This is a genomic window from Methylobacterium sp. GXF4, from assembly GCF_000272495.1.
Lineage (GTDB): Bacteria > Pseudomonadota > Alphaproteobacteria > Rhizobiales > Beijerinckiaceae > Methylobacterium > Methylobacterium brachiatum.
The window spans coordinates 1-89,159 of record NZ_AKFK01000083.1 but is presented as its reverse complement, the minus strand read 5'-3'; the positions used below and the strand labels follow the sequence as shown (position 1 = coordinate 89,159).

Here is an 89,159-nt window from a genome sequence, read left to right as displayed (position 1 = left end):
GGCGCTCGCCTGGGAGGACAAGCTCAGTACGCGCAATCGGGTCTGAACGCCGCTAAAGCGTGCTAATACAGGCCACAAGACATGAATCCTGACAGAGGCCGGCTGAATGCGCGTTGCAATCGTACATTATTGGCTTGTGGGCATGCGCGGCGGCGAGAAAGTCGTTGAGGCGCTCTGCAAGATGTATCCGGAGGCCGATATCTTCACCCATGCCTATGCGCCGGATTCGATATCGCCGACCATAAAAGCCCATCGCATCCAGACGTCCTTCATCGGCCGGCTTCCGTTTTCGGCGACGCGCTACAAGTCCTATCTGCCGCTCATGCCCATGGCCCTCGAGCAGCTCGACCTGCGCGGGTACGATCTCGTGATCAGCAGCGAATCCGGGCCGGCGAAGGGGATCATCCCGCCCTCGAACTCGACCCATATCTGCTATTGCCACTCGCCGATGCGGTACGTCTGGAACATGTTCCACGATTACCGCGAGCGGACGGGGTTCCTGAACCGGCTGCTGATGCCGCCGGCCGCGCATTACATCCGGAACTGGGACGCCATCTCGGCGAGCCGCGTCCATGAATTCGTGGCGAATTCCGCCACCGTGGCGCGCCGGATCGAGACCTATTACCGGCGCAGCGCCACCGTCATCTATCCCCCGGTCGATACCGATGCGTTCGGCGCCGTTCCCGAGCAGGAGATCGGCGATTACCATCTGATGGTCGGCGAGCTGGTGCGCTACAAGCGGCCGGAACTGGCCATCGAGGCGTTCAACCGCCTGCAGAAACCCCTGGTCGTGATCGGGGGCGGGGAAATGCTGCGGGAGTTGCGCGCCATGGCCGGTCCGCATGTCACGATGCTCGGCCCCCAACCCTTCGCGGTGCTGAAACACCATTACGCCCGGTGTCAGGCGCTGATATTCCCCGGCGAGGAGGATTTCGGGATCGTGCCGGTGGAGGCCATGGCGAGCGGCCGGCCGGTGATCGCCTACGGGAAGGGCGGCGCGACGGAGACGGTACAGGAGGGACTGACCGGGACGTTCTTCCACGAGCAATCGGTGGAGGCGTTGATCGACGCGATCGAGCGGTGCAAGGCGATCGCACCGAAACCCGCCGACCTGATCAGCCGGGCCTCCGAGTTCAGTGTCGAGCGTTTCACCGGCGCGATGACGCAGTTCATCGACGGTGTCCTCAACCGTGAGGATCACGGCGACCGTCCCGCGATGGCCGGTGGACAGCTGGATCTGTTACATTGAGTTTTAGCTGAGCGCCTTGTTTTAAAGCGAAAAGACCTTCGTTCGAAAGATTGATCTTGATGCCTGAGCCTATCGATACGGTCTATCCGATCATCCTGTGCGGCGGCACGGGGACGCGTCTGTGGCCGGCCTCGCGCGAGAGCATGCCCAAGCAATTCGCCCGCCTGGTCGATCCGCGGACCTCGACCTTCCAGGCGAGCCTCGAGCGCGTCGCGGAAGCGGGCGTGTTCGCCAAGCCCACCGTGATCGCCTCGGCCGAGGCCCGGTTCATCGTCGCCGAGCAATGCGGCCAGCTCGGGATCGCCGCCGACATCCTGCTCGAGCCGCAAGGGCGCGACAGCGCCGCCGCCGTGGCGGTGGCCGCGCTCCACGCCGCCGCGATCGATCCGCAGGCCGTGGTGCTGATCATGGCCGCCGACCACGTCGTGCCCGACACCAAGGCGTTCGTGGATGCCGTCAAGGCCGCCGCCGTGGGCGCGCGCGCCGGCTACACCATGACGCTGGGCATCGAGCCGACCCGCCCGGCCTCCGATTACGGCTATATCCGCCGCGGCGCCCCGATCCCCGAAGCCCCCGGCGCCGCCCGGGTGGAAAAGTTCGTCGAGAAGCCGGACCGGGCCGGCGCCGAGGCGCTGATCGCCGACGGCGCCCTGTGGAACTCGGGCTACTTCCTGTTCCGCGCCGACCTGATGCTGGCCGAGCTCGAAGCCTTCGTGCCGGACGTCCTCGACGCCGCCCGGTCCGCGCTGGACGCCGCCGTGACCGACCTCGACTTCGTCCGGCTCGACGGCGCCGCCTTCGCCAAGGCGCCCAAGATCTCGATCGACTACGCGGTGATGGAGCGCACCGCGCGCGCCGGCGTGCTGCCGGTGTCGTTCCCGTGGTCGGATGTCGGCACCTGGGACGCGGTCTGGCAGGTGCTGGACCACGATGCCGAGGGCAACGCGGTGCGCGGCCGGGTGTCTCTGGTCGAGACGAAGAACAGCCTGGTGCACAGCCAGGGCGGCGGCCTGACCGCGGTGGTCGGGCTGGAGGACGTGGTCGTGGTCTCGACTCCCGACGCGGTGCTGGTGGCGTCCAAGGCGCGCTCGGGCGAGGTCAAGCAGCTGGTCAACGCGCTGCGGGCGTCGGGCGAGCCGGAGGCGGACGCGCATCTGCGGATGTACCGGCCGTGGGGCTGGTACCAGCGGATCGACATCGGCGAGCGCTTCCAGGTGAAGCGGATCCAGGTGGTGCCGGGCGGGCGCCTGTCCTTGCAGAAGCACTATCACCGGGCCGAGCACTGGGTGGTGGTGCGCGGCACCGCGGAGGTGACCGTGGATGACCGGGTGGTTCTGGTCCACGAGAACGAGGCGGTGTACCTGCCGATCGGCTCGATGCACCGGCTGAACAACCCGGGCAAGATCCCGCTGGAGCTGATCGAGGTCCAGGTCGGCTCCTACACCGGCGAGGACGACATCATCCGCGTCGAGGATATCTACGGACGTTGAGCCGCCCGGACGGCGCCTGCGACGCGATCGCCCCCGGCCGAGGCGGAACCTTGCGGCCTGCCCGGCGACTAACCCCCTGAGCGTGAACGCGCCGGCCCCCGTGGCCGGTCGCGGGGATCGCGGATGTGGGGAAGACCGATGAAGCACAAGCCGCTCAGCGAGCAGGTCGTGGTGATCACCGGCGCGTCGTCCGGCATCGGCCTCGCGACCGCCCGGATGGCGGCCGAGCGCGGGGCCCGGGTCGTGCTGGCCGCCCGCAGCGGCGAAGCCCTGGCCCGGATCCAGGCCGAGATCGAGGGCGTAGGCGGCAAGGCGCTCCACGTCGTGGCCGATGTCGGCAACCGTGCCGACGTCCAGGCGGTCGCCGACCAGTCGATCGCGACGTTCGGCGGCTTCGACACCTGGGTCAACGTCGCGGGGGCCTCGATCTACGGACGCCTGCGCGAGATCAGCGACGAAGACCATCACCGCCTGATCCAGACCAATCTCTGGGGCACGATCTACGGGTCGCTGGTCGCCGTCGAGCACCTGCACAAGCAGGGCGGCGCGCTGATCAATGTCGGCAGCATCGCCTCCGACCTCGCCTTCCCGTTCCAGGGCATGTACGCGGCCTCGAAACACGCGGTGAAAGGCTTCACCGACGCCCTGCGCATGGAGCTGATGGTCGAGGATGCGCCGATCTCGGTGACGCTGGTCAAGCCGGCCTCGATCGACACGCCCCTGCCCCAGCGGGCCCGCAACTACATGGATCGCGAGCCGAGCCTGCCGCCGCCGATCTACCCGCCCGAGGAGGTCGCCAACGCGATCCTGCACGCGGCCGTGCACCCGCAGCGCGACATCTTCGTCGGCGGCGCCGGCAAGGCCTTCGTAGCCGGCAAGGAATTCGCCCCGGGCGCCTACGATTACATGGGTCCGGCGATCATCGCGATGCAGAAGCGCGGCATCCCGCCCCGCGACCCGACCGGAGCCCTGCATGCGCCGGTCTCCGCCGGCGCCACCCGCGGCGACCCGCCGGTCTACGTGATGCGCACCAGCGCCTACACGCGCGCGAGCCTTCATCCACTCGCCACGGCGGCCGGGCTGGTGGGCGTTGGGACCGTGGCGGCCCTGGCGCTGCTCGGGACCGCTCCCGGCCGCAGGAAGCGTCTGTAATTGCCGGTCGCTGCGCATTCCCTCCCGGGGCCGGCCCGGCCGACCTCCGGGGAGCAGGCCGATCCCCGCATCGTCCCGCGCCGGTTCGTCGAGCTGCCGGACGAGCGGACAATCGCCTATGCGGAGACGGGTTCCGGCCCCGACCTCGTGGCGATCCACGGCACGCTGATGTGCCTGGAGGATCAGTGGCTCGGGCCGGTTCCGGCTCTGGCCGAGCATTTCCGGGTCGTCGCCGTCGACCGCCCGGGCCACGGGTTCAGCCTGCGGCCGCGGGGGCGCGGAGCCGATATCTGGGATCAGGCCACGCAGATCCGGGCAGCGGTCCGGGAGCTCGGCCTGGAACGGCCGGTCATCCTCGGCCACTCCTTCGGGGCGGCGATCGCCCTGGCCTACGGGATGCTCTACCCGGACGAGATCGCCGGGATCGTTTCCCTGGCACCGGTCTGCTTCCCGGAACTCCGCCTCGAGCACCTGCTGTTCGGGCCGCGGGCTTTGCCCCTCGGGGGCGATCTTCTGACCCGGATCCTGCACGCGTCGAGCGATCCGGCCCTGCTGCCGCTGCTCTGGAACGCGATGTTCCTGCCCCAGGCGATGCCGCAGCAGTTCCGCCAGAACTTCCCGTTCGAGCTCGCCGGCCGGGCCGCCCAGATCACCGCCGAGGGCGAGGATGCCGGCTGGCTCTGGCCGGCGCTGACCCGCAGCGCGCTGCGCTATCCGAGCCTCCGGGTGCCCACCCGCATCCTGTGCGGCGGCGCCGACATCGTGGTGAATTCCTACCTGCACGGCGTCGTCGCCGCCCGGTTGATCCCGGGCGCGAGTCTCGAGATGGTGCCGGGCGCCGGACACATGTTCCCGCATTCGCATCCCGAGGTCGTCGTGCGGGCGGCTCTGTCGCTCAGGAATTAGGTGTCCGAGCACGGGCCGAGCAGCCAGCGCTCGTCGATATCGGTGGCGTTGCGGTCGGCCAACAGTTGGGTCTCGTCGCCCTCGGCGAAGATCACGACGTCGCCCGGCCCGACATCGCGGGTCGCGTAGAAATCCCAGCGGCGGTGGATCACCCGCGGGCCGCCGAAGATCCGGTAGGCGTTCCAGTAGCGGTCGTCCCGGAAGCCGACGTAATGGACCGACGGTGCGGACGGCCCCTCACCCAAGCCAGAGGACCTTGCGCGCCTCGGCGAGCAGGACGGCGTGCTGCACGGCGGCCGGCGCCTCGTTCGGGATCGCGCTGCCGGCCTCGGCGATCAGCCGCCGGAACTTCTTGCGGTCGAGGCCGCGCCAGCTCTGGCTCGCGAGCACCGCCGCCAGCACGGTCTGGACCGCCTCCGTCCGGTAATGCGCCTCGGCCAGCGCGAGCCGGGTGACGTCGGCCTGGGACGGGCGGTCGACTGGGGCCGCCCTCTCGCGCGGCAGGCCGGACTCGGAGGCATCCTCGGGCATCAGGTTGATGTCCCAGCTGACATTCTCCCGAACGACCCGGGCCGGCGACCCATACGCCAACGCATTGGCCGGGATCACGCCGCTGACGATCGACTGGGCCCCGATGATCGAGCCGTCGCCGATATGCGCGCCCTTGAACACGCTGACATTGCGGCCGAGCCAGACCCGGTGGCCGACATGGATCGGTCGCGACGGGTTGATCCGGCGGCCGGATTCGAGGTCGATGATCGAATGAGCGTCGCTCACCCAGAAGTTGACGCCCTCCGAGATCAGGCAATTGTGCCCGATCGTGATCGGCTTCGTCTCGTGGACGAAGATCTGGCCCTCGTTGGCGAAAGCGCTGTGATGGCCGATCAGCAGCTTCGAATGCGGGCACACGTAGATCTGCAGCGAGGCCAGACGCACGCCGTGCCCGATATGCACGGTGGAGCTGGGGCCGCAGGTGAGCGACATCCGCTCGAACGCGTTGGCACCATCCCCGATCAGGACATGACTGCCATCGCCGTTGATGGTGATCGTCCCGTCCGAAGTGTCCAAAAAATCATGCGCGATCTGGATCTTGTTATTGCCGTTGTTCAGCAGGCGCACAGGCACACGACATCTCCGGTGATCACTCTCGCCCCGGATATAGTGCCGGCGCGAAGCGGATCGACCGCGGTTGGTGAATCTGGCGGGAGACCGGGCCTCGCCCTGCCGGCGCGTGTCCGCTCGGCGTAAGCCGGGAACGGCGCCGCGCCGGTCTCCTTAGCCCGGATCAAGCCTAAGGCAGGGGCGCAAAAAGCGGATGATCTGCTGAGCAGGCCGCCCTTTCGAGGATCCCGGAACCGACCTGTATCGCCCTGGTGGGCGGTGAGGGACTCGAACCCCCGACCCTCTCCGTGTAAAAGAGACGCTCTACCAACTGAGCTAACCGCCCGGCGGTCGACCGTTACGGCATGGGGTCGGTGCGATGCAAGGGGGCGCCCCCGGGAGCGGCGAGGCGGCGCGCCAGTGCAGGCGTAAGGCCGGTGCTTTCGATGGGAACCGGGCGCGGTGGCGGCATGGGTGGCGCCCCCGTGGCGGCCAGGACGGCCCTTGTGCCGGCCTCGACCGAGCAGATCAGTGGACACGGGACCTGCCCGGCGATGCGTGGGGCGAGGCCCGCCAGGCCGGCCCCGCCGAGGATCACCGTTTCTGCGCCCGCCGCGTGGCTATCCCGACAGGCCTGGGCCAGGGCGCCCAGAGCGCGATCCGGATCCGCGGCGATCTCGCCGCCGCTCGGGGCGATCGTGGTGATCGCTGCAAGCCTGTCGGCCAGGCCGATCGTGCCGACGAACTCGCTCAGCATGGGGCCCCAGGCCGCCCCGCCGGTGACGATCCCGAATCGCCCAGTGGCGGCGGCCTCGTGACAGGCCGCCTCGGCCATCCCGATCACCGGGACCGGGGATAGCTCCCGCAGGGCGAACAGGCCCGGATCCCCGAAGCAGGCCAGGTAGACCGCATCGCACCCGTCCCCGTGCTCGGCCAGGGCGTCGAGAGCGGCGTGAGTCGCGATGGCCGCAGCCGCGCGGCACGCGATGTAGCGGGCGCCGAAGCGGCCGGTCACCGCCCGCAACGCGACCCGCTCGCCGATCTGGCGGCGGACATGACCGGCAACGAGGTCGGTCACGGCCTGGCTGGTGTTGGGGTTGATCAGCAGGATGCGCATGGCGGGCTCGTCCCACGAAAAAGCCCCCGGAGCGGGCTCCGGGGGCTTGTCTCATCGGATCACGGAGCGGGTCAGTGGGCGATGAACGCCGCGCCGTCCTCTTCCGTCCGGGCAGGCTTGGCCACGGGCAGCGGCTCCTCCCACTCGATGGCGACCGGCGCACGCACCAGGGCCTTCTCCAGCACCTGATCCATCCGGGAGACCGGGATGATCTCCAGCCCGTTCTTCACGCTGTCGGGCACCTCGGCGATGTCCTTGGCGTTCTCCTCGGGGATCAGCACGATCTTGATGCCGCCGCGAAGTGCGGCCAGCAGCTTCTCCTTCAGGCCGCCGATCGGCAGGACCCGACCGCGGAGCGTGACCTCACCGGTCATCGCGATATCGCGGCGGACGGCGATGCCGGTCAGCGTCGAGACGATGGCGGTCGCCATGGCGATGCCGGCGGACGGGCCGTCCTTCGGAGTCGCCCCCTCCGGAACGTGGACGTGGATGTCGCGACGCTCGAACAGCGGCGGCTCGATCCCGAAGTCGATCGCCCGCGAGCGCACGTAGGATGCGGCCGCCGAGATCGACTCCTTCATCACGTCCTTCAGGTTGCCCGTGACGGTCATCTTGCCCTTGCCGGGCATCATGACACCCTCGATCGTCAGCAACTCGCCGCCGACCTCGGTCCAGGCCAGACCCGTGACCACGCCGACCTGATCGTCCGCGTCGATCTCGCCGTAGCGGAACTTCGGCGGGCCGAGGAAGACCGGAAGGGTCTCCACGTTCACCGCGACCGACTTGGTCTTGGTGATCAGGATCTCCTTCACCGCCTTGCGGATCAGGTTGGACAGCTCGCGCTCCAGGTTGCGGACGCCGGCTTCCCGCGTGTAGCGGCGGACCAGCATCATCAAGCCATCGTCGTCGATCGACCACTCATGGGTCCCGAGACCGTGCTTCTTCAGGGCGTTCGGGATCAGGTGCTTGCGCGCGATCTCGACCTTCTCCTCCTCGGTGTACCCGGCGATGCGGATCACCTCCATCCGGTCCATGAGCGGGCCGGGGATGTTGAGGGTGTTGGCCGTGGTCACGAACATCACGTTCGAGAGATCGTAATCCACCTCCAGGTAGTGGTCGTTGAAGGTGCTGTTCTGCTCAGGGTCGAGCACCTCGAGGAGCGCCGCCGACGGATCGCCGCGGAAATCCATGCCCATCTTGTCGATCTCGTCGAGCAGGATGAGCGGGTTCGAGGTCTTGGCCTTGCGCATCGACTGGACGATCTTGCCGGGCATCGAGCCGATATAGGTCCGGCGGTGACCGCGGATCTCGGCCTCGTCACGCACGCCGCCGAGGGACATGCGCACGAACTCGCGACCCGTCGCCTTGGCGATGGACTTGCCGAGCGAGGTCTTGCCGACGCCGGGGGGACCGACGAGGCACAGGATCGGGCCGGTGAGCTTGTTCGCCCGCTGCTGCACGGCGAGGTACTCGACGATCCGCTCCTTCACCTTGTCCAGGCCGAAATGGTCGTTGTCCAGCAGGACCTGGGCGCCGAGCAGATCCTTCTTGATCTTCGAGCGCTTGCCCCACGGGATGCCGAGCATCCAGTCCAGATAGTTGCGCACCACCGTCGCCTCGGCGGACATCGGCGACATCTGCCGGAGCTTCTTCAGCTCGGCGGTGGCCTTGTCGCGGGCTTCCTTGGTGAACTTGGTCTTCTCGATCTTCTCCTCGAGCTCGGCCAGCTCGTCGCGGCCGTCCTCGGAGTCGCCCAGCTCCTTCTGGATCGCCTTCATCTGCTCGTTGAGGTAGTACTCGCGCTGGGTCTTCTCCATCTGCCGCTTGACGCGGGTCCGGATGCGCTTCTCCACCTGGAGCACGGAGATCTCGCTCTCCATCAGCGACAGCACGCGCTCGAGGCGCTGCGCCACCGTGGGGGTCTCGAGGATGCCCTGCTTGTCGGAGATCTTGACGAGGAGGTGCGAGCCGATCGTGTCGGCGAGCTTCGAGGGCTCGTCGATCTGGGTCACGGCCGAGACGACCTCCGGGGAGATCTTCTTGTTCAGCTTGACGTAGTTCTCGAACTCCGAGAGCACCGAGCGCGCGAGCGCCTCGGCCTCGACGCGGTCGCCGAGCTCGTCGTGCAGGGCCTCGGCGGTGGCCTCGTAATACTCGTCGGAGCGGGTGAAGCCCGTCACCTTGGCGCGACCAATACCCTCGACCAGAACCTTCACGGTGCCGTCGGGCAGCTTCAGCAGCTGCAGCACGGAGGCCAGCGTCCCGATCTTGTAGATGGCGTCGGTCGCCGGATCGTCGTCACCCGCATTGATCTGGGTGGCGAGCAGGATGTGGCGATCGGTGCGCACGGCCTCTTCGAGGGCGCGGATCGACTTCTCGCGGCCGACGAACAGGGGCACGATCATGTGCGGGAAGACGACGATGTCGCGCAGGGGCAGAACGGCATAGGAGCCCGTCGAACCCGGGACGACCGGCTGGCGCGATTTCGACTGTGTCATGGGGGACTTCCTCTCAGGGACGCCCGGCTTCGGTTCCCCCGGAGATGGGGCGAACCGACTGCCAGGGGCCGACCGGGCCGCGAGGGTCGGGATGGTCGTGAACTTTGCGGCTGGCGACGCGGACCGTTCCTCGAAGGAGCGAGCGGCCACCGCGATGAGCCTGAGGTGGCTGCGGGGGGCAGCGTTTTCAAGATGTTCCCCGCAGCGCGCCCGGCCGGAGCCGGGCGCTTAACGCAACCCTACCAAGCGCTTACGCGCTCACGCTGGCGGGCGCTTCCTTGTTGCGGTCGCCGTGGATGTAGAGCGGGCGCGACTTGCCCTCGACCACCTCGGGACCGATCACGACCTGCTCCACGGATTCGAGACCCGGCAGATCGTACATCGTGTCGAGCAGGATCGTCTCCAGGATGGAGCGCAGGCCGCGGGCGCCGGTCTTGCGCTCGATCGCCTTGCGGGCGACGAGCGAGAGCGCATCGTCCTGGAACGTCAGGTCGACATTCTCCATCTCGAACAGCCGCTGGTACTGTTTGACCAGGGCGTTCTTCGGCTCTTGGAGAATCTTCTTGAGCGCGGCCTCGTCGAGATCCTCGAGGGTCGCCAGGACCGGCAGACGGCCGACGAACTCGGGGATGAGGCCGAACTTCAGCAGATCCTCGGGCTCCACCGAGCGGAAGATCTCGCCGGTGCGGCGGTCGTCCGGGGCCTGCACGCTCGCGCCGAAGCCGATCGAGGTCCCCTTGCCGCGCTGGGAGATGATCCGCTCCAGGCCCGCGAAGGCGCCGCCGCAGATGAACAGGATGTTGGTGGTGTCGACTTGCAGGAATTCCTGCTGCGGGTGCTTGCGGCCGCCCTGCGGCGGCACGGAGGCGACCGTGCCCTCCATGATCTTCAGGAGCGCCTGCTGCACGCCCTCGCCCGACACGTCGCGGGTGATCGACGGGTTGTCGGACTTGCGCGAGATCTTGTCGATCTCGTCGATGTAGACGATGCCGCGCTGGGCGCGCTCAACGTTGTAGTCAGAGGCCTGGAGCAGCTTGAGGATGATGTTTTCCACATCCTCGCCGACATAGCCCGCCTCGGTCAGGGTCGTGGCGTCGGCCATGGTGAACGGCACGTCCAGGATGCGGGCCAGCGTCTGCGCGAGCAGCGTCTTGCCCGAGCCGGTCGGCCCGATCAGCATGATGTTGGACTTGGCCAACTCGACGTCGTTGTGCTTCGTCGCGTGCGCGAGCCGCTTGTAGTGATTGTGCACCGCGACCGAGAGGACCTTCTTGGCGAAGTCCTGGCCGATGACGTAATCGTCGAGGACGCGCCGGATCTCCTTCGGGGTCGGGACCCCGTCGCGGCTCTTCACCAGCGAGGATTTCGACTCCTCGCGGATGATGTCCATGCACAGCTCGACGCACTCGTCGCAGATGAACACGGTCGGGCCGGCGATCAGCTTGCGGACCTCGTGCTGGCTCTTGCCGCAGAACGAGCAATACAGCGTGCTCTTGGAGTCGTTGCCGCCAGTCTTGCTCATATCGGTCTCCGATTCGTCGCGTACGCAGCCGGCTAAGGGCGCACGCGCATCGCTTCAACGTAAGGGGGCCCGTTTAAAGAAACAGTATGCTGCGCGCCTTTGACCGATGGGCCCTGTCATCGGATGCAAACACGCTGCCGCGGCGGGATCAAGGCCACGCCGCGGCGGTCAGGCGACGCAACCGTCAGGCGGCTGCGGGCTCGGGACGCTTCTGGATGACCTCGTCGATGAGGCCGAACTCCTTGGCCGCATCCGCAGTCATGAAATTGTCGCGCTCCAGCGCATTCTCAATGGCCGCATAATCACGGCCGGTATGCTTCACGTAGATCTCGTTCAGGCGCCGCTTCAGCGCCTCGATCTCGCGGGCATGGATGAGGATGTCGGTGGCCTGGCCCTGGAAGCCGCCGGACGGCTGGTGGACCATGATCCGGGCGTTCGGCAGGGCGAAGCGGTGGCCGGGCTCACCGGCGGTGAGCAGCAGGGAGCCCATCGAGGCGGCCTGGCCGACGCAGAGCGTGGTGACCGGGCAGCGGATGAACTGCATCGTGTCGTAGATCGACAGGCCCGAGGTCACGACGCCGCCGGGGGAATTGATATAGAAGGAAATTTCCTTCTTCGGATTCTCGGCCTCGAGGAACAGCAGCTGCGCCACGATCAGCGACGCGCCGTAATCCTCAACGGGACCGGTGAGGAAGATGATGCGTTCGCGCAGGAGGCGGGAGTAGATGTCGAAGGCGCGCTCGCCGCGGCTCGACTGCTCGACGACCATCGGCACGAGTGCGTTGTTATAGACGTCGATCGGATCTCTCATCTCGTCCTGCCCAGAGTGAGGCCCGGGGCTGCCGCGAATCACGGCAGCCCGGGCATGTCAGCGAACACCGGCGATGCTTAACCATCGCCTAACCCTATGCCCGCCGTCCTGGGACAGTGCGGGGCTCAGTCGGCCTTTGCCTCGGTCTTGGCCTCGGCCTTATCTGCCGGCTTCTCGCCGGTCGTGTCGTCGTCATCCTCATCGGCGAAAAGCGTCTCTTTCGAGACCGGCTCCTCAACGAGTTTGACCTGACCGAGGACGTGGTCAACCACCTTCTCCTCGAACAGCGGCGCCCGAAGCTCGGCGAGCGCCTGCGGGTTCTTACGGTAGAAGTCCCACACCTGCTGCTCCTGGCCCGGGAACTGCCGGACCCGGGCGATGAGGGCCTGGTTCACCTCCTCGTCGGAAACCTTGATATCGGCGCTCTCGCCGACCTGCGCAAGCACGAGACCGAGACGGACGCGACGCTCCGCGATCTTCCGGTAGTCGGCCTGGGCCTTCTCCTCGGTGGTGTCCTCGTCCTCGAACGATTTGCCGCGGGCCTTCAGGTCCTGCTCCACCTGCGCCCAGACGCTGGCGAATTCCTGCGCGACGAGGGTCGGCGGCAGCTCGAAGGCGTACTTGCCGTCCAGCGCGTCCAGGAGCTCCTTCTTGAGCTTGCGGCGCGACGCTGCCTCGAAATCGCCGCCGATCGCCTTGGCGATCGCCTCGCGCAGCTTCTCGAGGGATTCCATGCCCAGCGACTTGGCGAACTCGTCGTCGATCTTGGCCTCGCCCGGGGCCTGGATCTTGGTGACGGTCACGTCGAACTCGGCATCCTTGCCGGCGAGATGCTCGGCGCCGTAGGCCTCGGGGAAGGTCGCCTTCACGACGCGCTTCTCGCCGACCTTGGCGCCGACCAGCTGCTCCTCGAAGCCCGGGATGAACGAGCCGGAGCCGAGCTCCAGGTCGATCCCCTCGCCCTTGCCGCCCTGGAATTCCTCGCCGTCGATGCGGCCGACGAAATCGATGGTGACGCGGTCGCCGTTCTGGGCCTCGGCGCCCTCCTCCCGCTCGGTGAACGGACGGCTCTGGCCGGCCATGCGCTGCAGGGCCTCGTCGACCTCGGACTCGTCGGGCTTGGCCACGAGCTTCTTGAGGCTGACGTCGGAGAGATCGGCCAGCTCGAAATTCGGCATCACCTCGAGGGCGACCTTGAAGGCCAGGTCGGCCTTGGCGTCGAGCGCCTTCTCGACCTCGGCCTGGTCGGTCGGGAACTCGACCTGCGGCTCCAGCGCCAGCTTGAGGCCGTTATCGGCCACGATCTTGCGGTTGGCCTCGTTGACCGCGTTCTGCACCACCTCGGCCATGACCGAGCGGCCATAGACCTTGCGCAGATGCGCGACCGGGACCTTGCCGGGGCGGAAGCCCTTCAGCTGGACCTTGTCCTTCATGCCGGAGAGCTCGGTCGTCAGGCGCTCCTCGAGTTCCTGGGCGGCCAGCAGCACCTGAAACTCGCGCTTCAGACCCTGGGCGTTGATCTCGGTCACCTGCATCGTCGTCGTCGCTCTTCAAAAAACCTTGTGGTCGCCGGCCGGGCCGGCGTCGTGCGGCTTGGTCGCGCGGTCCGGGAAACGACGGTGTCGGATACGGGGATGAGACGGCCCCGAGCGGGGCCGCGCCATCTCGAAGCGTCCTGGTGCGGGCGGAGGGGCTCGAACCCCCACGTCTTGCGACACTGGAACCTAAATCCAGCGCGTCTACCAGTTCCGCCACGCCCGCGCGTGCCGACACCCGGCGCGTCGCCGGCCGCCGGAAGCGCGCCCTATAGCATGGGCCGCACGGCTCGCAGCAAAAAACTTAACCTCCCGTGCCGGCGGTGGCGCGCGCCCGGGCACGCGGCTATCTACCCAGGCCCGCTGCGAGCCGCCGTCGAGACCCCATGACCTCATTCCGCCCCGTGCCGCCGACCGATCCGCGCGGCGGAACGCCGTCGCGCCGGACCCTGCTCGCCACGGCGGCCGCGTTCGGGCTGCTGCCGGAGGCGGTGCAGGCGCAGGCGACCGCGCCCGAGAAACCCGCGACGCCGGGTTCGGCACCGGCCGAGGCTGCGCCCCCCAGCCTGCCGGCCACCCCCGGCAAGGCCCGGCTGCGGCCCGAGCCCGCGGCCGAGACGCCAATCTGGTGCTTCGACGGGAAAACCGTGCCACCGCTGGTGCGGATCAAGCTCGGCCAGCCGGTCCGGCTCAAGATCGAGAACCGCACCGACAAGCCGCTGTCGCTGCACTGGCACGGGGTCCGCAACGTCAACGCGATGGACGGGGTGGGCGGCGTGACCCAGGCGCCGATCCAGCCGGGCGCCGACTTCCTGTACCAGTTCACGCCCCCGGATGCCGGGACCTACCTGATCCGCCCCCTCGTCGTGGGCGGGGCGAGCGAGCCGTCCGGCCGGGGGCTGGCCGGCATGCTGATCGTCGAGGAGGCGAACCCGCCGCTGGTCGACGCCGATGTCGGGCTGGTGATGCAGGATTGGCGGCTGGAGGACGATGCCGTCCTGATGCCGTTCGGCCAGCCGCTCTTCGCCGCCACGAACGGGCGCCTCGGCAATCTCGTGACGGTCAACGGCAAGCCGGTGCCGGACACGTTCGCGGCGCGCCCGGGCGCGCGGGTGCGCCTGCGCCTCGGCAATGCCTGCAACGCCCGCGGCACGCGGCTCCGGTTCGAGGGCGTGAAGGTCTATGTCGCGGCCGTGGACGGGCAGCCCACCGATACGTTCGAGCCCCTGCGCGCGACCCTGCCGTTCCCCCCGGGCACCCGTTACGACCTGATGGTCGACCTGCCCGAGCAGGAGGGCGCCACCTGCTCGATCATCGCGCTGGTCGGCCAGGGCCTGACCCTGGCCACCGTCACCACCAAAGGCGCCAAGATCACCGAGAAGCGGCCGCCCATCGGGCCGATCGGCGAGAACAAGCGCCTGCCCGCCGAGATCAAGCTTCAGAACGCCCTGCGGCGCGACGTGGTGATCACCGGCGGCGCCTTCGTGCCCAAGGCGGCCAAGGAGGCCGCCAAAGACGCGCCGAAGGACAAGCCGGCGCCAGAGCCGGTCTACACCGGCGATCCCCAAAAAATCTGGTCGGTGAACGGCACCAGCGCGAGTACGGGCCTGCAGCCGATCTTCACGGTGAAGCGCGGGCAGGTGGTGGTGCTGGCCCTGCGCAACGAGACCGCCTTCCCGCAGTCCCTGCACCTGCACGGCCATTGCTTCCGCCTACTCCATCCCCTGGACGACGGCTGGGAGCCCTACTGGCTCGACACGTTCCAGCTCCTGGAAGGCCGCACTGCCCGCATCGGCTTCCTGGCCGACAATCCGGGGCGCTGGCTGATCAGCGCCACCGTGCTGGAGCGGTTCGACACCGGCCTGTGGACGATGTTCGAGGTTACCTGAGCCCGGCTTCGACGAGGCTCCCGAGCGCGGCGGGCATCAACTCCGGGATGTCCTCGGCGATCAGGCCCGGCCCATGGCGGAGCCCGGCATCGCCGTGGAGCCAGACGCCGGCCGCCGCAGCCTCGAAGGCCGGCATGCCCTGGGCCAGCAGCCCGGCGATCAGCCCGCCCAGCACGTCGCCCGAGCCTGCGGTGCCGAGATAGGGACTGCCGTGATCGTTGATCGCGGCGCGCCCGTCGGGGCTCGCGATCACGGTGTCGGATCCCTTCAGGACCACGACGGCGCCGATGAGCGCGGCGGCGGCGCGGGTGCGGGCAACCTTGTCGGCCCCCTCGGCGGTGGCTTCCGTCCCTTTGAACAGCCGTGCGAACTCGCCCTCATGCGGCGTGAGCACCGCCTGCGCGTCGCCGTCCGCCAGATGGGCGGCGAGCAGCGGCGCCTGTCCGGCAAAGCTCGTCAGCGCGTCGGCGTCGAGCACGAGGCTGCGGCCGGCGGCGGCAGCTACCGCGACGCGCTCCCGGGTCGGCTCGCCGGTGCCGAGGCCCGGGCCGGCCAGGACGACGTTGAGCCGCTCGTCGGTGAGCAGATCGTCGAGGTCGTCCGCCGTCTCGCAGGGCCGCAGCATGATCGCGGTGAGCTGGGCGGCGTTCTCGGCCAGGGCCGCCTGGGGCGAGGCCAGGGTGACCAGGCCGGCCCCGACCCGCAGGGCGCCCCGGGCGGCGAGCCTCGCTGCGCCGGTCTTGGTCGCCGGACCCGACAGGACCAGGGCGTGGCCCCGCGTATATTTGTGGCTCTCCCCGGTGAGCCGGGGAAAGGTTTTCGCCCACAGGTCCGGCCCGTTCCGGTAGATCGGTGGCGTCGCGGCACCGAGACCGACCTCCAAGGCCGCCGCGCCCGTCCCGATATCGGCCAGATGACGGTGGCCGCACAGGCCCCGGCCGGGCTGGAGCAGGTGCCCCGGCTTGAACGCCACGAAGGTCACGGTCTCCACGGCCCGGATCGCGACGCCGCGCACGGCACCGGTATCGCCGTCGACGCCGCTCGGCACATCGACGGCGAGCACCGGGCGGCCGCCGGCATTCACGGCCTCGACCAGGGCGCCGGCCGCGCCGTCGAGATCGCGCGACAGTCCGGCGCCGAACAGGGCATCGATCACGAGGTCGCATGGGGGCAGCGCCTCGGCGGCGGCCGGGTGCACCGGACCGGTCCAGGCCTCGGCCGCGAGGGCGGCGTCGCCGGGCAGCGCCGCGCGCTCGCCGAGCAGGAATAGGTCGATCGCATAGCCGCGCTCGGCCAGCAGCCGCGCGGCCACCAACCCGTCGCCGCCATTGTTGCCGGGCCCGCACAGGACCACGACCCGCCCGCCCGCCGGCAGCCGCGCGGCGGCGCGCTCGGCGACCGCGGCCCCGGCCGCCTCCATCAGCCGGATGCCCGGTATTCCCCCTGCGATCGCCGCCGCATCGACCTGCCGCATCGCCGCGACCGTCAGCACCCGCATGCTCATCTCCACGTCTGCCCGTGCACCGAACACCGGTGATTAAAAATGCGCCACAAATTCATCGAAAGCCCGAAGGATGTGCGTAGCCTGCGCGCCGAATGGGCACTAACGTGGCGCCCGTCGCGAAAACGGCGTGGCGGAGGCTTCACGACGATGTTAGAAATATCCGGCAGCGCAGCGCAGGCCCGAGCGGCATGAAGAAGATCGAAGCGATCATCAAGCCTTTCAAGCTCGACGAGGTGAAGGAGGCGCTCCAGGAGGTCGGCCTCCAGGGCATCACCGTCATCGAGGCGAAGGGCTTTGGCCGTCAGAAGGGCCATACCGAGCTCTATCGCGGTGCCGAATACGTGGTCGACTTCCTGCCCAAGGTGAAGCTCGAGATCGTCCTGTCGGACGCGCTCGTCGAGGGCGCCGTCGAGGCGATCCGCAAGTCGGCCCAGACCGGCCGCATCGGCGACGGCAAGATCTTCGTCTCGACGATCGAAGAAGCGATCCGCATCCGCACCGGCGAGACCGGCACCGACGCGATCTGACGGCTGATCCGCGCGGCTTCGCGCCGGCGGATCTTGTGCCCTGATCCCGGAAGCGACCAGCATTCCGACGTCACGCGCGGGCGTTTTCCTGCTCCGCCACCGTCCTGCCTAAGAATTCACGCTGCACGAATGTCCGGCATCGACGTGCCAGGGCATGGAGTGTTGCGCCGGCAACCCCACATCCTCTGGAACGGACGGCCGATCGGCCGCCTCGAATCCATTCAGGAGGACCATGTGATGGCCGGAACCGACGGGCGTGACACCGCCAAGATCTATGAATTGTCGGCGTTCCGGCGCGCCCGACCGGCACCGCGGGCGGCGGAGAAGGCCAAGCCTGCGCCGATGCCGAGCTTCGGCGGCGCCTGGTACCACGAGGCCGCGATCCGCGACGACGAGCGCCCGCGCCGGACCTGAAGACGGCGAAGCCGGGCGCGCGGGCCCGGCTCCGGAACGTTTCATCGGAAGCCCGAGGCTCCCGGGCCCGCCTCAGGCGGCGACAGCGGCCTCGGTCGGCACCGAAGAGATCGTCTTCAGCACCTGCGAGGCGATCTGGTAGGGGTCGCCTTGCGAGTTCGGGCGGCGATCCTCGAGATAGCCCTTGTAGTTGTTGTTCACGAAGGAGTGGGGCACGCGGATCGAGGCGCCGCGGTCGGCCACGCCGTACGAGAATTCGTGGATCGAGGCGGTCTCGTGCTTGCCGGTCAGCCGCATGTGGTTGTCCGGGCCGTAGACCGCGATGTGGTCCTCGCGGGCGTTCTTGAACGCCTCCATGAGCTTCTCGAAATAGGCCTTGCCGCCGTGCTCACGCATGAACGCGGTCGAGAAGTTGCAGTGCATGCCCGAGCCGTTCCAGTCGGTGTCGCCGAGCGGCTTGCAATGGTACTCGACGTCGATGCCGTATTTCTCGCACAGGCGCTGCAGGAGGTAGCGGGCCATCCACATCTCGTCGGCGGCCTTCTTGGAGCCCTTGCCGAAGATCTGGAATTCCCACTGGCCCTTGGCGACCTCGGCGTTGATGCCCTCGTGGTTGATGCCGGCGTCGAGGCAGAGGTCGAGATGCTCCTCGACGATCTTGCGGGCGACGTCGCCGACATTCGAATAGCCGACGCCGGTGTAGTACGGGCCCTGCGGGGCCGGGAAGCCGCTGGCCGGGAAGCCGAGCGGGCGGCCGTCCTTGTACAGGAAGTACTCCTGCTCGAAGCCGAACCAGGCGCCGGCGTCATCCAGGATGGTGGCGCGCTTATTGGACTCGTGCGGGGTCTTGCCGTCCGGCATCATCACTTCGCACAGGACCAGGACGCCGTTCTTGCGGGCCGGGTCGGGGAAGTGGCGCACGGGCTTGAGCATGCAGTCGGAGCTGCCGCCCTCGGCCTGCTTCGTGGACGAGCCGTCGAACCCCCACATCGGGAGCTGGTCGAGGGTCGGGAAGCTGTCGAATTCCTTGATCTGCGTCTTGCCGCGCAGATTCGGGACCGGCGTGTACCCGTCGAGCCATATATACTCGAGCTTATATTTCGTCATTCCGGTTCTCTCGTCCGTTGTCGATGCGCGACCTGGTCAAATCCCGGGCGACGCGAACGGCTTGCCGCCGCCTCGACGGCCGCTGCCGCCTTTGCATGGAGCATGCCAGAAACCGCGTCGCCGGACCCCGGATGGGGCCAATTCCCTCCGAACGGCGTTCACGCTATCGAGAGCGCGCGGCCCGCATGGGCCAAACCTCTCGCTCCGTGAGCGATTCCCCGTCTGCCCGGGTGGCAAGGCGGCCCCGCGACGGATATCAAGCGGCGCGGCCGGTGCGGCCCGACCCAAGGTGGACGCCCCGCGCGAGAATCCCCGACGCCTTTCCTGGAGGATGCCCACGATGACGACTGCGGCCGAGGTTCTGAAGACCATCCGGGACAACGACGTACGCTACGTGGACTTCCGGTTCACAGACCCCCGCGGCAAGTGGCAGCACGTGACGTTCGACGTGTCGCTCATCGACGACGAGATCTTCGCCGAAGGCACCATGTTCGACGGCTCCTCGATCGCCGGCTGGAAGGCGATCAACGAGTCCGACATGCTGCTGATGCCGGATCCGTCCACCGCCTGCCTGGACCCGTTCTTCTCGGCCTCGACCCTGTCGATCGTCTGCGACGTGCTCGAGCCCGCCACCGGCGAGCCCTATTCGCGCGATCCCCGCGGCACCGCCAAGCGCGCCGAGGCCTATCTGCAGCAGACCGGGATCGGCGACACGATCTATGTCGGCCCCGAGGCCGAGTTCTTCGTGTTCGACGACGTGAAGTTCGCGGCCGACCCGTACCGGACCGGCTTCGAGCTCGACTCGAACGAGCTGCCGACCAACGGCTTCACCGATTACGAGGGCGGCAATCTCGGCCACCGGGTCCAGACCAAGGGCGGCTACTTCCCGGTCCCGCCGCAGGATTCGGCCCAGGACATGCGCGGCGAGATGCTGGCCGCGATGCAGTCCATGGGCGTGAAGGTCGAGAAGCACCACCACGAGGTGGCCAGCGCCCAGCACGAGCTCGGCATGAAGTTCGACGTGCTGACCAAGCTCGCCGACCACATGCAGATCTACAAGTACTGCATCCACAACGTCGCCCAGAGCTACGGCAAGTCGGCGACCTTCATGCCCAAGCCGGTCTACGGCGATAACGGCTCGGGCATGCACGTTCACCAGTCGATCTGGAAAGACGGCAAGCCGGTCTTCGCCGGCGATAAGTATGCCGGCCTCAGCCAGGAATGCCTCTGGTACATCGGCGGCATCATCCGCCACGCCAAGGCGCTCAACGCCTTCACCAACCCCTCGACCAATTCCTACAAGCGGCTGGTGCCGGGCTACGAGGCGCCGGTGCTGCTCGCCTACTCGGCGCGCAACCGCTCGGCCTCCTGCCGGATCCCGTGGACCAAGAGCCCGAACGCCAAGCGCGTCGAGGTCCGCTTCCCCGACCCGATGGCCAACCCCTACCTGGCCTTCTCGGCCCTGCTGATGGCCGGCCTCGACGGCATCCGCAACAAGATCGATCCGGGCCCGGCCATGGACAAGGACCTCTACGAGCTGCCGCCCCGGGAGCTGAAGAAGATCCCGACCGTGTGCGGTTCGCTCCGCGAGGCGCTCACCAGCCTCGACAAGGACCGGACCTTCCTCAAGGAAGGCGGCGTGTTCACGGACGACCAGATCGACTCGTTCATCGAGCTGAAGATGACCGAGGTGCTGCGTTACGAGATGACCCCGCACCCGATCGAGTTCGTGCAGTACTACTCGCTGTGATGTGAGAGGGGGCCGGGCGTGACGCCCGGCCCTCGACTTTGAGAGGTGAGGTAGAAGCGCCCGTCGCCAACTCCAACCTCGAACGTCGAACAAATCAAGAACAAACTTGACAAATAAGATTATTAGCCTATTAATGACCCGGTCGCAGGCGGGGTGATTCATGGTCACGAAAGAGATCGTCGTCACCCGGTTCCGGTGGCAGCTGGCAGCTCTCAGTGTTGAGGTAAAGCTGCTTCGACTCAGCCTCGTCTTTCGCGCCTACAATCCCGGCCAACCGCGGGTCCCCGCCGGACATCCGGACGGGGGACAGTGGACGAGTGACGACGGTTCAGTTCGGTCTGAGAACGACAACACAGCGCACATATATAATGTCAGCAACAAAGATAAATATTAATATAACGTAGTTTTAGAAGAAGAGGAAAAACTCGGGGGACATACAATTGAGTCACACGTCGGAAAGACCGACGAAGAGATGATGGAACGCGTGCGGAAGAGCCAATGGGGAAACCTGTTGGCTCATGGCGGACTGCAACGCGACGGCTCGTTCGACTCCCGAGAGTCAGCTAACGACCTCGTTAATCGAACGTTGGAAATCAACGCCCAGCGCGTTGATGAAGTGGCATCTGGGGAGAAAGACCGCGCCTACTTTACAACGCGGTTCGGATATCGAACTGGCCGCGAGGCATACATTACCAAAGATGGCGTGATGTACATGAGAAATACGTATGGCGTAGCCATATACATAGTCCGCGATCGACGGTCGTCGCGAGGTTATCACGTACAATCAGCGTTTCCTTACAATGAAGGAGATTGATATGGCTACACATCCAGAGTTCGACGAATTGACCGAACGCTTTTTTCAAGATGTCGATCTAATTTTTAGCACGGAAGCGGAACTTTTGCAATTTGTCATAGAGCCGTTTTCGCAAGAGCGCCGTTTATCTCTGCGTGATTATCTATCTCTTATCACAAGCGATGATTTCGACGGCAAGGAATTATTAGATATCTGGAACGACTCGAAAGCGCATTGGTTGTTCCATTCTGCACCGCCACTAAGATTGTTGCTTAATAATATTCGCGATCGATTATGATTATAGTATATCTGAAATGATCATGTTATTTTTTCTAATTATTGTATTTACTAAGATCAATACTGATGAAGTCGATATTTTAAAACAAGCCTTCCGCCCTGAAATCATCATCCAATCGGCTTCACGTCCGTCGGTAAAATCGTCAGAATTTGACACATTCACACGTCAATTCCACCAAGATCTTATGGAGGGTTTTTCTACTGAAGACGCGGTAATTCAATGGATTCTTTCCCCTTTCAAGGACGAAACCGAAGGAGGCCGCCTGAAAGCCTATCTTGACACCCTCACGCAGGACGATGTCTCGGACGAGGAACTGCGAAAGCTGTGGTGGTCGTCGGAGGCAGACATCGTGTTCTACGATGGCGCCGAACTCAGAGCCTTCCTCAAGAGAGTGCGAGACAGATTGTGACGCGAAAGCAGTCGTGAGCCGGCAGAGCAAGCTGCGGAACCGGGCGCGGCGGGAATCGGGACGGATGCCTGCGACACCGGAATTCATCCGCTTCGGTGAGCGGTTCAATCAGAGCATCGACGATCAGGACGCGTCGTTCGAGGAAGCCACCGCCGCGAGTCTTGGCTGCTTCAAGGGCGAGGATCGCGCCGCTTGCGCGATTTCATAGGCGCGGTGCTGGGGAGCGACCTAACACCGGAGAAACGGATGAAATTCCGGGCCACCGCCTGCACCGACTTGCGCTTCCTTGATCCGGAGGACCTTCGACGCTTGCTTATCCAGGTTCATCTCGACCTGCGGAAGGGCATGTGACACGCGGACGTCTCGATCGTTCAAAGCGGCAGATGCACGGATGCTCACCCTCGACCACCTCGTCGTCGTGGCCCCAGACCTCGCGGAGGGCGTGGCCCATGTCCGGGCCTGCCTCGGCCTCGACATGCCGGAGGGCGGGCGCCATTCCGAGATGGGCACCCGCAACCATCTGCTCCGCCTCGGCGCATCGACGTTCCTCGAAGTGATCGCCGCCGATCCCGAGGCAGCGCCGCCGCCCCGCGCCCGCTGGTTCGGCCTCGGCGATGCGGCGCGGGTGCGGGCGGAGTGGGAGGCCGGGCGGCGGCTGCGCGGCTTCGTCGCCCGCACCAATGACATCGACACTCTGCTCGCCGCCCATCCCGACCTGCTCGGCGCGGCGGCGACGCTGACCCGGGGCACGCTGTCGTGGCGCTTCGGCCTGCGCCCGGACGGGACCTGGCCGGCGGACGGCGCCGCGCCCTACGTGATGGACTGGGGCGACCGCCCGCACCCGGCAGGGACGATGCCGGATTTCGGGGCGCATCTCGATGATTTCTCGCTCATCCATCCGGAGCCGGAAGCGGTGGCGGCGCTCCATGCGGACCTCGGCCTGACCGACCCGCCGCGGATCGAGGCCGGCCCGGCCCCGCGCTGGACCGCCCGGATCGCGACGCCGTCCGGCCTGCGTACCCTGACCTGAGGACGGACCCTCCTCGCCGGCCTGATCGGGTGGGTGACCGGCGAGGAGGGCCTGGCCGGGACTCGCAAGCCCCGGCGAAAGCAACCTAGCAGCGACCGTTCGCGCTGCGGTGACGGGAAAGTCTCAGGCCCCGCCGGAATCGCCCCGCGGCCGGCAACGTCGTTCACGTATGCGCGAAGATGTCGGTCTCGGGCCAACCGTCGAGGTCGAGCCGGGCGCGGGTGGGCAGGAAGGCGAAGCAGGCGGCGGCGAGATCGGTGCGGCCCTCCCGGGCCAGCATGGCGTCGAGCCGCTCCCGGGCGGCGTGGAGATAGAGCACGTCGGAGGCTGCGTAATCCTGCTGCGCCTGCGTCAGGGTCTCGGCCCCCCAGTCGGAGGATTGCTGCTGCTTCGACAGGTCGACGCCCACGAGCTCGCGGACCACGTCCTTGAGCCCGTGACGGTCGGTGTAGGTCCGGGCGAGCTTCGAGGCGATCTTGGTGCAGTAGACCGGCCCCGGCATCACCCCGAACGCCTTGAACAGGACCGCCACGTCGAACCGGGCGAAGTGGAAGATCTTCAGGATTTCGGGATCCGCGAGGACGCGCTTGAGCACGACCGGCTCCGGGCCATCCTGGGGAATCTGGACCACGTCGGCGGTGCCGTCGCCGGTGGAGATCTGCACCACGCAGAGCCGGTCCCGGTGCGGATTGAGCCCCAGCGTCTCGGTGTCGATGGCCACGGCCCGCCCGGCGTCGTAATCGGCGGGCAGGTCGCCGCGGTGGAGGCGTACAATCGGGCTCGGCATTTTTTCGGGACCTTCCAACGATTTGGCCGGTACCATCGGCGCCGAGTGGCGGCAAGCGAAGGACGGAGACGCGAATGATGACGGCAGCCGAGGTGATCGCGACCCTGGGGCTGAAGCCCCATCCGGAGGGCGGGCATTACCGCGAGACCTTCCGCGACCCGCGCACGGTGGACGGCCGCTCGGTCGGCACCGCGATCTACTTCCTGCTCGATATCGGCGAGGCCTCCGCCTGGCACCGGGTCGACGCCACCGAGATCTGGCACTGGCACGCCGGCGCGCCGCTGGTGATCACGACCAGCCCGAACGGCCACGACGCCACCGCCCAGCATCTCGGGCCGGACCTCGCGGCCGGGCAGCGCCCGCAATGCGTGGTCCCGGCGGGGCACTGGCAGACCGCCACCAGCCTGGGCGCCTGGACGCTGGTCGGCTGCACGGTCTCGCCGGGCTTCGACTTCGCGGGCTTCGAGATGGCCCCGCCGGATTGGCGGCCGACCCCGCGGAGCTAGACCGCCTTCGGCGCCGCCCGCGAGGCGCGCACCGCCGTCAGCGCGCCGGCCACGATCAGCAGGCAGGCGAGTGCCAGAGCCGGGACGGGCTTGGCATAGCCGGTCGCCACCAGGATCAGAGTCGACAGGACCGGGGCCGCGTAGGCGGTGACGCCGAGCAGGCGGACATCGCCGCGCTTGCAGCCGATATCCCAGAGATAGAAGGCGGCCCCCACCGGCCCGATCCCGAGGAGCAGCACCGCGCCCCATTGGGTGGCGTCCGCGGGCCAGATCGTCGTCTCGAAGACGAGGTGGCAGGCCAGGCTCAGGGCCGCCGTGACCAGGCAGAAACCCGCGACGGCGTCGGTCGGCACCTGGCCGACCCGGGCGGACAGCACCGAGTAGGCGGCCCACACGAAGGCCGCGGCCAGGGCGGCGGCGTAGCCCGGCAACGCCCCCGCGGCGAAATCGAGATTGCCCCGGCCGGCGAACAGGGCGGCCACGCCGGCCAGCCCCAGAGCCGCGCCCGCGACATGGCCCGCGCGCAGCCCGCCCGCCCCCGGCAGCCGGGCGGAGAACAGGACGATCAGCAGCGGCCAGAGATAGTTGATCAAGCCCGCCTCGGCCGGCGGGGCCAGGCGCAGGGCGCTGAAATAGAGCGCGTGGTAGCCGAACAGCCCGCCGACGCCGAGGAGCCAGACCGGCCAGGGCTGGAGCAGAGCCCGGGCGCGGGACGGCCGGGCGATCCAGGTGGCGCAGCCGCACAGGCCGCCGATCCAGAAGGTCATGGCGGCGAGCTGGAACGGCGGCACCGTGCCGGAGGCCGCGGCGAACAGGGCGAGCAGCGACCACAGCAGGATCGCCCCGAACCCCGCCACGGTCGCGGCCGAGCGCGCCCTGTCGCGGGCCGAAGATGACGCTGTCTGGCTCATGAATCGCAGCTATCATGCGCGCCTTGAGTCGGCGAGGCTGCTTCACGCCCCTGTCACGGTCGCGCTCTACGGGCGCTGCAACCGGGAGATCTGTCGATGCGCGCGATCCTTGCTGTCCTTGGGCTGCTGCTGACGGGAGGCTCGGCGCTCGCCGGCGAGGGCGTGCAGCTCGGACCGCGCCCGTTCTACCTCGTCGACCAGCTGAAGCCCGGGCCGCTGAAGGACCACCTGTCCGCCTGCGGCATCGACCGGCCCTACACGCCGAGAACCTTCTCGATCTCGCACCGGGGCGCGCCGCTGATGTTCCCCGAGCACACGAAGGAGGGGCTGCTCGCCGCCTATCGGATGGGCGCCGGGATCATCGAGTGCGACGTCGCCTTCACCAAGGACCGCCAGCTGGTCTGCCGGCACAGCCAGTGCGACCTGCACACGACCACCGACATCCTGGCCCGGCCGAACCTCGCCGCGAAATGCACCAAGGGGTTCGAGCCCGCCGACCCGGCCACCGGCCGCAAGGCCTCGGCCAAGTGCTGCACCAGCGACCTGACCTTGGCCGAGTTCAAATCGCTCAACGGCAAGATGGACGCGGCCGACCCGGACGCAACCACGGTCGCCGCCTACATGAACGCGACGCCGCATTGGCGCACCGACCTCTACGCCACCACCGGCACGCTGATGTCCCACAAGGAGTACATCGCCCTGGTGAAGGGGATGGGCCGCAAGTTCACCCCCGAGCTGAAGGCGCCCCAGGTGCCGATGCCGTTCGAGGGCAGCTACACCCAGGACCAATACGCCCAGCAGCTGATCGACGAGTACAAGCAGGCCGGGATCCCGGCTTCCGACGTGTACCCGCAGAGCTTCCAGCTTCGGGATATCCTGTACTGGCTGGAGAAGGACCCGGAATTCGGCCGCCAGGCGATCTTCCTCGACGACCGCGACGAGACCACCAAGGGCTTCGATCCGGAGAAGCCGGAGACCTGGAAGCCCGGCATGGCGGAGCTCGCCGCCAAGGGGGTCAAGATCCTGGCGCCGCCCTTGTGGATGCTGGTCCGTCCCGGTCCTGACGGTGCGATCGAGCCCTCCACCTATGCAAGGGAGGCGAAGAAGGCCGGGCTCGGCCTGATCGCCTGGTCGCTGGAGCGCTCGGGGCCGCTGAAAGAGGGCGGCGGATACTACTACCAGTCGATCAAGCCGGTGGTGACCGGGGATGGCGACATCCTGCGGTTGCTGGACGTGCTGCACGGCCAGGTCGGCGTGCTCGGCGTGTTCTCGGACTGGCCGGCGACCACGACCTTCTACGCCAATTGCGTCGGCGCTCCGTAGCTCAGTCGGCCCAGAGGGCGACGAGCGAGAACAGGCCGGCCATCACGACGTTAACCAGGAGGACGCAGGCGAGCATCAGGGCGAGGGTCATGGCGATCTCGAGGGCGTGAATGCGGCGGCGATGATGGGGGCGTGACCGGCGAGCCTTCGACGGATTGGGCCGGTCGTCTCGGATTCCCTGCGCGTGGCCCGCGCAGGGAAGAGGATCAGTGCGGCGACAGCAGCCGCACCACTTCGAACAGGTCGTCGACTTTCAGCGGCTCCCAACCGAGCCAGCGCCGGACCAGTGCGTAGCTGGCGGACAACAGGATCGCGCAGCCGAAAACGGCCAGGCAGAACAACCCGAAGTCGCCGGTCGAGAATCCGGTCGCGGCGCCGACCAGGGCGGTGGCGACGAAGATGAGCCGGCTCGGGTTCCGCGGGCCGCGGGCGATGAGATCGGACATGGGGGTCTCTCCGGATCGGGATCAGCGGGCGCGGCAGTTCGGGCCGAACCAGGTCATGGTTCGGCGGTCCATGCCGCCATCCGAGGCGGCGCCGCAGACGGGGAAGCGCGTGTCGCCGCTGCGCTGCAGGCTCATCTGCTTGTAGAGATCCTGCTGCGCCTCCCGGCGGCGGGTCTGCTCGGCGAAGTGGGACCGCCAGTACAGGTCCCGGTTGGCCTGGGTCAGCGCGCGCTGCTGATGGAGATCCATCATGCACTGGGCGAAGGCGTCGGTGCCGGGCTCGAACCCGAACGCGTAGCATTGGTTGCCATCCATGGCGTGCCGCTCCTGCGGGGTGACGCAGGCGGCGAGGCCGAGCGCGCAGGCAGCGGCGAGGCCGAGCTTGGCGAAGGTCGAGACGCCACGCGCACGGATCTTCCGGTCGGCGGCAAGATTTTCACCGGCAGAGCGCATGGTGAATGTGGTGTTCATCGTGTCGGGGCCTTCGTTCTTGCTGGCGTGAACAACCACGCCGGGCTGAAACGAGACCTATCCGGGACGGCTCAAATTGTTCGTGTTCCGGAGCACCTGTGCGATTTCACGCGCCGGCTCCCGCAATGCACAGATCCACACGCATTCCGACAGGATCTACGGCGCAGGAACGGATTCGTCAGACTTGCGCGGCCTGCGAAGTCTTCTTTGCTCAGTGGCGGCCATCGGCCGAACGGCTGGCTAAGGATTTGCGTGCTCGGGGGGGCTGTCCGGGATCGCGGTCGCTTCCGGAGGACCCGTTCGGGGCCTCCGCTTCACTTGGGTGCCCGAGGAAGAGGGCGTTGGGGATCGGCCGTTTCGAAACCCAGCGGCGGCGCGCGACATCCAAAAAGAAACGCCGCGCGGCCCGGCAGGGCAACGCGGCGTCGGTGATGAGCGCGGCGCCCCGGCGGAACCGGGCGCGCCCCGTACACCCTGAAAAAGCGGTCAGACGAAGTGCTGGCCGCCGTTCACGGTGAGCGTCGAGCCGTTGATGAAGCCCGCCTCGTCGCTCGCCAGATACTCGACCGCGTGGGCGATTTCCTCGGCCTTGCCGAGGCGGCCGGTCGGGATCGTGGCGATGATCTTGTTGCGGATCTCCTCCGGCACCGCCATCACCATGTCGGTGGCGATGTAGCCCGGTGCGATCACGTTGACCGTGATGCCCTTGGAGGCGCTCTCCTGGGCCAGCGCCTTGGCGAAGCCGATCACGCCGGCCTTGGCGGCCGAGTAATTGGTCTGGCCGGCCTGGCCCTTCTGGCCGTTGATCGACGAGATGATGATGATCCGGCCGAAGCCGCGATTGCGCATGCCCTCGATCAGCGGCCGGGTGCAGGTGAACATCGAATCGAGGTTGGTCTTGATGACCGCCTGCCACTTGTCGAAGGTCATCTTGTGGAAGGCGCCGTCGCGGGTGATGCCGGCATTGTTGACCAGCACCTCGATCGGCCCGACCTCGGACTCGATCGCCTTGATGCCGGCCTCGCAGCTGGCCAGATCACCCACGTCGAACTTGAAGACCGGGATGCCGGTCTCGGCCTTGAAGGCCTGGGCCGCCTCGTCGTTGCCGCCGTAATTGGCCGCGACCTTGTAGCCCTTGGCCTGCAAGCCCTTCGAGATCGCGGCGCCGATACCGCGGGTGCCGCCCGTCACGAGTGCGACGCGTCCTTGAGCCATTGTTGTTTCCTCCTGTTCGCATCACGTGATGCCGCGTGCGGATGGCGTCCGCACGCGATTTTTTCTGAGTTAGGACTCAAGTCTATATTGGTGGACAGCCGGCCGTTACAAAAGGATCAGGGCCGCTCGACACACATCGCGACGCCCATGCCGCCGCCGATGCAGAGCGTGGCGAGGCCCTTCTTGGCGTCGCGGCGCTTCATCTCGTGCAGCAGGGTGACGAGCACCCGGGCGCCCGAGGCACCGATTGGGTGGCCGATGGCGATGGCGCCGCCGTTGACGTTCACCTTCGCATCGTCCCAGCCCATATCCTTGTTCACCGCCAGCGCCTGCGCCGCGAAGGCCTCGTTGGCCTCGATCAGGTCGAGGTCGGAGGGCTTCCAGCCGGCCTTCTCGAGGGCCTTGCGGGAGGCCGGGATCGGGCCGGTGCCCATCACCTTCGGGTCGACGCCCGCGGTCGCCCAGGACTTGATCTTGGCGAGGGGCGTGAGCCCGCGCTTCTCGGCCTCGGAGGCCGACATCAGCACGAGAGCGGCGGCGCCGTCGTTCAGGCCGGACGCGTTGGCAGCCGTCACCGTGCCCTCCTTGGAGAAGGCCGGCTTGAGCTTGGCCATCGCCTCAACGGTGGCGCCGTCGCGGATGTACTCGTCGGTGTCGACGACGGTGTCGCCCTTCTTGCCGGGGATCGTCACCGGCACGATCTCGTCCTTGAACCGGCCCTCCTTGCGAGCGGCCTCGGCCTTGTTCTGCGAGCGGGTGGCGAACTGGTCCTGCTGCTCGCGGGTGAGCTGGAAGGCCTGGGCCACGTTCTCGGCGGTCTGGCCCATGTGGTAGCCGTTGAAGGCGTCCCAGAGCCCGTCCTTGATCATCGTGTCGACGAGCTTGATGTCGCCCATCTTCTGGCCGCCGCGCAGGTACTGGGCGTGGGGCGACAGCGACATCGATTCCTGGCCGCCGGCCACGATCACGGTGGCGTCGCCGTTGGCGATCTGCTGCATGCCGATGGCGACGGTGCGCAGGCCCGAGCCGCAGACCTGATTGAGGCCCCAGGCGGTGGCCTTCTCGGGGATGCCGGCCTTGATGGCGGCCTGACGGGCCGGATTCTGGCCGGCGCCGGCGGTGAGCACCTGGCCGAAGATCACCTCGTCCACGTCCTCGGGGGACACGTTGGCGCGCTCCAGGGCGGCCTTGATCGCGGTGGCGCCGAGCTCGTGGGCCGGCACCGCCCCGAAGGCGCCGCCGAACGAGCCGACCGCCGTGCGCGCGGCCCCGACGATGACGATCTCTTCGCTGCCTGCCATGTGAACGTTCTCCTCTTACGAGCCGGCGCGCCTTCCTCGATCCGGGCGCGCTCTGAAGCCTGTCCCGCGATGAAGGGCCTCGGATCGGCGAAGTCAAGGATGACGCTCAAGCCTGAAAACGCCTCGATGACGCGGCTGAGAGACTAAAATGGTCTGTGCGCGGGCCCGCACCCGGCATTATTCTGCGTTGAAGAGGCGCAGTTTGCTGTTTTCTGCGCCCGTGGAAGGCTTTAAGGATCGTGTTGCGGGCGCGAAGACGATCCCCGCCGGGTCGCATCGCGCGAGCCTGAAACGCCCCTAGAGTCCCGAGTCCAGAAAGGCCGTTCCCGATGGCGGATACCGTCAAGGCCACCCAGACCGTCATCAAGAAATACGCCAACCGGCGCCTGTATCACACCGGCACCTCGACCTACGTGACGCTGGAAGACCTCGCCACGATGGTCCAGAACGGCGAGGATTTCGTCGTCTACGATGCGCGGGCGGGCGACGACATCACCCGCTCGGTGCTGACGCAGATCATCTTCGAGCAGGAGAACAAGGCCGGCGCCGAGAACCTGCTGCCGGTGGCGTTCCTGCGCCAGTTGATCCGCTTCTACGGCGACAGCATGCGCACCATGGTGCCGAGCTTCCTGGAATTCTCGATGGCGAACTTCGCCAAGGATCAGGACGGCCTGCGCGAGAAATTCGCCCACAGCTTCGGCCCGGCCGCGTTCCAGAACGCGATCGAGCAGTCGGTGCGGACCAACATGAACTTCTTCGGCGACGCCATGAAGATGTTCACCGGTTTCGCGCCGCCCGCCGGCGGGGCGCAGTCCCCGGCCCCGCAGGCGCCGCCGCAGGGCACGCCGGCCTATTCCGGCGGCGAGCTCGACGACCTCAAGCGGCAGATGCTGGAGATGCAGCAACGCCTCGAGGCGCTCGCCAAGAAGTGACATTGGCTGGCGAAAACCGGTCACGGGGGTGCGACTACGTGTTTCCGATAAGTTGACGAACCGTTAAGGCCAGTCCCACGTTGGCGACACGGGCACGGAAACGTGCGGAGGGTGTCGCCATGGCGCGGATCGAGAGAATCGGCCGGACCGGTGCAGCCTGGAGCGGGCCGGCCCACCCTGCGGCCGCCGCCAGCGGGTCGGTCGCGTCCACGGACGCGATCCCGCCGGTCCGGGCCCTGGTGGTTCTGGATGGAGGCCGGCCGGAGCCGCGCGCGACGATCATCCCGCCGGACCGATTCGGCACAGGTGGGGCGGCCGCGGGCTTCGTCACGCACCTGCTGACCGCCAGCGATCCGACCCTCAGGCCGTCGCGGCTGGAACGCACCCGGGCAGCCGCGGCGCGCTACGCGGAGGCCGCACGCCGGCTGGCGTGATGATTCTTGATCGCCTTGCCGTCATTTCGAGCGCAGCGAAGCAACCCGGCAGACCGCTACGGCCGCAGAGCGTGTGCCGCCCTGCATAGATGCGCTCGCGATCATGGTGCCGGGATGCGCGCGTCACGCACATCGCAAGCGTTCCCCTTGTCCTGAAGTGACCGCCTCAGCGGGCCTCGAGGGGGGCCAGGGATCTTTGTGTCTTCCGGAAGGATCTTCGAGGCGCCCGCTTCGCGCGCGCACCTCAGGATGAGGCCGAGACTGGGACGTCCCGGGCCCCGAATCGATCCCGAAGCTTACGCCTCGGCCGACTTCACCTTCAGCACCTGACGGCCGCGATACATGCCGGTCTTCAGGTCGATGTGGTGGGGACGGCGCAGCTCGCCCGAATCCTTGTCCTCGACATAGGTCGGCGCCTTGAGGGCGTCGGCCGAGCGGCGCATGCCGCGACGGGAGGGGGAAGTCTTTCGCTTCGGAACGGCCATGGCAGGGATCCTTCGTGATGCCGCGGGCAAAGCGGCGCGCGGGCGGCTCCTCGATCAAGGATCGCCTCGCACACCGCGGGATACGGATGAGGGCGCGCTTATAACGCCGGCGCCCGGCCGTGGCTAGAGGCGCAGCACCACAACCGTTAAGCCGGGGTTCAAGTCGCCGGGACCTAGATCCGGGCCACGGCACCGCGCAGCGGGCCGGCCCTTCGGGAGAACCGCCATGGCTTCCTCCAAAAAGACTTTTGCCGCCCTCGCCCTGCTCTCGAGCCTGTTGGCGGCGCCCGCCTGGGCGCAGGCGCCCCAGACGTCGAGCCCCGCGGCCCCGACCGCCCCCGCCAAGCCGACCGCCCCGAGCGCGCCCGTGGCCGGGTCGCCCAACGCCGCCAAGGGCGCCCTGCTCGACCTCAACAGCGCCAGCGCCGCCGAGCTCGATGCCCTGCCGGGCATCGGCGAGGCTCGCTCCGCCGCGATCATCAAGGGCCGGCCCTATCGCGGCAAGGACGAGCTGGTCTCCAAGAAGATTATCCCGAAGAACGTCTATGACGGGATCAAGGACAAGGTCATCGCCAAGCAGAAGTAGTTTTTCCGCGCGCGCCAACGGGTTGCGGCCGGCCAGCGGATGCGTTGTTCCAGGTTGACCGATGCCAGGCGCGACAGGCCCTCTCCCCCGTGCGGGAGAGGGTTGGGGTAAGGGACCGGCTCTCGCTGCGTCCCGTGCGACGGGGCAACCCGTGCCCCGTCCTGTAAGCACCATCCGCTGACAGCAAGAAGCCCCCTGCCCCGCCTACTCGGCGATCGCGCCCTGGGGCACGGAGAAGCCCGGGGGCGCCTTCTCGGCCGGCTTCGGGGCCGCGCGCTTGGCCGGGGCCTTCTTCTTGGCCTGGGGCTTCGGCGCGGCCTTGACCGCGGGGGGATCCTCGCAGGCGCGGAACGCCAGCTGCGCCAGGGTCGCCCCCTCCTCGGTGACGATGGCGATCGGGTCCGGCAGGGTCGGCAAGGCCGGTTGCCAGTGGATCGGCCCGCCCAGCATCGCCTCGATGGTGGCCGGGGCGGTGCCGCGCCGCAGGGTCGAGAAATCCGGCCCGTAGGCGGTGGCGACCTTGCCGGCGATCACGACCTGCAGGACCTCGTTCACCTCCGGGGTCAGGGGCCGGAGCGGATTGGTGGTGCGCACCTGCCCGGATCGGGTCACCACCATGGCGAACCCCTTGCCGCCCTCGTAGCGCGCCGCCCGGGCCCCGCAGGGCTGCTCCACCGGTGGGGCTGCGGCGGGAGCGGGCTCCGGCGCGGGCTCGGGCGGCGCGGGCGCCGTTTGGGCCGGAGGCTGCGCAGCCGGCGCCGACAGCGCCGCCGGGGCGGCCAGAAGGGCGAGCAGCAAGCCCGCCGCGCCGGGACGCACGGCCCTCATCGGCCCGATTCCGGCGCTTCGGGAGGCGGCGGCGCGATCCGCGCGGTCCGCTCGGGGGCTGGGATTGGTTTCAGGTCGAACGACTCCACATCCAGCAGGCGCGGGTCGAGCACCTCGGCCTCGCGGTCGATCAGGCTCTGCGACGGGCCGACCGTGCCGATCAGAAGGTGCTCGTCCTCGGCGTCGAGCTCGGAGCCCATGCGCAGCGGCGCGCGCCGGCTGCGGGCCGACATGCCGACCACCGCGACCCCGGCCACGACACAGATCAGCACGGCCAGGATGATCAGCAGGCGCTCCATGAGGCGGGAAGCTCTAGCCGCCCGCGGCGGCGCCGTCACCCCGTCATGCGTGGAACATGCCTTGCCTATAACAGTAGAGGCGAGACGACCGGAGCCGGGACGGATCCATGCAGCATGAGCCGAGCCGCGAGCCCGAGGAACTGGAGAGCCATCTCCTCGGCCTGATCGAGAGTGCCCGGGAGCAGGCCCGGGAGGACCCGTTCCGCAATCCGGTCCTGGCCGTGACGCTGGCGATCACCCGCCGGTTCGACCGCAACGAGATCGCGGCGGGGGACCTCGACGGCCTGTTCGTGCGGCTGCGCGCCGCGGCGCTCGCGGCCCGGGCCGAGCGGCTGCGCGCCTATGTCGGGCTCGAATCCGGGCCGGCCGACCCGCAAGCCGCGATCCCCGCGCGCCTGGTCGCCGCCGCCCCCGGCGGCCCGGACGGTCTCGCCGCCTTCGCGGCCTTCATCCACCGCACCGCCTTCGCGGTGGTGTTCACCGCGCACCCGACCTTCGGCATGCCGAAAGCCGTGGCGGGCCTTCTCGCCCAGGCCGCGAGCCTGGCGGACGCCGCCGCCCGCGCCGACCTGATCGCCCGCGCCGCCGCGCTCTCCACCCGGCCGGACGCGCCGATCACCCTGGATGCCGAGTTCGAGCAGGCCTGCGCGGCGGCCAATAACGGCCGCCTCGCCCTCGACGGGTTCAACGGCGCCCTGCTCGACGCCGCCCGCGCCCGCTGGCCCGAGCGCTGGACCGAGCTGACGCCCCGCCCCTTCGCCATCGCCAGCTGGGTCGGCTGCGACACCGACGGGCGCACCGATATCGGCTGGTGGGACACCCTGCGCTACCGGCTGATCTCCAAGCGCATGCAGTTCGACCGGGTGATGCGCGACCTGCCCGACAGCCCCGCCTGCCGGGAGGTCCGGGCGCTCGCCCAAGACGCGCTCGCCGCGGTCAACCGCCAGCTCGCGGTCGCCCCCCGGCTCGGCGACAAGCCGTCGCTGGAATCGGTCCACCGCTTCGCCCTGGCGCTGATCATCGAGCGCGAGCGCGCCCAGACCGATGCCGGCGCCCTGGTGGCCGGGCTCACCGCCGCCCTGGAAGCCGCCGACGAGGCCGACAAGCGGGCGATTGCGGTCCTGCGCTCGGGGGTCGCCACCCACGGCCTGTCGAACGCCCTGCCGCATTTCCGGCTCAACGCCAGCCAGATCCACAACGCCGTGCGCCGGGTGATCGACCTGGAGGGCGAGCCGACCGATTCCGCCCAGCGCCGCTCGCATCTGGCCACCATCCACACGCTCCTGAACGACGTCCGCCCGGTCGCGGTGGATTTCGGCGCGCTCGCCGCCGAGCGGGCCTCCGCCGCCCGGCTGATGATGACCATCGCCCAGATCCTCAAGCACGTGGACGGCACCCACCCGGTGCGCTTCCTCATCGCCGAGACCGAGACCGGCTACACCCTGCTCGCCGCCCTCTGGCTGGCGCGCCATTACGGCATTGCCGACAAGCTCGAGATCACGCCCCTGTTCGAGACCGCGAGCGCCCTGGAACAGGGCATCCGGGTGCTCGACGACGCCCTGCGCAACCCGCATTGGCGCCAGTACCTGAAGCGGATCGGCCGGCTCACCGTGCAATTCGGCTACTCGGATTCCGGCCGCTATGTCGGCCAGCTCGCCGCGACCTTCTGGATCGAGCGGCTGCGCCTGCGCATCACCGAGATGCTGGTCCAGAACGGCCTGGCCGATGTCGAGCTCGCGATCTTCGACACGCACGGGGAGTCGATCGGCCGGGGCGCCCACCCGACCTCGCTGCGCGACCGCCTCGCCTACCTGGCCCCCGAGGATGCCCGCGACCGCGCCCGCAAGGCCGGCCTGAAGGTGCGGCTCGAATCGAGCTTCCAGGGCACCGACGGCTACCTGCTCTACGGCACCGAGGCGCTGGCCCAGGCCAGCGTCGCCCGCATCGCCGAGCACGTCTACGCCCTCGACATCGCCGAGGACGACAGCTTTTCGGACTATGCCCTCAACGACAGCCAGCAGGGCCGCGACGCCAAGGACGACCCGATCTATTCGGAGCCGGATTTCGCCCTGGAATTCTTCACGGCCGCCCGCCAGGACATGGAGGCCCTGGTCGACGATGCCGGCTACGCCGCCCTGCTCGGCACCTTCGGCCCGAGCCTGATCGACCGCACCGGCTCCCGCCCGGTGGCGCGCCAGAGCGACACGGGCGGGCCGGCCCGGATCACCCATCCCCGCCAGATGCGGGCGATCCCCAACAACGCGATCCTGCACCAGCTCGGCTTCCTGGCGAATTCCCTCCACGGGATCGGCCGGGCCGCCCAGCGCGGCCCGGACCTGTTCCGCGACATGCGCCGGGATTCGGTGCGCTTCTCCCGGGCCTTCCGGCTGGTCCAGCACGCCGCCGCCGTGGGCGATCTCGACGTGCTGCGCGCCTATATCGACACCCTCGACCCGGCCGTCTGGCTGGAGCGGGCCCGGCGCACCCAGAAGGACTTTCGCCGGGAGGAGCTGGTGGTCATCGCCGGCGCCCTGGAGCGCCTCGACCTCGCCGCCTCGTTACGCGGCCTGTTCGGCCGCCTGACCCGGGACTGGCTGGCGCTGACCACCGCGGCCCCCGACCTGCCCGGCATGTCGGCCCGGCTGACCCTGCTGCACGCCCTGCGGCTGGCGCTGATCCACCGGATCTGGTTCCTGGCAGTCCACATCCCGGGCTTCCGCCCGCAGGCCGGCATCTCCCGGGAGCAGCTCTTGGAGCACTTCCTGCGCCTCGACATCGACGGCTGCCTGAAACTCCTCGACGAGATTTTCCCGGTCACCCCGGACCCGACGCTCGGCCTCAATTTCGGCGAGCCCGCCGGCCCCCGGGATGTCGGCACCTACGAGGCCGAGCACGCCAACCTGTTCCAGCCGATCCGCCGCCTGTTCGACCAGGTGCGGGAGATCTCGGGCATGATCCAGCATGAGGTCGGGGCGTTCGGGTAGAGTCTGTGAGTGGACGACAGCCTACCGCCCGGGCTCGACCGAGGAGTGTGGACCGGGCGGTTCATCAACGCAGCGCGGCTGCTTGCAGCGTTGGGTCGAGCCCTTACGCCGCAGGTTTCAGACGAGGTTGCTTTGGGTGGATTTCTGTCGGTCCGCTTTTGGACGGCAGATGCATCGAAGCCGACATCAACGCGAGGATTGCTCTCACCCATTGCAGGGGATCGGAACGTCCGCTTCCAAGCGCTTGCCTGCTCTCTCGCGGCGTGCTCCCTTTCATGAATAGCCGATGGCTTTCAGAGGGTTAAACGCAGACGGCATGCCAAATCTCGCACAGAACAAGGCGAACGTGATCGCGTTCTACGAGCTGATGTTCAACGATTGCCGTCCGCGCGAGGCTATCGAGCGTTATGCCGGCGCCACTTACATCCAGCACAACCCACACGTAGCCACAGGCAAGGATGGCTTCGTTGCCTATTTCGAGCGCATGTCGCGTGAGTGGCCGGGCAAGCGAGTAGACGTCAAGCGGGCAATTGCTGAGGGCGATCTGGTTGTATTGCACTGCCTTCAGCACTGGCCGGGTGATCATGACTATGCGGCCATCGATATTTTTCGCCTCGATGAGGACGGCCGGATCGTTGAGCACTGGGATGTGCTGCAGATCCTGCCCGATGCCTCGGCCAATCCAAACGGGATGTTCTAGATCTCGGATGCCTCATGCGCGGCGGAAATCCGCAATCCGTTTCCCAATCAGAGCCAAAATTGCCGCAGGCCGGCGAATGGCTGCTTTAGAGAAGCGGCGACGGCGATCCGCGCGTCTGGGCTGGGCCGGAAACGGTTTTCGACAAACCCACCCGGCAGCGCCCAGCGCGCGCCTCACACCGCCTCCACCCGCAGCACCGTCCCGGCGAGCCCGATCACCCGCACGCGCGCCCCGGCCGGCAGGTCCGGTCCTTCGATCCGCCACAGGGTGTCGTCGAAGCGGAGGCGGCCGGCGCCCTGGCGGATCGGCTCGGGCAGCACGGCCTCGCGGCCGATCAGGCCGCGGTCGGCGCGGTTGAGGGTGGCGTCGTGGCGTCCGGCGCGGCGGTGCAGGCGGGTGGCGAGACCGACCAGGACGATAGCGAGGGCGGCAAACAGCAGGGTCTGGCCCTGCCAGGGGATCGGGATCAGCGCCGTGGCGAGTCCGGTCGCCACGGCCGCGAGGCCGAACCAGATCAGGAACACGCCCGGCACGACGATCTCGGCGCCGGCCAGAACCAGGCCGGCGATCACCCAGCTCCAGGCCGGCCCGAGGGCCGCGAGGATCGCCAGCGGATCGGCCATGGGTCAGGCCCGCGGGGCGACATCGGGCGGCGAGCCCGTGCGCCGGGGCGGGGTCGCCTCGCCGAAGACCGCGCGTGTGAGCTCGCCGATGCCGCCCAAAGTGCCGGCGAGCGCCGCTGCCTCGATCGGCACCACCACGACGCGCTGGTTCGGCGCGGTGGCGAGCGCGCGCACCGCGTCGACGTATTTCTCCGCCACCAAAAAATTCGCCGCCGCGATGTCGCCCGCGGCGATCGCGCGGCTGACCATCCCGGTCGCCGCCGCCTCGGCCTCGGCGGAGCGCTCGCGGGCCTCGGCGTCGCGGAACGCGGCCTCGCGACGGCCCTCCGCCTCCAGGATCGCCGATTGCTTGCGCCCCTCCGCCCGCAGGATCTCGGCGGCGCGCTGGCCCTCCGCCTCGAGGATCGAGGCGCGCTTCTCGCGCTCGGCCTTCATCTGCCGGGCCATGGCGCCGGCGAGGTCGGCCGGGGGCACGATGTCCTTGATCTCGATGCGGTTGATCTTCACGCCCCAGGGCGCGGCCGCCGCGTCGAGCACCCGCAGCAGGCGCTCGTTGATCTCGTCCCGGTGGGCGAGGAGCTGGTCGAGATCCATCGAGCCGACCACGGTGCGGATGTTGGTCATGGTCAGGGTGGTCATGGCGAGGTCGAGGTTCGAGACCTCGTAGGAGGCCCGGGCCGCGTCGAGCACCTGGTAGAACACCACCGCGTCGATGGTGACGCCGGCATTGTCGCGCGTGAAGGCCTGCTGGCTCGGGACGTCGACCACCTGCTCCATGACGTTCACCCGCCGGCCGATGCGCTCGACGAACGGGATGATCAGGCCGAGGCCCGATTCGAGGGTGCGGGCGTAGCGGCCGAACCGCTCGACGGTGAAGACGTGGCCCTGCGGGATCATCTTCACCCCGGCCGCCAGCGTGATCACCGCCAGCGCCGCGGCGCCGACCGCGAACGTGCTCAGCCCGATCGTGACATCCATGAGGCCCCCTCCCCGGCCGCATGGAGTCCCGCGGGCGGCTCAGATGCCAGCGTACCAGCTGAATCCGAGGCCCGCGACCATGCTGCCGCGGCCGTGGCCGATGCCGTCGACGCGATCCACAGCCTCGATGCTGGTGAGGTATTTCAAGGACTTGTAGCCGAGCTGGCGCTCAACCCGCAGGCGAACCGGCGCGCCGTGGGCCACCGGCAGGTCGGCGCCGTTCATGCCGTAGGCCAGGATCGTCTGCGGGTGCAGGGCGTCGAACAGGTCGTAGCTGTCCCACCAGCCGTCGACGGTTCGGATCACCACATAGCGCGCCTCCGGGCGCATCCCGGCGGCGGCGAGCACCTGGGAGAGCGGGACGCCTGTCCACTGGCCGATCGCCGACCAGCCCTGCTCGCAGGAATGGAGCGTGATCTGCGTGCGCGCCGGCATGGCCTTCAACTCGGCGAGCGAGAACGACTCCGGCCGCGCGACGAGGCCGGTGACCGGCAGGCGCCAGTCGGAGAAGCCGAGCGCCTTCGAGCGGCAATAGGCCGGATCGTCCGGGTCGGTGGTGTTGATCGTCGGGAACACCGCCGAGATCGCCTCCGGGCCGAATTCCCGGGCGAGCGGCTGGCGCGCCAGCAGCAGGCGCTGCCCGGCGAAGGTCAGCCAGTCGCTCAACCCGTAGGGGTTGGGGCGCAGTTGCGGCGCGCCGGGATCGCAGCCGCCCACGAGGCCGGCCGCGCCGAACCCGGCGGTCCCGAGGATCAGGCGGCGACGGGTCAGCGCGCTCATGCGGTCTCCTCACCCTTGCCGCCCGACCCCACGATCATGCCGCGCATGAGCGCCAAAGGCCGGTTGGCCAGCACCTGCCAGATGTGGATGGCGAGGAACGCGACCATCGCGAAGGCCGCCAGGAAATGGATCGTCCGGGCCGATTGCCGGCCGCCGAACAGGGTGAACAGCTCCGGCCAGGCGGCGGTGACGCCGGGCGACATGGTCAGGCCGGTGAGCAGCATCAGCGGCGCCAGCACCAGCAGGACGACCAGATAGGCGATCTTCTGCAGCGCGTTGTAGCGGCCGGTGGGCGGCGCCCCGACGCGCAAGCGCAGATGCGCCCTTATCTCGCCGGCCAGCGCCCGCGGCCGGATCTCGGCCGGCTCCGGCAGGAGACGGCGGCGCAGGTGCCCGCGCAGCAGCGCGAGAGCGAGGTAGACGGCACCGTTCAGGACGAAAATCCAGGCGGCCAGGAAATGAAGGTTGCGGGCCCAGCCGGTCTGCTCGAGATCGACCGGCAGCGGCAGGGTGATCCAGGCCGGCGCGTCGTTGGCCCCGGTCTCGCCCCAGAACAGTTTCGGCAGGGCCAGCAGGATCGCGGTGCCGCTGATCATCAGCGCCAGGGTCGCGGCCGCGCCGGTCCAATGGGTCAGGCGTACCCAGGCCGGATGGCGCACCCGGCTGAATGGTCGACCTGTCGTCTCGATCATCATCGGTTCAGACCGCGGCCCGTATGGAGGTGGGAACGCGCTGCGTCCCTCGTCGCTCCCGGCCTCGATGACGCAACGCTTGATGAAGAAAAGATGGGCATGATACCCGCCACGCTCGCTGCGGACGAAAGTCCTCTCGCCCCGCTGCGGCCGGCAAAGATCCCCACACAACCGGATGCGGTGCGCGCGTGAAGATCGCTGTCCTGGCACATCTCAAGTACCCGATCGGCCAGCCCTATGCCGGGGGTCTGGAGATGCACACGCATCTCCTCACCGTCGCGCTGAAGCGGCACGGTCACGACGTGACCCTGTTCGCCAGCCGGGGCTCGGACCCGGCGCTCGATCCGGTGATGCTCTGCGACCCGACCGGCGACGCGCTGGCCGATCCCGAGCGCGAGGAGGCGATCGACAAGGCCGAGCACGACGCCTACCGGCGGATGATGGAGATGGTCGCGGCCGGCGGCTTCGACCTGGTGCACAACAATGCGCTGCACGCCCTGCCCCTGCAGCAGAGCGCCCGGCTCGGCCTGCCCTGGGTGACGGTGCTGCACACGCCGCCCTTCGACGCCCTGGTCTCCGGCGTGGAGGTGGCCGATCCCGACATGGCCTTCCTGGCGGTGTCGCCCTCGCTCGCCCAGGAATGGGCGACGCTCGTGCCCGGCGCCCAGGTCGTCGATAACGGCGTCGACCTCTCGACCTTCGCGTATTCCGATACGCCCGACGACCCGCCCTTCGCGTTCTGGTCCGGCCGGATCGTGCCCGAGAAGGGGCTGCACCTCGCCATCGACGCTGCCCGCGCGGCCGGGCTGCCGCTGCATTTCGCCGGGCCGAAGCTCAATCCGGGCTACTGGGCGGCCGAGATCGCGCCGCGGCTCGGGCCCGACCTGATCCATCTCGGTCATCTCTCGCATCGGGAGCTGGCGGAGCATATCGGCCGCGCCCGGGTGGCGATCGTCTCGCCGCGCTGGGAGGAGCCCTTCGGCCTGGTCGTCGCCGAGGCGCTGGCCTGCGGCACGCCGGTGGCGGCCTTCCGCCGCGGCGCCCTGCCCGACATCCTCGACGCGCAATGCGGCCGCCTGGCGCTGCCGGACGATTCGCAGGACCTGTCCGTGGCGATCCGCGAAGCCGCCGGCCTGTCGCGCCGCGCCTGCCGCGACCGGGCGGAGGCGCTCTACGACGCCGCCGCCATGACCGAGCGCTACCTGGAGACCTACGACGCCGTGATGGCGCGCTGCGCCGAGCGGGCGCGGCCGACCCTGCGGGTGGCGGGGGGACGGGCGTAGGGGACATCAGCGGACGCGGCCCTTCGCTGGTCGGTCCAGGATGGTCGCACCCCGCTTTGCCGGGGCCGCGATGCGCCCCCGCTCCCGAGCGGGAGAGGGGGGCGCATCAGCTTGCGAACGTGTGTGCGGGTCAAACTCGTGACGCTCGTTCCCGGGCGATAACGGGCCAGACGCTGCGTCTCGTGTGTTCGCGACGATGAGGTTGAGAAGAACCGCTATGACCCTCGCAACCGCCGCCCCGCTCGCCCGGCCCTGCGTGGTCTGCATCCCTGCACGGAACGAAGAGGAGCGGCTGCCGATCCTGCTCGCCTCGCTGGCCGGGCAGGAGGGATTCGCGGCCGAGGCGCCGCTGCGGGTCGTGATTCTCGCCAACAACTGCACCGACGGCACGGTCCCGGCCATCCGCGCCCTGGAGGACGCGGGCGCGCTCGCGAGCCTGACGCTGCGGGTGATCGAGGCGGCGCTGGAGGGCGCCGAGGCCCATGTCGGCACCGCCCGCCGCATGGCGCTCGATGCCGGCGCCGCCTGGCTCGAGGCCGAGCGCGCCCCGGACGGGATCCTGCTCACCACCGACGCCGATGCCCGCCTGCCGGCCGACTGGGTCGCGGCGAACCTGCGGGCGCTGCGGGCGGCCGACGTGGTCGGCGGCCGCCTGGTGATCGACGCGGACGGCGCCGCCGATCCGCGCCTCGCCGAGCTGCATGCACGGATCGAGCGCTACTGGGCCGGCGTGCGCCGCCTGGAGGACATCCTCGACCCGCCACCCCACGATCCGGCCCCGCGCCACGGCGACCATACCGGCGCGAGCCTCGCCGTGCCGGTGGCGCTCTACCGCGCCGTCGGCGGCCTGCCGCCCCTGCCCTGCGGCGAGGACAACGCCCTCGTGAGCCTGCTTCGCGAGAGCGGCGCCCGCCTGCGCCACTGCCCGGACGTGCGCGTCATGGTCTCGGCCCGCCACCAGGGCCGGGTCTCGGGCGGCATGGCCACCGAGATGGCGCGCCGCGGCCGGGTACTCGACGGCGAGCCCTACCTGCTCCCCGAGGCGGCGCATTGGCAGGGCCTGATCCTGCGCCGGGCCGCCCTGCGGCGGGCGTTCCACCTCGCTGGATCGGCCAGGGCCGAGGCCTGCGCGCGGCTCGGGCTCGGCCCCGACGCATGCGCCGCGCTCGAAACCTGCCCCAACGACATCGCTTTCGTGGAGCGGGCCGACCGCATCCTGGAATCGCGCAGCGCGCCGGCGCGGGAATGCCCCCTCGACCGGGCGCTCGCCGACCTCGACGCCCTCGCCTTGTCCCTGCGGGAGGCCGCGTGACCCGCGGGATCGGCTGGTACGTCCACCATCAGGGCGCGGGCCATCTGCAGCGCGCCCGCGCGGTCGCCGCCGCCCTGCCCCGGCCCTGCACGCTGATCGGCACCCTGGCGGCGTTCGACACGAATGGCCTCGACGCGCTCGACCTGCCCGACGACCGCCCGCTCGGCGGATCGGACTTCGACGGACGGGACGGCGAGGCGGAACGGCCGGAGGCGCTGCACTACGCGCCCCTGAACCATCCCGGCGTGCGCACCCGGATGGCGCGCATCGCCGAATGGGTCGAGCGGACCGACCCGGCGCTGATCGTGGTCGACGTCTCGGTGGAGGTCGCGCTGCTGGCGCGGCTCTTGTCGGTGCCGACCCTGGTGGTGCGCCTCGCCGGCACGCGGACCGACCAGCCGCATTGCGAAGCCTTCCGCAGCGCCACGCGCCTGCTCGCGCCCTTCCCCGAAGCCCTCGACGGCGCCGGCGTGCCGGACTGGGTCCGTGCCAAGACGCATTATGCCGGCTTCCTCGGCGCACCGGCGCAGATCGGCGCGGAGGCGGGCGACACTATCGTCGTGGTGTTCGGCCGCGGCGGCGCGGGGGGTGATCTCGCCGACCTCGCCACCGCCGCCCGCGCCGTGCCCGACCGGCCCTGGCACGTGCTGGGCCCCGTCTCGGGCTCCGGCGAAGTCCCGAAAAACCTGCACCTGCACGGCTGGGTCGACGACGTCGAAGCCCGGATCGCCCGGGCGGCCCTGCTGGTCGGCGGGGGCGGCGACGGCCTCGTGGCGCTGGCGGCCGGTCAGGGCAAGCGCTTCCTATGCCTGCCGGAGGAGCGGGCCTATGGCGAGCAGACCGAGAAGGCCGAAGCCCTGCAAAGGCTCGGCGCCGCGATCGTCCATCCAGGCTGGCCGGCCGCCGAATTGTGGCCCGGGCTTATCCGCGCCGGCCTGGCCCTCGACCCATCGGTGATCGCCGGCCTGCACCGGCCGAGCGCGATCCCGGATTGCGCGGCCATGATCGAGGCACTGGTCCGGCAGATCGGACGCGCGTGAGGCGCGGCCGTTTCCAAGATCATCGCTCCGCCGACCAACCCGCCCCGCCATTGCGAGCGCAGCGAAGCAACCCAGAGTGGCGCGCGATCTCCTGAAGTGACGGATCCCTGGGTTGCTTCGCTGCGCTCGCAATGACGCTGAGAGCCGTTGCGATCCGGGCATGAAAAAGGCGCCCGTCCTGCGAGACGAGCGCCGATCTGCTGGGGCCAGGGACCGGATGACTTAGGAAATCAGATCCAGCTTGGCCGCCTTGAGCCCGTTGGCGCGGATCGTGTCCGGCAGGGCCGAGAAATCGCGGTATCCGGCCTCGCGCGCCATGGCGTCGAGCGCCGTCTGCTCGTCGTCGGCCGCACCGGTCCAGATGACGGCGCCGCTCTTCGTCTGCTTGATCTGAAAGATGCTCATGGACCGCTCCCCGGTGGTACGAAGACCATCGTTCTAATAACGGCGTCTTGCGCGGTCGGTTGCAGGACAATGGACGTATACCCCGACTCTTTTGAATGACCTGCGACCTGCGGCCCACGGTCCGGCGACGGAGCCGCGCCGAAGCGCTATGCTGGCTCCGTCGCCTCGGCCCGCGCCATGAAAACGCCGATCTGCCCAGCGACGGAGAGACAAGACCAATACAGGGCCGCCAGAGAGGCTTCCGTTTTGCCGACTTTTTCCGGGCGCGCGTCCCGCCTCTGCCTCCTATGCGGGTTTGCGATCCTCGCCGCTTCTCCCGCGCGCGCCGTGGAGACGGCTGCGGTTCCCGATGCCGCCGCGATCGCGCCGGCCGTCACCGTGGTCCCGGCCGAGCGCCGCGAGATCGTGGAACGGGCCGTGGTCACCGGCACGCTGGTCCCGCGGGACGAGATCCTGGTCGCCCCGGAGGTCGAGGGCCTGCGCATCACCGAATTGCTGGTCGAGGAGGGGGACCGGGTCACCAAGGGCCAGGTGCTCGCGCGGCTGTCGCAGGAGATGATCGTCACCCAGGAGGCCTCGAACGTCGCCGCGGTCGCCCGGGCCGAGGCGGCCATCGTCCAGGCCAAGAGCCAGATCGTCCAGGCCGAGGCGGCTAATATCGAGGCCAAGCAGTCGCTGGAGCGGGCCCAGTCGCTCGCCAAGACCGGCAACGCCACCGCGGCCGTGCTGGAGCAGCGCGTCTCGGCGGCCCAGGGGGCCGAGGGCCGCCTGGCCGCGGCACGGGGCGGCCTGCAATCGGCCCAGGCCGACCTCGCCACCGCGCGGGCGGCCGGATCCGAGATCGCCCTGCGGCGGGCCCGCACCGATATCCGCGCCCCGGAGGCCGGCATCGTCAACCGGCGCACCGCCCGGGTCGGCGCCTCCGTCACGGCGGCGGGGGAGCCGCTGTTCCGACTGATCGCCCGCGGCGAGATCGAGCTGGAGGGCGAGGTGCCCGAGACCTCGCTGGCGCGCATCACGGTCGGCGACCCGGCGAGCCTCGATCTCGACGACGGCCGCCAGCTGCGCGGCAAGGTGCGCCGGGTCTACCCGGAGGTCGACCGGGCGACCCGGCTCGGCAAGATCCGCATCCGCCTCGCCGACGATCCGGTCCTGCGCATCGGCGCCTTCGCCCGCGGCACCGTCGAGGTGGCGCGCCGGGAGGGCATCGCGGTCCCGGTCTCCAGCCTGCTCTACGCCGCGGACGGCCGGGCCAGCGTCCTGGTCGCCAAGGACGGGCGCGTCGAGGCGCGCACCGTCACCACGGGCCTGTCATCAGAGGGATTCACGGAGATCCGCTCGGGCGTCGCCGCCGGCGAGACCGTCGTGGCCCGGGCCGGCAGCTTCCTGCGCGACGGCGACCGGGTGCGGGCCGTTCCCCGCCCGACCGCCGGCACACCCATGAGCGCTCCCGCGAGCCCGCCCATGGCCGACGCGGCCCCGCGGTAGGACAGAGCCATGCGCCTCAACGTCTCCGCCTGGGCGATCCGGAAGCCGCTGCCTTCGGTGGTGCTGTTCCTGGTCCTGATGATCCTCGGCCTGGTCAGCTTCCGGGCCCTGCCGATCACCCGCTTCCCGAATATCGACATCCCGATCGTCTCGGTGACGATCACCCAGTCGGGCGCGGCGCCGGCCGAGTTGCAGACGCAGGTCACCAAGTGGGTCGAGGATTCGATCGCCGGGGTGAAGGGCGTCAAGCACATCCTCTCGACCATCACCGAGGGCATCTCGACCACGACGATCGAGTTCCGCCTGGAGGTGAACCAGGATCGGGCGACCAACGACGTCAAGGACGCCATCGCCAAGATCCGCCAGAACCTGCCGCGCACCATCGACGAGCCGATCGTCTCCCGGGTCGAGATCGCCGGCCTGCCGATCATGATCTACGGCGCCTCCGCGCCCGCCATGACCCCCGAGGACCTGTCGTGGTTCGTGGACGACGTGGTCGCCCGCGGCCTGCAGAGCGTGAAGGGCGTCGGCGGGGTCGAGCGCCTGGGCGGCGTCGCCCGGGAGATCCGGGTCACGCTCAAGCCCGACCGTCTGCTAGCCCTCGGCATCACCGCGGCGGACGTGAACCGGCAGCTGCGCCTGACCTCCGCCGACATGGCGGGCGGGCGCGGCGAGGTTGGCGGGCAGGAGCAGTCGATCCGCGCGCTCGCCGCCTCGGCGAGCCTCGAGACGCTCGCCAAGACCTCGATCGTGGTGCCGGGCAACCGCAAGGTCCGGCTCGACGAGTTGGCGACCCTGTCGGACACCGCCGAGGAGCCGCGCACCTTCGCGCGCTTCAACGGCGAGCCGGTGGTGGCCTTCGCGGTTTCCCGGGCGAGCGGCGCCAGCGACGCCGACGTCTCGGTCGGGGTCGCCAAGAAGATCGCGGCGCTGCACGCGGCCAACCCGGACGTGCGGTTCGACCTGATCGACACGAGCGTCGTCAACACGATCGGCAATTACCACTCGGCCATGATGGGCCTGATCGAGGGCGCGGCGCTCGCGGTCGTCGTGGTGCTGCTGTTCCTGCGCGACTGGCGCGCGACGCTGATCGCCGCGGTGGCGCTGCCGCTCTCGGTGCTGCCGACCTTCTGGGTGATGAGCGCGCTCGGCTTCTCGCTCAACGCCGTGAGCCTGCTGGCGATCACGCTGGTCACCGGCATCCTGGTGGACGACGCGATCGTCGAGATCGAGAACATTGTCCGGCACATGCGGATGGGGAAATCGCCCTACCGCGCCTCGCTGGAGGCCGCCGACGAGATCGGGCTCGCGGTCATCGCCATCACGGCGACGATCATCGCGATCTTCTCGCCGGTCTCGTTCATGGGCGGCATCGCCGGCCAGTATTTCAAGCAGTTCGGCCTGACCATCGCGGCCGCGGTGTTCATGTCGCTGCTGGTGGCGCGGCTGATCACGCCGCTGCTCGCCGCCTATTTCCTGCGCGACCACGGCCCCGACCACACCAAGGACGGGCTCGTGATGCGCGGCTACACCCGGCTGGTGGCCTGGTCGGTGCGGCACAAGTTCATCACGCTGATCCTCGGCATCGCGTGCTTTGCCGCCTCGATCGCCTCCACGGGCCTGCTGCCCGCGGGCTTCCTGCCGGCGGACGACCAGGCGCGCACGCTGTTCGTGCTGGAACTGCCCCCGGGGGCCCGGCTCCCGGATACGGTGAAGCTCAGCGACACGATCGAGCACAAGATCCGGGCGCTGCCCGAGGTAAAGAGCGTCTTCGTCGATGGCGGGCGGCAATTGCCCGGCAAGAAGGAGGTTCGGCTCGCGACGCTGACCATCAACCTCACGCCGAAGAACGCCCGCACGCGCACCCAGAAGCAGGTCGATGCCGAGGTCGCCGCGATCCTGCGCGAGGAGCCGGATATCCGCTTCTGGGCCCTGCGCGAGAGCGGCCAGCGCGACATGGCGCTGATCATCGCCGGCCCCGACAAGGCCGTGGTGGCCGATGTCGCGGCCAAGCTGCAGCGCGAGGCGGCCCAGATCCCGCACTTCGTCAACGTCATGTCGACGGCGCCCCTCGACCGGACCGAGATCCGCATCCGGCCGAAAGCCGGCGTGGCAGCCGATCTCGGCGTCTCCACCGACACGATCGCCGAGACCGTCCGGGTCGGGACGATCGGCGACATCGGCATGAACCTCGCCAAGTTCAACGCCACCGACCGGCAGGTGCCGATCCGGGTGCAGCTGCCCGAGAGCCTGCGCGGCCGCCTGTCCGAGCTCGAGACCCTGAAGGTGCCGGTGAAGGGCGGGGCCGCAGTGCCGCTGGCGACGGTGGCCGATATCAGCCTCGGCCAGGGCCCCACCGGCATCGACCGCTACGACCGCGCCGTGCGCGTCGCCATCGAGGGCGACATGCAGGGCACCGACGCGCTGGCCGAGCTGATCAGCCAGGTGATGAACCTGCCCACCGCCAAGAACCTGCCGCCCGGGGTCACGATCAGCCAGACCGGCGATGCCGAGGTGATGGGCGAGGTGTTCGAGGGCTTCGCCCTGGCCATGGGCGCCGGCCTGATGATGGTGTTCGGCGTGCTGATCCTGCTGTTCGGCAACTTCCTCCAGCCGCTCACTATCCTGTTCTCGCTGCCGCTCTCCATCGGCGGCGCGATCCTGGCGCTGCTGATCTGCCACATGCCGATCTCGATGCCGGTGGTGATCGGCATCCTGATGCTGATGGGCGTGGTCACCAAGAACGCGATCATGCTGGTCGACTTCGCGGTCGAGCAGATCCATGCCGGCGTCGACCGCACCACTGCCATCGTCGATGCCGGCCGCAAGCGGGCGCGGCCGATCGTGATGACCACCATCGCGATGGCCGCCGGCATGGTGCCCTCCGCCATGGCGTTCGGCATCGGCGGCGAGTTCCGCGCCCCGATGGCGGTGGCGGTGATCGGCGGCCTGATCGTCTCCACCGTGCTGTCGCTGGTCTTCGTGCCGGCGATCTTCGTGCTGATGGACGATCTCTCGCGCCTGCTCGGGCGGCTGTTCGGCCGGTTCGTGGGCGAGCGCGACGACCCGCTGGACGAGCCGGGCTACGGCGAGGCGGCGCATCCGGCCAACGATGGTCGCGCGCTGCCGCCGCGGATCGCGGCGGAATAGCATCGGGCGGACGGCGCGGCATTGCGCGCCGGGCCCGGATGGGCTGTGAGTCGCGCCCGAGGAATCAACGGGGAATCGGGAAACGATGTCGGGTGGTCACGGGGCGATCGAGGGTTCGAACAAGCGCGTGGCGCTGCTGATCTCGATCCTGGCTTTGTTCCTCGCCTTCAGCGAGACCCTGGGCAAGGCGGCCCAGACGGATTCCATCGGCTCCAACGTCGAGGCCGCCAACCAGTGGGCGTATTTTCAGGCGCGCACGATCCGCTCGACGGTGCTGAAGACCGCCGACGAGGCGCTGGCCCTGGTGCCGCCCGGCCCGAACCAGGACGCGATCGCGGCCAAGCGCGCCGAATGGGCCAAGACCCTGGCGCGCTGGGAATCCGAGCCCGCCACCGGCGAGGGCCGCAAGGAGCTCACCGCCAAGGCCCGGGCCTCCGAGGAGCGGCGCGACCTGTCGCTGCTGCGCTACCACCATTACGAGCTGGCCTCGGCGGCCTTCCAGATCGGCATCGTGCTGGCCTCGGCCGAGGTGATCACCGGCATCGCCATCCTGGTCTTCGCCGGCGGGTTCCTCGGGCTGGCCGGCGCGGCGCTCCTGGGCTTCGGCTACCTGGCGCCGCACGCGCTGCCGTTCTTCCACTAAAGCACCGTCCCGTACGGGGGTGACCGGCCCCCGGATTGATGCTCTGACTCCGTGACGGACGCGCGTTCGGCCCGAGGCCCGCCCGCCGTCACGGCTTCACCGGGGGGATGCAGCGCGATGGCCGAACAGGACGACGAGCAGGGGCGCCTGACGCGGCTCGCCAGCGGGATCTTCCTGCACACCGAGCACGCGATCTACGCGGCGTTGGGCCTGCTCCTGGCGGTCACCGCGCTCACCGCGCTGATCGACGCCGCCGGGCTGACCTGGGAGGCCCTGCGGGCGCTCGGGGGCGCCGAGAAGATCCTGGAGGTGATCGACCGGCTTCTGTTCCTGCTGATGCTGATCGAGATCCTGCACACGGTGCGGGTCTCGATGCGGTCCGGCAAGCTGACCTGCGAGCCGTTCCTGATCGTCGGCCTGATCGCCTCGATCCGGCGGGTCTTGGTGATCACCCTGCAATCCTCGGAGATCACCCACGCCAAGGATTGGTCCCCGGAGAAGCAGGCCCTGTTCAACGCCTCGATGATCGAGCTCGGCGTGCTGGCCGGCCTGATCATCACGATGGTGCTGGCGATCTTTCTGCTCCACCGCGCCCGGGACGACGGCAAGCCGGCGGGCGACGAGACGACCAGCACCGGGCGCTGACGGCGACGCGAGGACTCGACAGTGAATCGACTGCAAACGCGCGACCCGCGTGATATCGTTGATTCCATGAGCCTCGTCTCTCTCGACACGCTGGCGATCGCACGGAAGCTTCAGCCGGCCGGTTTTTCGGACGCCCAGGCTGAAGCGATGACCGGTGTCTTGCGTGATGCTCGGGAAGCCGACCTGTCGACGCTGGTGACGAAGGTCGATCTCAGTTCCGAGATTGCGCTTGTTAGGTCCGATTTGAAGGCTGAGATCGGTTTGTTGAGATCCGACCTCAGAACTGAGATCGCCGACACGAAGTACGAAATCTTGAAGTGGGCGCTTTCGGCGATCGGCTTCCAGACCATTGTGGTCGTTGGTGCCATCGTGGCGTTGACCAAAGGCCTCCACTGAGCCGTCCCGCCCCCCTCGCTCAGTTCAACCGCAGGATCGCCGCGTTGAGCAGCGTCGCGAAGGCGACCCATCCGGCGTAGGGCACGAGCAGCCAGGCCGCGACCCGGTCGAACCGCCAGGACAGGCGGATCGTCCACAGCACCATGACCAGCAGCATTGCCACCACGATCAGCCCGGTGCCGATCGCGTGGGCCGTGAAGAACACCGGGGTCCAGGCGGCGTTGAGAGCGATCTGGACCAGGAAGGCGATGAGCGCCAACCACCAGCCCTCGCGGCTCGGCCCGGTGCGCGGCATGGCGCCGAGCAACCGCCAGAGCGAGACGGCGATCATCGTGTAGAGGATGGTCCAGGCCACCGGGAAGACCCAGTTCGGCGGGTTGAAGGACGGCTTGGTCAGGCCCGCATACCAGCCCGGGATCTCGGCCTGGGTCGCGGCCGAGCCGATCGCCGCGGTGACCGCCACCGGCACGATCGCGGCGGCGAGCCGCAGCCAGCGCGGCAGGGCCGGGCCCTCGGGGACGTGAAGCGCGGCAGGCATGTCGGTTCGTTCTCCGCTCAAGCATCGGCTTGAAAGATGGGGGCCGGCTTTCGGCAAAGAGGAGGCCGGGTCAAGGCACAGGTTGCAGGCGCGCATGCGCCGTGGCACGCGCCTGCCTCCATCCGCCGGAATTGCCAGATGTCAGAGCCTAACGCGCCGCAACGGGATACGGATACCGGCACGCCGGCGGGCTTCTCGCGCCGCAGCCTCGCCGCGCAGGCCATGGGGCGCATCGAGCCCGAGACCCGCGCGGTGGTGATGCCGCTGCACCTCTCCACCACCTTCATCCGCGATCCCGACAACGGCTATTCCTCGGGCTATTGCTACGCCCGGCCGGACAACGCCACGGTGCGCGAGGCCGAATCCGTCCTGGCGATGCTGGAGGGCGCCGAGGCCGGCGCCCTGCTGTTCGGCTCCGGCATGGCGGCGGCCACCGCCGTGTTCGGTGCGCTGGAGCCGGGCGACCACGTCGTCGCCGGCACCGTCATGTACTGGGCGCTCAAGCGCTGGCTGCGCGAGGAGGCGCCCCGGCGCGGCCTGACCCTGACCTTCGTCGAGACCGACGACACCGAGGCCCTGCGCGCGGCGATCGAGCCCGGGCGGACCAAGCTCGTCTGGATCGAGACCCCCGGCAACCCGCTCTGGACCGTGACCGACATCGCGGCCGCCGCCGAGATCGCCCATGCCGCCGGGGCCCGGCTGGCGGTGGATTCCACCGCGGCCTCGCCGGTCCATACCCGGCCGCTCGAGCTCGGCGCCGACATCGTGATGCATTCCGGCACCAAGATCCTGAACGGCCATTCCGACGTGGTGGCGGGCGTGCTCGCGGGCGCCAAGCCGGACGCGTTCTGGGAGCGGATCCGCGGCATCCGCGCCGGCAGCGGCGGCATCCTGGGGCCGTTCGAGGCCTATCTGCTGATGCGCTCGCTCCGGACCCTGCACCTGCGCGCGGCCGCGCAATCGGCCGGCGCCCTGCGGCTCGCCGAGCGCCTGAGCCTGCATCCGCATGTGAGCCACGTCCTCTATCCCGGATTGCCGGACGATCCCGGGCACGCGGTGGCGCGCCGGCAGATGCAGGACGGCTTCGGCTTCATGCTGTCGATCCGGGTGGCGGGCGGCGAGGCCGGGGCGATCGCCACCGCGGCGCGGGTGCGGCTGTGGAAGCGCGCGACCTCGCTCGGCGGGGTCGAGAGCCTGATCGAGCACCGGGCCTCGGTCGAGGGCCCGGGCAGCCCCTGCCCACCGGACCTGCTGCGCCTCTCCACCGGCATCGAGGATACCGGCGACCTCTACGACGACCTCGACCAGGCCCTGCGCGGCGCGCACGGCGATTGATCGGCGCCGGCGTGGTGCCGAAGGCCGTCCTGGCGCGTTGTGCCGGCAACACCGCCGGCGCACGCCGCCCCAGACTGCGAGTCTCACCACCATGAAGGCCCACCGGACCGCCCATTTCCGCGCGCACCTCGCCGGCACGCTCGCGCTCCTGGCCCTCGGGTCCGGATCCGCTTGGGCCGACACGGTGCCGAACCTCGACGTGGAGACGACCTGCAAGTCGGCCCAGGTCGCCAACACGTCGATCAGCGACAAGGCCAATTACGACGGCTGCCTCCGCTCCGAGCGGGAAGCCAAGCGCGAGGCCGAGAGCCACTGGGGCAGCTACACCAACGCCGCCAAGCGCCAGTGCGAGAGCCAGTTCAAGGCGGGCGGCTATCCGTCCTATGTCGAGATGGTGACCTGCCTGGAACTGGCCTCCGGCACCGTGCCGACTCAGTCCGGCCAGGGCGGCACCGCCGTCGGCGGTCCGGGCTCTCCGAAGGACGTCAAGGCGCAGCGGGAGGGCGGTGCCAACCTGACCAAGGAGCCGCCCGCCAGCCAGCGCACGAACCCGATGGAGGTTCTGGAGAACAAGTAGCCCGGAAACCCGCCCCCGGATTCGACCCGGGGGCGCAAAAGCCGGCATCGGCGTGCTATGCGCGGGCCTCCCCGCCCAGAGCCCCGCCGGATCCGTGAACGCCCTCGCCATCATCGCCCCGATCTTCGGGATCGTCCTGATCGGCTGGGGCGCGGCGCTCACTGGGCTCCTGTCCGACAAGGTCAGCGACGGCCTCTCGGAATACGTTTTCGCGGTCGCGGTGCCGGCCCTGATCATCGCGACGCTGACCCGGCCGGGCATGACCGGCGAGGTCGCCTGGAGCTACTGGATCTCGTATTTCGGCGGCGCCGGCCTGTCCTGGTTCGTCGGCACCCTGATCGCCCGGCGGCGCGCCGGGATCGAGCGGCGCGGCGCGATCCTGCACGGCTTCGCGGCGAGCCAGTCGAACACCGTGTTCGTCGGCGTGCCGATGATCCTCCAGGCCTACGGCGAAGACGGCGCCTTCCCGCTGTTCATGCTGCTGGCCGTCCACCTGCCGCTGATGATGGGCTGCGCCACCTTCCTGATCGAGTCCGATTCCGGCCTGCCGGTCCTGGCCCGGATCCGCGGCCTCGCCCTGGTCCTGCTCAAGAACCCGATCTTCGTGGCGCTGATCATCGGCATGGCGATGAAGAGCCTCGGCGTCACCCCGAGCGGCATCCCCAAATCGCTGATCGACGCCTTCGCGGGCACCGCCTCGACCTGCGCGCTGGTGGCGCTGGGCGCCGGGCTCAAGCGCTACCGGGTGCTGTTCGATCTCAAGGGCGCCCTGGTGATCGCGGCCCTGAAGAACCTGCTGCACCCGCTGGCCGTGTGGCTGCTCGCGTTCCACGTCTTCAGGATGCCCACCGCCTATGCGGGCGTCGCAACTCTCTTTGCCGCCATGCCGGTGGGGATCAACGCCTACCTGCTGGCAGCCCGCTACCGAACCGAGACCGGGATGGTCGCGGCCTCCGTGCTGGTCTCGACCCTGCTGGCGCCGCTGACGACGCTCCTCTGGCTGACGATCCTCGGCCGGGCGTGACGCCGCGGCCCCGGCGTCACTGGGCGCGTTGGACGGCGGGGAGCATGGGTCTAGGGTAGCGCCAAGCGCGGGGCCGAAGCCCCATACCCTGTAGGCGAGGAAACCCCATGAACGCTCCGATGCGCCCCCCGGGCAGCGCCTCCCCGTCGGCCCCGGCCTCGGCGCGCTTCGTCTGGGAAGACCCGTTCCTGCTGGAGGACCAGCTCACCGAGGACGAGCGGGCGATCCGCGACGTGGCCCAGAGCTTCGCGCAGGAGCAGCTCCTGCCCGGCATCGTCGCGGCCTATGCCGAGGAGAAGACCGATCCCGGCCTGTTCCGGAAGATGGGCGAACTCGGCCTGCTCGGCGTGACCCTGCCGGAGGAATACGGCTGCGCCGGCGCCTCCTACGTCGCCTACGGGCTGGTGGCGCGGGCCGTCGAGGCGGTGGATTCCGGCTACCGCTCGATGATGAGCGTCCAATCCTCCCTCGTCATGTACCCGATCCACGCCTACGGCTCTGAGGAGCAGCGCCAGAAGTTCCTGCCCAAGCTCGCCTCGGGCGAGTGGATCGGCTGCTTCGGCCTGACCGAGCCGGATGCCGGCTCCGATCCCGCCGGCATGAAGACCAAGGCGGAGAAGATCGACGGCGGCTACCGGATCTCGGGCGCCAAGATGTGGATCTCGAACGCGCCCTTCGCCGACGTGTTCGTGGTCTGGGCGAAGTCCGACGCGCATGACGGCGCGATCCGCGGCTTCGTCCTGGAGAAGGGCATGACAGGCCTCTCCGCCCCGACCCTGAAGGGCAAGCTCTCCTTGCGCGCCTCCACCACAGGCGAGATCGTCATGGAGGGCGTCGAGGTCGGCGAGGACGCGCTGCTTCCCAACGTCTCCGGGCTCAAAGGTCCCTTCGGCTGCCTCAACCGGGCGCGCTACGGCATCTCCTGGGGCGCCATGGGCGCGGCGGAGGATTGCTGGCACCGGGCGCGCAACTACACGCTGGAGCGCAAGCAGTTCGGCCGCCCCCTCGCTCAGACGCAGTTGGTCCAGAAGAAGCTCGCCGACATGCAGACCGAGATCACCCTCGGCCTCCAAGCCTCGCTGCGGGTCGGGCGGTTGATGGACGAGGGCAAGATGGCCCCCGAGATGATCTCGCTGATCAAGCGCAACAATTGCGGCAAGGCCCTCGACATCGCCCGCACCGCCCGGGACATGCATGGCGGCAACGGCATCATGGGCGAGTACCACGTGATGCGCCACGCCCAGAACCTCGAGACGGTCAACACCTACGAGGGCACCCACGACGTCCACGCGCTGATCCTGGGCCGGGCCCAGACCGGGTTGCAGGCGTTCTTCTGAGACTTGGGGTCCGGGCCCCTCGCCCACCCCGCCATCTCTCACCCACCCCCTCATCCTGAGGTGCGGCGCAGCCGCCTCGAAGGAGGCCTCAAGGGATCGCGCGGCCGGCTGGAGGGCTCCTTCGAGGCCTCCGCCGCGCTCCGGCGCCTCAGGATGAGGGCCGGGGGTCGGATGGATCGGTGTCGGCAGGAACGCCGCTACTCGCCACCCTCTTCGCCGCCGAGCGACCATTCCAGCACCCGCGCCAGGTGGTCATACGCCCCGTACTGGCTGGCATATTGCGGGTAGGGCCGAGCCGTGTAGGCGGCCTCGCCGGTGAGGAAGCGGGCGATCAGGCCCTTCAAGCGGGTGGCGTGCTCGGCCACGATCGCCTCGACGCTGCGCTCCTCGCCCCGGGGCGGCTTCACCGGGGCCGGGACGAACGGCTTCCGCCCGCCCGAGGCGTGGACGTAGAGCAGGTCCGGCGTGGTCTTCACCGCCGGCAGGCCGTCGAAGGCGCCGTGCATCAGCATCGCCGCCTCCAGGGTGAGCTGGGGCGAGAAGCCGGAAAAGATCATCTTGGCCGAGGGCGGCGTTCCGGTCTTGTAATCGACGATGCAGGCGCTGCCGTCCGGGCGCAGCTCGATCCGGTCGGCCCGGGCGCGGAGGGTGAAGCTCTCGCGGCCCATGGGGATCACCCAGCGCCCGGAGACCTCCGGGTGGATGCGCCTGAGGCCCGGTCGGCGCTCCGCCTCCCAGGCGAGGTAGGCCGCGGCCATGCGCTCGTAGCGCGGCCACCACTCCGCGTAGAGCTCCGGATAGGTGTCGGCGATCTCACCGAAGGCGTTGGTGGCGATGGCGAAGAGATGCTCCTCCGCCCGGCGGGGCAGGCTCTCCGGATGGAGCCGGGCGAATTCCGCGAAGATGTCGTGGACGAGTGAGCCGCGGGTGGCGACGCTCGGCACCGCGGCCAGCGGCTCCAGGGGATCGAGCCCGAGCACGTGGCGGGCGAAGATGCTGTAGGGGTCGCGCACCAGCGTCTCGATCTCGGTGACGCTGAGCGAGCGCGGGAACAGGGCCGGGTCCGGCTTCGGCGCCGGGCGCTTCAGCCGCTTCTCGGGCGGGGCGGCGTCAAGGCGGGCGGCGAGGCCGGTGAAGCGTCGTCCGGCTTCCAGCACCGTCTCCCAGCGGGCATCGCCGGACAGCGCGCGCAGGCGCTGGATCAGGCGGGACGGCACGGTCGGCGAGCCCTCGCGCTTGAGCGCCCGGGTGATCACCGCATCGCGGCAACCCAGCGCCTGCACGAAATCGTGCGCCATCTGGCCGATGCGCCGCTCGGGCGGGTTGAGGCCGACCCGCTCGCGCATCGGCCGGTTGAGGAAGGCGTCGGTCAGGGTCCGCACCGGCCAGACGCCCTCGTCGAGGCCGCCGAGCACCACCCGGTCCACCGACAGCAGCCGCGCCTCCAGCAGGCCGAGGATGCGCAGGCGCGGATGCGGCGCCTCGCCGGAACAGCCGACCAGGCGCTCCCGGGCGAGCGAGGTGAAGAAGGTCGCGTAATCGTCGAACCGCCCCGGCATCAGGCCGGGCTCGGCCATCTCCAGATCGTCGAACAGGGCGTCGAGGCAGGACAGGGAGCCGTCCTCGATCGCCTCCGGCGCGTCCTCCGGGCCGGCGATCAGCCAGTCGCAGGCGGCGCGGTGGAGCGCAGCGACGGCGACGAGATCGCACTCGCCGGCCCCGTCCGGGCCGGGAAACGCGGCGAAAACCTGATCCAGCCGTTTGAGCAGGTCTTCCGCGAGGTCCCAGTCGATATCCTTAAGGCGGCGCTTGGCCCGGGGGCGGCGCTCCGGCGGGCCGACGCGCTCGGCTGCCAAGGCATTCCGCAGCCCGGAAAAGCCCGGGGCTGGGACGGGGCCGCGCAGCAGCCCGATCTCCAGGGCGGCCGCGCCGCGCACCACGTCGGACCGGGGCAGGCCGAGGCGGACCATCGGGTGCGAGAGCAGCGCGATCAGCCGGGCCGGAATCGCGTCGGCCTGGTTGCGGGCGAGGTCGGCGGCCAGCTCCGCGGTGAGCCGGGCGAGGCGTCCGGCGGGGCTCCCGGCAAGCGCCAGCCCGGCCGAATCCTCGGCGACGATGCCCCAGCGCAGCAACTCCACCGCGACCCGGCCGGCGAGCCCGCGATCCGGGGTGACCAGGGCCGCGGTGGCGCCGGGCACCTCAAGGGTCGCGCGCAGGGCGAGCGCCGCGACCAGGGCCTCCTCGCGCTCGTCGGCGGCCTCGGCCAGAGCGAGCCCATCGAGGCCGCGCTCGGCGATCGCGTCCCGCTGGCCCGGGTCGAGATCGGCCCAGGCGTCGGTGGTGTCGGCCGGGCGCAGGGCCTGCGACAGCAGCATGGACCGGGCCGCCTGGCCGCCATCGGGATCGCCCAACGCCACGATTTCCGCCCGCGACAGGGCGAGATTGTCCGGCCCAAGCAGCCGGTGCAGCACCGCCTGGGGATGCCCGTGGGCGATCACCCGCGAGAATCCCTCGCCGGTATCGATGCCGGACCAGCCGGCCTCGTCGAGGTCGAGATCGAGACCGGGCAGGACCACGGCGCCCCGGGGCAGCTTCGCCACAGCCGCGATCAGCCGGGCCGTGGCGGGCACGGAGCCCAGCGAACCGGCGACGATCACGGGATCCGTCGGCGCGGTCCGGGCGAGGCGCTGGCCCTCGGCGAGGACGAGGCCCCGGGCGCGGGCCACCGGGTCGGACAGGCCGCGCTCGGCCAGGAGCTTCGGCCAGTTCTCCGCGGCGATCTTCACGAAATCGAGGGTCAGGCCGAAATAGCGCGAATACTCCGCCTCCACGGCGGCGCCGATCTCCGACCAGGGCAGGCCCTCGACGGTGAGCGCATCCATCAGCCGCTCGAGATCGCCCGCCAGCCCGACCGCGTCGGCCGGCGAGGACGGCACCAGGAACGGCACCTCGGCATCCAGCGGCAGCAGGGTGCGGTCCACGGTCTGCGCCCAGGCCTGGACCAGGCGGGCCAGGATCAGCCGCCGCTCCAGGGGCGGCATCGGCGTGCTGAGCGGATCGTTGTCCTCCAGCTGCGGCTCGGAGGCGAGGTCGAGCTCCGCCTCGTCGGCCTCGCCCAGCGGGATCATCCGGGGCAGCAGCGCCGCGTAGCCCGGCGCACCGCGCTCATGCGCAAGGCGGCCGAGCCTTTCGGCCAGGATCGCGCCGAGCGCCCGCGCGGCGCGGCGGGTCGGCAGGTAGATCGTGACCGCGGCGAGCGCCAGCGGATCCTCCGCCACCGGCCCGACCAACCGGCCGGCCAGCAGCGCCTCCGCGAGGGTCGGCAGGAACGGGACGCCCCGGGTGATGGTGAAGACGGCCTGCCGGTCTGACATGGGGCGCCTTGTACGCGCGCGCGGCGGGCCGGGACAGGGGCGTGCGACGCTGGCGAGCGGCGACCTGCACCGTCATCGCGAGCGCCCCGAAAGCGGGCAGGCCCAATTTCTGCTCAGGGTCATGTTCGACCGTCGAGCAGAATTGAGGTGCATGCCCGCGTTCCGGCAGCTCGCACAGCAACCTGTACGAGTGGGTCGGGCCGCTTTTCGCCAGCCTGCCTTCAAGCGGCCAAGCTAGAGAAGCAGGCGGCCGCCGGAGACACGACATCGGCAGCCTGGCGCCCGACCACGTAGGCTCCTCAGAAGCGTAGCTGCATCCGGGCGGTCCCGGCATGCGAGAGGAAGTGGTCGCCGACCTGGCCCTGATACTCGCCGGTCACCTCGATGCCGCCGCCGAGGCTGATCTGGAAACCAAGCCCCAACTCGCCGAGGCGGTCGGGGATGGCCGATTCCGTAGAGAACAGCCCGAGCGCACCGGTGCCCTGGAAGCTCGCCTTGCCGGTGAAGTGGTCGTCCGAGAGGAGCGTGACGCCGAGGGTGCCGAAGGGCCGGATCCAGCGCCCTTCGTCGAGGTCGATCCGCCCGCCGATCTCCAGCATCGGGCTGAACGCCACCAGCGTCTTGGCGACGGGGCGCATGTCGAGATTGAACCCCGGGGCGCCGGTCTCGGAATAGGCCGGGCTGTAGCTGTAGAGCAGGTCGAGATCGGCATAGGGCTTGAGGTACCAGTCCCCGAACAGGACCTGATAGCTCGCCCGCAGCCTGCCGCCCGCGGTCAGGATCCCGGACTTGCTGCGCGCCGTGGCGGTGGTGCCGCCGAAATCGATCAGGCGCTTGTTGTCGGCCCAGGCATAGCCGAGATTGGCCGAGGCCGCGAGGAGCCAGGGGCCGATCTGGTGCTTGAGCGCCGCCGACACGTCGCCGGCATCGCTGGTCGTCCCGGTGATCCGGTCGGGGTCGCTCTGGAGCGCGCGGGTATAGGCGCCGGTGAGGCCGAAGAACCAGTCCGGGGCGAACTCGGTCTGGAGACCGCTCTGGTAGCTGAGAGCGCTCTGGTGGTAGCCGACGTCGTCGGCCGTCGCGGACTGGGTCGTGTGGGCGCTGGTGATGCGGCCCCAGACGCACTCGCCCTCGCGCAGGAGCGTGCCGGTGCCGGTGAAGGCCGGGCAGCTCATGGCCCGCTGGAGGCCCTTGCGGGTGTCGAGGGTCCGGTCGGTCAGGTTGTCCTGGTTGGATTCCGGCTTCAGCTCGTCCAGGGCGGCGGCATAGGCCTTCTGGCTGTCGACGGAGAGGAAGCGCCCGTAGAGGGTTCCGAGCTTGGTGGTGTTGCCGTCCCAGGCATCCTGCAGGCCCTGGGCGACGCTGCGCTGGTCCGAGGTGAGGGTCACGCCCGTCGGCTCCGTGAACCGGGCCCTCGGGACCAGTGAGAGGCTGTCGCCCGATGCAACGATCGACCAGGAGATCGGGACCGCGCCGGAATGGATACTGCCGCCGGTCACCATGGCACTGCTCTCCATGATCCGGCCGGCCCGCAGGAAGGTGTACTGGCCGGGCAGCAGCCCGTCGATCAAATGTGGCTCGACCACGCCCTTCAGGGAGGCGGTGCCGGTCACGGTCAGGAGATCGGCGCGCAGGGCGCCCTCCGGCGCCAGGGGGGCGACGTCGACCAGCAGACGCCCGTACTCGCTCTGCGCGAAACTGCCGGTCACCGTCGCGCGGGCGACCCGTCCGACGCCGCCGATGTCGAGGATGGCGCTGTTGTGCAAGCGGCCGTTCGGCCCCAGGGCGATGACGCCGTCGGGGCCGGTGCGCAGGATCGCCGAGGTCGCACTCGTGTTCTGGAAACCGCCGTTGATGAAGGTGACGCTCCCCGCCTGACCGGCGGCCAGGTCCACGTCGCCGATCACGGTGCCGTAATTGTTGATCTCGCCGGCGGAGAATGCGCCGACGATGGCCCGGCCCGAAGCCGCGCTGACCACGGCGCGCCCGCCGATCACGATCGTATTGTAGCGCCCGCCGTCGATGCGGATTGCCGCCCCGGTGCCGCTGCCACCTGTGACGAGATCGTTCACCCGGAGGTTGATCCTGCCGCCCCGCTCCCGGTCCGGTTCGAGGCTTCCGTCGGTGCGCTGGACGCCGGATTGGGCGAAGATCGCGTTCGCGTCGAGGCCCGACGCGATGATCGATCCGGATGCGTTGATGGTGATGTTGCCGCCCTTGCCGGTGGAGTTGGGACGGTTCTGGCCCGACGCCCCGGCGGCCGGGCCGGTCAGATCCAGGAGCAGGCCGCCGCCACCGCCGAGGCTCTGGGTGAAGACGCCGTGGGACTGGGCGCCGGTCGTGCGGATCGCGCTGCCGTCCTCCAGCGTCACCCGGATGTCCCCTCCATCCCCGTTGGAGCCGTCGCGCAGCGCGTAGGGCACCGCGTAGCCCATCACCTGATGCGCGCCGCCATAGCCGCCACCGCCGCCGATCGATTGCAGCAGCAAAGCCGGTGCCGCGTCACCGGTGGTGGAGACCTGGGCACCCGCGGCGAGGCTCACCGTGACCGGACCGCCATTCCCCGAGGCGCCGCCCGCGCCGCCGATGCCGAACGTGTATTTGTGGCCGCCCGGGCCGGCCGCGACCGAGGCGAGCCCGCCGCCGCCGCCGATGCTCTGAGCCAGGATGCCGACGGCGCCAAAGCCGCTCGTGGCGATCGTGCCGGATTGCACCACCGTGACGATGCCGCCGTCGCCCGCCATGCGTCCGGAGCCGCCGAGCGTCAGGCTCCCGGATTTCTCCGACACCTGGGTTGGCTTCTCCGGAGGGGCGATCCGCTCGATATCGAGCGCCGAGAGCAGGGCATCCGCCAGGGCCTGGGCGTCGCTCTTGCCCCCGCTCTTCTTCGCAGCGCCGGTCTCGGACTTGCCCTCGGACGCGCCCTTGGCGGAAGCCGCGGTTCCGTTCTCCGCGGCGGGCGTATCAGTCTTCTCGTCGTCCGTGCCGGCGGATGGCACGGAGAAGCTGCCGCCGCCGCCGCCGATGCTCTGGGCGACCACGGCGTGGGCCTCGGCCCCGGAGGTGGTCACCGAGCCGCGGTTCTCGACCCGAACCCATCGGCCATTCGCCCCGGTTCCGCCGGAGCCTCCGACGGTGAGATTCAAGGTCAGGCCCTTGTTCGCGCTGCTGTTGGTGACGCTGCCGGCCACACCATTGCCGCCGCCGCCACCGATGCTCTGCGCATAGAGACCGTAGGCGGCGTCCTCCAGGGTGGCGACGCTGCCGGTATTCAGGATCTTGACCGTGCCACCGGTGTTGCCGCTGCCGCCCGTGCCGCCGAGCGTCGCCGTCAGATTGGTCTTGTTTGTCGCCTCCGCAAAGGAGAGCCCGCCCTGGCCGCCGCCGCCGCCGATGCTCTGCGCGAGGATGCCGTGCGAGCCGATGCCCCGCGTCACGATGGTGCCGCCGTTCTCGACCGAGACGGCACCGCCGTTCCCGCCCTCCGCGCCGCTCCCGCCGAGCGACAGGGTGAACGAGGCGTCGGGCAGCTTGTTGGCGCCCTTCTTCTGCGCCTCCAGATAGTTCGAGACGCCGGTGCTGTAGGACTTGAGCGCCTTGCCGAAATCGGAATTCTTGAGCTCGTCCGCCAGTTTCTTGTACGTGTCGCTGGTCTTGATGTCCTTCAGGAATTGATCGAGATCGTCCTTGTTTGTCTTGTCTTTCGCCCATTCCTCGTAGGCGGTGATGCCAATCGTCTTCTTGATCTGCTTCCAGATCGCGCCCACGGTGTCGGGGTTGGAGATGTCACGCGCCGCGACGCTGCCGCCCATGCCGCCGCCGCCGCCGATGCTCTGCGCGGCGATCCCGTGTGAGCCGTCACCGCTGGTCGCGATCACGCCGCCGGCGGCGTTGGTGACGGTCACGTCGCCGCCACTGCCGCCGCGGCCGCCCTTGCCGCCGAGCGTCAGGTTGACGGCGAGCTTGCCCACGGCCGATCCGGACACGGTGCCGCCATTGCCGCCGCCCCCGCCGATGCTCTGAGCCTCGATGCCGTGAGCGTTCGACCCGCCGGTCGTGATCGCGCCCCGATTCGTCACCGTCACCAAACCGCCGGCGTTGCCTTTCCCCGTCCCGCCGCCGATCGTCTCCGTCACCGAGAGGGAATCGGCGATCGGGAGTTTTCCGACGAGGCTGTTGAGGGTCGTGTCGAAGGAGAAGCCGGGGGCCGCGAGGCTCGAGGCGTTGCCGCCGTTGCCGCCGCCGCCGCCGATGCTCTGTGCCGCGATGCCGATGGCGCCGTCCCCGGAGGTGCGCACCACCCCGCTATTCTCGGCCGTCACCGTGCCGCCATTGCCGCCGCCGCCGCCCGTACCGCCCAGCGTCGAGGACGCTGAGACGGCCGTCTGGCCCGGCGGCGCGACCGCCAGCGCGTAGGCCGCCGCATCCCCGCCGATACCGCCGCCGCCGCCGACGCTGAGGGCCAGGAGGCCGATGGCGGAGTCGCCGTAGGTCGTGACCAGGCCGGAATTGATCACACCCGCCACGCCGCCGTTGCCGCCATCCCCGCCCGAACCGCCGATCGTGGTAGAGAAGGCGAAGCTCGGCAGCGCCTGGCCGCTCGGCGTGACCAGGGGCGCCGTGATCGCCGTCGCGCTGGCGAGGCCACCGACCCCGCCCCCGCCGCCGATGCTGAGGACGGACAGACCGTTCGCGCCGTAACCCGAGGTCGTCACGGTCGTGCTGCTCTCGATCTGGGCCTCGCCGCCGCTGCCGCCCTTCCCGCCGGATCCGCCGATCGCCCAGGACGCCGAAATCACCGCGCCGACCGCGATGCTCTTGACGTCGCCGCCCACGCCGCCGCCGCCGCCGATGCTCTGCACCAGCACGGCCGTCGATCCGTCCCCGGCCGTCTCGACCAGGCCACCGATACCGGTGAAGCGGGCGAGGCCGCCATTGCCGCCGCCGCCCCCGCTGCCGCCCAGGCCGACCGAGAAGAAGGCTCCCGCCGGGAAAGAACCGCCGCCGCTGCCGCCACTGCCGCCGATGCTCTGGGCCAGGACGCCGAAGGCCGTCGAGCCTTCCGTGAGGACCCGGCCGCCTTCGTTGATGATCGTGGCAGTCCCGCCCGCGCCCCCCGTGCCACCGGTACCGCCGCGGCCGAACCAGTACGAGATGCCCCCGGCGCCGCCGCCAGTGGTCTTGGGTGCCACCTCAAGGGCCGTGAGCGGCAGTGCCGAGAGGGCGCTGCCGCCGCCGATGCTCTGGGCGACCAGGCCGGTCGCGCCGGCGCCGGAGGTCGTCACCGTGCCGCTGTTGGTCAGGGTCACCGTCCCGCCCGGAGCGGCGTCGCCACCGCTGCCGCCGCCGAAGACGCCGCCGCCGCCCTGGCCGCCGGGGCCGCCGACCGATTGCGCGACGAGGCCCAGGGCGTAGTCGCCCTCCGTGACGACCGTGCCCCGTTGGGTCACCGTCACGGTGCCGCCGTCACCGCCCCGGCCACCGGGCCGGCCGCCGGCATCGGGCTGGCTCCCGCCGTTGCCGCCGATGCTCTGGACGAGGCCGCCGAGGGCATAGTCGCCGGAGGTCCGGATCGTCCCGGACATGTCCAGGCGCGCGGTGCCGCCCGCGCCCCCCTGCGTCACGAACGGGTTGCTGAACGCGGTCCCGGACCCGCGGATCGAGCCCGCGCCGCCGATGGACTCGACGATCACCGCCGTCGCTCCGACACCGTCGGTGATCACCTGGCCGGACCGCGTCACCGTGAGTGCGGCTGGGCCGCCGGCACCGCCGCGTCGGGACGCGGTCTGGTCCGCGTCGGTGCCCCCGGCGCCGGCATTGCCGCCGATCGCGCTGACCCGGACCCCGAGGAAAGCCTGCCCCTCGGTCGACACGCGGGACGACAGGGTCAGGCTGGCCGGCCCGGCATCGCCGCCGCCGCCGACATCCTTCTGGGCGTCGCCACCGTTTCCGCCTCTGGAATAGACCCAGAACCGGGGGATCGGCTTGAAATCAAGCTCGGAGACGCCGTTCCGCGTGACATAGCCGACCTGCTCGCCCTGCCCGGTCACGTCCTCCGCCAGCGTCGCAGTAACGGCACCGCCGCGTCCGCCGTTGGCACCCGGGACGGAGGCCCAGGCGCGCGTGTCGCCCCGGCCGCCCCGGCCGCCCTTCGATCCGATCGCGATGGTTGCATCCGCCTCGCGTCCTGCGGATGCGGGATCGACATCGATCAAACTCAAGTCGCCGCCGTTCTGGCCGGGTGTCGCCTCGACATTCGACAAGAAAGCGTTGGCTTGTCCGTTCCGGCCGTCCGCGCCGACCCTCACCTGCGGAACCGGTCGTTCGGCAGCGCGCGCCGGCATTGCCGCGATCAGAGCCAGGACGGCAACGGACGAGACTAGGAGCTGGCGCGGGTCGCAGGCATTCTGGCCGCAAGCCGGGACACGCAGCTGAGCGTAGAAGGGCGGCATCGAAACAAGTCTCTTTGCCCGCACGGCCGTGCGGGCGCACGCATCCATCGGCGGGTGGGTCTGGGTGTTCGGCGGACCGGATCGCCATGCGTCGATGGCACTTCGACGCGATGTCCATCTCTCATCGGCATAGTTAATGAAATCTATATGACAAGGATTCCGGCCCGCAAACATGGTTCAGAAATACGCCATTGCGATGCGCAAAATGCTGTTTCGCAGAAAATCATTATTTTTTAAAACATAAATACAAATTCTACGTTTTTAATACTATATATTACGAGGTTTATTCTGAGTTATATTTGCTGAACGCCACATCATTCGCCGCATTCGCCCTGATGTTCTCAACTACTCGACTGCGCCCGTCCTCTTTTCGTCCCGGCCGCCTTCTGACGTGCGCACATGGCGGTGCCGTCGAGAACCACCATGCCTTGCCGAACGCCGCGCTCCTTGCACGCGGTCGAGCAGAGGTTCCCACAGCGCACCGCGCGACCGGGTGAAGATCGGCGCCACACGCCACCACGGCCCCAAGTCTCGCGGGATCACGCGCCATTTGGCACTGATCTGATGGCGCCGCAGGATCGCCGAGCACGTGCGGCGCAAGTCCTGCGGCAGCGTTTCCGCCTGCGGCCGCAAAGCCTCTGTGAACGGCGTCGCAACAGCTCAAAGCGCGTCGTTCCGCATCGTCCCTCCTCGGTCGAGGGCAAAAACGCATCCTGAATCGGAGGATTTAGACGACGACAGGCCCTAACCTCGTGCCGCCGCGGCAGCGCCGTAGCCCGCCCGCCGACCGAAGACGACGCCGGAGGTCAGGCCCGAGCCGCCGGGATAGCCGTTGAAGAACACGCCGCCGACCATCTCGCCGCAGGCGTAGAGGCCGGGGATCTCGCTGCCGTCCTCGCGGCGGACGTCGCCGCCCTCCCCGACCTCGACGCCGCCATACGTGAAGGTGATGCCGCCGGTGACCGGATAGGCCTTGAACGGCCCGGTCTCGATCGCCTGGGCCCAGTTCGATTTCGGCAGGGGAAGCCCCTTGGTGCCGCGGCCGTCCTTCACGGTGGGGTCGAACGGCACGGTGTCGTCCACGGCCGCGTTGAATTCCGCGATGGTGCGCTTGGCCGCCGCGCGGTCGATGCCGTCGAGGTTGTCCAGGAGCCCGTCGAGGGTGTCGGCCTCGACGAAATGGGCGTCGTGGAACCGGTACTCGCTGTAGAGCAGGTGATCGACCTTGGCGTCGAAGATCTGCCAGGCGACGTGGCCGGGCTGCTCCATGATCGAGCGGCCGAACTGGGCGTAGGTGTAGTTGCGGAAGTTCTTGCCCTCGTCGACGAACCGCTGCCCGTCGGCATTCAGCATGAGGCCCAGAAAGTAGCAGATCTTGCGGTAGTGCTTCCGCTCGCCGTGGGGCAGGCCAAGGTTGCCGTAATCGGGGGTGTGCAGGTCCATCGGGGTGGCGTGGCAGCCGCCGTAGAAGCCGTGCGGCTTGGCGCCGAGCGCCAGCGCCATCTCCAGCCCGTCGCCGCGGTTGTGCGGCGTGCCGCGCACCCGGGCCTTGTCCCAGCCTTCGCCGATGAAGCGGGTGCGCAGCTCGGGGTTCGATTCGAAGCCGCCGCAGGCCAGGATCACGGCCTTGGCCCGGAACGCGCCCTGGGGCGTCTCCACGCCGACGACGCGATCCGCCTCCACGATCAGCCCGGTGGCCGGGCAGCCGTAGCGGATCTCGCCCCCCGCCTTGGTGAAGGCTTCGAGCTCGGCCCGGGCGAGGCCGAACCCCTCGTCGTGGGTGGCGAGCGTCAGGCCGCCCCAGAACACGAAGCGCCCGTCCTTCTCGAAGGATTGCCGAGAATAGATCGGCTCGAACTTCACGCCCTGGGTCGAGAGCCAGCGCAGGGCCGCGCCGCTCTCGTCGATCAGGATGCGCTGCTCGCGCGAGAGCGGCCGTCCGTCGTTGAAGCCGAGCAGGTCGGATTCGAAGGTCTCGGCCGTGTAGGCGCCGAAATCGGTGCGCGGCAGGCGCGCATCCTCCGGGTCGGCCAGCAGCGGGATCAGGTCGTCGTTGCCCTGATAGACGAACCGCATGGCGCCGGCCGTGTAGGCGGTGTTGCCGCCGGCGAGATCCGGCTCCGCCTTCTCGATCATCAGCACCGAGGCGCCGCGCTCCAGGGCGGCGAGGCCCGCGCTCATGGCGGCGTTGCCGGACCCGACCACCACGACGTCCCAGGATTCCGCGCGCCGCTCCTGCATCCCCGCCTCCGCTCCGCGATCTCGATGTCCTTAATTGTATACGCTCGCATGCAATATCCGGCAAGCGTTCCGGACGTTCCGGTTTCGCGCTAAGGCCCCGATCGAGGAGAGCCGGACATGAAGGCGAGCGAGTCGGAGCGCTCCAACGGCGCCGCGGCCTATGAGCGGCTGCTGCGGGCGATCGAGGAGGGCGAACTCGCCCCCGGGAGCCGCCTGCGCGAGGCGGAGCTGGCCGAGCGGTTCTCGATCAGCCGCACGCCGGTGCGGGAGGCCCTGGGCCGCCTGGAGGCGCAGGGCCTCGTCGCGCACGAGCCGCACCGGGGCGCCAGCGTGGCGCAGCTCGATTACGGGCAGGTCAGCGAACTCTACGACATGCGCGAGGTGCTGGAGGGGACGGCGGCCCGGCTCGCCGCGATCCATGCCAGCGCGGTCGAGACCGAGATCCTGGAGGAGATGATCGCCCGCGACCGGACGCTCACCGGAGACGCGGCGGCGCTCGCGCGCAACAACCGGCTGTTCCACCGGCAGATCCACGCGGCGGCGCGCAACCGCTTCCTGCAGGGCACCCTGGAGACGATGCGCCTGTCGCTGGTGCTGCTGCCCGGCACCACGACGCTGGCCGCCCCGGAGCGCGCCGGCGAATCCCTCGACGAGCACGCCGCGATCATCGCGGCGATCCGCGCCCGTGACGGCGACCGGGCCGAGGCGGCGGCGCGCGCGCATATCCGCGCCGCCTTCAAGGCGCGGATCCGGATCTGGCAGGGGGTGCAGCCCCCGCCCTGAGAGGCCGTGAGATTTTAGGGTCTTCGACCCGCGACAAGCCCCCTCTCCCGTGCGGGAGAGGGTTGGGGTGAGGGATGCGCCCCATCCGGAGGAACCTGTCCCCTCACCCTGTCCCTCTCCCGCACGGGAGAGGGGACCCGAGCCACATCCGGAAGCGCAGGTCGCTCCGTGGCTTTAGCAGCGCTCCCCAGCGTCGATCGACAAAAAGCCGCTCAGGCGTGGGCCGGGACTCGAGCCTCCCGCGGGCCGCCCCGGAACAGGGCGAGCGTGGCGACGATCCCGCAGGCGGCCGCCGCCATCAGCCAGTAGCTCGGCGCGGCGCGGTCGCCGGTCTGGTCGATCAGGTAGGTCGAGACCATCGGGGTGGCAGTGCCGAACAGGGCCGTGGCGAGGCTGTAGGCCAGGGAGAAGCCGCTGGCCCGGACATGGGCCGGCACGACCTCGGACAGCGCGACGATCATCGCGCCGTTATAGACCCCGAAGAAGAACGACAGCCACAGCTCGACCCCGAGCATCTTGCCGAAGGTCGGATCGGCCACGAGCCAGTGCAGGGCCGGGTAGGTGGTCAGCAGCGACAGGACCGAGATCGTCAGCAGCACGGGCTTGCGCCCGACCGCGTCCGAGAGCGCGCCGCCCACGGGCAGCCAGATGAAGTTGGTGATCGCCACGCACAGGGTAACGATCAGGCTGTCGGTCTCGGTGAGCTTGAGGACGTTCTTGCCGAAGGTCGGGGTGTAGACGGTGATCATGTAGAAGGTCACCGTGGTCATGGTCGACAGCATCATGCCGAGCAGCACGGTCCGCCAATTGGCGGCCACCGTGGCGAGGATCTCGCGCGTGCTCGGATGGTGGGTCCGCCGGGCGAAGTCCTGCGTCTCCTGCAGGGAGCGCCGGATGACGAAGATGAACGGCACGATCAGGCAGCCGATGAAGAACGGGATCCGCCAGCCAAAATCGCCGATCTGCTGCTTGGTCAGGTAGGCGTTGAGCCCGTACCCGATCACGGCGGCGAACATGATCGCCACCTGCTGGCTCGCCGACTGGAACGCCGTGTAGAAACCCTTCCGCCCGGGGGTTGCGATCTCGAACAGGTAGATCGAGACGCCGCCGATCTCGACGCCGGCGGAGAAGCCCTGCAGCAGGCGCCCGGCCAGCACGATCAGCGGGGCGGCGAGGCCGATCGTCCCGTAGCTCGGGCAGAAGGCGATCAGCACCGTGCCGCTCGCCATGATCGCCAGGGTGACGATCAGCCCCTTCCGGCGCCCGATCCGGTCGATATAGGCGCCGAGCACGATCGCCCCGAGGGGCCGCATCAGCGCGCCAAGCCAGAAGGTCCCGAAGGTCAGGAGCAGCTCGGTGGTCTCGTTGCCCGAGGGGAAGAACGCCCGCGAGATGTAGCTGGCGTAGAACCCGAATAGGAAGAAGTCGAACATCTCCAGGAAGTTGCCGCTCGTCGAGCGGAGGATCGCACCGATCCTGGATTGCAGGTTCGCCTCCACGGCACCCGGATCACCGGCCATGACGCAACGCTCCGGAGTTCAAGGTCATACGCCGATCCATTTCATCGCGATGATCGTCCCGGTCACGGTGAGCGCGCCGCCGATCCGGGTGGCGATCTGGGCGAACGGCATCAGCGCCATGCGGTTGGCGGCGGTGAGGATCGCCACGTCGCCGGTGCCGCCCTGGCCGCTGTGGCAGGCGTTCACGATGGCGGTCTCGATCGGGTACATCCCGAGCGCGCGGCCGACGAAGAAGCCGGTGACCATCAGCGTCGACACGGTCGACACGATGGTGATCAGGTTCACCAGGGTGAAGGCCGCCATCAGCTCGTTCCAGGGGGTGAGCGCCACCCCGATGGCGAAGAGCAGCGGGTAGGTCATCGAGACCTGGACGAACTTGTAGACCACGAAGCCGCCGGCCTGGAGATGGGGCGACACGGCGCTGCCGAGCTTGGCGAACACCGCCAGGAACAGCATCGCCACCGGCGCCGGCAGGCCGACGAGGTGGTGGGCGATCACCCCGAGCAGGTAGAGGGTGATGGCCGTGAGCCCGGCCGCGCCGATCGTGGCGGCGTCGATCTGGCCCCGCGCCGCCTCGGAGCGGGCCTGCGCGTCGCTCGATTCCATGCCCTCGTGGCCGGGCTGGAGCCGGCCCTCGCCGGTGAGGTGCGGATAGCGCTTGCCGACGGCGTTGAGGGTGCCGGAGAAGACGATCGCGGTGAGCGAGCCCAGCATCACCGGCGGCAGCACCTGGGCGAAGACCACGCCCTGCTGCTGGCCGAGAATCGCCGCGTAGCCGATCGAGAGCGGGATCGCGCCCTCGCCGACGCCCCCGGCCATGATCGGCACGACGATGAAGAAGAAGGTCTTGTAGGGCCCGAGCCCCAGGGCCGTGCCGACCAGGGTGCCGACGATGGCGGCCGCCACAGAGCCGGCGGCCAGCGGGGCGAAGATCTTGAGGAAGCCCTTGACCAGGACGTCGCGATCCATGCCGAGGATCGAGCCGACGATGATCGTGGCGATGTAGATGTAGAGGAAGTTGGTGAACTTCGTGAAATCGAAGATCGCCTTCTCCATCTGCGGCGGGATCAGCTTGTAATAGACCAAAGCCGAGGGGATGAAGGTCGCGAAGATCGCGCCCGCGCCGATGTTGCGCAGGACCGGAAGCCGCTTGCCGATCTCGGCGCAGGTGAAGCCGCCCATGACAAGGACGGCGATCATGGTCGGCCCGTCCGGCTTGACCTCGCCCTCCTGGACCAGGACGACCAGCAGGATCGCCAGGATGACGTAGAGCGGCAGCGGGATGATGCCGATCTTCATGTCGACCAGGCGCCACCAGCTCTCGGGCCAGAACCGGCCTGCGCGGCGCGCGGCGCTCACGGTCTCAGCCGGCGCCGGCACGGGGCTGGTCGAGGCGGAACTGGTCATCGGCTTCCTCCGGACTTCCGACCACGAACGGGCCCTTCCGGCCTTCGCCGCGCGGCCCCGGTCGCCCCGACGGTCGCGACCTGGGCCGCGCGGTCGGCGGAGATAAAGTCGAATCCGGCGTATCAGCGCCCGCACAGGGCGGCAACGCGATCAACGGAACAAAGCGCGCCACCTGTATTGGGGACGGGGATTAAACCGGCACCTCCTTTCGTCGCCCGGACATACGCTCGAGGCCGGCGCCGGGCTCGAGGCCCCGCGCCGGCCTGTCGGATCAGAAGTCGCGCTGCACGCGGAAGCGGACGTGGGTCATCGAATCCTGCGTCGCGGTGCGCGGCACGAAGCTGCCGGCGTTGATGCCGGCCACATTCGCGTAGGCGGTCGGACTCTTGTCGGCATCGATCACCCGGCCGCTCCGCACGCCGATCTGGGTGTAGAAGGCTTCGACGCCGATATCGAGATCGGTCACCGGCGACCAGATCAGGCTGCCGCCGAGCACGAACTGGTAGGTGTCGCGCAGGGCCTGGCTCAGCTGGTAGAACCGGGTGCCCGGGACGCCGACGGCGTTGCTGCCGAACACGGCGGTGCTGCTCGGGCTCACGAGGCTGTAGAGCGCACCCTGGGCCAGGCGGGCACCGGCCGAGAAATCCTGCTCGCCGTAGGAGCCGAACAGCGCCGAGCGCCATTCCGGCGACCAGTAATGCAGGTACGACGCGACCGCCGAGAAGCTGGTCGAGGTCTGGAGCTGGCCGGTGAAGGGGTTGATCGACGCGTCCGCGAAGTATTGCTCGAACTTCTGCGTGTCGAAGCCGGTGTTGGATTGCCGGTAGCAGCCGGCGATCATGCAATAGCCGGCGTAGCTCTGCGCGCCGTTGGCGTAGGCCCCCTGCAGGTAGAGGGTATCCCCCGGGGCAATCGACGGCAGATTGAACTTCACGCCCCCCTGCACGGCCCAGCCCTGGACCGCGTTGGTGTGCGGGATCCCGGTCAGCACGCCGCCGGTCCCCGCGGCCGGCGTGGTGCTCAGGTTGCCGACATTGATCTCGTGCGTGGCGGCCGAGAGCTGGGCCGAGCCCCAGTCCTGGTCGACCCGCAGGACCCCGACGAAATCGGGCAGCCGCGAGCGCTGGATGGTGTCGACGTTGCCGTAGCGGGACGGCACGCCGTTGGTGTAGCCGACGAAGACGGGCGTGACCGCGGCGGCGTTCGTGAACGGCGCGAAGACCGGCGAGCGGGTGAAGACCGGATCCTCGATCGACACGGTCGCCGACAGGCCGTTCCCGAAGGTGCCCGTGTAGGCGAGCAGGTTGGTCGACGCGTTGTCCGAGCCGGACGTGGCACCGTAGAACTCGAAGTCGTGCGCGTAGAAATCGTAGAACGACGAGGCGCGACCGGCGGTGAGCCCGGCGAACTGGATGAACGCCTTGTCGACGTTCACGTATTGCTGCACGCGGCCGGCCTCATCGACGCCGGTGGCGCCGTAGGCCTGGCCGATGCGCAGCATCGTGCCGGAATGGATGACGCCCGTGCGCGAGGCGGCGTCGAGGCGCGCGAAGGCGCGCAGGGTGCCGTAGGCGGTCTGGGTGCGGGCATCGAGGTTGAAGCGCGCCAACCCCCGGTAGCCCGACGTGTCGCCGGCAGCGCCCGGCTGGCGGCTGGACGAGGTCTGGTAGGCCCCCTCGAACCGGGCCCGGCCCGAGATGCGCAGGCAGGTATCGGTCCCCGGGATGTAGAAGAAGCCGGCCCCGAAGGCGGAGCAGACCCGGACATACGCGATCGGGGCCGCCTTCTTGACCGGCAGGTCGGCGGCATGGGCGGATCCGGCCGCGGCGAGCGCGGCGGCAGAACCCAGCAGGGAACGCTTCAACACATTCATCAAGACCCCCAGAAGTTTGAAGCCGAGGACGGCAACGCTTCCCGTTTTCCCTGCCGAACGCAGGTTTGTTTTGATTTTGTTATGTGAGATGGAAGATTTTTCCGGAGCAAAACGCCCGAGACTCATCTTTCACGGATCATTCTGCGATCCGTTCTTTTATCTAGCAACGTTCATTCCACGATCGTCACACACATTCATCATCTTGTTGCGGATCTGCAACAAAATACACGTCGCTTCTTGCTCGATAATATCCGGCATTATTCAAAAAAGATGGATCAGTTCGCGTCTGATGCGAACTTATCGAGTTCAGTACTCTGCAATAACGCTCGCGCAATAATCGGATGACATTCGGCCGACGCACGGGCACGCCCGCCCATCGCAAAGGCCAGCCGAGCCCGGCCGGCGACGGAGCCATGTCTGGGCGGACGCTCAGGCGGACCGGATCCGCGGACGGGGGCCGCGCGAAGCGGCCCCTCCGGCGAAGAAGGCCCGGCGCTGAGGGATCGAATCAGAAGTCGCGCTGGACGCGGAACCGGATCTGCGAGACCGAGTCCTGGGTCGCGGTGCGCGGCACGAAGGTGCCGGCGTTGATCGCGGCAATGTTGGCCGCGGAATAAGCCGTCGGGCTCTTGTCGAGGTCGATCGCCCGGCCGCTCTTCAGGCCGATCTGGGTGTAGTAGCCTTCGAGGCCGATATCGAGGTCCTTCACCGGCGACCAGATCAGGCTCGCACCGGCGACGAACTGGTAGGTGTCCCGCAGGGCCTGGCTGAGCTGGTAGAACCGCGTGCCCGGGACGCCGACGGCGTTGGTGGAGTAGGGATTGCTGCCGGCGAGCGTGCTCGCGACGTTGAAGGCCGCGCCCTGGGCAAGACGCGCCCCCTGGGAGAAGCTCTGCTCGCCGTAGGAGCCGAAGAAGGCCGAGCGCCATTCCGGCGACCAGTAGTGCAGGTACGACGCGACCGCGGTGAAGGTCTGCGAGGTCTGCAGCTGGCCGGTGAACGGGTTGATCGTCGCGTCCGAGAAGAACTGCTGGAATTTCTGGCCCTGGATCGTGGCTGCACTCTGCTGGTAAGAGCCGCTGAACGCCGAGTAGCCGGAGTAGAGTTGCGCTCCGTCGGCATAGGCGCCCTGGAGATAGAGGGCGTCGCCCGGCGCGACGAACGGCATGTTGATCTTCAGGCCGCCCTGCACCGCCCAGGCCTGGACGCTGTTGGTGTGCCCGAGATTGATGCCGGTGCCGCTGCCGGTGGGTGCACCGAGCGCGATGTTGCCGACGTTCAACTCATGCGTGGCAGCTGAGATCTGGGCCGAACCCCAGGCCTGGTCGAGGCGCAGGGCGCCGACGAAATCGGGCAGGCGCTCGCGCTGGATGCTGTCGATGTTGCCGAAGGCGCTCGGAGCGCCCCTGGTGTAGCTCACGAAGACGGGGCTGATCGGGGTCGCCGGGCCGGTCGGCGCGAAGATCGGGGTGCGGCGGAAGACCGGGTCTTCGACCGACAGGGTCGCCGACAGGCCGTTCCCGAAGGTCGCCGTGTAGGCGAACAGGTTGGTCGATGCGTTGTCCGAACCGGCGGTGGAAGCGGTGATCTCGAAATCGTGGGCGTAGAAGTCGAAGAACGACGAGGCGCGACCGGCGGTGAGCCCGGCGAACTGGATGAACGCCTTGTCGACGTTCACGAATTGCTGCGAGCGGTTCACTTCGTCGACGCCCGTGGCGTTGTAGGCTTGGCCGATACGCGCCTGGGTACCGGAGAAGCCGATGCCGGAATAGCCGGTCCGGCTGCCGGCATCGAGGCGCACGAAGGCGCGCAGGGTGCCGTAGGCGGTCTGCGTGCGGGCATCGAGATTGATGCGCATCCGGCCCTGGTAGCCCGACGTGTCACCGTTGCCCGTCTGACGCGAGTTGCTGGCCATGTAGCCGCCCTCGAACCGGGCGCGGCCGGAGACGCGCAGGCAGGTGTCGGTGCCCGGGATGTAGAAGAAGCCGGCACCGTAGGCCGAGCAGACGCGGACGTACTCGATCGGCGCGGCCTTCTTGACCGGCAGGTCGGCGGCATGGGCTGCCCCGACCGCCGCGAAGGCAGCGGCCGAGCCGAGCAGCGAGCTCTTCAAGAGCTTCATAGATATCTCCAAAGCTTCGAGACCAAATAACAACTACGACCCCGACTTATCCGGTCATCGCAGCGCTGATTTTTGTTTCGATCTGCAATTCTGATGGCAGATTTTAGAGATATCTCGCGTCCGAGATTCCTCTATGCCGTTTCATATGATGGAATGAGCCTTATATGGGCAACATCGATTTCATATCGCTTCGATGTTTGCTTTATGTTGTTGCAGCTTCGCAACGTCACGCAAATGTTTTGCTCTATTATTGTAGCAATTAGTGCGATGTATACTAAAAACTCATCGGATAATTATCTCTGCCGATCTTCGACATGTATCCGCGGCCGGTGATTTCGAATTCGACGACCTGCGGCAAAGGTGCGGATACCTGGCGGACGCCAATGCCGGCCCATATCGGCGCGGCGCCGTCGCTTGCGACCCGAACGAAGCCGCCTGCCTCCCGCTTCCCCAGCGCCCGAATGCGGTGCGCGAAGGCCGGCGCGGCCGTGATTCGGACGAATCGGTTCCGCGCTTCGGGCGGCGCGCATCGACCCGGCACCGCGACAGCGCGCGAGGCAGGGCCGGCACATCGCTTCGATGGAATCGCATGCCGGGACGCGGCCGGCGTGCGGATGCCGGCCGCGCAGGGGCGGCCTGGCCAGAAAAGGCGCTCGGGAGCTTGGGGAAGGTGGCGTCGCGACGGGTGCCCCGGGCAGCCGCCTCGTCGGCCTCCGGGTCCCGTGAGGCCGCGCGATCCTTCACGATCCCGGGGCACGCAACACGCGGCCGACGCTTCGTGGCGTGTCAGGCGCCGGGACGGTGGCACCGCAGCCGGCCGGCTGGCGGCAGCAGAGCTTGGCTCTCAGGCTGGGGCGTATGCGCGGCGATCGCGTTTCGGAGCCGAAGGGGCCCGGATCCAGGGCGCCGGAGCCTCGGCTCTTTGCTTCGATGCGCGCGCCGGAATCGGGCAGTACCGCGATCGGTCCGGCACGGCGGTAGCGGTTGCCTGGCGGCGCATCTGTTCCGCACGCCTGTCGACAACGAAAAAGGCCCAGCCGAGGGCCGGGCCTTGAGATCCGTGGAGCACGGGGTTCGGCGCCGGGCTTGGTCCCCGGCGCCGATGGAGCGGATTAGAAGTCGCGCTGGACGCGGAAGCGAACCTGCGAAACCGAGTCAGCCGTGGTGGTGGCAACCGCACCACCGGCGTTGATCGCGCCGACGCGGGAATAGGCGGTCGGATCCTTATCCTTGTCGATCACGCGACCGTTCTTGACACCGATCTGGGTGTAGTAGCCCTCGACACCGATATCGAGGTCCTTCACCGGCGACCAGATCAAGCTCGCACCGGCGACGAACTGATAGGTATCGCGCAGGGCCTCGCTGAGCTGGTAGAAGCGTGTACCGGGCACGCCGACGGCGTTGGCGGCGAAGCTGTTCGTCCCGTTCGGGTTGATCACCCCGAATGCCGCGCCCTGAGCAGAGCGAGCACGCTGCGTGAAGTCCTGCTCACCGTACGACCCGAAGACGGCCGAGCGCCACTCCGGCGACCAGTAGTGGAGGTACGAACCGACAACCGTGAAGCTCGTGGACTGCTCCAGCTGGCCCGTGAACGGGTTGAGGGTTGCGTCGTTGAAGAACTGGTTGAACTTCTGGCCCTGGATCGTCGCGGCATTCTGCGAGTAGGAGCCGCTGAACGAGGAGTAGCCGGTGTAGAGCTGGGAGCCGCTGCCGTAGGCACCCTGCAGGTAGAGCGCATCGCCCGGGGCGATGAACGGCGTGTTGATCTTGAGACCGCCCTGCACGGCGTAGCCATACGAGTTGTTGGCGTGCGGGATGCTGACGTTGGAGCCGGTTCCGGTGCCGACACCGTTCTGGACGTTTCCGACGTTCAGCTCATGCACCGCCGCCGAGATCTGGGCCGAACCCCAGGCCTGATCGAGGCGCAGGGCACCGACGACGTCGGGCATCCGCGAACGCTGGATCACATCGACCTGGCTGAAGCGGGTCGGCGTGGCACCGGTGTAGCCGATGAACACAGGGGCCGGCGAGTTGTTCTGCGCGAAGTTCGCAATCGACGCGTTGACGGTGACACCGCCCGGGTTGTTGGACGGCGAGTAGATCGGGCTGCGGCGGAAGACCGGGTCTTCGGCCGAGATCGTGGCCGACAGGCCGTTGCCGAGCGTCGCGGTGTAGGCGAGCAGGTTGGTGGAGGCGATATCCGAGCCCGCGGTGGCAGCGGTGATCTCGAAATCGTGGGCGTAGAAGTCGAAGAACGAGGAGGCGCGACCGGCGGTCAGGCCGGCGAACTGGATGAACGCCTTGTCGACGTTGGCGAACTGCTGGTCACGGCCGAAGCTGTCGATGCCGAGGCCGGGATAGGCCTGGCCGATGCGCTGCTGGGTGCCGGAGGTGCCGATGCCGGAATAGCCGGTGCGGGCGCCGGCATCGAAGCGCACGAAGGCGCGCAGGGTGCCGTAGGCGGTCTGGGTGCGGGCATCGAGGTTGATGCGCATCCGGCCCTGGTAGCCGGAGGTGTCGCCGCCGTTACCGAACTGGCGCGAGTAGCTGGTCATGTAGCCGCCCTCGAACCGGGCGCGGCCGGAGAGACGCAGGCAGGTATCGGTGCCGGGGATGTAGAAGAAGCCGGCGCCGTAGGCCGAGCAGACGCGGACGTACTCGATCGGGACCGCCTTCTTGACCGGAAGGTCGGCGGCGTGTGCGGCTCCGATCGCGACGAACGCGGTGGCGGAACCGAGCAGTGAGCTCTTCAAGAGCTTCATAGACATCTCCAAAGCTTCGAGACCCAATGATGCGGACATGCCCGGTTTTCCGGATCTTGCCGCACGTCTTGTAGGTTTGGCCTGCGTCTTAGGTGGCAGGCTCCTGCGGGCTCTCGCTTGGCGATGCCCCCGTGCACCATCACCATGTGCGAACGGGTTTCGCCGATCAATCAGATTTCAGCTCGGCTAAATTGGTTCCTGTGCGATGTTGCCGCCCGGCAACAATATCAGAACGCCTTAGCCGGCAACAGCTTGCCGGATGTAATGATATGCTTGCTGGGGCAGCACGGGTGCTGTCGAACCGGGCACGAACCGGCCGCCCCGGCCGCGAGAGAAGGCCGGGGCGTACGGGCAGGATCCGTGATTTGGATTCGTGCGGGTTCCGGAGCGATCCGCCCCGGCTCGCCTCACATGGGCGGCGTCAGGCCGTCCTTGCCGACCGCGACGCGGCGCGCCGTGATCGTGCCGTCCTCGCCGCGCGCGGCCACCACGAACGCCTTGGCGCCGGCGGAGATCGCGGCCGCATCGGCCGGCTCGAAGGTGACCACCGGGGCCTGCGGCGGGACCAGGATCGTCATCGACTGGCCCTTGCCGTAATCGACCGTGAGCGTGCGCTCGGCGCCGGTCCCGCTCGCCTTCACGGTGCCGTTGGTCATCGCGCTCTTCACCCGGGGAGCGTCCGACGCGGGCGCGGACGCCTTCACGGTGCCGTTGGTCATCGTGCTCTTCACCGCCGTGCCGCCGGTGTGGTCGGGGATCACGTCCCAGTCGTAATGACCCTCGCCGGTCCCGCGCATCGATTCGGGGAACAGTACCACCTCCAGGGCCACCGGGGGCTCGCCCTTGGTGGCGGTGCCGATGAACACGCCGTCCTTGATGTGGTCGAGCTGGGCCGGGACGACCCAGGACACCTTGGCATCCGGCGCGAGGGTCACCCGCTCGCTCTTGCCGTCCAGGGTCTTGAGGGTGAAGCCGCCGCTCTCGACGGCCTCGATCGTGCCCCGCAACCGCTCGGGCGGTGCGGCGGCCTGGGCGGCGGCACCGAGCGTCAGCAGGCTCGCCAAGGCGAGTGTCGGAAGTCTTGCCATGCAGAGGTCCTCTCGCCGCGGAACGATGGCGGCGTGCATGACCTGGGACTCGGCGCAGCCGTGTCACCCCGGCCGGCCCGTGACATCAAGCCCTCGCTAATGGATGTAACCGGGGCGGTTCCGCTCAGGCCGGAAGCGCCAGCAGGGCCAGACCCGCCGCCGCGACGCAGGCGCCGAGCGCCGGTGCGGCCCGGGCCACGTCGAGCCGGGCCGCGGCGATGCCGAGGCCGAGACCGGCGGCGTGGAGCAGCGCGGTCGCCGCCAGGAAGCCGAAGCCGAAGGACAGGCCCGAGGCGGTCTCCGGCATCTCGGCGCCGTGGGCGTAGCCGTGAAAGACCGCGAACACCCCGACCAAGCTGGCGAGCAGCGCCACCGGCGCCCGCAGGCCGACGATCGCGGCCACGCCGAACACCACGATGGAGAGCGCGATCCCGGTCTCCGCATAGGGCAGCGCCACGCCGGCCATGCCGAGGCCCGCGCCGGCACTCATCAGCACCAGGAAGGACAGGGGCAGAGCCCAGAGCGCCCGTCCGCCGCGGAGGGCGGCCAGGAGGCCGACCGCCACCATCGCCAGGACGTGGTCGGCCCCCATCAGCGGGTGCAGGAAGCCGGCCTCCGCGCCGATGGCAGCGCCGTGGCCGGGATGGGCCAGAGCCGCCTGGGGCAGCAGCGCGAGCGCGGCGGGAAGGACGGCCAGGGACGAGACGAGGGGAGCGGCGAGCAGGCGCTTCATCGGAAATCCTTCGCGGGTTCTGCGCAGGATGTAGCGCCGATCCCGCGGCTCCGCGAGGGCCCGCGGCTCAGAGGGTCATGGCCGCGTGGACCGCCTCCGGCGCGAACGGCTCCAGGAAGGCGGCCCCGATCCCGTGCTCGAACTGGCGGACGACCCGGGCGGCCCGGGCGCCGACCCGGATCGTCTCGCCGAGCTCCAGCGCCCGGTCGAGCAGCAGGCCGATGCCGGACGCGGACACGTTGAGGACGTGCCCCGGGAAGGCCAGGCCGCATTCGAGCGTGATCTCGACGGTCTTCTGCGCCGGCACGATGCGGTGATGCACGCGGACCGGCTCCGGATGGCGGTTCTGCGCACGCGCCAGCGTCATGAACTCCCGGGCCAGCCCGTTGAGAGCCGCGCGTCCGCCCCGAACCCGGACGACGAAGTCCGGGTTCGCGACCTGGGTGATCCGCACCTCCAGCAGGCCGATATGGCGGATGCTGCAGGTCAGCTCCTCACCGGCCGCAACGCGGGCCGAGGAGCGCAGCCGGATGCCCTCCGGCGTGACGTCGGCGGTGACCGCGTAGAAATCCGGCCTGCGGACGTTCCAGCAGAGCGCCGGCAGCACGATGACGTGTCGCTGGCTCGTCGCGGCTGTCATCGGTGTTCGATCCATCGGCCGGCTTCTGCGCCGTGGAGGCCTGCGAAGGTCTTCCAAATTCCGATAAAATTGACTCGTCCGCCGGGCTCCATCCAACGAAAATTTTCGGCCGCAACGCCTGCGTGCATGGCCTATGCGAACACACGGGCCCTGGTCGGCCGCCCGGCACGGGATGTTCGTCCGCGTGACGATCCCCACCCTGCGATTGCGCGGGCACGGAGCCTGCATCGGCGCGCCTATCCGGCGCTGCGGCCCTCTTGAACACATGATACAGCGTCAACCCGCGCCGGGAGGGCGAGGCTAGGGGGCGCGCCGCCGCCTCTCCGGCCGCGCGGCGCAGAACACCGCGCGGCTCGATCGCACTGGACAGGATTTCCCGTGAGAGATTTCTCCGCACCCGGGCGCTCCCCGGTCTACGCCGCCAACGCCGCCGTCGCGACCTCGCACCCGCTGTCGACCCTGGCGGCCATCGAGGTCCTGCGCGCGGGCGGCAACGCCATCGATGCCGGCATCGCCGCGGTGGCGGTGCAATGCGTGGTCGATCCGCTGATGACCGGCATCGGCGGCGATTGTTTCGCGCTCTACGCCCCGGCCGGCGCCAAGACGCCGATCGCGCTGGACGGCTCCGGGCGGGCACCCGCCGCGGCCACGCCCGAGTGGTACGCCGAGCACGGCGTCGCCATCACGCCGACCTCGCCGCACGCGGTGACGGTCCCGGGGGCGGTCGGGGCCTGGGACCTGCTGGTGCGCCAGCACGGCACGCGCTCGCTGGGTGAGCTGCTCCAGCCGGCGATCGGCTATGCCGAGGACGGCTTCGTGATCCAGCAGCGCGTCGGCTGGGACTGGCAGCGCAACGTCGCCAGGGTCGCGGGCGATCCCCACGCCGCCGCGACCTACCTGCCCGGCGGAGCGGCCCCGGCGATCGGCAGCGTCTTCCGCCTGCCGAAGCTCGCCGCCACGCTCCGGCGCATCGCCGAGGAAGGCCCGCGCGGCTTCTATGAAGGGTCCGTGGCCGACGACATGGTCGGTCGGCTCACCGAGCTCGGCGGCCTGCACACCCGGGACGACTTCGCCGGGGCCCGACCGGACGTGGTCACGCCGGTCTCGACCCGCTACCGCGGCTACGACGTCTACGAGTGCCCGCCCGCCGGCCAGGGTCTGGCCGCGCTGATGATGCTGAACGTGCTGTCGCATCACGATGTCGGCGCCCTGTCGGACCTCGACCGGCTCCACCTGTTCGCCGAGACCTGCAAGCAGGCCTATCACCACCGGGACGTGCTGTTCGGCGATGCCGACCTCGCCCGGGTGCCGGTGGAGCACCTGCTGTCGGATGCCTGGAAGGCCGCCGCCCACGGGGCGATCGACATGGGCCGGGCCCAGCCGCCCGAGATCTATCCCGAGATCGCCCGGGAGATCGCAGAGGAGCGGGCCCACAAGGATACGGTCTATCTCTGCGTGGTCGACCGGGACGGCAACGCGCTCTCCCTGATCAACTCCGTGTTCCAGGGCTTCGGATCGGGCATCCTGGCGCCCGAGAGCGGCGTGCTGCTGCACAACCGCGGCCTCTCGTTCCGCACGGAGACCGGACACCCGAACAGCGTCGGGCCGGGCAAAAGGCCGATGCACACGATCATCCCGGGCATGCTCATGAAGGACGGCCAGGCGGTCGCGCCGTTCGGCGTGATGGGCGGCCATTACCAGGCCATGGGCCATGTCGAGCTGCTGTCGGGCATCCTTGACCGGGGCCTCGACGTGCAGGCGGCGCTCGATGCCCCGCGCAGCTTCGCCTATGGCGGCAGTTTGGAACTGGAGGGCGGCATCTCCGACGCCGCGATGGCCGGCCTGATCGCGCGCGGCCACCCGGCGATCCGCGCGCCCCTGCCCCTCGGCGGCGGCCAGATCATCTGGATCGACCGCGCAGCCGGCACGCTGGTCGCGGGCTCCGATCCGCGCAAGGACGGGGCGGCGTTGGGGTATTGAGGGGCGGGCGAGCCACGTTCGCGGCCGCAAGAGAAGTCTCTCCGAGGCCGACACGCGTCTCCCTCCCCCGCAGAGGGGGGAGGGAGACGCGCTTGGGGTTGGCCTTGGTCCTCATCCGGCAGCGATGTGTGAACATCGTAGCCCGCACGGCAGAGGGGGCACGTCGCGGCTCGCATGGACCGGTGTGTAAGCACCGGCGCTCCTCCCTGTCAGGACGAGCGCCGATCGCAAAACATCAATCGATGTCCTCGACCTCTTCGCCGCCGCCATAGACCCGCTGGGCCAGGGAGGCCTCCATGAACGGGTCGAGGGCGCCGTCGAGCACCGCGTCCGGATCGGTGGACTGGGTGCCGGTGCGCAGGTCCTTCACCAGCTGATAGGGCTGGAGCACGTAGGACCGGATCTGGTGACCCCAGCCGATATCGGTCTTGGCCGCGGCCTCGGCGTTGGCCTTCTCCTCGCGCTTCTTCAGCTCCGCCTCGTAGAGCCGGGCGCGCAGCATGTTCCACGCCGTGGCGCGGTTCTTGTGCTGCGAGCGCTCCTGCTGACACGCCACCACGATCCCGGTCGGATTGTGGGTGATGCGCACCGCCGAGTCGGTAGTGTTGACGTGCTGGCCGCCGGCGCCGGACGACCGATAGGTGTCGATCCGGCAGTCGGATTCCTTGATCTCGATCTCGATCCGGTCGTCGATCACCGGGTAGACCCAGACGCTGGCGAAGCTGGTATGCCGCCGGGCGCTGGAATCGTAGGGCGAGATCCGCACCAGCCGGTGCACGCCGGACTCGGTCTTGAGCCAGCCATAGGCGTTGTGGCCCTTGATCAGGAGCGTGGCGCCCTTGATCCCGGCCTCTTCGCCGTCCGACCACTCGACGATCTCGACCTTGTACTTCCGGCGCTCGGCCCAGCGGGCGTACATGCGCTGGAGCATGTTGGCCCAGTCCTGGCTCTCGGTGCCGCCGGCACCGGCATGGACTTCGAGATAGGTGTCGAAGGCGTCGGCCTCGCCCGAGAGCAGGGTCTCGACCTGGCGGCTCGCGGCCTCCTTCTCGACGGCGAGGATCGCGGCCTCGCCCTCGCGGATCGAGGCCTCGTCGCCCTCCATCTCGCCGAGCTCGATCAGCGTCGCGCCGTCCTCGAGGTCGCGCTCCAGCTTGCGGATGGAGGTGACCGCCTCGTCGAGCTGCTGGCGCTCGCGCATGACTTTCTGCGCGGCGTCGGCGTCGTTCCACAGGTCGGGGTTCTCGGACGCCGCGTTCAGCTCCGCGAGGCGTTTATCGACGGTATCCCAGTCAAAGATGCCTCCTCAGCAGCCCTATAGACTGCTTGGCGGCATCCGAGGCTTGCTCGATCTCGGCGCGCATTTGGTTTTTCGGAACTTGGGGTGAAGGGTCGGGCCGGGGTGATACCGTCCGGGGGCCGCCCTGTAAACGGCGGGGGCCCGCCGATGACCGAAGCGTGCGGCGCCCGACCGCAGGGATGCGCGCGAGCGACCGCGCAGGCCGCGCGTTGTCCGGCACGGATCAGGCCGGAACGCGGAGGCGACCAGGATGGCGGACGACGATCACGCGAAGACGTGGAGCGAATTTAGTGAGGCCGTCAACATGACGCCTGCGGCCCTGCGCAAGCACCTCGACGGCGCGGCGAGCCAGGAGGTCGGCCAGAAGAAGGACGGCGATGAATCGACCGGCCACGAGATGGGCCGGCGCATCCTGGCGATCAAGGACAAGAAGAAGGCGGATCTGACCGACGACGACTACGCCGCGATGCGCAAGGTCGTGGGCTACGTCCACCGCCATCTCAAGCAGGGCGGCGAGGCCCGCAAGGACCCCGATTCCCCGTGGCGGATGTCGCTGATGAACTGGGGCCACGATCCGCACAAGGATTGAAGCCCCGGCCGGGCCGGCTCAGTAGCGCGGCGGGACGATGTAGGACGGGGCGATCACGAACTCCTTCGGGCGCCGCTGCGCGCCGAACCGGCCCTCGGTAATCTGGTCGTTGTAGTAGTCGAACCCGGAATAGCCGAAGCCGCCGCCGTTCATGACCTCGGCCACCGGGACCGGCGGCACCGCGAGATCGGGGCGGCCCGGCGGCACGATCACCTGGCAGCAGCCGTCGGCCTGCAGGACCGAGGGGCCGTTGGGCGCGGTGAACACGTAGGCGCGCGGCTGCGGGACACCCGGCGGGAAGGCCGGCTCGGCGGCGGCGCCCTGGGCGACGAGGCCGAGCAATCCGGCGGCGATCAGGGTCTTGGTGCTCACGCGATGCTCCGTCACGGGGCCGGCCGGGCCGGCGTCAGGCCTACACTCTAGCTTATCGCGGACGGCCTGTCCGGCGCTTGCGGGCCGTCCGGTTACCGGAACCTGGAGCGCCGGCTCAGCCGCGGGCGCGCAGGACGACCTGCGGGCTTGCCGGCACCGGCCGGCAATCCGACATGAAGGCGTTGACCGGCAACGGCTTGGAATCGCAGGCGTAGACATCGGTCGGGCCCGGAGCCGGCACCGGATCCCGGGCGATGATCGGGTTCGGCGCACAGGCCGAGGCCGCGGCGGCGAGCAGCAGGGCGGCGATGAGGTTCAGGCGGCGCATGCAACTCTCGGGACGCGGGAGGACCCCCGTCCAGAACCCTGCGCAACGCGATCCGCTCTGACAAGCGCCGGCGGGGGATGGGCGGCCCTTTGACGGGGCCTGTCGCCTGCCGGCAACAATCGGGCTCGGAGCGCTCGCAGCCGAAGCGGACATCGGTTCGGCTGCGAGCGAGCTTGTGACATCAAGGCCTTGGAGCCGTCCCCGATCTCAGACGGCCCGGGCCATCGGCACGACGTTGTGCAGGGTCTTGTCGCCGCCGTCGAAGAACCGGCGGATGTTGCGGGCGGCCTGCCGGATCCGCTGCTCGTTCTCGACCAGGGCGATGCGGACATACTCGTCGCCGAACTCGCCGAAGCCGATGCCCGGCGCCACGGCGACGTCGGACTTCTCGAGCAGCAGCTTCGAGAATTCGAGGCTGCCCATCTCCCGATAGCGCTCGGGGATCGGCACCCAGGCGAACATTGAGGCCGCCGGCGCCGGGATGGTCCAGCCGGCCTTGCCGAAGGATTCCACCAGCGCGTCGCGCCGCTTGCGGTAGGTCGCCCGCATCTCGTCGATGCAGTCGTCGGGCCCGTTGAGGGCCGCGGTGGCGGCGACCTGGATCGGCGTGAAGGCGCCGTAATCGAGATACGACTTCACCCGGGAGAGCGCCGCCAGCAGCCGCTCGTTGCCCACCGCGAAGCCCATGCGCCAGCCGGCCATGGAATAGGTCTTCGACAGGGAGGTGAACTCCACCGTGCAGTCGATCGCGCCCGGGACCTGCAGGACGGAGGGCGGCGGCTTGCCGTCGAAATAGACCTCCGCGTAGGCGAGGTCCGAGAGCAGGATCAGCTCGTGCTGCTTGGCGAAGGCCACGAGGTCCCGGTAGAAATCGAGGTCGGCCACGTAGGCGGTCGGGTTCGACGGGTAGCAGACCACCAGGGCGACCGGCTTCGGGATCGAGTGGCGCATGGCCCGCTCGAGGGCCGGGAACATCGCCGGGGTCGGCTCGGCCGGGACGGAGCGGATCACGCCCCCGGCCATCAGGAAGCCGAAGGCGTGGATCGGGTAGCTCGGGTTCGGAACCAGCACGACGTCGCCCGGGGCGGTGATCGCCTGGGCCATGTTGGCGAAGCCCTCCTTCGAGCCCAAAGTCGCCACGACCTGGGTGTCGGGGTTCAGGCTCACGCCGAAGCGGCGCTGGTAATAGCCGGCCTGGGCGCGGCGCAGGCCGGCGATGCCCTTGGAGGCGGAATAGCGGTCGGTCCGCGGACGGCCCGCCGTCTCGCACAGCTTGGCGATGACGTGCTTGGGGGCGTCGAGGTCCGGGTTGCCCATGCCGAGATCGATGATGTCGGCGCCCTGAGCTCGGGCGGTTGCCTTGATCCGGTTGACCTGCTCGAACACGTAGGGCGGCAGGCGCTTGATGCGGTGGAAATCGGTCATCGGCGTGTCCATCGGCGCGTCCCGAATCTGGCGTCTCTCGTTCATGGCGGGCGCGCGAACGAATCGCTCTATCAGAGATGCGCGCCGCCGCCGACTCACAAAAATCCGAGCCGGATCGGCCGTGTTATTGCGCCGCGGCGGGGGCCGGCTTGATCGTGGCCGCCGCCCCGCGCCCGGCGCTCTCGGCGGCGCGGCCGCGGCTCTGGTTGCGGCCGCGGGCGCCTTCGAGCTCGGCCTCCAGCGCCTTCTGCCCCTCGGCCGACTTGGCCCGGACGGGGCGCTTGGGCGCATCGACGCCCACCGGCATGAAGGCCGGCGGCTCCTTGCTGCGCGACTCGGTCACGAAATCCGGCGCGGCCACGACCCGGGGCCCGTAGCCGGCATCGGTGGCGAGCGTGCGCACCGCATCCCCCGAGCAGGCGGCGAGCGGCGCCGCCAGCAGCGCGACGACGAGCAGCCGGGCCGGTGCCGGCGCGCCGGGCAGCCAGGCGGTCGATGGGGCGGGGTTCAGGAAGGCGCGGCGCATGGGCACAAAGGTATGAGAAGAACGCGCGGATGTTTCGGCGACATGCGCGGCCGGGCTGGTGCAACCACTCGCTCGCTCCCTAATTTGTCGGAAACGAGGCTCATGCTCAGTCGAGCCGAAACACCACACAGGGAGGCACGCGTGACGAGCCCGCGGACGCAGGCGCCGGACCAGGCTGCCGCTCGGACTTCCCTGACCAACGGCGCCCTGCCGGAGGGCATCCCCACGCCGCCGATGCCGGATATCGAGGCCCTGTCGCGCAACGCGGGACAATTCGTGGAGGCGCTCGGGCGCAGTGCCGCCCGCATGCTCACGCCCGAAGCCCAGGCCAACGGCCCGACCGGGGAGATCAACGAGGCGATCAAGACGCTCGGTCAGGTTGCCGAGGCGTGGCTCTCGGACCCGAACCGCAGCGCCGAGGCCCAGGCCAAGCTGTCCCAGGCGTTCCTGACGCTCTGGGGCACGACCTATCTGCGCCTCCAGGGCCAGAAGGCCGATCCGGTGGCGGTGCCCGAGCCCCGGGACGGCCGGTTCAGCGACGCGGAGTGGTCGAGCAATCCGTATTTCGACTTCATCAAGCAGGGCTACCTGATCGCGACCCGCTGGGCCGAGAGCCTGGTCGACGAGGCCCAGGGCATCGACGAGCACACCCGCCACAAGGCCCAGTTCTACCTGCGCCAGCTCACCAGCATGCTGTCGCCCTCGAACTTCCTGCCGACCAACCCGGAGCTGATCCGCCACACCCTGCAGGAGAACGGCGCCAACCTCGTGCGCGGCCTCAAGATGTACGAGGAGGATCTGGCGGCCGGCGGCGGGCAGCTGCGCGTCCGCCAGACCGATCCGAGCGGGTTCGAGGTCGGCCGCAACATCGCGGTGACCCCCGGCGAGGTGGTGTTCCGCAACGACCTGATCGAGCTGATCCAGTACGCGCCGACCACCGAGACCGTGCTCAAGCGCCCGTTCCTGATGGTGCCGCCCTGGATCAACAAATACTACATCCTCGACCTCAACCCCCAGAAGAGCTTCCTGAAATGGATGGTCGACCAGGGGCTGACGGTGTTCTGCATCTCATGGGTGAACCCGGATGCGCGCCATGCCGACAAGGACTTCGAGTCCTACATGCGCGAGGGCATCGAGGCGGCGATCGACGCGATCGGCGTCGCCACGGGCGAGAGCGAGGTGCATGCGGCCGGCTACTGCGTGGGCGGCACCCTGCTCTCCGTGACGCTCGCCATGCAGGCCGCCACGGGCAACCGGCGGATCAAGAGCGCGACCCTGCTGACCACCCAGGTCGATTTCACCCATGCGGGTGACCTCAAGGTGTTCGCCGACGAGGAGCAGATCCGCCAGATCGAGGCCCGCATGGCCGAGCGGGGCTACCTGGAGGGCACCCGCATGGCCAACGCCTTCAACATGCTGCGGCCGAACGATCTGATCTGGCCGTACTTCGTGAACAACTACATCAAGGGCAAGGCGCCGACCCCGTTCGACCTGCTGTACTGGAACTCGGACGCCACCCGGATGCCGGCGGCGAACCACGCCTTCTACCTGCGCAACTGCTATCTCGAGAACGCGCTGGCCAAGGGCCGGATGGTGATCGGCAACGTCCGGCTGGACCTGAAGAAGGTCCAAGTGCCGGTCTTCAACCTGGCCACCCGGGAGGACCACATCGCCCCGGCGATCTCGGTGTTCGAGGGTTCGAAGACCTTCGGCGGCAAGGTCGATTACGTCCTGGCCGGCTCCGGCCACATCGCCGGGGTGATCAACCCGCCGTCCAAGCCGAAATACGGCTACTGGACCGGCGGCCCGGTCAAGGGCGCGCTGAAGGACTGGATCGCGGCGGCGGTCGAGACCAAGGGCTCGTGGTGGCCCTACTGGTTCCAGTGGATCGAGGCCCAGGCCCCCGAGCGGGTCCCGGCTCGCCAACCGGGTGGCGACGCGCTGCCGTCGCTGGGCCCGGCCCCCGGCACCTACGTGCGGATGCGCGCCTGAGGGGAACCCGCCGAGCAGGCGCGAGGGACGTCTCTCCGAGGCCGACACGCGCCTTCCCTCCCCCCTCTGCGGGGGAGGGTGGCCCCCGAAGGGGGT

77 protein-coding genes, 2 tRNA genes and 1 pseudogene are annotated in these 89,159 nt (G+C 69.1%); 37 read left to right on the top strand and 43 right to left on the bottom strand.

The window, feature by feature from the left end; translation table 11 throughout:
* Positions 1–106 precede the first annotated feature (106 nt).
* From WYO_RS23300 to WYO_RS23285, 4 genes are all read left to right on the top strand, one after another.
* Positions 107–1,249: a glycosyltransferase gene (locus WYO_RS23300; protein WP_007567167.1), complete on the top strand. Its 1,143-nt coding sequence runs from the start codon at positions 107–109 to the stop codon at positions 1,247–1,249.
* A gap of 59 nt (positions 1,250–1,308) precedes the next feature.
* Positions 1,309–2,739 (top strand): mannose-1-phosphate guanylyltransferase/mannose-6-phosphate isomerase, encoded by a 1,431-nt coding sequence (locus tag WYO_RS23295; protein ID WP_007567166.1) that lies wholly within the window; start codon positions 1,309–1,311, stop codon positions 2,737–2,739.
* Between the two features lie 138 nt (positions 2,740–2,877).
* Positions 2,878–3,891: an SDR family oxidoreductase gene (locus WYO_RS23290; protein ID WP_007567165.1), complete on the top strand. Its 1,014-nt coding sequence runs from the start codon at positions 2,878–2,880 to the stop codon at positions 3,889–3,891.
* A complete protein-coding gene (locus WYO_RS23285) occupies positions 3,892–4,797 on the top strand; it encodes an alpha/beta hydrolase (RefSeq protein WP_007567164.1) in 906 nt (301 codons plus the stop codon).
* Here WYO_RS23285 and WYO_RS23280 read toward each other — a convergent pair.
* The 9 genes from WYO_RS23280 to WYO_RS23240 all read right to left on the bottom strand — a co-directional run bounded on the left by WYO_RS23280 (position 4,794) and on the right by WYO_RS23240 (position 13,607).
* The gene (locus tag WYO_RS23280; RefSeq protein ID WP_007567163.1) at positions 4,794–5,042 is read right to left on the bottom strand and encodes a hypothetical protein; all 249 of its coding nucleotides are present in this window, start codon (positions 5,040–5,042) and stop codon (positions 4,794–4,796) included. The genes WYO_RS23285 and WYO_RS23280 overlap by 4 nt on opposite strands.
* Positions 5,035–5,922 (bottom strand): acyltransferase, encoded by an 888-nt coding sequence (locus WYO_RS23275; RefSeq protein ID WP_007567162.1) that lies wholly within the window; start codon positions 5,920–5,922, stop codon positions 5,035–5,037. The genes WYO_RS23280 and WYO_RS23275 overlap by 8 nt, the downstream gene beginning before the upstream one ends.
* 246 nt (positions 5,923–6,168) lie before the next feature.
* Positions 6,169–6,244: transfer RNA gene (locus WYO_RS23270), tRNA-Val, on the bottom strand.
* Positions 6,245–6,256: 12 nt separating this feature from the next.
* Complete coding sequence (locus tag WYO_RS23265; RefSeq protein ID WP_007567161.1) at positions 6,257–7,015, bottom strand: aspartate/glutamate racemase family protein; 759 nt, start codon at positions 7,013–7,015, stop codon at positions 6,257–6,259.
* Between the two features lie 71 nt (positions 7,016–7,086).
* Positions 7,087–9,513 carry an endopeptidase La gene (gene lon, locus WYO_RS23260; protein ID WP_007567159.1) on the bottom strand — a complete coding sequence of 809 codons (2,427 nt, stop codon included), beginning with the start codon at positions 9,511–9,513 and terminating at the stop codon, positions 7,087–7,089.
* Positions 9,514–9,763: 250 nt separating this feature from the next.
* Positions 9,764–11,035, bottom strand: coding sequence for an ATP-dependent Clp protease ATP-binding subunit ClpX (gene clpX, locus WYO_RS23255; RefSeq protein ID WP_007567156.1), 1,272 nt, complete (start codon positions 11,033–11,035; stop codon positions 9,764–9,766).
* Positions 11,036–11,219: 184 nt separating this feature from the next.
* Positions 11,220–11,846 carry an ATP-dependent Clp protease proteolytic subunit gene (locus WYO_RS23250; RefSeq protein WP_007567155.1) on the bottom strand — a complete coding sequence of 209 codons (627 nt, stop codon included), beginning with the start codon at positions 11,844–11,846 and terminating at the stop codon, positions 11,220–11,222.
* 125 nt (positions 11,847–11,971) lie between these two features.
* Positions 11,972–13,381 carry a trigger factor gene (gene tig, locus WYO_RS23245; protein ID WP_007567153.1) on the bottom strand — a complete coding sequence of 470 codons (1,410 nt, stop codon included), beginning with the start codon at positions 13,379–13,381 and terminating at the stop codon, positions 11,972–11,974.
* A gap of 141 nt (positions 13,382–13,522) precedes the next feature.
* Positions 13,523–13,607, bottom strand: a tRNA-Leu gene (locus WYO_RS23240).
* A 160-nt stretch (positions 13,608–13,767) separates the two neighbouring features.
* On the opposite strand from WYO_RS23240, the gene WYO_RS23235 reads away from it, so the two are divergent.
* The gene (locus WYO_RS23235; protein WP_007567152.1) at positions 13,768–15,270 is read left to right on the top strand and encodes a multicopper oxidase family protein; all 1,503 of its coding nucleotides are present in this window, start codon (positions 13,768–13,770) and stop codon (positions 15,268–15,270) included.
* On the opposite strand, the gene WYO_RS23230 is transcribed toward WYO_RS23235, so the two are convergent.
* On the bottom strand, positions 15,263–16,768 hold the full coding sequence (locus tag WYO_RS23230) for an NAD(P)H-hydrate dehydratase (protein ID WP_007567151.1): 1,506 nt from the start codon (positions 16,766–16,768) through the stop codon (positions 15,263–15,265). The genes WYO_RS23235 and WYO_RS23230 overlap by 8 nt on opposite strands.
* 194 nt (positions 16,769–16,962) lie before the next feature.
* Here WYO_RS23230 and WYO_RS23225 point away from each other — a divergent pair, with 194 nt between their 5' ends.
* Positions 16,963–17,301 (top strand): P-II family nitrogen regulator, encoded by a 339-nt coding sequence (locus tag WYO_RS23225; RefSeq protein WP_003600526.1) that lies wholly within the window; start codon positions 16,963–16,965, stop codon positions 17,299–17,301.
* 237 nt (positions 17,302–17,538) lie between these two features.
* Positions 17,539–17,715 (top strand): DUF2735 domain-containing protein, encoded by a 177-nt coding sequence (locus tag WYO_RS23220; protein ID WP_007567143.1) that lies wholly within the window; start codon positions 17,539–17,541, stop codon positions 17,713–17,715.
* 72 nt (positions 17,716–17,787) lie between these two features.
* Here WYO_RS23220 and WYO_RS23215 read toward each other — a convergent pair whose 3' ends face one another.
* Positions 17,788–18,822, bottom strand: coding sequence for a glutamine synthetase beta-grasp domain-containing protein (locus tag WYO_RS23215; protein ID WP_007567141.1), 1,035 nt, complete (start codon positions 18,820–18,822; stop codon positions 17,788–17,790).
* Positions 18,823–19,162: 340 nt separating this feature from the next.
* Between WYO_RS23215 and glnA the strand changes: the two genes are divergently transcribed.
* The 7 genes from glnA to WYO_RS23195 all read left to right on the top strand — a co-directional run bounded on the left by glnA (position 19,163) and on the right by WYO_RS23195 (position 23,102).
* Positions 19,163–20,572, top strand: coding sequence for a type I glutamate--ammonia ligase (gene glnA / locus WYO_RS23210; RefSeq protein ID WP_007567139.1), 1,410 nt, complete (start codon positions 19,163–19,165; stop codon positions 20,570–20,572).
* A 439-nt stretch (positions 20,573–21,011) separates the two neighbouring features.
* Positions 21,012–21,386, top strand: coding sequence for an RNase A-like domain-containing protein (locus tag WYO_RS30100; protein ID WP_279888929.1), 375 nt, complete (start codon positions 21,012–21,014; stop codon positions 21,384–21,386).
* A 1-nt stretch (position 21,387) separates the two neighbouring features.
* Positions 21,388–21,663 (top strand): hypothetical protein, encoded by a 276-nt coding sequence (locus WYO_RS31135; protein ID WP_128755074.1) that lies wholly within the window; start codon positions 21,388–21,390, stop codon positions 21,661–21,663.
* A gap of 16 nt (positions 21,664–21,679) precedes the next feature.
* Positions 21,680–22,072 (top strand): hypothetical protein, encoded by a 393-nt coding sequence (locus WYO_RS32230; RefSeq protein WP_244424275.1) that lies wholly within the window; start codon positions 21,680–21,682, stop codon positions 22,070–22,072.
* Between the two features lie 13 nt (positions 22,073–22,085).
* The gene (locus tag WYO_RS23200) at positions 22,086–22,280 is read left to right on the top strand and encodes a hypothetical protein (RefSeq protein ID WP_039903853.1); all 195 of its coding nucleotides are present in this window, start codon (positions 22,086–22,088) and stop codon (positions 22,278–22,280) included.
* Positions 22,265–22,423 (top strand): hypothetical protein, encoded by a 159-nt coding sequence (locus WYO_RS31730; RefSeq protein WP_007567135.1) that lies wholly within the window; start codon positions 22,265–22,267, stop codon positions 22,421–22,423. The genes WYO_RS23200 and WYO_RS31730 overlap by 16 nt, the downstream gene beginning before the upstream one ends.
* Before the next feature lie 40 nt (positions 22,424–22,463).
* On the top strand, positions 22,464–23,102 hold the full coding sequence (locus WYO_RS23195; RefSeq protein ID WP_007567134.1) for a VOC family protein: 639 nt from the start codon (positions 22,464–22,466) through the stop codon (positions 23,100–23,102).
* 163 nt (positions 23,103–23,265) lie between these two features.
* Here the strand turns inward: WYO_RS23195 and WYO_RS23190 are convergent, their stop codons facing one another.
* Positions 23,266–23,889 carry a ribonuclease D gene (locus tag WYO_RS23190; RefSeq protein WP_007567133.1) on the bottom strand — a complete coding sequence of 208 codons (624 nt, stop codon included), beginning with the start codon at positions 23,887–23,889 and terminating at the stop codon, positions 23,266–23,268.
* A gap of 77 nt (positions 23,890–23,966) precedes the next feature.
* Between WYO_RS23190 and WYO_RS23185 the strand changes: the two genes are divergently transcribed.
* Complete coding sequence (locus tag WYO_RS23185) at positions 23,967–24,395, top strand: cupin domain-containing protein (protein ID WP_007567132.1); 429 nt, start codon at positions 23,967–23,969, stop codon at positions 24,393–24,395.
* On the opposite strand, the gene WYO_RS23180 is transcribed toward WYO_RS23185, so the two are convergent.
* Positions 24,392–25,306 carry a DMT family transporter gene (locus WYO_RS23180; RefSeq protein WP_007567131.1) on the bottom strand — a complete coding sequence of 305 codons (915 nt, stop codon included), beginning with the start codon at positions 25,304–25,306 and terminating at the stop codon, positions 24,392–24,394. The genes WYO_RS23185 and WYO_RS23180 overlap by 4 nt on opposite strands.
* Before the next feature lie 96 nt (positions 25,307–25,402).
* Here WYO_RS23180 and WYO_RS23175 point away from each other — a divergent pair, with 96 nt between their 5' ends.
* Positions 25,403–26,629: a glycerophosphodiester phosphodiesterase family protein gene (locus WYO_RS23175; RefSeq protein ID WP_007567129.1), complete on the top strand. Its 1,227-nt coding sequence runs from the start codon at positions 25,403–25,405 to the stop codon at positions 26,627–26,629.
* A gap of 206 nt (positions 26,630–26,835) precedes the next feature.
* On the opposite strand, the gene WYO_RS23170 is transcribed toward WYO_RS23175, so the two are convergent.
* From WYO_RS23170 to WYO_RS23155, 4 genes are all read right to left on the bottom strand, one after another.
* Positions 26,836–27,075, bottom strand: a complete 240-nt coding sequence (locus WYO_RS23170; protein ID WP_007567125.1) for a hypothetical protein — start codon at positions 27,073–27,075, stop codon at positions 26,836–26,838.
* Between the two features lie 21 nt (positions 27,076–27,096).
* Positions 27,097–27,546, bottom strand: a complete 450-nt coding sequence (locus tag WYO_RS23165) for a hypothetical protein (RefSeq protein ID WP_007567124.1) — start codon at positions 27,544–27,546, stop codon at positions 27,097–27,099.
* A gap of 486 nt (positions 27,547–28,032) precedes the next feature.
* The gene (gene phbB, locus WYO_RS23160) at positions 28,033–28,761 is read right to left on the bottom strand and encodes an acetoacetyl-CoA reductase (protein ID WP_007567122.1); all 729 of its coding nucleotides are present in this window, start codon (positions 28,759–28,761) and stop codon (positions 28,033–28,035) included.
* A 116-nt stretch (positions 28,762–28,877) separates the two neighbouring features.
* Positions 28,878–30,062 (bottom strand): acetyl-CoA C-acetyltransferase, encoded by a 1,185-nt coding sequence (locus WYO_RS23155; RefSeq protein ID WP_007567120.1) that lies wholly within the window; start codon positions 30,060–30,062, stop codon positions 28,878–28,880.
* Positions 30,063–30,391: 329 nt separating this feature from the next.
* Here WYO_RS23155 and phaR point away from each other — a divergent pair, with 329 nt between their 5' ends.
* Complete coding sequence (gene phaR / locus WYO_RS23150) at positions 30,392–30,994, top strand: polyhydroxyalkanoate synthesis repressor PhaR (RefSeq protein ID WP_007567118.1); 603 nt, start codon at positions 30,392–30,394, stop codon at positions 30,992–30,994.
* A 119-nt stretch (positions 30,995–31,113) separates the two neighbouring features.
* A complete protein-coding gene (locus tag WYO_RS23145; protein WP_007567115.1) occupies positions 31,114–31,428 on the top strand; it encodes a hypothetical protein in 315 nt (104 codons plus the stop codon).
* A 296-nt stretch (positions 31,429–31,724) separates the two neighbouring features.
* Here the strand turns inward: WYO_RS23145 and rpmF are convergent, their stop codons facing one another.
* The gene (gene rpmF, locus WYO_RS23140) at positions 31,725–31,913 is read right to left on the bottom strand and encodes a 50S ribosomal protein L32 (RefSeq protein ID WP_003601373.1); all 189 of its coding nucleotides are present in this window, start codon (positions 31,911–31,913) and stop codon (positions 31,725–31,727) included.
* Between the two features lie 226 nt (positions 31,914–32,139).
* Between rpmF and WYO_RS23135 the strand changes: the two genes are divergently transcribed.
* The gene (locus WYO_RS23135) at positions 32,140–32,499 is read left to right on the top strand and encodes a helix-hairpin-helix domain-containing protein (RefSeq protein WP_007567080.1); all 360 of its coding nucleotides are present in this window, start codon (positions 32,140–32,142) and stop codon (positions 32,497–32,499) included.
* Positions 32,500–32,703: 204 nt separating this feature from the next.
* Here the strand turns inward: WYO_RS23135 and WYO_RS23130 are convergent, their stop codons facing one another.
* Together WYO_RS23130 and WYO_RS23125 are read right to left on the bottom strand one after the other, a co-directional pair.
* The gene (locus WYO_RS23130; protein WP_007567078.1) at positions 32,704–33,327 is read right to left on the bottom strand and encodes a hypothetical protein; all 624 of its coding nucleotides are present in this window, start codon (positions 33,325–33,327) and stop codon (positions 32,704–32,706) included.
* Positions 33,324–33,626 carry a hypothetical protein gene (locus tag WYO_RS23125; RefSeq protein ID WP_007567076.1) on the bottom strand — a complete coding sequence of 101 codons (303 nt, stop codon included), beginning with the start codon at positions 33,624–33,626 and terminating at the stop codon, positions 33,324–33,326. Before WYO_RS23125 ends, WYO_RS23130 begins: the two co-directional genes overlap by 4 nt.
* 107 nt (positions 33,627–33,733) lie before the next feature.
* Between WYO_RS23125 and WYO_RS23120 the strand changes: the two genes are divergently transcribed.
* Both WYO_RS23120 and WYO_RS23115 read left to right on the top strand, forming a co-directional pair.
* Positions 33,734–36,610, top strand: coding sequence for a phosphoenolpyruvate carboxylase (locus tag WYO_RS23120; protein WP_007567074.1), 2,877 nt, complete (start codon positions 33,734–33,736; stop codon positions 36,608–36,610).
* Between the two features lie 316 nt (positions 36,611–36,926).
* Positions 36,927–37,310, top strand: a complete 384-nt coding sequence (locus WYO_RS23115) for a nuclear transport factor 2 family protein (RefSeq protein WP_039903846.1) — start codon at positions 36,927–36,929, stop codon at positions 37,308–37,310.
* 173 nt (positions 37,311–37,483) lie between these two features.
* Here WYO_RS23115 and WYO_RS23110 read toward each other — a convergent pair whose 3' ends face one another.
* Genes WYO_RS23110 through WYO_RS31125 form a run of 4 tightly spaced genes read right to left on the bottom strand, consistent with a single transcriptional unit; the run spans position 37,484 to position 40,383 of the window.
* Complete coding sequence (locus WYO_RS23110) at positions 37,484–37,933, bottom strand: NfeD family protein (RefSeq protein ID WP_007567070.1); 450 nt, start codon at positions 37,931–37,933, stop codon at positions 37,484–37,486.
* A gap of 3 nt (positions 37,934–37,936) precedes the next feature.
* Positions 37,937–38,911: an SPFH domain-containing protein gene (locus WYO_RS23105; protein ID WP_007567068.1), complete on the bottom strand. Its 975-nt coding sequence runs from the start codon at positions 38,909–38,911 to the stop codon at positions 37,937–37,939.
* A gap of 39 nt (positions 38,912–38,950) precedes the next feature.
* On the bottom strand, positions 38,951–39,691 hold the full coding sequence (locus WYO_RS31130) for a molybdopterin-dependent oxidoreductase (RefSeq protein WP_007567066.1): 741 nt from the start codon (positions 39,689–39,691) through the stop codon (positions 38,951–38,953).
* Positions 39,688–40,383 (bottom strand): cytochrome b/b6 domain-containing protein, encoded by a 696-nt coding sequence (locus WYO_RS31125; protein ID WP_039903883.1) that lies wholly within the window; start codon positions 40,381–40,383, stop codon positions 39,688–39,690. Before WYO_RS31125 ends, WYO_RS31130 begins: the two co-directional genes overlap by 4 nt.
* 188 nt (positions 40,384–40,571) lie before the next feature.
* Between WYO_RS31125 and WYO_RS23090 the strand changes: the two genes are divergently transcribed.
* From WYO_RS23090 to WYO_RS23080, 3 genes are all read left to right on the top strand, one after another.
* Complete coding sequence (locus tag WYO_RS23090) at positions 40,572–41,666, top strand: glycosyltransferase family 4 protein (protein ID WP_007567063.1); 1,095 nt, start codon at positions 40,572–40,574, stop codon at positions 41,664–41,666.
* Between the two features lie 217 nt (positions 41,667–41,883).
* Positions 41,884–42,978 (top strand): glycosyltransferase, encoded by a 1,095-nt coding sequence (locus tag WYO_RS23085; protein WP_007567061.1) that lies wholly within the window; start codon positions 41,884–41,886, stop codon positions 42,976–42,978.
* A complete protein-coding gene (locus WYO_RS23080; protein ID WP_007567059.1) occupies positions 42,975–44,018 on the top strand; it encodes a hypothetical protein in 1,044 nt (347 codons plus the stop codon). Before WYO_RS23085 ends, WYO_RS23080 begins: the two co-directional genes overlap by 4 nt.
* A gap of 222 nt (positions 44,019–44,240) precedes the next feature.
* Here WYO_RS23080 and WYO_RS23075 read toward each other — a convergent pair whose 3' ends face one another.
* A complete protein-coding gene (locus WYO_RS23075; protein WP_007567057.1) occupies positions 44,241–44,423 on the bottom strand; it encodes a hypothetical protein in 183 nt (60 codons plus the stop codon).
* A 177-nt stretch (positions 44,424–44,600) separates the two neighbouring features.
* Here WYO_RS23075 and WYO_RS23070 point away from each other — a divergent pair, with 177 nt between their 5' ends.
* The 5 genes from WYO_RS23070 to WYO_RS23050 all read left to right on the top strand — a co-directional run bounded on the left by WYO_RS23070 (position 44,601) and on the right by WYO_RS23050 (position 50,745).
* Positions 44,601–45,911 (top strand): efflux RND transporter periplasmic adaptor subunit, encoded by a 1,311-nt coding sequence (locus tag WYO_RS23070; RefSeq protein ID WP_039903841.1) that lies wholly within the window; start codon positions 44,601–44,603, stop codon positions 45,909–45,911.
* A gap of 9 nt (positions 45,912–45,920) precedes the next feature.
* Positions 45,921–49,061 carry an efflux RND transporter permease subunit gene (locus WYO_RS23065; protein ID WP_007567052.1) on the top strand — a complete coding sequence of 1,047 codons (3,141 nt, stop codon included), beginning with the start codon at positions 45,921–45,923 and terminating at the stop codon, positions 49,059–49,061.
* 85 nt (positions 49,062–49,146) lie between these two features.
* Positions 49,147–49,704, top strand: coding sequence for a DUF4337 domain-containing protein (locus WYO_RS23060; protein WP_007567051.1), 558 nt, complete (start codon positions 49,147–49,149; stop codon positions 49,702–49,704).
* 117 nt (positions 49,705–49,821) lie between these two features.
* Positions 49,822–50,349 carry a phosphate-starvation-inducible PsiE family protein gene (locus tag WYO_RS23055; protein WP_007567050.1) on the top strand — a complete coding sequence of 176 codons (528 nt, stop codon included), beginning with the start codon at positions 49,822–49,824 and terminating at the stop codon, positions 50,347–50,349.
* 66 nt (positions 50,350–50,415) lie between these two features.
* Complete coding sequence (locus tag WYO_RS23050) at positions 50,416–50,745, top strand: DUF1640 domain-containing protein (RefSeq protein WP_007567049.1); 330 nt, start codon at positions 50,416–50,418, stop codon at positions 50,743–50,745.
* A gap of 19 nt (positions 50,746–50,764) precedes the next feature.
* Here WYO_RS23050 and WYO_RS23045 read toward each other — a convergent pair whose 3' ends face one another.
* A complete protein-coding gene (locus WYO_RS23045) occupies positions 50,765–51,283 on the bottom strand; it encodes a TspO/MBR family protein (RefSeq protein WP_007567048.1) in 519 nt (172 codons plus the stop codon).
* A 138-nt stretch (positions 51,284–51,421) separates the two neighbouring features.
* Here WYO_RS23045 and WYO_RS23040 point away from each other — a divergent pair, with 138 nt between their 5' ends.
* The 4 genes from WYO_RS23040 (at position 51,422) to WYO_RS23025 (ending at position 55,556) form a co-directional block, all read left to right on the top strand.
* The gene (locus tag WYO_RS23040; protein ID WP_007567047.1) at positions 51,422–52,618 is read left to right on the top strand and encodes an aminotransferase class V-fold PLP-dependent enzyme; all 1,197 of its coding nucleotides are present in this window, start codon (positions 51,422–51,424) and stop codon (positions 52,616–52,618) included.
* A gap of 91 nt (positions 52,619–52,709) precedes the next feature.
* Positions 52,710–53,195: a hypothetical protein gene (locus WYO_RS23035; RefSeq protein WP_007567046.1), complete on the top strand. Its 486-nt coding sequence runs from the start codon at positions 52,710–52,712 to the stop codon at positions 53,193–53,195.
* A gap of 94 nt (positions 53,196–53,289) precedes the next feature.
* A complete protein-coding gene (locus tag WYO_RS23030; protein WP_007567045.1) occupies positions 53,290–54,219 on the top strand; it encodes an AEC family transporter in 930 nt (309 codons plus the stop codon).
* Positions 54,220–54,326: 107 nt separating this feature from the next.
* Positions 54,327–55,556, top strand: coding sequence for an acyl-CoA dehydrogenase (locus WYO_RS23025; protein ID WP_007567044.1), 1,230 nt, complete (start codon positions 54,327–54,329; stop codon positions 55,554–55,556).
* 197 nt (positions 55,557–55,753) lie between these two features.
* On the opposite strand, the gene addB is transcribed toward WYO_RS23025, so the two are convergent.
* The 4 genes and pseudogenes from addB to tcuA form a co-directional block, all read right to left on the bottom strand.
* Positions 55,754–58,930, bottom strand: coding sequence for a double-strand break repair protein AddB (gene addB / locus WYO_RS23020; RefSeq protein WP_007567043.1), 3,177 nt, complete (start codon positions 58,928–58,930; stop codon positions 55,754–55,756).
* Between the two features lie 299 nt (positions 58,931–59,229).
* On the bottom strand, positions 59,230–65,151 hold the full coding sequence (locus WYO_RS23015) for an autotransporter outer membrane beta-barrel domain-containing protein (RefSeq protein ID WP_193375364.1): 5,922 nt from the start codon (positions 65,149–65,151) through the stop codon (positions 59,230–59,232).
* A gap of 593 nt (positions 65,152–65,744) precedes the next feature.
* Positions 65,745–66,015 (bottom strand): annotated as a pseudogene (locus tag WYO_RS32225) (IS5/IS1182 family transposase); the annotation flags it as partial.
* 111 nt (positions 66,016–66,126) lie between these two features.
* On the bottom strand, positions 66,127–67,623 hold the full coding sequence (gene tcuA, locus WYO_RS23010) for an FAD-dependent tricarballylate dehydrogenase TcuA (protein ID WP_007567041.1): 1,497 nt from the start codon (positions 67,621–67,623) through the stop codon (positions 66,127–66,129).
* Between the two features lie 117 nt (positions 67,624–67,740).
* Between tcuA and WYO_RS23005 the strand changes: the two genes are divergently transcribed.
* Positions 67,741–68,406, top strand: coding sequence for a GntR family transcriptional regulator (locus WYO_RS23005; RefSeq protein ID WP_007567040.1), 666 nt, complete (start codon positions 67,741–67,743; stop codon positions 68,404–68,406).
* 212 nt (positions 68,407–68,618) lie between these two features.
* Here WYO_RS23005 and WYO_RS23000 read toward each other — a convergent pair whose 3' ends face one another.
* The 8 genes from WYO_RS23000 to WYO_RS22965 form a co-directional block, all read right to left on the bottom strand.
* Positions 68,619–69,926 carry an MFS transporter gene (locus tag WYO_RS23000; RefSeq protein WP_007567039.1) on the bottom strand — a complete coding sequence of 436 codons (1,308 nt, stop codon included), beginning with the start codon at positions 69,924–69,926 and terminating at the stop codon, positions 68,619–68,621.
* A 24-nt stretch (positions 69,927–69,950) separates the two neighbouring features.
* A complete protein-coding gene (locus tag WYO_RS22995) occupies positions 69,951–71,333 on the bottom strand; it encodes a 2-hydroxycarboxylate transporter family protein (protein WP_007567038.1) in 1,383 nt (460 codons plus the stop codon).
* Positions 71,334–71,604: 271 nt separating this feature from the next.
* Positions 71,605–73,206: a porin gene (locus tag WYO_RS22990; protein ID WP_007567037.1), complete on the bottom strand. Its 1,602-nt coding sequence runs from the start codon at positions 73,204–73,206 to the stop codon at positions 71,605–71,607.
* A gap of 508 nt (positions 73,207–73,714) precedes the next feature.
* Positions 73,715–75,328: a porin gene (locus tag WYO_RS22985; protein WP_007567036.1), complete on the bottom strand. Its 1,614-nt coding sequence runs from the start codon at positions 75,326–75,328 to the stop codon at positions 73,715–73,717.
* A 1,112-nt stretch (positions 75,329–76,440) separates the two neighbouring features.
* A complete protein-coding gene (locus WYO_RS22980; RefSeq protein WP_007567033.1) occupies positions 76,441–78,090 on the bottom strand; it encodes a porin in 1,650 nt (549 codons plus the stop codon).
* 407 nt (positions 78,091–78,497) lie between these two features.
* Positions 78,498–79,178 carry a hypothetical protein gene (locus WYO_RS22975; RefSeq protein WP_007567031.1) on the bottom strand — a complete coding sequence of 227 codons (681 nt, stop codon included), beginning with the start codon at positions 79,176–79,178 and terminating at the stop codon, positions 78,498–78,500.
* Between the two features lie 124 nt (positions 79,179–79,302).
* Complete coding sequence (locus WYO_RS22970; RefSeq protein WP_007567029.1) at positions 79,303–79,911, bottom strand: HupE/UreJ family protein; 609 nt, start codon at positions 79,909–79,911, stop codon at positions 79,303–79,305.
* 67 nt (positions 79,912–79,978) lie between these two features.
* Positions 79,979–80,551: a PilZ domain-containing protein gene (locus WYO_RS22965; RefSeq protein ID WP_007567027.1), complete on the bottom strand. Its 573-nt coding sequence runs from the start codon at positions 80,549–80,551 to the stop codon at positions 79,979–79,981.
* A 378-nt stretch (positions 80,552–80,929) separates the two neighbouring features.
* On the opposite strand from WYO_RS22965, the gene WYO_RS22960 reads away from it, so the two are divergent.
* Positions 80,930–82,531 (top strand): gamma-glutamyltransferase family protein, encoded by a 1,602-nt coding sequence (locus WYO_RS22960; RefSeq protein WP_007567025.1) that lies wholly within the window; start codon positions 80,930–80,932, stop codon positions 82,529–82,531.
* 235 nt (positions 82,532–82,766) lie between these two features.
* Here WYO_RS22960 and prfB read toward each other — a convergent pair.
* A protein-coding gene (gene prfB, locus WYO_RS22955; RefSeq protein ID WP_122162225.1) for a peptide chain release factor 2 occupies positions 82,767–83,895 on the bottom strand; the annotation gives its coding sequence in 2 pieces (ribosomal slippage) (positions 82,767–83,825 and positions 83,827–83,895; 1,128 coding nt in all).
* Positions 83,896–84,081: 186 nt separating this feature from the next.
* On the opposite strand from prfB, the gene WYO_RS22950 reads away from it, so the two are divergent.
* Complete coding sequence (locus WYO_RS22950) at positions 84,082–84,420, top strand: DUF3140 domain-containing protein (protein WP_007567020.1); 339 nt, start codon at positions 84,082–84,084, stop codon at positions 84,418–84,420.
* A gap of 18 nt (positions 84,421–84,438) precedes the next feature.
* Here WYO_RS22950 and WYO_RS22945 read toward each other — a convergent pair whose 3' ends face one another.
* The 4 genes from WYO_RS22945 to WYO_RS22930 form a co-directional block, all read right to left on the bottom strand.
* Positions 84,439–84,792: a hypothetical protein gene (locus tag WYO_RS22945; RefSeq protein WP_007567018.1), complete on the bottom strand. Its 354-nt coding sequence runs from the start codon at positions 84,790–84,792 to the stop codon at positions 84,439–84,441.
* A gap of 115 nt (positions 84,793–84,907) precedes the next feature.
* Positions 84,908–85,120, bottom strand: a complete 213-nt coding sequence (locus tag WYO_RS22940; protein ID WP_007567016.1) for a hypothetical protein — start codon at positions 85,118–85,120, stop codon at positions 84,908–84,910.
* Positions 85,121–85,327: 207 nt separating this feature from the next.
* A complete protein-coding gene (locus WYO_RS22935; protein ID WP_039903877.1) occupies positions 85,328–86,545 on the bottom strand; it encodes an LL-diaminopimelate aminotransferase in 1,218 nt (405 codons plus the stop codon).
* Between the two features lie 124 nt (positions 86,546–86,669).
* Entirely contained in the window at positions 86,670–87,071 is a 402-nt protein-coding gene (locus WYO_RS22930) for a hypothetical protein (RefSeq protein ID WP_007567012.1), read from the bottom strand.
* A gap of 234 nt (positions 87,072–87,305) precedes the next feature.
* On the opposite strand from WYO_RS22930, the gene phaC reads away from it, so the two are divergent.
* On the top strand, positions 87,306–89,063 hold the full coding sequence (phaC, locus tag WYO_RS22925; protein WP_039903873.1) for a class I poly(R)-hydroxyalkanoic acid synthase: 1,758 nt from the start codon (positions 87,306–87,308) through the stop codon (positions 89,061–89,063).
* The last annotated feature ends 96 nt before the right edge of the window (positions 89,064–89,159 follow it).

What these genes read in the sequence shown, in the direction of transcription:
- WYO_RS23005 (WP_007567040.1), top strand. Translation starts at nt 67,741, where the DNA reads ATGAAGGCGAGCGAGTCGGAGCGCTCCAACGGCGCCGCGGCCTATGAG.
- WYO_RS23120 (WP_007567074.1), top strand. Translation starts at nt 33,734, where the DNA reads ATGCAGCATGAGCCGAGCCGCGAGCCCGAGGAACTGGAGAGCCATCTC.
- glnA (WP_007567139.1), top strand. Translation starts at nt 19,163, where the DNA reads ATGACGACTGCGGCCGAGGTTCTGAAGACCATCCGGGACAACGACGTA.
- WYO_RS23170 (WP_007567125.1), bottom strand. Translation starts at nt 27,075, where the DNA reads ATGTCCGATCTCATCGCCCGCGGCCCGCGGAACCCGAGCCGGCTCATC.
- phaR (WP_007567118.1), top strand. Translation starts at nt 30,392, where the DNA reads ATGGCGGATACCGTCAAGGCCACCCAGACCGTCATCAAGAAATACGCC.
- WYO_RS23190 (WP_007567133.1), bottom strand. Translation starts at nt 23,889, where the DNA reads ATGCCGAGCCCGATTGTACGCCTCCACCGCGGCGACCTGCCCGCCGAT.
- tig (WP_007567153.1), bottom strand. Translation starts at nt 13,381, where the DNA reads ATGCAGGTGACCGAGATCAACGCCCAGGGTCTGAAGCGCGAGTTTCAG.
- WYO_RS23035 (WP_007567046.1), top strand. Translation starts at nt 52,710, where the DNA reads ATGAAGGCCCACCGGACCGCCCATTTCCGCGCGCACCTCGCCGGCACG.
- WYO_RS23025 (WP_007567044.1), top strand. Translation starts at nt 54,327, where the DNA reads ATGAACGCTCCGATGCGCCCCCCGGGCAGCGCCTCCCCGTCGGCCCCG.
- WYO_RS23145 (WP_007567115.1), top strand. Translation starts at nt 31,114, where the DNA reads ATGGCGCGGATCGAGAGAATCGGCCGGACCGGTGCAGCCTGGAGCGGG.
- WYO_RS23175 (WP_007567129.1), top strand. Translation starts at nt 25,403, where the DNA reads ATGCGCGCGATCCTTGCTGTCCTTGGGCTGCTGCTGACGGGAGGCTCG.
- WYO_RS23215 (WP_007567141.1), bottom strand. Translation starts at nt 18,822, where the DNA reads ATGACGAAATATAAGCTCGAGTATATATGGCTCGACGGGTACACGCCG.
- WYO_RS23225 (WP_003600526.1), top strand. Translation starts at nt 16,963, where the DNA reads ATGAAGAAGATCGAAGCGATCATCAAGCCTTTCAAGCTCGACGAGGTG.
- WYO_RS23220 (WP_007567143.1), top strand. Translation starts at nt 17,539, where the DNA reads ATGGCCGGAACCGACGGGCGTGACACCGCCAAGATCTATGAATTGTCG.
- WYO_RS22980 (WP_007567033.1), bottom strand. Translation starts at nt 78,090, where the DNA reads ATGAAGCTCTTGAAGAGCTCACTGCTCGGTTCCGCCACCGCGTTCGTC.
- WYO_RS22985 (WP_007567036.1), bottom strand. Translation starts at nt 75,328, where the DNA reads ATGAAGCTCTTGAAGAGCTCGCTGCTCGGCTCGGCCGCTGCCTTCGCG.
- WYO_RS22970 (WP_007567029.1), bottom strand. Translation starts at nt 79,911, where the DNA reads ATGAAGCGCCTGCTCGCCGCTCCCCTCGTCTCGTCCCTGGCCGTCCTT.
- WYO_RS31135 (WP_128755074.1), top strand. Translation starts at nt 21,388, where the DNA reads ATGGCTACACATCCAGAGTTCGACGAATTGACCGAACGCTTTTTTCAA.
- WYO_RS23295 (WP_007567166.1), top strand. Translation starts at nt 1,309, where the DNA reads ATGCCTGAGCCTATCGATACGGTCTATCCGATCATCCTGTGCGGCGGC.
- WYO_RS23185 (WP_007567132.1), top strand. Translation starts at nt 23,967, where the DNA reads ATGACGGCAGCCGAGGTGATCGCGACCCTGGGGCTGAAGCCCCATCCG.
- WYO_RS23235 (WP_007567152.1), top strand. Translation starts at nt 13,768, where the DNA reads ATGACCTCATTCCGCCCCGTGCCGCCGACCGATCCGCGCGGCGGAACG.
- WYO_RS31125 (WP_039903883.1), bottom strand. Translation starts at nt 40,383, where the DNA reads ATGATCGAGACGACAGGTCGACCATTCAGCCGGGTGCGCCATCCGGCC.
- WYO_RS23230 (WP_007567151.1), bottom strand. Translation starts at nt 16,768, where the DNA reads ATGCGGGTGCTGACGGTCGCGGCGATGCGGCAGGTCGATGCGGCGGCG.
- WYO_RS23065 (WP_007567052.1), top strand. Translation starts at nt 45,921, where the DNA reads ATGCGCCTCAACGTCTCCGCCTGGGCGATCCGGAAGCCGCTGCCTTCG.
- WYO_RS22990 (WP_007567037.1), bottom strand. Translation starts at nt 73,206, where the DNA reads ATGAATGTGTTGAAGCGTTCCCTGCTGGGTTCTGCCGCCGCGCTCGCC.
- rpmF (WP_003601373.1), bottom strand. Translation starts at nt 31,913, where the DNA reads ATGGCCGTTCCGAAGCGAAAGACTTCCCCCTCCCGTCGCGGCATGCGC.
- WYO_RS22965 (WP_007567027.1), bottom strand. Translation starts at nt 80,551, where the DNA reads ATGACAGCCGCGACGAGCCAGCGACACGTCATCGTGCTGCCGGCGCTC.
- WYO_RS23180 (WP_007567131.1), bottom strand. Translation starts at nt 25,306, where the DNA reads ATGAGCCAGACAGCGTCATCTTCGGCCCGCGACAGGGCGCGCTCGGCC.
- WYO_RS32230 (WP_244424275.1), top strand. Translation starts at nt 21,680, where the DNA reads ATGATCATGTTATTTTTTCTAATTATTGTATTTACTAAGATCAATACT.
- addB (WP_007567043.1), bottom strand. Translation starts at nt 58,930, where the DNA reads ATGTCAGACCGGCAGGCCGTCTTCACCATCACCCGGGGCGTCCCGTTC.
- WYO_RS23265 (WP_007567161.1), bottom strand. Translation starts at nt 7,015, where the DNA reads ATGCGCATCCTGCTGATCAACCCCAACACCAGCCAGGCCGTGACCGAC.
- WYO_RS23070 (WP_039903841.1), top strand. Translation starts at nt 44,601, where the DNA reads ATGAAAACGCCGATCTGCCCAGCGACGGAGAGACAAGACCAATACAGG.
- WYO_RS22950 (WP_007567020.1), top strand. Translation starts at nt 84,082, where the DNA reads ATGGCGGACGACGATCACGCGAAGACGTGGAGCGAATTTAGTGAGGCC.
- WYO_RS23165 (WP_007567124.1), bottom strand. Translation starts at nt 27,546, where the DNA reads ATGAACACCACATTCACCATGCGCTCTGCCGGTGAAAATCTTGCCGCC.
- WYO_RS23110 (WP_007567070.1), bottom strand. Translation starts at nt 37,933, where the DNA reads ATGGCCGATCCGCTGGCGATCCTCGCGGCCCTCGGGCCGGCCTGGAGC.
- WYO_RS23000 (WP_007567039.1), bottom strand. Translation starts at nt 69,926, where the DNA reads ATGGCCGGTGATCCGGGTGCCGTGGAGGCGAACCTGCAATCCAGGATC.
- WYO_RS23125 (WP_007567076.1), bottom strand. Translation starts at nt 33,626, where the DNA reads ATGGAGCGCCTGCTGATCATCCTGGCCGTGCTGATCTGTGTCGTGGCC.
- WYO_RS22995 (WP_007567038.1), bottom strand. Translation starts at nt 71,333, where the DNA reads ATGACCAGTTCCGCCTCGACCAGCCCCGTGCCGGCGCCGGCTGAGACC.
- WYO_RS23075 (WP_007567057.1), bottom strand. Translation starts at nt 44,423, where the DNA reads ATGAGCATCTTTCAGATCAAGCAGACGAAGAGCGGCGCCGTCATCTGG.
- WYO_RS23055 (WP_007567050.1), top strand. Translation starts at nt 49,822, where the DNA reads ATGGCCGAACAGGACGACGAGCAGGGGCGCCTGACGCGGCTCGCCAGC.
- phbB (WP_007567122.1), bottom strand. Translation starts at nt 28,761, where the DNA reads ATGGCTCAAGGACGCGTCGCACTCGTGACGGGCGGCACCCGCGGTATC.
- WYO_RS23115 (WP_039903846.1), top strand. Translation starts at nt 36,927, where the DNA reads ATGCCAAATCTCGCACAGAACAAGGCGAACGTGATCGCGTTCTACGAG.
- WYO_RS23155 (WP_007567120.1), bottom strand. Translation starts at nt 30,062, where the DNA reads ATGGCAGGCAGCGAAGAGATCGTCATCGTCGGGGCCGCGCGCACGGCG.
- WYO_RS31130 (WP_007567066.1), bottom strand. Translation starts at nt 39,691, where the DNA reads ATGAGCGCGCTGACCCGTCGCCGCCTGATCCTCGGGACCGCCGGGTTC.
- lon (WP_007567159.1), bottom strand. Translation starts at nt 9,513, where the DNA reads ATGACACAGTCGAAATCGCGCCAGCCGGTCGTCCCGGGTTCGACGGGC.
- tcuA (WP_007567041.1), bottom strand. Translation starts at nt 67,623, where the DNA reads ATGCAGGAGCGGCGCGCGGAATCCTGGGACGTCGTGGTGGTCGGGTCC.
- WYO_RS23085 (WP_007567061.1), top strand. Translation starts at nt 41,884, where the DNA reads ATGACCCTCGCAACCGCCGCCCCGCTCGCCCGGCCCTGCGTGGTCTGC.
- WYO_RS23300 (WP_007567167.1), top strand. Translation starts at nt 107, where the DNA reads ATGCGCGTTGCAATCGTACATTATTGGCTTGTGGGCATGCGCGGCGGC.
- WYO_RS22975 (WP_007567031.1), bottom strand. Translation starts at nt 79,178, where the DNA reads ATGGCAAGACTTCCGACACTCGCCTTGGCGAGCCTGCTGACGCTCGGT.
- WYO_RS22930 (WP_007567012.1), bottom strand. Translation starts at nt 87,071, where the DNA reads ATGCGCCGCGCCTTCCTGAACCCCGCCCCATCGACCGCCTGGCTGCCC.
- WYO_RS23060 (WP_007567051.1), top strand. Translation starts at nt 49,147, where the DNA reads ATGTCGGGTGGTCACGGGGCGATCGAGGGTTCGAACAAGCGCGTGGCG.
- WYO_RS23195 (WP_007567134.1), top strand. Translation starts at nt 22,464, where the DNA reads ATGCTCACCCTCGACCACCTCGTCGTCGTGGCCCCAGACCTCGCGGAG.
- WYO_RS23290 (WP_007567165.1), top strand. Translation starts at nt 2,878, where the DNA reads ATGAAGCACAAGCCGCTCAGCGAGCAGGTCGTGGTGATCACCGGCGCG.
- WYO_RS23045 (WP_007567048.1), bottom strand. Translation starts at nt 51,283, where the DNA reads ATGCCTGCCGCGCTTCACGTCCCCGAGGGCCCGGCCCTGCCGCGCTGG.
- WYO_RS22935 (WP_039903877.1), bottom strand. Translation starts at nt 86,545, where the DNA reads ATGACCGATTTCCACCGCATCAAGCGCCTGCCGCCCTACGTGTTCGAG.
- WYO_RS23040 (WP_007567047.1), top strand. Translation starts at nt 51,422, where the DNA reads ATGTCAGAGCCTAACGCGCCGCAACGGGATACGGATACCGGCACGCCG.
- phaC (WP_039903873.1), top strand. Translation starts at nt 87,306, where the DNA reads ATGCCGGATATCGAGGCCCTGTCGCGCAACGCGGGACAATTCGTGGAG.
- WYO_RS23130 (WP_007567078.1), bottom strand. Translation starts at nt 33,327, where the DNA reads ATGAGGGCCGTGCGTCCCGGCGCGGCGGGCTTGCTGCTCGCCCTTCTG.
- WYO_RS23250 (WP_007567155.1), bottom strand. Translation starts at nt 11,846, where the DNA reads ATGAGAGATCCGATCGACGTCTATAACAACGCACTCGTGCCGATGGTC.
- WYO_RS22940 (WP_007567016.1), bottom strand. Translation starts at nt 85,120, where the DNA reads ATGCGCCGCCTGAACCTCATCGCCGCCCTGCTGCTCGCCGCCGCGGCC.
- WYO_RS23135 (WP_007567080.1), top strand. Translation starts at nt 32,140, where the DNA reads ATGGCTTCCTCCAAAAAGACTTTTGCCGCCCTCGCCCTGCTCTCGAGC.
- WYO_RS23050 (WP_007567049.1), top strand. Translation starts at nt 50,416, where the DNA reads ATGAGCCTCGTCTCTCTCGACACGCTGGCGATCGCACGGAAGCTTCAG.
- clpX (WP_007567156.1), bottom strand. Translation starts at nt 11,035, where the DNA reads ATGAGCAAGACTGGCGGCAACGACTCCAAGAGCACGCTGTATTGCTCG.
- WYO_RS23105 (WP_007567068.1), bottom strand. Translation starts at nt 38,911, where the DNA reads ATGGATGTCACGATCGGGCTGAGCACGTTCGCGGTCGGCGCCGCGGCG.